Annotated in this window: 104 protein-coding genes and 5 tRNA genes (1 of these 109 only partly in view); 32 read left to right on the forward strand and 77 right to left on the reverse strand. The window is 71.2% G+C overall.

Going from position 1 to position 113,796, the window contains the following annotated elements:
* Positions 1–166: 166 nt before the first annotated feature.
* From ACF088_RS00415 to ACF088_RS00495, 17 genes are all read right to left on the reverse strand, one after another.
* Complete coding sequence (locus tag ACF088_RS00415; protein ID WP_392373949.1) at positions 167–706, reverse strand: TetR/AcrR family transcriptional regulator; 540 nt, start codon at positions 704–706, stop codon at positions 167–169.
* A 128-nt stretch (positions 707–834) separates the two neighbouring features.
* Positions 835–1,671, reverse strand: a complete 837-nt coding sequence (gene whiG / locus ACF088_RS00420; protein WP_088800290.1) for an RNA polymerase sigma factor WhiG — start codon at positions 1,669–1,671, stop codon at positions 835–837.
* A 360-nt stretch (positions 1,672–2,031) separates the two neighbouring features.
* The gene (gene dprA, locus ACF088_RS00425) at positions 2,032–3,375 is read right to left on the reverse strand and encodes a DNA-processing protein DprA (protein ID WP_392373114.1); all 1,344 of its coding nucleotides are present in this window, start codon (positions 3,373–3,375) and stop codon (positions 2,032–2,034) included.
* Positions 3,376–3,378: 3 nt separating this feature from the next.
* Positions 3,379–5,040 carry a YifB family Mg chelatase-like AAA ATPase gene (locus ACF088_RS00430; RefSeq protein ID WP_392373115.1) on the reverse strand — a complete coding sequence of 554 codons (1,662 nt, stop codon included), beginning with the start codon at positions 5,038–5,040 and terminating at the stop codon, positions 3,379–3,381.
* On the reverse strand, positions 5,040–5,420 hold the full coding sequence (locus tag ACF088_RS00435; RefSeq protein WP_392373950.1) for a YraN family protein: 381 nt from the start codon (positions 5,418–5,420) through the stop codon (positions 5,040–5,042). The genes ACF088_RS00430 and ACF088_RS00435 overlap by 1 nt, the downstream gene beginning before the upstream one ends.
* A gap of 379 nt (positions 5,421–5,799) precedes the next feature.
* Entirely contained in the window at positions 5,800–6,108 is a 309-nt protein-coding gene (locus ACF088_RS00440; RefSeq protein ID WP_003980220.1) for a DUF2469 domain-containing protein, read from the reverse strand.
* A 38-nt stretch (positions 6,109–6,146) separates the two neighbouring features.
* Positions 6,147–6,704 (reverse strand): NUDIX hydrolase, encoded by a 558-nt coding sequence (locus tag ACF088_RS00445; RefSeq protein ID WP_392373116.1) that lies wholly within the window; start codon positions 6,702–6,704, stop codon positions 6,147–6,149.
* Positions 6,697–7,425, reverse strand: coding sequence for a signal peptidase I (lepB, locus tag ACF088_RS00450; RefSeq protein ID WP_392373117.1), 729 nt, complete (start codon positions 7,423–7,425; stop codon positions 6,697–6,699). The genes ACF088_RS00445 and lepB (ACF088_RS00450) overlap by 8 nt, the downstream gene beginning before the upstream one ends.
* A 54-nt stretch (positions 7,426–7,479) precedes the next feature.
* Positions 7,480–8,460 carry a signal peptidase I gene (gene lepB / locus ACF088_RS00455; protein WP_392373118.1) on the reverse strand — a complete coding sequence of 327 codons (981 nt, stop codon included), beginning with the start codon at positions 8,458–8,460 and terminating at the stop codon, positions 7,480–7,482.
* Complete coding sequence (gene lepB / locus ACF088_RS00460) at positions 8,393–9,556, reverse strand: signal peptidase I (RefSeq protein ID WP_392373119.1); 1,164 nt, start codon at positions 9,554–9,556, stop codon at positions 8,393–8,395. The genes lepB (ACF088_RS00455) and lepB (ACF088_RS00460) overlap by 68 nt, the downstream gene beginning before the upstream one ends.
* Positions 9,549–10,313, reverse strand: a complete 765-nt coding sequence (gene lepB / locus ACF088_RS00465) for a signal peptidase I (protein WP_392373120.1) — start codon at positions 10,311–10,313, stop codon at positions 9,549–9,551. Before lepB (ACF088_RS00465) ends, lepB (ACF088_RS00460) begins: the two co-directional genes overlap by 8 nt.
* Before the next feature lie 96 nt (positions 10,314–10,409).
* Positions 10,410–10,757 (reverse strand): 50S ribosomal protein L19, encoded by a 348-nt coding sequence (gene rplS, locus ACF088_RS00470; protein WP_018087148.1) that lies wholly within the window; start codon positions 10,755–10,757, stop codon positions 10,410–10,412.
* 133 nt (positions 10,758–10,890) lie between these two features.
* The gene (gene trmD, locus ACF088_RS00475) at positions 10,891–11,700 is read right to left on the reverse strand and encodes a tRNA (guanosine(37)-N1)-methyltransferase TrmD (RefSeq protein WP_392373121.1); all 810 of its coding nucleotides are present in this window, start codon (positions 11,698–11,700) and stop codon (positions 10,891–10,893) included.
* Positions 11,700–12,245: a ribosome maturation factor RimM gene (gene rimM / locus ACF088_RS00480; protein ID WP_392373122.1), complete on the reverse strand. Its 546-nt coding sequence runs from the start codon at positions 12,243–12,245 to the stop codon at positions 11,700–11,702. The genes trmD and rimM overlap by 1 nt, the downstream gene beginning before the upstream one ends.
* Positions 12,246–12,416: 171 nt before the next feature.
* On the reverse strand, positions 12,417–12,656 hold the full coding sequence (locus tag ACF088_RS00485; protein ID WP_030080383.1) for an RNA-binding protein: 240 nt from the start codon (positions 12,654–12,656) through the stop codon (positions 12,417–12,419).
* 2 nt (positions 12,657–12,658) lie between these two features.
* On the reverse strand, positions 12,659–13,099 hold the full coding sequence (gene rpsP / locus ACF088_RS00490) for a 30S ribosomal protein S16 (RefSeq protein ID WP_392373123.1): 441 nt from the start codon (positions 13,097–13,099) through the stop codon (positions 12,659–12,661).
* 156 nt (positions 13,100–13,255) lie between these two features.
* The gene (locus ACF088_RS00495) at positions 13,256–13,846 is read right to left on the reverse strand and encodes a hypothetical protein (protein WP_392373124.1); all 591 of its coding nucleotides are present in this window, start codon (positions 13,844–13,846) and stop codon (positions 13,256–13,258) included.
* Positions 13,847–14,396: 550 nt separating this feature from the next.
* Between ACF088_RS00495 and ACF088_RS00500 the strand changes: the two genes are divergently transcribed.
* The 6 genes from ACF088_RS00500 (at position 14,397) to ACF088_RS00525 (ending at position 19,717) form a co-directional block, all read left to right on the forward strand.
* Positions 14,397–15,263 carry a methyltransferase domain-containing protein gene (locus ACF088_RS00500; RefSeq protein WP_392373125.1) on the forward strand — a complete coding sequence of 289 codons (867 nt, stop codon included), beginning with the start codon at positions 14,397–14,399 and terminating at the stop codon, positions 15,261–15,263.
* A 78-nt stretch (positions 15,264–15,341) separates the two neighbouring features.
* Positions 15,342–16,316: a GntR family transcriptional regulator YhfZ gene (gene yhfZ, locus ACF088_RS00505; protein ID WP_392373126.1), complete on the forward strand. Its 975-nt coding sequence runs from the start codon at positions 15,342–15,344 to the stop codon at positions 16,314–16,316.
* 96 nt (positions 16,317–16,412) lie between these two features.
* Positions 16,413–16,817: a transcriptional antiterminator gene (locus ACF088_RS00510; RefSeq protein WP_392373128.1), complete on the forward strand. Its 405-nt coding sequence runs from the start codon at positions 16,413–16,415 to the stop codon at positions 16,815–16,817.
* The gene (locus ACF088_RS00515) at positions 16,814–17,173 is read left to right on the forward strand and encodes a DUF2620 family protein (RefSeq protein WP_392373130.1); all 360 of its coding nucleotides are present in this window, start codon (positions 16,814–16,816) and stop codon (positions 17,171–17,173) included. Before ACF088_RS00510 ends, ACF088_RS00515 begins: the two co-directional genes overlap by 4 nt.
* A gap of 3 nt (positions 17,174–17,176) precedes the next feature.
* On the forward strand, positions 17,177–18,646 hold the full coding sequence (locus ACF088_RS00520) for a YhfT family protein (protein WP_392373132.1): 1,470 nt from the start codon (positions 17,177–17,179) through the stop codon (positions 18,644–18,646).
* Between the two features lie 54 nt (positions 18,647–18,700).
* Positions 18,701–19,717 (forward strand): phosphotriesterase, encoded by a 1,017-nt coding sequence (locus tag ACF088_RS00525; protein WP_392373134.1) that lies wholly within the window; start codon positions 18,701–18,703, stop codon positions 19,715–19,717.
* 395 nt (positions 19,718–20,112) lie between these two features.
* Here the strand turns inward: ACF088_RS00525 and ffh are convergent, their stop codons facing one another.
* The 5 genes from ffh to ACF088_RS00550 all read right to left on the reverse strand — a co-directional run bounded on the left by ffh (position 20,113) and on the right by ACF088_RS00550 (position 28,045).
* Positions 20,113–21,669 (reverse strand): signal recognition particle protein, encoded by a 1,557-nt coding sequence (ffh, locus tag ACF088_RS00530; RefSeq protein WP_392373135.1) that lies wholly within the window; start codon positions 21,667–21,669, stop codon positions 20,113–20,115.
* A 118-nt stretch (positions 21,670–21,787) separates the two neighbouring features.
* On the reverse strand, positions 21,788–24,352 hold the full coding sequence (locus ACF088_RS00535) for a [protein-PII] uridylyltransferase (protein ID WP_392373137.1): 2,565 nt from the start codon (positions 24,350–24,352) through the stop codon (positions 21,788–21,790).
* 174 nt (positions 24,353–24,526) lie between these two features.
* Positions 24,527–24,865, reverse strand: a complete 339-nt coding sequence (locus ACF088_RS00540) for a P-II family nitrogen regulator (RefSeq protein ID WP_088800278.1) — start codon at positions 24,863–24,865, stop codon at positions 24,527–24,529.
* Positions 24,862–26,202, reverse strand: coding sequence for an ammonium transporter (locus ACF088_RS00545; RefSeq protein ID WP_392373138.1), 1,341 nt, complete (start codon positions 26,200–26,202; stop codon positions 24,862–24,864). The genes ACF088_RS00540 and ACF088_RS00545 overlap by 4 nt, the downstream gene beginning before the upstream one ends.
* 370 nt (positions 26,203–26,572) lie before the next feature.
* Complete coding sequence (locus ACF088_RS00550; RefSeq protein WP_392373140.1) at positions 26,573–28,045, reverse strand: hypothetical protein; 1,473 nt, start codon at positions 28,043–28,045, stop codon at positions 26,573–26,575.
* Positions 28,046–28,546: 501 nt separating this feature from the next.
* Between ACF088_RS00550 and ACF088_RS00555 the strand changes: the two genes are divergently transcribed.
* Positions 28,547–29,215 (forward strand): bifunctional DNA primase/polymerase, encoded by a 669-nt coding sequence (locus ACF088_RS00555; protein ID WP_392373142.1) that lies wholly within the window; start codon positions 28,547–28,549, stop codon positions 29,213–29,215.
* Positions 29,216–29,383: 168 nt separating this feature from the next.
* Here ACF088_RS00555 and ftsY read toward each other — a convergent pair whose 3' ends face one another.
* A complete protein-coding gene (ftsY, locus tag ACF088_RS00560; protein WP_392373144.1) occupies positions 29,384–30,613 on the reverse strand; it encodes a signal recognition particle-docking protein FtsY in 1,230 nt (409 codons plus the stop codon).
* Positions 30,614–30,643: 30 nt separating this feature from the next.
* Between ftsY and ACF088_RS00565 the strand changes: the two genes are divergently transcribed.
* The 3 genes from ACF088_RS00565 to ACF088_RS00575 all read left to right on the forward strand — a co-directional run bounded on the left by ACF088_RS00565 (position 30,644) and on the right by ACF088_RS00575 (position 33,656).
* Entirely contained in the window at positions 30,644–30,877 is a 234-nt protein-coding gene (locus ACF088_RS00565; RefSeq protein WP_392373146.1) for a hypothetical protein, read from the forward strand.
* A gap of 185 nt (positions 30,878–31,062) precedes the next feature.
* Complete coding sequence (locus ACF088_RS00570) at positions 31,063–32,541, forward strand: purine-cytosine permease family protein (protein ID WP_392373147.1); 1,479 nt, start codon at positions 31,063–31,065, stop codon at positions 32,539–32,541.
* Between the two features lie 101 nt (positions 32,542–32,642).
* A complete protein-coding gene (locus ACF088_RS00575; RefSeq protein WP_392373149.1) occupies positions 32,643–33,656 on the forward strand; it encodes an LLM class flavin-dependent oxidoreductase in 1,014 nt (337 codons plus the stop codon).
* Positions 33,657–33,671: 15 nt separating this feature from the next.
* On the opposite strand, the gene ACF088_RS00580 is transcribed toward ACF088_RS00575, so the two are convergent.
* The 5 genes from ACF088_RS00580 to ACF088_RS00600 all read right to left on the reverse strand — a co-directional run bounded on the left by ACF088_RS00580 (position 33,672) and on the right by ACF088_RS00600 (position 41,131).
* Complete coding sequence (locus ACF088_RS00580; RefSeq protein ID WP_392373150.1) at positions 33,672–33,974, reverse strand: cupin domain-containing protein; 303 nt, start codon at positions 33,972–33,974, stop codon at positions 33,672–33,674.
* Between the two features lie 406 nt (positions 33,975–34,380).
* The gene (locus ACF088_RS00585) at positions 34,381–35,799 is read right to left on the reverse strand and encodes a sugar porter family MFS transporter (protein ID WP_392373152.1); all 1,419 of its coding nucleotides are present in this window, start codon (positions 35,797–35,799) and stop codon (positions 34,381–34,383) included.
* Between the two features lie 310 nt (positions 35,800–36,109).
* Complete coding sequence (locus tag ACF088_RS00590; RefSeq protein ID WP_392373154.1) at positions 36,110–39,961, reverse strand: AAA family ATPase; 3,852 nt, start codon at positions 39,959–39,961, stop codon at positions 36,110–36,112.
* A 301-nt stretch (positions 39,962–40,262) separates the two neighbouring features.
* Positions 40,263–40,466 carry a hypothetical protein gene (locus ACF088_RS00595; protein ID WP_006602857.1) on the reverse strand — a complete coding sequence of 68 codons (204 nt, stop codon included), beginning with the start codon at positions 40,464–40,466 and terminating at the stop codon, positions 40,263–40,265.
* 383 nt (positions 40,467–40,849) lie between these two features.
* Entirely contained in the window at positions 40,850–41,131 is a 282-nt protein-coding gene (locus ACF088_RS00600; RefSeq protein WP_328384315.1) for an acylphosphatase, read from the reverse strand.
* Positions 41,132–41,310: 179 nt separating this feature from the next.
* On the opposite strand from ACF088_RS00600, the gene ACF088_RS00605 reads away from it, so the two are divergent.
* A complete protein-coding gene (locus ACF088_RS00605; protein WP_392373156.1) occupies positions 41,311–42,240 on the forward strand; it encodes a CAP domain-containing protein in 930 nt (309 codons plus the stop codon).
* Positions 42,241–42,416: 176 nt separating this feature from the next.
* Here the strand turns inward: ACF088_RS00605 and ACF088_RS00610 are convergent, their stop codons facing one another.
* Complete coding sequence (locus tag ACF088_RS00610; RefSeq protein WP_392373951.1) at positions 42,417–43,007, reverse strand: flavodoxin family protein; 591 nt, start codon at positions 43,005–43,007, stop codon at positions 42,417–42,419.
* A 154-nt stretch (positions 43,008–43,161) separates the two neighbouring features.
* Between ACF088_RS00610 and ACF088_RS00615 the strand changes: the two genes are divergently transcribed.
* Entirely contained in the window at positions 43,162–43,587 is a 426-nt protein-coding gene (locus tag ACF088_RS00615; RefSeq protein ID WP_392373158.1) for a winged helix-turn-helix transcriptional regulator, read from the forward strand.
* A gap of 27 nt (positions 43,588–43,614) precedes the next feature.
* On the opposite strand, the gene mutM is transcribed toward ACF088_RS00615, so the two are convergent.
* From mutM to ACF088_RS00660, 9 genes are all read right to left on the reverse strand, one after another.
* Positions 43,615–44,541: a bifunctional DNA-formamidopyrimidine glycosylase/DNA-(apurinic or apyrimidinic site) lyase gene (mutM, locus tag ACF088_RS00620; protein WP_392373159.1), complete on the reverse strand. Its 927-nt coding sequence runs from the start codon at positions 44,539–44,541 to the stop codon at positions 43,615–43,617.
* 302 nt (positions 44,542–44,843) lie between these two features.
* A complete protein-coding gene (gene rnc / locus ACF088_RS00625) occupies positions 44,844–45,662 on the reverse strand; it encodes a ribonuclease III (protein ID WP_392373160.1) in 819 nt (272 codons plus the stop codon).
* A gap of 19 nt (positions 45,663–45,681) precedes the next feature.
* Entirely contained in the window at positions 45,682–45,855 is a 174-nt protein-coding gene (gene rpmF, locus ACF088_RS00630) for a 50S ribosomal protein L32 (protein WP_003951102.1), read from the reverse strand.
* A gap of 2 nt (positions 45,856–45,857) precedes the next feature.
* Complete coding sequence (locus ACF088_RS00635; protein ID WP_392373952.1) at positions 45,858–46,487, reverse strand: YceD family protein; 630 nt, start codon at positions 46,485–46,487, stop codon at positions 45,858–45,860.
* A gap of 167 nt (positions 46,488–46,654) precedes the next feature.
* A complete protein-coding gene (locus ACF088_RS00640; protein WP_392373162.1) occupies positions 46,655–47,815 on the reverse strand; it encodes an ATP synthase F0 subunit B in 1,161 nt (386 codons plus the stop codon).
* Between the two features lie 125 nt (positions 47,816–47,940).
* Positions 47,941–48,423 carry a pantetheine-phosphate adenylyltransferase gene (coaD, locus tag ACF088_RS00645; RefSeq protein WP_392373953.1) on the reverse strand — a complete coding sequence of 161 codons (483 nt, stop codon included), beginning with the start codon at positions 48,421–48,423 and terminating at the stop codon, positions 47,941–47,943.
* 26 nt (positions 48,424–48,449) lie between these two features.
* Positions 48,450–49,049, reverse strand: coding sequence for a 16S rRNA (guanine(966)-N(2))-methyltransferase RsmD (gene rsmD / locus ACF088_RS00650; protein WP_392373163.1), 600 nt, complete (start codon positions 49,047–49,049; stop codon positions 48,450–48,452).
* A 268-nt stretch (positions 49,050–49,317) separates the two neighbouring features.
* Positions 49,318–52,305, reverse strand: a complete 2,988-nt coding sequence (locus ACF088_RS00655) for a helicase-related protein (RefSeq protein WP_392373164.1) — start codon at positions 52,303–52,305, stop codon at positions 49,318–49,320.
* 147 nt (positions 52,306–52,452) lie between these two features.
* Positions 52,453–54,096 (reverse strand): DAK2 domain-containing protein, encoded by a 1,644-nt coding sequence (locus tag ACF088_RS00660; RefSeq protein ID WP_392373166.1) that lies wholly within the window; start codon positions 54,094–54,096, stop codon positions 52,453–52,455.
* A gap of 233 nt (positions 54,097–54,329) precedes the next feature.
* On the opposite strand from ACF088_RS00660, the gene rpmB reads away from it, so the two are divergent.
* Entirely contained in the window at positions 54,330–54,515 is a 186-nt protein-coding gene (gene rpmB, locus ACF088_RS00665; RefSeq protein ID WP_018087178.1) for a 50S ribosomal protein L28, read from the forward strand.
* A gap of 184 nt (positions 54,516–54,699) precedes the next feature.
* Here rpmB and thiD read toward each other — a convergent pair whose 3' ends face one another.
* Complete coding sequence (thiD, locus tag ACF088_RS00670) at positions 54,700–55,509, reverse strand: bifunctional hydroxymethylpyrimidine kinase/phosphomethylpyrimidine kinase (RefSeq protein WP_392373168.1); 810 nt, start codon at positions 55,507–55,509, stop codon at positions 54,700–54,702.
* Positions 55,510–55,584: 75 nt separating this feature from the next.
* Complete coding sequence (locus ACF088_RS00675) at positions 55,585–56,553, reverse strand: thiamine-phosphate kinase (protein WP_392373170.1); 969 nt, start codon at positions 56,551–56,553, stop codon at positions 55,585–55,587.
* Between the two features lie 158 nt (positions 56,554–56,711).
* Between ACF088_RS00675 and ACF088_RS00680 the strand changes: the two genes are divergently transcribed.
* Together ACF088_RS00680 and ACF088_RS00685 are read left to right on the forward strand one after the other, a co-directional pair.
* Positions 56,712–56,945: an Lrp/AsnC ligand binding domain-containing protein gene (locus tag ACF088_RS00680; protein ID WP_392373171.1), complete on the forward strand. Its 234-nt coding sequence runs from the start codon at positions 56,712–56,714 to the stop codon at positions 56,943–56,945.
* A 21-nt stretch (positions 56,946–56,966) separates the two neighbouring features.
* The gene (locus tag ACF088_RS00685; protein ID WP_392373172.1) at positions 56,967–57,446 is read left to right on the forward strand and encodes a DUF3515 domain-containing protein; all 480 of its coding nucleotides are present in this window, start codon (positions 56,967–56,969) and stop codon (positions 57,444–57,446) included.
* A gap of 75 nt (positions 57,447–57,521) precedes the next feature.
* Here the strand turns inward: ACF088_RS00685 and ACF088_RS00690 are convergent, their stop codons facing one another.
* The 3 genes from ACF088_RS00690 to ACF088_RS00700 all read right to left on the reverse strand — a co-directional run bounded on the left by ACF088_RS00690 (position 57,522) and on the right by ACF088_RS00700 (position 60,664).
* Complete coding sequence (locus ACF088_RS00690; RefSeq protein WP_392373173.1) at positions 57,522–58,658, reverse strand: D-alanine--D-alanine ligase family protein; 1,137 nt, start codon at positions 58,656–58,658, stop codon at positions 57,522–57,524.
* 141 nt (positions 58,659–58,799) lie between these two features.
* Positions 58,800–59,801 carry an NAD(P)H-dependent glycerol-3-phosphate dehydrogenase gene (locus tag ACF088_RS00695; protein ID WP_392373174.1) on the reverse strand — a complete coding sequence of 334 codons (1,002 nt, stop codon included), beginning with the start codon at positions 59,799–59,801 and terminating at the stop codon, positions 58,800–58,802.
* Entirely contained in the window at positions 59,798–60,664 is an 867-nt protein-coding gene (locus ACF088_RS00700; protein ID WP_392373175.1) for a lysophospholipid acyltransferase family protein, read from the reverse strand. The genes ACF088_RS00695 and ACF088_RS00700 overlap by 4 nt, the downstream gene beginning before the upstream one ends.
* Positions 60,665–60,804: 140 nt before the next feature.
* On the opposite strand from ACF088_RS00700, the gene cofC reads away from it, so the two are divergent.
* Positions 60,805–61,530, forward strand: coding sequence for a 2-phospho-L-lactate guanylyltransferase (cofC, locus tag ACF088_RS00705; RefSeq protein WP_392373177.1), 726 nt, complete (start codon positions 60,805–60,807; stop codon positions 61,528–61,530).
* Between the two features lie 28 nt (positions 61,531–61,558).
* Here the strand turns inward: cofC and ACF088_RS00710 are convergent, their stop codons facing one another.
* The 5 genes from ACF088_RS00710 to leuC form a co-directional block, all read right to left on the reverse strand.
* Positions 61,559–61,762 carry a hypothetical protein gene (locus ACF088_RS00710; RefSeq protein ID WP_367213393.1) on the reverse strand — a complete coding sequence of 68 codons (204 nt, stop codon included), beginning with the start codon at positions 61,760–61,762 and terminating at the stop codon, positions 61,559–61,561.
* 155 nt (positions 61,763–61,917) lie between these two features.
* Complete coding sequence (locus tag ACF088_RS00715; RefSeq protein WP_392373179.1) at positions 61,918–62,571, reverse strand: HU family DNA-binding protein; 654 nt, start codon at positions 62,569–62,571, stop codon at positions 61,918–61,920.
* Between the two features lie 125 nt (positions 62,572–62,696).
* On the reverse strand, positions 62,697–62,942 hold the full coding sequence (locus ACF088_RS00720) for a hypothetical protein (protein ID WP_392373180.1): 246 nt from the start codon (positions 62,940–62,942) through the stop codon (positions 62,697–62,699).
* A 136-nt stretch (positions 62,943–63,078) separates the two neighbouring features.
* Positions 63,079–63,672 carry a 3-isopropylmalate dehydratase small subunit gene (gene leuD / locus ACF088_RS00725; RefSeq protein ID WP_392373182.1) on the reverse strand — a complete coding sequence of 198 codons (594 nt, stop codon included), beginning with the start codon at positions 63,670–63,672 and terminating at the stop codon, positions 63,079–63,081.
* Positions 63,673–63,675: 3 nt separating this feature from the next.
* Entirely contained in the window at positions 63,676–65,106 is a 1,431-nt protein-coding gene (leuC, locus tag ACF088_RS00730; RefSeq protein ID WP_392373184.1) for a 3-isopropylmalate dehydratase large subunit, read from the reverse strand.
* Between the two features lie 174 nt (positions 65,107–65,280).
* Here leuC and ndgR point away from each other — a divergent pair, with 174 nt between their 5' ends.
* On the forward strand, positions 65,281–65,997 hold the full coding sequence (gene ndgR / locus ACF088_RS00735; protein ID WP_088800245.1) for an IclR family transcriptional regulator NdgR: 717 nt from the start codon (positions 65,281–65,283) through the stop codon (positions 65,995–65,997).
* A gap of 110 nt (positions 65,998–66,107) precedes the next feature.
* Here ndgR and ACF088_RS00740 read toward each other — a convergent pair whose 3' ends face one another.
* Positions 66,108–66,590 (reverse strand): DUF4188 domain-containing protein, encoded by a 483-nt coding sequence (locus tag ACF088_RS00740; protein ID WP_392373185.1) that lies wholly within the window; start codon positions 66,588–66,590, stop codon positions 66,108–66,110.
* Positions 66,591–66,668: 78 nt separating this feature from the next.
* Here ACF088_RS00740 and ACF088_RS00745 point away from each other — a divergent pair, with 78 nt between their 5' ends.
* Positions 66,669–67,316 carry a MerR family transcriptional regulator gene (locus ACF088_RS00745; RefSeq protein WP_392373186.1) on the forward strand — a complete coding sequence of 216 codons (648 nt, stop codon included), beginning with the start codon at positions 66,669–66,671 and terminating at the stop codon, positions 67,314–67,316.
* Between the two features lie 44 nt (positions 67,317–67,360).
* Here ACF088_RS00745 and ACF088_RS00750 read toward each other — a convergent pair.
* The 9 genes from ACF088_RS00750 to ACF088_RS00790 form a co-directional block, all read right to left on the reverse strand.
* Positions 67,361–67,433 (reverse strand) — tRNA-Glu (locus ACF088_RS00750).
* 40 nt (positions 67,434–67,473) lie between these two features.
* Positions 67,474–67,545 (reverse strand) — tRNA-Gln (locus tag ACF088_RS00755).
* Between the two features lie 16 nt (positions 67,546–67,561).
* A tRNA-Glu gene (locus tag ACF088_RS00760) sits at positions 67,562–67,634 on the reverse strand.
* Positions 67,635–67,723: 89 nt separating this feature from the next.
* Positions 67,724–67,796 (reverse strand) — tRNA-Glu (locus ACF088_RS00765).
* 57 nt (positions 67,797–67,853) lie between these two features.
* Positions 67,854–67,925, reverse strand: a tRNA-Gln gene (locus ACF088_RS00770).
* 86 nt (positions 67,926–68,011) lie between these two features.
* Entirely contained in the window at positions 68,012–68,752 is a 741-nt protein-coding gene (locus ACF088_RS00775; RefSeq protein WP_392373188.1) for an HAD family hydrolase, read from the reverse strand.
* Positions 68,753–68,835: 83 nt separating this feature from the next.
* Positions 68,836–70,326: a glutamate--tRNA ligase gene (gene gltX, locus ACF088_RS00780; RefSeq protein WP_392373189.1), complete on the reverse strand. Its 1,491-nt coding sequence runs from the start codon at positions 70,324–70,326 to the stop codon at positions 68,836–68,838.
* Positions 70,319–71,092 (reverse strand): fumarylacetoacetate hydrolase family protein, encoded by a 774-nt coding sequence (locus tag ACF088_RS00785; RefSeq protein ID WP_392373191.1) that lies wholly within the window; start codon positions 71,090–71,092, stop codon positions 70,319–70,321. The genes gltX and ACF088_RS00785 overlap by 8 nt, the downstream gene beginning before the upstream one ends.
* Positions 71,093–71,175: 83 nt before the next feature.
* Positions 71,176–71,352: a hypothetical protein gene (locus tag ACF088_RS00790; RefSeq protein ID WP_392373193.1), complete on the reverse strand. Its 177-nt coding sequence runs from the start codon at positions 71,350–71,352 to the stop codon at positions 71,176–71,178.
* A gap of 604 nt (positions 71,353–71,956) precedes the next feature.
* Here ACF088_RS00790 and ACF088_RS00795 point away from each other — a divergent pair.
* The 8 genes from ACF088_RS00795 (at position 71,957) to ACF088_RS00830 (ending at position 82,468) form a co-directional block, all read left to right on the forward strand.
* Positions 71,957–75,790: a nitrate- and nitrite sensing domain-containing protein gene (locus ACF088_RS00795; RefSeq protein WP_392373194.1), complete on the forward strand. Its 3,834-nt coding sequence runs from the start codon at positions 71,957–71,959 to the stop codon at positions 75,788–75,790.
* Between the two features lie 9 nt (positions 75,791–75,799).
* Entirely contained in the window at positions 75,800–76,213 is a 414-nt protein-coding gene (locus ACF088_RS00800; protein ID WP_018087200.1) for a roadblock/LC7 domain-containing protein, read from the forward strand.
* Between the two features lie 103 nt (positions 76,214–76,316).
* Positions 76,317–76,727, forward strand: a complete 411-nt coding sequence (locus ACF088_RS00805) for a DUF742 domain-containing protein (protein WP_030087818.1) — start codon at positions 76,317–76,319, stop codon at positions 76,725–76,727.
* Positions 76,708–77,301 (forward strand): ATP/GTP-binding protein, encoded by a 594-nt coding sequence (locus tag ACF088_RS00810; protein WP_392373196.1) that lies wholly within the window; start codon positions 76,708–76,710, stop codon positions 77,299–77,301. Before ACF088_RS00805 ends, ACF088_RS00810 begins: the two co-directional genes overlap by 20 nt.
* Before the next feature lie 401 nt (positions 77,302–77,702).
* Entirely contained in the window at positions 77,703–80,810 is a 3,108-nt protein-coding gene (locus ACF088_RS00815) for a nitrate- and nitrite sensing domain-containing protein (protein ID WP_392373197.1), read from the forward strand.
* A 10-nt stretch (positions 80,811–80,820) separates the two neighbouring features.
* Complete coding sequence (locus ACF088_RS00820; protein WP_018087204.1) at positions 80,821–81,234, forward strand: roadblock/LC7 domain-containing protein; 414 nt, start codon at positions 80,821–80,823, stop codon at positions 81,232–81,234.
* An 84-nt stretch (positions 81,235–81,318) separates the two neighbouring features.
* Positions 81,319–81,909 carry a DUF742 domain-containing protein gene (locus ACF088_RS00825; RefSeq protein WP_392373198.1) on the forward strand — a complete coding sequence of 197 codons (591 nt, stop codon included), beginning with the start codon at positions 81,319–81,321 and terminating at the stop codon, positions 81,907–81,909.
* Positions 81,890–82,468, forward strand: a complete 579-nt coding sequence (locus tag ACF088_RS00830) for an ATP/GTP-binding protein (protein ID WP_073447656.1) — start codon at positions 81,890–81,892, stop codon at positions 82,466–82,468. Before ACF088_RS00825 ends, ACF088_RS00830 begins: the two co-directional genes overlap by 20 nt.
* 148 nt (positions 82,469–82,616) lie before the next feature.
* Here the strand turns inward: ACF088_RS00830 and ACF088_RS00835 are convergent, their stop codons facing one another.
* The 4 genes from ACF088_RS00835 to ACF088_RS00850 form a co-directional block, all read right to left on the reverse strand.
* Positions 82,617–83,273, reverse strand: coding sequence for a DUF4360 domain-containing protein (locus tag ACF088_RS00835; protein WP_392373199.1), 657 nt, complete (start codon positions 83,271–83,273; stop codon positions 82,617–82,619).
* 1,108 nt (positions 83,274–84,381) lie between these two features.
* Positions 84,382–84,591, reverse strand: a complete 210-nt coding sequence (locus ACF088_RS00840; RefSeq protein WP_392373201.1) for an acyl-CoA carboxylase epsilon subunit — start codon at positions 84,589–84,591, stop codon at positions 84,382–84,384.
* A gap of 56 nt (positions 84,592–84,647) precedes the next feature.
* Entirely contained in the window at positions 84,648–86,231 is a 1,584-nt protein-coding gene (locus ACF088_RS00845) for an acyl-CoA carboxylase subunit beta (RefSeq protein ID WP_088800235.1), read from the reverse strand.
* Between the two features lie 216 nt (positions 86,232–86,447).
* Entirely contained in the window at positions 86,448–88,910 is a 2,463-nt protein-coding gene (locus ACF088_RS00850; protein ID WP_392373203.1) for a polysaccharide lyase 8 family protein, read from the reverse strand.
* 264 nt (positions 88,911–89,174) lie between these two features.
* Between ACF088_RS00850 and ACF088_RS00855 the strand changes: the two genes are divergently transcribed.
* Positions 89,175–89,804: a YceI family protein gene (locus tag ACF088_RS00855; protein WP_392373205.1), complete on the forward strand. Its 630-nt coding sequence runs from the start codon at positions 89,175–89,177 to the stop codon at positions 89,802–89,804.
* Positions 89,805–89,895: 91 nt separating this feature from the next.
* Here ACF088_RS00855 and cimA read toward each other — a convergent pair whose 3' ends face one another.
* The 3 genes from cimA to ACF088_RS00870 all read right to left on the reverse strand — a co-directional run bounded on the left by cimA (position 89,896) and on the right by ACF088_RS00870 (position 94,680).
* Positions 89,896–91,569: a citramalate synthase gene (gene cimA / locus ACF088_RS00860; protein ID WP_392373206.1), complete on the reverse strand. Its 1,674-nt coding sequence runs from the start codon at positions 91,567–91,569 to the stop codon at positions 89,896–89,898.
* 285 nt (positions 91,570–91,854) lie between these two features.
* Entirely contained in the window at positions 91,855–93,249 is a 1,395-nt protein-coding gene (locus tag ACF088_RS00865) for a S28 family serine protease (RefSeq protein ID WP_392373207.1), read from the reverse strand.
* 99 nt (positions 93,250–93,348) lie between these two features.
* The gene (locus tag ACF088_RS00870; RefSeq protein ID WP_392373209.1) at positions 93,349–94,680 is read right to left on the reverse strand and encodes an MFS transporter; all 1,332 of its coding nucleotides are present in this window, start codon (positions 94,678–94,680) and stop codon (positions 93,349–93,351) included.
* Positions 94,681–94,888: 208 nt separating this feature from the next.
* Here ACF088_RS00870 and ACF088_RS00875 point away from each other — a divergent pair, with 208 nt between their 5' ends.
* Positions 94,889–95,236, forward strand: coding sequence for a hypothetical protein (locus ACF088_RS00875; RefSeq protein WP_392373211.1), 348 nt, complete (start codon positions 94,889–94,891; stop codon positions 95,234–95,236).
* Between the two features lie 47 nt (positions 95,237–95,283).
* Here the strand turns inward: ACF088_RS00875 and ACF088_RS00880 are convergent, their stop codons facing one another.
* The 4 genes from ACF088_RS00880 to ureA form a co-directional block, all read right to left on the reverse strand.
* Positions 95,284–95,901, reverse strand: coding sequence for a TetR/AcrR family transcriptional regulator (locus ACF088_RS00880; RefSeq protein WP_392373213.1), 618 nt, complete (start codon positions 95,899–95,901; stop codon positions 95,284–95,286).
* A 35-nt stretch (positions 95,902–95,936) separates the two neighbouring features.
* Complete coding sequence (locus ACF088_RS00885) at positions 95,937–96,977, reverse strand: agmatine/peptidylarginine deiminase (RefSeq protein WP_392373215.1); 1,041 nt, start codon at positions 96,975–96,977, stop codon at positions 95,937–95,939.
* A gap of 165 nt (positions 96,978–97,142) precedes the next feature.
* Positions 97,143–98,837, reverse strand: coding sequence for an urease subunit alpha (locus ACF088_RS00890; RefSeq protein ID WP_392373217.1), 1,695 nt, complete (start codon positions 98,835–98,837; stop codon positions 97,143–97,145).
* Complete coding sequence (gene ureA / locus ACF088_RS00895; RefSeq protein ID WP_392373219.1) at positions 98,834–99,538, reverse strand: urease subunit gamma; 705 nt, start codon at positions 99,536–99,538, stop codon at positions 98,834–98,836. Before ureA ends, ACF088_RS00890 begins: the two co-directional genes overlap by 4 nt.
* 245 nt (positions 99,539–99,783) lie before the next feature.
* Here ureA and ACF088_RS00900 point away from each other — a divergent pair, with 245 nt between their 5' ends.
* Positions 99,784–101,241, forward strand: coding sequence for a cytosine permease (locus tag ACF088_RS00900; protein ID WP_392373220.1), 1,458 nt, complete (start codon positions 99,784–99,786; stop codon positions 101,239–101,241).
* Positions 101,242–101,403: 162 nt separating this feature from the next.
* Here ACF088_RS00900 and ACF088_RS00905 read toward each other — a convergent pair whose 3' ends face one another.
* Together ACF088_RS00905 and ACF088_RS00910 are read right to left on the reverse strand one after the other, a co-directional pair.
* Positions 101,404–102,492: a branched-chain amino acid aminotransferase gene (locus ACF088_RS00905; protein WP_392373222.1), complete on the reverse strand. Its 1,089-nt coding sequence runs from the start codon at positions 102,490–102,492 to the stop codon at positions 101,404–101,406.
* A 373-nt stretch (positions 102,493–102,865) separates the two neighbouring features.
* Positions 102,866–103,906, reverse strand: coding sequence for a 3-isopropylmalate dehydrogenase (locus ACF088_RS00910; RefSeq protein WP_392373224.1), 1,041 nt, complete (start codon positions 103,904–103,906; stop codon positions 102,866–102,868).
* Positions 103,907–104,034: 128 nt separating this feature from the next.
* Between ACF088_RS00910 and ACF088_RS00915 the strand changes: the two genes are divergently transcribed.
* On the forward strand, positions 104,035–105,636 hold the full coding sequence (locus tag ACF088_RS00915) for a fibronectin type III domain-containing protein (protein WP_392373226.1): 1,602 nt from the start codon (positions 104,035–104,037) through the stop codon (positions 105,634–105,636).
* 161 nt (positions 105,637–105,797) lie between these two features.
* Here ACF088_RS00915 and ACF088_RS00920 read toward each other — a convergent pair whose 3' ends face one another.
* The gene (locus tag ACF088_RS00920; RefSeq protein ID WP_088800221.1) at positions 105,798–105,929 is read right to left on the reverse strand and encodes a hypothetical protein; all 132 of its coding nucleotides are present in this window, start codon (positions 105,927–105,929) and stop codon (positions 105,798–105,800) included.
* A gap of 353 nt (positions 105,930–106,282) precedes the next feature.
* Between ACF088_RS00920 and ACF088_RS00925 the strand changes: the two genes are divergently transcribed.
* On the forward strand, positions 106,283–106,909 hold the full coding sequence (locus tag ACF088_RS00925; RefSeq protein ID WP_392373227.1) for a Uma2 family endonuclease: 627 nt from the start codon (positions 106,283–106,285) through the stop codon (positions 106,907–106,909).
* A 67-nt stretch (positions 106,910–106,976) separates the two neighbouring features.
* On the opposite strand, the gene pruA is transcribed toward ACF088_RS00925, so the two are convergent.
* Both pruA and ACF088_RS00935 read right to left on the reverse strand, forming a co-directional pair.
* Positions 106,977–108,608: an L-glutamate gamma-semialdehyde dehydrogenase gene (gene pruA / locus ACF088_RS00930; protein WP_392373228.1), complete on the reverse strand. Its 1,632-nt coding sequence runs from the start codon at positions 108,606–108,608 to the stop codon at positions 106,977–106,979.
* A gap of 237 nt (positions 108,609–108,845) precedes the next feature.
* Positions 108,846–109,772 (reverse strand): proline dehydrogenase family protein, encoded by a 927-nt coding sequence (locus ACF088_RS00935; protein ID WP_392373229.1) that lies wholly within the window; start codon positions 109,770–109,772, stop codon positions 108,846–108,848.
* 315 nt (positions 109,773–110,087) lie between these two features.
* Between ACF088_RS00935 and ACF088_RS00940 the strand changes: the two genes are divergently transcribed.
* Complete coding sequence (locus ACF088_RS00940) at positions 110,088–111,452, forward strand: PucR family transcriptional regulator (protein ID WP_392373231.1); 1,365 nt, start codon at positions 110,088–110,090, stop codon at positions 111,450–111,452.
* A gap of 19 nt (positions 111,453–111,471) precedes the next feature.
* Here ACF088_RS00940 and ACF088_RS00945 read toward each other — a convergent pair whose 3' ends face one another.
* The 3 genes from ACF088_RS00945 to serA form a co-directional block, all read right to left on the reverse strand.
* Entirely contained in the window at positions 111,472–112,071 is a 600-nt protein-coding gene (locus tag ACF088_RS00945) for a TetR/AcrR family transcriptional regulator (RefSeq protein WP_392373232.1), read from the reverse strand.
* Positions 112,072–112,164: 93 nt separating this feature from the next.
* Entirely contained in the window at positions 112,165–112,650 is a 486-nt protein-coding gene (locus tag ACF088_RS00950; protein ID WP_392373233.1) for a PRC-barrel domain-containing protein, read from the reverse strand.
* Between the two features lie 135 nt (positions 112,651–112,785).
* A protein-coding gene (serA, locus tag ACF088_RS00955; protein WP_392373235.1) for a phosphoglycerate dehydrogenase crosses the window boundary here: on the reverse strand, positions 112,786–113,796 show its 3' portion. 582 nt of this gene lie beyond the right edge of the window; the window shows 1,011 of its 1,593 coding nt (coding positions 583–1,593); the start codon falls outside the window, past its right edge; its stop codon occupies positions 112,786–112,788.

Genomic DNA, 113,796 nt, shown 5'->3' on the forward strand with positions numbered 1-113,796 from the left:
CGCGGGCTGCGGGCTGCGGGCTGCGGGCTGCGGGCTGCGGGCTGCGGGCTGCGGGCTGCGGGCTGCGGGCTGCGGGCTGCGGGCTGCGGGCTGCGGGCTGCGGGGCCAACGAGTGTGCTGGGGCGGTGGAGGTGGGGTGGGGAGGGGCGGGGGGGGGAGGGCCCCCTCAGCCGCGGACACCGCGGAGGGCCATAGCGACCGCCGCCTCCGTGATCTCGTCCGGGTCTTCTGCGGCTCCGAGTTCGATGCGGCGCACCGCGGCGTCGACGACTCCTTGGAGGAGCATGGCCGCGAGTCGGGGCTGTGCATGACCGAGGGCGGCGAGCGCCTCGACGATCATGGCGATCAGTCCGCCGTGCGCCGCGCGGATCTTCTCCCGGGCGCCGGCGTCGAGCTCACCGGCCGAAATGGCGACGACGGCGCGGTGGCGCCGGTCGCCGACCAGGGCGAGCTGCCGTCGCACATATGCCTCGACCTTCTCCTCGGGCGTGTCGACGCGCTCCATCGCCGCCTCCACCTCAGCGGCCCAGACCGGGAAGTCGACGGCGCACAGCTCTTCCACGACAGCGGCGCGCGAGCGGAAGTACTCGTACACGGAAGAGCGCGCGAGGCCCGTGCGCTCGGCGAGGGCGGGGAAGGTCAGTGCTTCCGTTCCGCCTTCGGACAGCAGGGTGCGGGCAGCGTCCAAGAGGGCGCCGCGCTGCATCGTCCGGTGCTCGGCCACAGAGGCCGCTCGAATCCTGGGCACCTCACCACTCTACGGATGGCACGCCCCGTGTGGCACTCCGCATGGCGACACGGCGCGCGGAAAGCCCCGGGCGTCCAGAGGGTGACTCAGCGTCCGACGTCAGCGAGCTTCGCTCTGAGCTGGAGTACGGACTTGGTGTGGATCTGACTGACCCTGCTCTCCGTGACGCCGAGGACGTTGCCGATCTCGGCGAGCGTGAGCCCTTCGTAGTAGTAGAGCGTGACCACGGTCTTCTCCCGCTCGGGGAGGGTGTTGATGGCGCGTGCGAGCAGCCGCCGCAGCTCGCGGTCCTCGGCGATCTCGACGGGGTTCTCGGCGGCCGTGTCCTCGAGGGTGTCCATCAGGCTCAGCCGTTCGCCACCCTCCCCGCCGACGTGCAGGAGCTCTTCCAGGGCGACCACGTTCGCCAAGGACAGCTGGCTGAACACACCGTGGAGTTCCTCCAGCGCAATGCCCATCTCCTCGGCGACCTCCGCCTCGGACGGAGTGCGGCGCAGCTGCGCTTCGAGGGTGGCGTAGGCCCGTTCGACGGCCCGGGCTTTCTGCCGTACGGAGCGCGGAATCCAGTCCAGAGCGCGTAGCTCGTCGATCATTGCGCCGCGGATGCGGGTGATGGCGTAGGTCTCGAACTTGATGGCGCGTTCGGGTTCGAACTTCTCGATGGCGTCGATCAATCCGAAGACTCCGGAGGAGACGAAGTCGGCCTGTTCGACGTTGGGGGGCAGACCGACGCTGACGCGGCCGGCGACGTACTTGACCAGCGGCGAGTAGTGCAGGATCAGCTGTTCTCGCAGCCGCCCGTCGCCCGACGCCTTGTAGGAGCGCCACAGCTCGTCGAGCGAGGTGGGCGGGGCGGGGCGCACGCTGCCGCGCGCGGCGGGTGGTACAGCCGCACGATCAGACCCGGAGGTGTGCTGGGGCATTCGTCGCCTTGAGCCGTTCTGCCGAGACGCGGGTGGATGGATGCATGAGGGTTGAATTGCCTGTGAGCGTAGCGTGACCGAAGCGTCGCGGTGCGCGAGGACGGCAGGTTCGGGCGTGCGCAGATACGTTCCGCTGCCCGCACCTCAGGGTTACCTCGTACGGCGTGGCGACACCCGGACAGGGAGCCGGACGCGACCCCCGGAGGGCCGTGCGGGCGGACGCGGTGACACGGTGTGCGGGACCTCGTGCCTCCCCTGCGCCACATCGCCTTCTCCCCACGGATCGGACCCGCGCCCCGAAGCACGGCAAACCTGGACTCTGCGGTCATTCCCCTCACCCTTTCACCCGTTCGCCCCAGGTCAAGGACCGCCTCGCCGGGATCCGTCAGTCGTCTCGGCGCGTCGCGTCAACTCCCAGCGGTCACCGCACTTTTGCACGAATCCGAGGGACAACAGCTCGAAGAGCTTGCCCTGTGTGACCTCACGGGGCGTGGCGGCTTCCTCCGCCAGATGGCCGGTGTCCGTGCTGCCGCGCGCGGGCAGCGCCTCCAGTACACGGGTCGCGACGGGATCCAGGAGGTCGCGGATGCGGGTCGGGCACTGCCGCTCGGGAGCGAGGTCACCGATGCTGCCGACGAGTTCGATGACCTCGTCGGCGTCGGTGACCACCGCGGCCTCGCCGCGCAGGAGTTGATGCACCCCGGCGGACAGACTGCTGGTGACCGGGCCCGGCACGCCCATCGTGAAGCGGCCGAGGGCCAGTGCTCGCCGGGCGGTGACCAGTGAGCCGCTGCGCAGCTCGGCCTCCACGACGACGGTGCCTCTGGTGAGTGCGGCGATGACGCGGTTGCGCTGGATGAAGCGGCTGCGGGTGGGGTGGTCGCCGGGCGGTAACTCGGCGATCACCAAGCCCTGTTCGGCGATCCTGCCGATCAACTCGGTATGGCCCCGGGGGTAGGCGTGGTCGACGCCGGAGGCCATGACGGCGATGGTTGCGCCGTCCGCGGCCAGCGCGCCGCGATGAGCGGCGCCATCGACGCCGTATGCGGCTCCGGAGACAACGGCCCAGCCGCGGTCGGCGAGTCCGGCGCCGAGGGTGGTGGCGAGGTGCGCGCCGTAGTCGGTACAGGCCCGGGCGCCGACGACGGCGACGGAGCGCAGCGCCCACAGCCTGAGGTTGGCCGTCCCGCGCACCCACAGGCCGATGGGGCGGGCGTCCCCGAGGTCGTCGAGCTGGCCGGGCCATTCGTCGTCCCCGGGGCAGAGGAACCGGCCGCCGAGCGCGGTCATGGCATCGAGGTCCGCGGTGGGGCGGGCCCGGGCGGCCCGTAATCGCAGGCCCGCGATCTTGGCGGGGGTGGTGCCCGTGGGCAGGTCCGCCGAGTCGTCGGTGAGGGTGTGCCAGAGGGCCACCGGGCCCATCTCGCGCAACCAGCGGCCGGCGGTTTCATCACCCGGTTCGAGGATGCGGGTGAGGGCGGCGCGGGCGGCGCGCTGTGGTTCGTGTCCCTCGCAGCGGGCGGACCGCCGGCCGGCTGCCACCGGCTGTGCAGGATGCGGGGCGGTCGCCGCGTGTGGGGTGGGGCCCGGCTCGGCGGTCGGAGCGGGGCACGACCCGGCGATCGGAACGGGCCCCTGGCTCCGGCCTTGCGGGGCAGGGACGGGTTCACCCGCGGCGAAGCCCCATGCGTCGGTCCTGGTCATCGCTCACACCTGCCCCTGCGACGGCGCTGCGGTCGTCGCGGTCGTGCGCTTGCTTGCGCCCCCGCCCGCTGCTGTTGGGGCGCCGCGGCGTACCCCCGTGCGGAGTTCCAGGGCCCAGTTGACGTCTTCGCTGGTGGGGCGGTCGCGGCCGGACAGGTCGGCGGCGGTCCAGGCGACGCGGAGGACTCGGTCGAGGCCGCGGGCCGTGAGCAGACCGCATTCGAGGTCGCGTTCAGCCGGGGCCAGGGCGCCCGGGTGGACCTGCCAGCGGGTGCGCAGCTCATGGCCGGGTACTTCGCTGTTGGTCCGCCACGGAGTGCCGGCGAGACGGGCTGCGGCGCGCTCGCGGGCGGCGTGGACGCGTTCGGCCACGGCCGCGGTGGTTTCGGCGCCGCGGCCGAGGGCGACCAGTTCGGAGCGGGCGACCGGTTGGACGGCGATCCGGAGGTCCACCCGGTCCATCAGGGGCCCGGAGAGCCTGGCTCGGTAGCGGCGGATGGACGACGGCCGGCACTCACAGCCGCCGCCGGTCGTGCCGTGCCGTCCGCACGGGCAGGGGTTGGCGGCGAGGGCGAGGAGGAAGCGGGCGGGCATGCGCATCATGCCTGCCGCGCGGGCGACGACGACATGACCGGATTCCAGTGGCTGGCGCAGCGCGTCCAGGACGCGTGGGCTGCATTCGGCGGCCTCGTCCACGAACAGCACGCCGTGATGGGCCAGGGATACGGCTCCGGGGCGCGGCAGTCCGGTGCCGCCGCCCACGAGGGATGCCATCGTCGCGGAGTGGTGCGGGGCGCAGTAGGGCGGCCGATGGAGGAGCGGCTGTCCCGGTGGGAGGGTGCCGGCCACCGAGTGGACGGCGGTGACCTCCAGGGACTCCTTGGGGGACAGTCGTGGCAGCAGCCCTGGGAGGCGTTCGGCGAGCATGGTTTTGCCGGCGCCGGGCGGGCCTTTGAAGAAGATGTGGTGGCGTCCGGCAGCGGCCACTTCCAGGGCGCGGCGGGCGCTGTGCTGGCCGGCGACGTCCGCGAGGTCGGGGGTGTGGCCGCCGGTGGGCAGGCCCGCGCTGACGCTGGTGCCGGGCACCATCAGCCCGGCGAGCATCGGGTCGGGGCGGCCTTCTTCGCGGGGATCTTCCTCGTCGGGTACCGGTTCGTCGGCGAGGACGGCGATGAGCTGGCGCAGGCTGCGGACGCCGAGGACGGAGATGCCGGGGACCAGCGAGGCCTCGGCCGCGGTCTGCTCCGGGACGACGACCTGGCGGTATCCGGCGTCGGCGGCGGCCAGTACGGCGGGCAGCACGCCGCGTACGGGCCGGACCCGGCCGTCCAGGCCCAGTTCGCCGATCATCATCAGGTCGGTGAGTTCGCGGGGGTCGAGGCGTTCGGCGGCGCCGAGGACCGCGCAGGCCACGGCCAGGTCGAAGCCGCTGCCGCCTTTGGGCACGGAGGCCGGGCTGAGGCCGACGGTGAGCTTTTTCTGCGGCCATTCGGTGCCGGAGTTCACGACCGCGGCCCGCACCCGCTCGCGGGACTCGATGAGGCTCTTGTCGGGCAGTCCGACGAGGGTGAAGGCCGCGACGCCGGGTTCCAGGTCGGCCTGGACCTCGACGACGACGCCCTCGACACCGACCAGCGCGACGGAGCAGGTCCGGGCGAATCCCATCAGGCCACCCCTCGGGCGTGCTGGACGACCGGGGCGCCGCGGGCCGGCAGGAGGACGCCGATCACATCGATCCGTACGCCTCCGGGTGGCGGGCCACCGTGCCGCTCCAGCCAGCGTTCCGCCAGCAGGCGCAGCCGGGCGGTCTTCTCGGGGCGTACGGCCGCCATGGGGTGTTCGTACCAGCCGGCGCGGCGGGTTTTGACCTCGCAGACCACCAGGGCATCGCCGTCGGCGGCGACGATGTCGATCTCGCCGTCGCGGCAGCGCCAGTTGCGGTCCAGGATGCGCATTCCGGCCTCGATGAGCCGCCGGGCGGCCAGGTCTTCGCCATAGCGGCCGAGTGCGCGCCGTCGGGCGTCCGCTGGTTTGGCCGCCGTCAGGCCGGCGTTCGCCGATGTGACGGCCGTCGGGCCGGGCGCCGGTGGCGTGGCGGCTGCCCGTTTGACGGCCGGTGGCCCGGGGTCGGGCGGCTCGATGGCCGGCCGCCTGACGGCCGGTGGCTTGCTTTCCGTGGGCGGCGCTCCTGAGTGCGCCCTCCGTGCCGGCTCCACGGTCTGTGCGTGGTCCTCGGCCCTGCGGCCGGCCTGCATGGCGTTCATGCGGTACCACCTCCGGCACCGACTGTGACGCTCCTGCCCCGACCTGTTGGATCTTGGTGGACAGTGAGCCGGTTGTGGATAACCCGCTCACCCGTCCGGGTGATGGAGGGCGGGCTCAGGGCGGGTCCGGGGCCCGCCCACTCCGTCGCTTCCGGCCGCCTCAGCTCCCCGGAAGGTCCAGGTCGCTCTTGTTGAGCTCTTCGATGTTCACGTCCTTGAATGTGAGGACGCGCACCTGCTTGACGAAGCGGGCCGGGCGGTACATGTCCCAGACCCAGGCGTCGGCCATCGACACCTCGAAGAACACCTCTCCCTGAACCGAATGCACCTGCATCTCGTAATCATTGGTGAGGTAGAAACGCCGCTCGGTCTCGATCACATATTTGAACAGTCCGACGACGTCGCGGTACTCCCGGTAGAGCTTCAGCTCCATCTCGGTCTCGTACTTCTCGAGGTCCTCGGCGCTCATGGCAGATCCCCTTCAGCCGTGCGTCCCCCCATTGTGCGTCAGGCCCGCTCGGGCTCCAGGAGCACCGGCGCATCGGGGGGCCCTTCGTCGAGCAGCGTGCGCAGCAGCTCGGCGAGTCTGGTTGGATACACCGTCTCATGCGAAGCGGACAGTTCCTCCGAAGTCCACCACCTCAGCCCCGAGACGCTGCGTCGCTCCAGGTCAGTCTGCCCGCCGGTGTCGGTGACAGTCCGATCTGTTCTCCCCAGGTAATACCACTCGTCCTGCTCCCAGCGCCGTCCGTCGAACGGGAAGGCGCAGCGGCGCTTCCACAGGACGGGGCCGAGAACGGCATCGGTGATGCCGGTCTCCTCGGCGAGCTCGCGGCGGGCCGCCTCTTCATGGGTCTCCGTGCCTTCCAGGCCGCCACCGGGCGTGAACCACCAGCTGTCGGCGGGGCGGGCCGGTTCGAAGCCGTGGAGCAGCAGGATCCGGTCGTCGGGATCGAGCAGCACGATGCGGGAGACCCGGCGCACACCCGACGCGTCCGGTCCGTCACCGGCCGCCGTCCCCGGGGCCGCCGACCCCTCCACGCCCCGCCCTGGCCCGTCAGGCATCCTTGCGCGCCTTACGGCGGGTGAGGGGCCCGTAGGCCGCGCCGACGAGGATGAGGACCGCGCCGGCCACCACCGCGAGGGTGATGGGCCGCACCGGGCCGGGCTGCGAGGTGCCGCCGGGGAGGGCGGAGAAGGCCGCCGGGCGCTGCATCACGCCGACGCTGCCGAGCGGCCAGGCGCGCGCGTCGACCCGGGCATTGACGGCGCTGCGCGGTACGGAGCCGTGGTCGCCGTCGGTGAGGTGGACGCGGGAGTCGAGGGAGTCGCTGCGGTGGTCACCGAGCAGGAAGAGCTGACCGGTGGGGACCTTGGCCTTGAAGCCGATGGGTGAGGCGGGCCCGCTGCCTTGCAGATACGGTTCCTCGACGGGAGTTCCGTTAATGGCCAGCCGGCCCTGCTTGGTGCAGCAGGAGACCTTGTCACCGCCCACACCGACGACGCGCTTGACCATCGGCAGGTCGCCCCAGGTGGAGTCCTTGAAGACGACGATGTCGCCGCGGCGTATCTCGGAGCCGTCCACCTTTTCCGCCAGGACCCGCGCCCCGACCGCGATCGTCGGTGTCATCGAATCGGTCGGCACCGTATAGGGGCGGTAGATCAGCGCCGCCCATACGAAGCCGCCCAGGAACAGCACACAGCCGACGGCCACGGCCAGACCGGACAGCACACTGCCCGTCGTCCGGCCGCGGCCGTCGGTCCTGCTTTCGGTACTGCTGCTCATCCCAGCGCTCCCACCCCGCGGACCGCGCCCGCGTCGAAGATCCGGGACGGCACCTTACCTGGGGTTACGTGTTCCGGTCAGCCTCCGGCGACGCCAGATCACGATCGGTACCGCACCGGCCAGGCCGAGAGCGGCCGGCGTCGCCGCCATGGCCTTGTTGATCCCGGGCTGGTCGAAGGTGTCCGGCACGGGCAGCGTCGCCCAGCGGTTGACGGGCCAGGCAATGGTGAACGCCCGGCCGACGACCTCGGTCTCCGAGACCGTGCCGTTGCCCTTGAGGTTCTGGTGGTAGCGGGAGTCCAGGGAGTCGTCGCGATGGTCACCCATCACCCAGATCCGGCCCTTGGGGACGTGGATCGGGCCGAATGCCCGGTCACCGCAGGGCGTGGCACCGGGGAAGACGTACGAGTCTTCGTTGAGCGCCTTGCCATTGACCTTGACGGGGCCGGTGCCATGGCACTCGACGGTGTCGCCGCCGACCGCGATAACCCGCTTGATCAGGTCCTTCTCCTCGGCCGAGGGCATCAGGCCGATAAAGCTGAGGACCTTCTGGACCGGGTTGGGCTCAGGGGTCGGCGTCTCGTTCAGCCAGCCGCCCGGGTCGTGGAAGACGACGACCTCGCCGCGCTGCGGCTTGGAGCCGAACCACGGCGTCAGCTTGTCGACCAGGACCCGGTCCCCGCGCTGCAGGGTGTCCTGCATCGAGTCGGACGGGATCGAGAAGGCCTGCACCAGGAATGTCTTGATCAACAGCGCCAGGAGCAGCGCGATACCGATGAGAATCGGCAGCTCCTTCCAGAAGGCGCGCGGCTTCTTGGCCTTCTTCATGCCGCCGCTCACCTCCTTGCCCGCCGACCTGTCCAACGTATCGGACGTGTCCGAAGGATCCGCCGAGGGTGAACTCTGGGCCTGCGCCCCTGACCGAGCTGGTGACTGATGCACGGAACTCGCCGCCGGCCGCGTGGTCTCACCACGTCCGGCCGGCTCTTCGGGCTCTTCGGTTCCGGACCGCGCGCCGACCGCCAAGTCCCCCACATCTGCTCCTCACTCCACGCACTCGCCTGCCCGTCAACCGGTGCAGGCCCATCACTCCCATAACGAGCGGGAGTTCCGCAGGGGTCGGGAGCACGGTCAAACTCTCGGGGGACAGCCTATGCGGAGCGGCTGCCGCCGACGCCTTGGCGCCCGGCGCGTCGTGCACGGTCGTGAAGGTGTCCGGCTCTTCCAGCCGCCGCCAGTGGCTGAACGGCCAACCGATCACCACCGCCCGGCCCACGACACCGTCCTCCGAGACCGTGCCACGGTACGGCTCGTCCAGGTGGAAGCGCGAATCTGCGGAGTCGGAACGGTGGTCGCCCATCACGAAGATCCGTCCGGTGGGGACGTTGACGGTGAACTTCAGCGTGGAGGGCGGGTTGCCCGGATGGACGTACGGTTCGGTCAGCGGGGTGCCGTTGACGGTGACCTTGCCCTGTTCGTCGCAGCATTTGACGGTGTCGCCGCCGACCGCCACGACCCGCTTGATCAGGTCCTGCTCATCGGCCGACGGCAGCAGCCCGATGAAGGTCATGGCGTCCTTGACCGGCTGGAAGGCTCCACCGTCGGCGGGGGGCTTGTTCTGTTCGCCCTTGAGCCAGCCTCCGGGGTCCTTGAAGACCACCACATCGCCGCGCGTCGGCTGGGAGCCGAACCACGGTGTCAGCTTGTCGACGAGCACCCGGTCGCCGATCTTGATCGTCTGCTCCATGGAGCCGGACGGGATGACGAAGGCCTGGACCAGGAAGGTCTTCAGGACGAGGGCGATGGCCAGCGCCACGCCGACGAGGATGGGGATTTCCTTGAGGTAGGAGCGCTGCCTGCGGCGTTTGATGCGCCGCGCCATGCGCCGCCGCTCGGCCCGGCCACCGGTCCCGGTCCGCCCCGCCCGTCTGCCGGTCGCGGCCCCGCCCGCCCCGGAGCCGTCGCTCCCGCCGGTTTCCTGAGGGTCGCCGTACGCGCCGCTGCCGCTGTACGGGGTGCCGGTGCCCTGCTCCGGACCGCCGCGGCCCCGCCGGGGCCCGTCGGCGGCCCTTCCGGGCCGAGGGGTGCCCTGGCCTTGGCCACCGTGGCGGGGGCGCCCGCGGCTACCCATGGGAGCCTGCTGCGGCGGGTATCCGGTCGAAGGACCGTGGGTGCTCGAAGGTGCGCCAGCGGCTCGCCGGCCAGGTGATCAGGTCCGCGCGGCCGATGACCTTCTCCACCGGGACCGTGCCGCCCCCGGGGTCACCCAGGTGGTCACGGGAGTCGCTGGATCTGGCGCGGTGGTCCCCCATGACCCACAACGTGCCCTCCGGCACCACGATGTCGAAATCCACCGAGGACGGCGTGTCCCCGGGGTGGAGATACGCCTCGCTCACGGGCTCACCGTTCACTTCGATCCGCCCCCGTTTGTCGCAGCAGGTCACGTGGTCACCGCCGATGCCGATCACTCGCTTGACGTAGTCGGTCTCGGCGGGGCGGGCCAGGCCCAGCGCCGCGCCGGCTCCGCGCAGCAGCCCCGTGACGGGATTCTCCTCCTGTTCCCTGTGAACGAAGGAGCCGGTGCCGTCGAATACCACCACATCGCCCCGTGCCGGCTCGCTGCCGAAACGGTACGCCAGCTTGTTGACCAGCACCCGGTCCCCGATCTGCAGGGTGTTCTCCATGGAGGAACTGGGAATCAGAAAAGGCTGCGCCACAAAGGCGCTGAGCAGCAGGACAAAGGCCAGACACAGCGCAAGCAGGGCGGCCGGCCGGTGGCGCAGACCGGCCGCACGGGTGAGCAAACGCGCGGAGCGCGACCCCTGCTCCGGCCCCGGTGCGGGGGTGGGAGAGGGGTCGCGCTCCGTGAGCTGTGCGTCGGTGTCCATCGGGCCCTGAGCCTATCCGGCCGGATCCGAACCCCGTACGCGAGCGTGGGTTTGCGTTGCCCCGGCGCAAAAAATCGTGCCCCGGGACGGCCCGGCTCAGTTGTCGCGCTTCTCCTTGATCTTCGCGGCCTTGCCGCGGAGCTCGCGCAGGAAGTACAGCTTGGCGCGACGGACGTCACCGCGGGTCACGACCTCGATCTTCTCGACGATCGGGGTGTGCACCGGGAAGGTGCGCTCGACGCCGACGGAGAAGCTGACCTTGCGGACCGTGAAGGTCTCGCGCACGCCGGCGCCCTGACGGCGGATGACAACGCCCTTGAACTGCTGCACACGGGAGCGGTTGCCCTCGATGACGCGGACGTGGACGTTGACGGTGTCACCCGGGCGGAAGGCCGGGATGTCGCTGCGCTTCGACGCGGCGTCGACGGAGTCGAGAAGGTGCATGGCCTACTGCTTTCTTCGCTGATGCCACAGGTCATCAACGGGATATCGAAAATGAGGTGTCGGATGCCGCTTTGTCGGGCGGGCGTCGTTCCCCCTGTGGCAGGGGCGCGCACCGGACGCACACGGCAGCGGCCTATTCTTCCACGGCCGGTGTCGTCCGCCCAAATCGGCCGTCCTCGCCCGCTGACCAGCCAAGAGCGGCCAGGATCGCGCGGTCGTGTTTGTCGAACGCGACGGGGTCGGCGCGCTCGATCAGATCGGGGCGGTTGAGGTCGGTGCGGCGGAAGGCCTCGTCACGGCGCCAGCGGGCGATCTTGCCGTGGTGGCCGCTGAGCAGCACCTCGGGGATCCCGCGGCCGCGCCACTCGGGAGGCTTGGTGTAGACGGGGCCCTCCAGGAGGTCGGCCATCGCGCCGGGGGCGAAGGAGTCGTCCTGGTGGGAGGCGGCGTTGCCGAGGACGCCGGGCAGCAGCCGGGCCACCGCCTCGACCATGACCAGCACCGGCGCCTCGCCGCCGGCCAGCACGTAGTCGCCGATGGAGACCTCGCGGACATCGACGCGGTCGCCGTACTCCTCGATGACACGGCGGTCGATGCCTTCGTAGCGGGCCGGGGTGAACACCAGCCAGGGCTTGGCCGAGAGCTCGACGGCGAGTTGCTGGGTGAAGGGGGCGCCGCTCGGGGTGGGGACGACGATCACCGGTTCGCCCGCACCGGACGCGAGGATCTCGTCGAGCGCCTCGCCCCACGGCTCGGGCTTCATGACCATGCCGGGGCCGCCGCCGTAGGGGGTGTCGTCGACGGTGTTGTGCTTGTCGTGGGCCCATTCCCGCAGGTCGTGGATGCGCACATCGAGCTGTCCGCGGGCGCGGGCCTTGCCGACGAGGGAGACGTTCAGCGGTTCGAGGTACTCCGGGAAGATCGTGACGACATCGAGCCGCATCAGCTGTCCTCGCGGCTGCCGGCGATGTCCGCCTGGCTGTCGTCGAGGAGGCCGGGCGGCGGGTCGATGACCGCGCGCTGCTCCTCCAGGTCGATCTCCGGCACGATCTCGGAGACGAACGGGACCAGTACCTCACTGCCGTCGGGCCGCCGGACGACCAGCAGATCCTGGTAGGGCAGATGGGAGATCTCGGAGATCCGGCCGACCTCGGTGCCGTCACGGGTGACGACATCGAGGTCCATCAACTGGTGGTCGTAGAACTCCTCCGGGTCCTCGGGGACTTCCTCGGGGTCGACCTCCGCGATCAGCAGGGTGTTGCGCAGCGCCTCGGCGGCCGTGCGGTCCGCGACACCCTCGAAGCGCAGCAGCAGCCGGCCGCTGTGCACCCGGCCGGTCGCGATGGTCAGCGGTCCCACGGAGGACGGTTCGGTGGCGAGGACGGCGCCCGGGGCGAGCCGCAGTTCGGGCTCGTCGGTGCGCACCTCTACCGTGACCTCGCCCTTGATGCCGTGGGCGCGGCCGATCCGTGCCACTACCAACTGCACGCTGTTTTCTCCCCTTTTGTTGCGGCTGAACCGCCGCCGCTTTCGCGGAGGCGGCCGAGGACCGTCGCGGTTTCTCCATGGAGGGCGGTGAGGGTGGATCCACCCTCACCAACGAACTCGGGCCGGGGACGGCCCGAGGGCCCTCCCCGGCCCGAGCCGGTGTTCAACTTGTCAGCTGACCTGGTCCACGTCGACGAGGTCGACGCGGATGCCCCGGCCGCCGATGGCGCCCACGACGGTCCGCAGAGCGCGGGCGGTACGGCCGTTGCGGCCGATCACCTTGCCGAGGTCGTCGGGGTGGACCCGGACCTCCAGCACGCGCCCCCGGCGCAGGGTGCGCGAGGCTACCTGCACGTCATCGGGGTTGTCGACGATGCCCTTGACGAGGTGCTCGAGGGCTTCCTCGAGCATGCTCAGGCCTCGGTCGACTCAGAGGTGGACTCGGCCGCAGCCTCGTCCGCCTTCTTGTCAGCCTTCTTCGCCTTCGGGGTGATGGCCTCACCCTTCGGCTCGTTGCCGGAGTCCTTGGCCGCGGCCTCGAAGAGGGCGCGCTTGTCGGCCTTCGGCTCGGCGACCTTCATCGGCGCCGGGGCCGGCAGGCCCTTGAACTTCTGCCAGTCGCCGGTGACCTTGAGGATGGCCATGACGGGCTCGGTCGGCTGTGCGCCGACACCCAGCCAGTACTGGACACGCTCGGAGTCGACCTCGATGCGCGAGGGGTTCTGCACCGGGTGGTACAGGCCGATCTCCTCGATGGCCCGGCCGTCACGGCGGGTACGGGAGTCGGCGATGATGATGCGGTAGTGAGGCGCGCGGATCTTGCCCAGACGCTTCAGCTTGATCTTGACTGCCACGGGAGTGGTGTCTCCTGGTCTTGACGTGGTGGGGCACAACGGGATGCCACGTGGGGTTGCGGTACTCGGGGTGCCCGATGGACGCGTCAGCCGGAGGAGAGAGGGGTCCTATGCGACTGTCGAGTACAGCTAGCCATTGTGCCACACGCCCGTGGGTCAGCCGACCGCGGCCACCTCGGGGATGCGGAAGGGCTTGCCGCAGCCGCCGCAGACGATCGGCGCCTGAGCCAGCACGGAGGGCACCACACGGACGTTGCGCCCGCAGTCGCAGACGGCCTTGACGCGGACTCCCCCTCCGGAGGAGCCGTGCCGGGCGGCCGGTCCCCGGAAGCTGCGGGCGGTGTCGGTGGCGGTGGCGGCGGTGTGCGCCTTGAGGGCTCTGGCCAGTCGTTCGATGGTGGAGCGGTAGCGCCTTCTGGCTTCGGGGTTGAGCGTGACCAGGGAGAAGCCGCTGCTGGGGTGCGGCTCGTCGGCATGGTCCAGGCCCAGCTCCTCGGCGATCGCCAGGAAGCGGCGGTTGTGGTAGCGGCCTGCGCGGGAGGTGTCGCGGATGCCGCGGGTGGCGGCGATGCCGTGGACTGCCTCATGGAGCAGCCGTTCGAAGGAGAGTTCGGCGCCACAGGCGGACGAGGACTCTCCGATCAGGGACTCGGGCGCGGCCAGGTCCGGCAGCTCGGGGTGGTGCCGTTGAATATCGGCCCAGGCGAGCGCCAGTTCGGCGGCGAGGACAGGCGGTGTCGTGCTCACGTCGTGACAACGAGCCGGGGTTGCCCGGTGTTCCGATTCCGGGGCATCCCAAATAATTTGCACGTACCAGTCAGTTTACGGTCATGAGGCGTGCCGGGGGCGGGGTACGCAGATCTGCACAGAAGACGCCCAGGGGACCTCAAGCCGGTGCGTATCCCCGCGTACGCCGCATGGCGTAACCGGTCGCCTACCGGGAAACGATCATCGCGGCGATGGTACGGGGGTACCCGTGCCCGGTCGGCACCGGCTCGTGTCCCACCCTAGGGGCCGGTGAAGACGGGTGGCCGGACGGCACACGGGGCGCGGAAGCGTCCGGGCGGTGGGCGCTGCCGTGGCGGAACGGCGCCGGCCGGGGCACCCTGGAACGGCGCTCCAGGGAGCGGGCCCGGCGCACACGGGGGCGCGCGGGAGACAACCCCGGCGCACCCCCTGGACGCCCGGACGAATGCGCAGTTGTCTGGATCGCGGGGGGGGGGGCGCACCACGCGCGAATCACGGGGGCGATCGGTACGGAACAGCTTCGGGTTCTCGGCGAATAGGGGCGCTATCGATGTCACCGACGCTCGTGCGGCACCAGCTTCCGCACTCCGGATCCATGCGCTGCGACGACCCTCCCGTTCCGGCCGGGTCACGGGCGCGCACCCGTGACTGGGCCGAGATCCAGGAACGGATGCTGGTGCCGCTCTACGAAGCCGCGTACGACCGTTTGGGGATCGGGCCCGGTACCCGTCTGCTGGGGCTGGGGTGTGGCTCCGGGCTGGCCCTGCTGCTCGCGGCGGCGCGGGGCGCGCAGGTCAGCGGGGTGGATGCGGACGAGTCCCGCCTGGAGCTGGCGCGTGAACGGCTCACGCCGGACGGTATGCCGGAGCACACCCGGCTGGTCAGCGGCGGCCTGGCGGACGCGGCACCCGAGGACGCCGCCTTCAATGTGGTCACGGCCTTCCACCCCGTGGGCTGTGTGAGCACGGTCGAGGGGCTGACGGCGTCGCTCAGCGCGGCGGCGGGGCTGGCGGAGCGCGGCAGTGCGGTGGTGCTGGGCGGCTGGGGCCCGGTGGAGCGGTGTGCCACGGCCGGGGTGCTGCGGGTGGCGCAGCGGCCGGCCGGTCCGGCGGGCGGTGGCACCGCCGACTCGGCCGGGTGGTGGCCCAGCGGCCGGGACGATCTGGAGGAGCTGGCGGAGCGGGCCGGGTTGCGGCCCGATGGTTCGGGCCGGGTGGCCTGCCCGTTCGGGTACGCCGATCTGGCGAGTGCGGTGCGGGGACTGCTGTCGACGGGGCTGTTCGATACGGCGCTGGAGGCGGCCGAGCAGTGTCAGGTGGAGAAGGAGCTCGCGGAGGCATTGCATCCGCATCAGCGGGCGGACGGGACGGTGTGGATGCCGAATGTCTTCCGCTATCTGATCGCGCGGACGAGGTAGCGCGGGGCCGCGGCAGGCCCGGGATGGGCGTCCGGCAGGCGTTTGGCAGTATCCAGGATCCTGTTTACTGTCATTTGCGTGAACGGCATCCACGGCCCCGGCGGCCTCGACGAGCGGTTTCTGACCCGCAACGGGCATGCCGCCCGGCAGTTGGCGGCTCTGCTGCTCCGGCAGGGGGCCGACGGTGCGGGGGCGCGGCTGCCGCGGGTCCGCGACGTCGCCGAGCGGCTGGGGGTGGGCAACGGCACGGTGCAGGCCGCGCTACGGCTCCTGGAGGAGGCGGGCGCGATCACGACCGTTGCCCGGGGCCATCTCGGCACCTTCCTCGTGGGGTCGGACCGGGCCGTCCTGTGGCGCCTGTCCGGCCTCGGCACGGTGCCGGCCGCGATGCCGCTGCCGCATTCCCGGCGTTTCGAGGGCCTCGCGACGGGACTGCGGACCGCCTTCGAGGAAGCCGGCGCGCCGTTCTCGATCACCTTTCTGCGGGGTGCGGCCGCCCGGGTCGCGGCCGTGGCCGAGGGCAGGGCCGAGCTGGCGGTGCTGTCCCGTTTCGCCGCCGACCGGCTGATCGGGCAGCAGCCCGTCGAGCTGATCGCCGATCTGGGACCGGGCAGCTACGCCGGCGAACACGGCCTGTTGCTGCGGCCCGGGGGCACGCTCGGCTCCCCCGGTCTGCGGGTCGTCGTCGACGACGCCTCGGAGGATCAGCGGATGCTCACCGACCGGCTCTTTGCACACCGTCCGGACGTGGAGCGGGTGCCGTGCCGCCCCTCCCTGCAGCCGTGGGAGGAACTGGCGCGGGGCCGCGCCGATGCGGCGGTGTGGAACCTCGACGAAGTACCGGCACAAACGGCCACGGGGATGCAGGTGTTGCCGCTGGGCGACGAGCTCACCCGCGATCTGGCGGTGCGCCATGCGAGCGCCGCGCTGATAGGCCGTACCGGCGAGGCGGCGGGCGGGGTACTGGCGGCCGTACGAGGCGTGGTGGAGCTGTCCACGGTCACGGCCGTGCAGGGCGAGGTGCTACGGGGCGAGCGCGTTCCGGCGTACTGAGCCAAGACTTCTGCCGCCGGCAAAACATGACGGCATGTTAGGGAGCAAAATCCAGAATCCTGGTTACTGTTGCCTTCGAAGGAAGGACGGCCGCCCATGGAATCCCGGCTCGCCCGGCGCATCCAGCTCTTCTGCGACAGCGGGCAGGTGCGGCCGGAGGTCGCCGCGTTCGTGACGGCCGAGCTGGAGACCCTGGCGGCAGAGGGACGGCCGGTCACCGAGGACAGCGCGGGGATGCTGGCCGGCCATCTGCTGATGGCACTGACCCGGCTGCTGGACGGCGAGAGCGTCGAGTCGTTCCGTACGGATGCGGCGGTGGCGGAGGAGCTCGCGGACCGTCCCGAGGCACTGGCCCGTGCCCGCGCCGTCGCCGTACGGGCGCACAGCGAGCTGGGGGCCATGCTCCCCGGCTCGGAGGTCGCCTTCCTGGCGCTGCATCTGGCCGTATGGCGCGGGGGCCCGGCGGTGCCCGCGGCCCGACCGCGAAGGGACACCCCATGACCAAGATCCTCACCGGTGGCCTCGGCAAATCGGAGGTCGCCGGCCGCGTGACCGGGCTCGGGCTGCCGGGCGTCGAGATCGCCGTCAGCAACGACATGGACGCGGCGGTGCAGCTGCGGGCCGGACGGGCGGACTACTTCCTCGGCACCTGCCACACCGGGGCCGGGGCCTCGCTCGGCGTGCTGGTCGGGCTGCTGGGCGCGGCCGTCTGCCACACCTTCGGGCGGTCGGTGCCCACCACGGAGCAGATCGAGGCCCTGCTCGACGAGGGAAAGAAGGTGTTCGGCTACGCCGTCGACCAGATGGACGCGGTCACCCCGGTGCTCGCCCGCGCCATCGCCGCCCGTACGGCCTGACCCGTGGGCAGTCTCCCCGCCGCCGCGTCCCCGGGCCCGGCTGCCGCGGCCGGCGCGCTCGGCTTCTCCACGGCCGGGCAGCTGACCGTCATCGGGGTGTGCGCGCTGACCGCGTACCTGGCGCATCTGGCGCTGGCGGTGTTCAACGACGGGGTCCGGCCGTTCCTGCTGGACTTCCTACAGGGACGGACCACCCGCAGGGCGACCGGTGCGGTCTCCTTCGGCCTGTCGGCCGGCTTCGTCTTCGGCCTGGGCGCACCGATGGCGCTGTCGTCGGGTGTGCTCAACCCCTGGCTGGTGTTCCTGCCGACCGATCTGCTGGGCATTCTCGCGCCGAGGAAGTGGCTCGCCCCGGTGCTGGGCGGTGCCTGGGGCGCGGTGGTGGTGTTCGGACTCAAGGGCGCCAACGAGGTGGCGCACGAGCTGCCGGTCGATTTCCTGACGGCCATGCAGCAGATGGCGACGCCGATCCTGTTCCTGTTCACGCTGTTCCCGGTGCTGGCGATCAGCAAGCAGTTCGGCAGGCTGCCGGGCGCGGTGGCGGGCGTGGTGGAGGTCGCTCTCGTCGTCGTCACGATGAAGCTGTGGCCGATGGTGTTCGCCGGGGCGCCGGCGATGGCCGCCGGGGTGCTGCTGCTGATCGGCTTCGCGGTCGCCAAGGATCTACGGCAGCAGCGCAGGGAGCGAGTGCGGGCGGCGGACGAGCGGATGGTGACGGCTGACGAACAGCCGGAGGCGGCGGACGAGCGGGCGGAGGCGGCGGACAAGCACGCGAAAGCGGCGGCGGAAGGGGCAACGGCGGCACACGAGCGGCCTGCGGTGCCGGACGAGGACCCCATGGTGTCGCTCTTCAGCGCGAGCGCGGCCCGCCTGCGCCGCCATCTGCCGCTGTTCATGGCGCTGGGCGCCGGGGTGTGTCTGCTGGCGCAGCTGCACATATTCGGCGGCGGTGAGGCGGCGAGCTTCCTGATCGCGAAGGGGCGCACCGCGGAGGCGGCGCAGGTCGACTTCTACCGTGCCTTCGGGTTCCTGCCGCTCATCGCCACCACCGCGCTGGCCTCCGGTGCGTACGGCATCGCGGGCTTCACCTTCGTCTACCCGGTCGGCTATCTGCTGCCGAGCCCGTGGTGGGCGCTGGTGTGCGGGGCGCTGGTCTTCGCCGCCGAGGTGCTGGCGCTCAGCGGGATCGGCCGGGTGCTCGGCGGGCTGCCGTCCGTACGCGATTCCTCCGAGCAGTTGCGCGGCGCGATCGGCGCGACGCTGCAACTGGCGCTGCTCTTCGGCTCGTTGCTGGCCGCCCAGGCGATGGGCGGCGGGCTGGGCATCCTGCTCGTCGGCGGGCTGTATCTGCTGAACGAGGCGATGGGGCGGGTGGTGGTCCGCTCGGCCGCGGGGCCCGCTGCGGTCGTCGTCGGCGGCGTCCTGCTCAACGTCCTGTACTGGCTGGACCTCTTCACCCCTCTCACCTCCTGACGGGGTTCGCTCCCGGACGGGGTTCGGCCGCGCCGGGCGGCCGGGAAGGCACTGATGAACGATCTGCTGCAAACCGTCTCGGGCACCTTGCCCGCTTCCGCCGTGCGCGGGCCGGTGCTCGCCCATGAACATCTGGCGCTCGATCTGACCCGGGGCGCCGACAGCGCGGCGACCCTGACCCCCGGGCACCGGGCCGCGATCACCGAGGAACTGGCGTCGCTGCGCGCCGAGTTCGGGCTCGGTCTGCTCGTCGAACTCACCTGCCGGGGCATGGGGCGCGATGTGGACTCGATGGCCCGGATCGCGGCGGATTCGGGAGTGGCGGTCATCGCGGCGACCGGCTGGTACTACGAGCCGTTCCATCCCGCTGAGCTGAGCCGCACCAGCGCCGAGCGGCTGGCCGGCACGCTGGTCGGGGAGATCGAGCGCGGCTGCGGTGGCTCCGGGATCCGTCCCGGGGTGATCGGCGAGGTCGGCAGCCACGGCGATCTGCCGAGCGAGCCGGAGGCGCGGACGCTGACCGCTGCGGCGCTCGCCGCCACGGCGACCGGGCTGTCGGTGGCCACCCATGCCCAGTTCGGCCGTGGCGGCCTCGCCCAGCTGGGGCTGCTGACGGCGGCCGGGCTGCCGCCGCACCGCGTCAGCATCGGCCACCAGGACCTGCTCGACGATCCGGCGGTGCACCGGGAGCTGGCGGCGGCCGGTGCGTACATCGCGTTCGACACCGTCGGCAAGGAGAGCTACCAGAGCGACCGGGTGCGGCTGCGGCTGCTGCTGGCCCTCCTGGAGTCCGGGCACGCCGACCGGGTGCTGCTGAGCTGCGATGTCTCCCGTCACGGCTACCTGGTCAGCGAAGGCGGGACGGGCTACGGGCACCTGTTCCGGTCGTTTCTGCCGCGGCTGCGGGCGGCCGGCGTGGACGAGGAGCTGATCGACCGGCTGACGCGGCGCAATCCGCTGCGGTTTCTCACGGGGCGGGACGGGGCGGACGACGGGCCGCCGGCTCCGGGCGGTGGCCGGGCGGCCGGTGACGGGGCGGAAGGTGACGGAGTGGAAGGTGCCAGGGGCTGACGGCGGCAGGGCGGACGGCGGCAGGGCGGACGGCGCCCGCGGTGAGCGTGCGGCTGCCCCGGGCCTTTCCCCTGCCGGCCGTCACCGTGCCCGACGCCGTGGACCGGCAGTTCCGGCTGCCGGAGCGCCGCGCCGCGCCCGGCGGACGGGGCGCCGCAGCTGACGGGGCGTTACGACCCGTGGGGCGGCCGGTCCGGGGGCGATGAGGCGGGGCCGCGGGGCCGGTGCCCCCACGGAGGGCAGGTGCCTCCACGGAGGGCAGGTGCCTCCACGGAGGGCCGGTGCCCCCACGGAGGGCAGGTGCCCGCCCCCCGTACGCCGGACACGGCAGAGCCCCCGACCACCCATGGCGGCCGGGGGCTCGTCAGCCGAAGCTGCGGGAGGCGCGGGAGGGCTCAGCCCATGAACTTCTTGAACTCCTCGGGGAGTTCGAAGTTCTGCGGTTCCTGGTCACCCTGCGGCAGACCCAGCGGATTGCCGGACTGGGCGGCCTCCCGGCGCGCCGCCGCGGCCTCTTCCTCGGCCTTGCGCTTCATCGGGTTACCGCTCTTGCGCTTGCCCTTGGCCTGCTTGACCTGCTTCTTCTTGCGGGCCCCACCGCCCATGCCAGGCATCCCCGGCATGCCGGGCATCCCGGGCATGCCGCCGCCCTGGGCCATCTTGGACATCATCTTGCGGGCGTCGAAGAACCGCTCGACCAGGCCCTTGACCGCGCTGACGTCGACACCGGAACCCTTGGCGATACGGGCCCGGCGCGAGCCGTTGATGATCGTCGGCTCCTGGCGCTCGGCCGGGGTCATCGACTTGATGATGGCGGCCGTGCGGTCGACCTCGCGCTCGTCGAGGTTGTTGATCTGGTCCTTCATCTGCCCCATGCCGGGCAGCATGCCGAGCAGCTTGGAGATGGAGCCCATCTTGCGGACCTGCTCCATCTGGGCCAGGAAGTCGTCGAGGGTGAACTCCTTGGGGCCCTTCGCCAGCTTGGCCGCCATCTTCTCGGCTTCGTCCTGGCTGAAGGTCTGCTCGGCCTTCTCGATCAGGCTGAGCATGTCACCCATGCCGAGGATGCGGGACGCCATGCGGTCCGGGTGGAACGCGTCGAAGTCGTCCAGCTTCTCGCCGTTGGAGGCGAACATGATCTGCTTGCCGGTGACGTGCGCGACGGACAGCGCGGCACCACCGCGGGCGTCACCGTCGAGCTTGGAGAGCACCACGCCGTCGAAGCCGACGCCGTCGCGGAACGCCTCGGCGGTGTTGACCGCGTCCTGACCGATCATCGCGTCGACGACGAAGAGGACCTCGTCGGGGCTGACCGCATCGCGGATGTCCGCGGCCTGCTGCATCAGCTCCTGGTCGATGCCCAGACGGCCGGCGGTGTCGACGATGACGACGTCGTGCTGCTTGGTGCGCGCGTACTCGATCGAGTCCTTGGCCACCTGGACCGGGTCGCCGACGCCGTTGCCCGGCTGGGGGCCGTAGAAGGCGACCTCCGCGCGCTCCGAGACGACCTGGAGCTGGTTGACGGCGTTGGGCCGCTGGAGGTCACAGGCGACCAGCAGCGGGGCGTGGCCCTGCGTCTTGAGCCAGCGGCCGAGCTTTCCGGCGAGGGTGGTCTTACCGGCACCCTGTAGACCGGCCAGCATGATCACGGTCGGGGGCGTCTTGGCGAGCCGCAGCCGGCGGGTCTCGCCGCCGAGGATGCCGACGAGCTCCTCGTTGACGATCTTGATGACCTGCTGGGCGGGGTTCAGCGCCTGGGAGACCTCGGAGCCGGTGGCACGCTCCTTGACCTGCTTGATGAAGGCGCGGACGACGGGGAGGGCGACATCGGCCTCGAGCAGCGCGATACGGATCTCGCGCGCCGTGGCATCGATGTCCGCCTCGCTCAGGCGGCCCTTGCCCCGGAGGTTTTTGAAAGTACTCGCCAAGCGGTCGGAAAGCGTATCGAACACGGCGGTCGTCGATCCTCGGGGTCGGGGGCGGGGTTCAGTCGGGTTCCAGGGTATCGGGCTGCGCAAGCGAACCGGTCCGGCCCTGCTCCCTGCCGGTCCCTGCCCCGCGCCCCGGCCGCTACTGCAGAGCGCGCTCCACGGCCGCCGCCACCTCATGGGCCGCGCCGTCGGACAGGGGCTCCCCGTCCGCCCCCGTGACATAGAACGCATCCACCGCGTTCGCGCCCAGGGTGCTGATGTGGGCGCTGCGGACGGCGACACCGGCCTTCTCCAGGGCGCGGCCGATGCGGTGCAGCAGACCGTGTGCGTCCTGGGCGCGGACCTCGATGACGGTCGCGGTCCGGGAGCTGCCGGTGACCACGGTGACCCGTGGCGGCGGGGCGAGCACGGCACGTGCGCGGCGGGCGTAGGCGCGTTCGCGCTCGGCGAGGCGGGCGGGGATGTCGAGGGAGCCGTCCAGGGCGCGGACCAGGTCGGCGCGCAGCCGGTCGGCGCGCGGCAGGGAGCCGTATTCCGCGGCCACCCGCCAGCGCAGCAGCAGGACCGGGCCGTCGTCGACGGGGTCGAGCAGCAGCAGGTCGGCGGCGCGGACGGTGAGCCGGTGCAGGGCCAGCACACCGGCCGCGGCGGGCAGGACGCCCGGAGTGCCCGCCGGGCTCGTCGACGGGCGGCGGCCGGGCGACCGGTGGGCGGGTACGGCGATGAGCAGTTCCACACCGACCGGTTCCCGGTCGGGCGGTGCGGACCCGTCCCCGGTTCCGGTGGCGGGTTCGGAGCGGGCGTGCAGCGCCAGGACCGGGCCGCCGGTGCGCCGGGCCTCGATCGCCAGCCGCTCCTGCTCCGCGGTCGGCTCGTCGGCGTCGCGTGCGTCCGTACGGGGCTCCCCCGCGAGCCGCGCGGTGACCCGTTTGACCAGGTCGGCGACGAGTCCACCGCGCCAGGCGCTCCAGGCGGCGGGCCCGGTGGCCAGGGCATCGGCCTCGGTCAGCGCGTGCAGCAGCTCCAGGGTGCCGGTGCTGCCGACCGCCTCGGCGACCGCACCCACGGTCGCCGGATCGTCCAGATCGCGCCGGGTGGCGGTCTCGACGAGCAGCAGATGGTGCCGTACCAGGGTGGCGATCACCGCGGTGTCGCGGGCACCGAAGCCGAGCCGGGCCGCCACATCGCGGGCGATGGTCTCACCGGCCACCGAGTGGTCACCGGGCCAGCCCTTGCCGATGTCGTGCAGCAGGGCGGCGATCAGCAGCAGGTCGGGGCGGTGCACCCGGCGGGTGAGCGCGGACGCCCGTACGGCGGTCTCGATGAGATGGCGGTCCACGGTCCAGGTGTGGACGGGGTTGCGCTGGGGGCGGCATCGGACGCGTTCCCAGTCGGGCAGCAGCCGCGTGATGATGCCCTCGGCCTCCAGTGCCTCCCATACGGGGACGGTGTGGGTGCCCGCGCCCAGCAGCGTCACCAGCAGCTCACGGGCCTCGGCGGGCCAGGGCACGGGCAGCGGCCGGGTGGTGGTGGCCGCGCTGCACCGGCGGATCGAGTGGGTGGCCAGCGGCAGCCCGGCCTGGGCGGCCGCGGCCGCGGCGCGCAGGACCAGCACCGGGTCCCGCTCGGGGCGTGCGGTACGGGCCAGCACCACCTCGCCGTCGAGTTCGACGACGCCTTCGGCGAGCGGTGAGCGCTCGCCCTTGCCCGCGGTACGGCCGTGCAGCAGGCCGCGCAGCATGGGCTTGACGGAGCGGGCGCGCAGCACCCGGCCGACCTCCCGCCAGGTGACATCGGCGGCGTAGGAGATGGTGCGGGCGGATTCGTAGGTCTGCCGCAGCAGGGCGTCCGCGTCGAGCATGCCAAGGGCGCCGGCGACCTGGTCCTGTTCCTGGAGGGAGAGCCGGTCGGTGGCGCGGCCGGTCGTCAGATGGAGCGCGTCGCGGGTGTCCAGCAGACGGGTGCGGGCGGCTTCCAGACCGTCGCGCGGGGCATCGGCGAGCCAGGAGGCGGCGACCGCACGGAGCGCGGTGGCGTCCCGCAGCCCGCCCCTGGCCTCCTTGAGGTCGGGTTCGAGCAGGTACTGGAGTTCGCCCTGCCGCTCGGCGCGCTCCTGGCACAGGTCGTGGAGTTCCGGGAGCCGCTTGGGGGCGCTCTCGCGCCAGTCGGCGTAGGCGGTGGTGCGCAGCGCGCCGGTCAGTTCCGTATCGCCGGCCAGGTGGCGGGCGTCGAGCAGGCCCAGTTGCACCTTCAGGTCGTCGCGGGCCGCTTTCCGGGCCTCGGCGGGGGTGCGTACGGAGTGGTCGAGGGCCAGACCGAGGTCCCAGACGGGGTACCAGAGGCGGTCGGCGAGCGCGGCGAGGTCGCCGCGGTCGGCGCGGCCGTCGTGCAGCAGAAGCAGGTCGAGATCGCTGCGCGGGGAGAGTTCGCCGCGGCCGTAGCCGCCGACGGCGACCAGGGCGGTCCCGGACAGGCCGGCGGCGGTGGCGTGCCGGTGCAGCAGGCCGGCCAGCCAGTCGTCGGTCATCCGGGCGAGGGCGGCGCGGCGGTCGGGTCCGATGGCCGCCTCGTCCTGGAGGAGCCGCAGCCGGGCCGCCGGGTAGCCGCCTTCCGGGGCGGGCGCGGGCTCCTGCGCGGGACCCGGTGTTCCGTCCGGCCCTGCCGTTTCCTCCGGCCCTGCCGTTTCCTCGATGCTCTCCGCCACCTCGCGCGCTCCTCGGTCGTGTGGTCCCCCGCGGTCACCGTCTTCCCCGTACGGCCCTCGGGCACCTTCAGTCTGGGCCGCCGCGGGGCGGGCTGCCATCCGCCGCCCGGGATCCGCTCCGGCCCCGGCGGCGGATGCCGGTGGGGCCGGAGCCGCGCCACGGCGGCGGTGGCGTCACAGTGCGTCCGGTCCCCGCTCCCCGGTCCGCACCCGTACCGCGTCGTCGACCGGGATGCTCCAGACCTTCCCGTCGCCGATCTTGCCGGTGCGCGCCGCCTTGACGACGACGTCCATCAGCTCCTCGGCGTCGGCGTCCTCGACCAGCACCTCCACGCGGATCTTGGGCACCAGGTCGACGGTGTACTCGGCGCCGCGGTACACCTCCGTGTGCCCGCGCTGCCTGCCGTAGCCACTGGCTTCGGTGAGCGTCAGACCGTGCACACCGAAGGCCTGCAGGGCGTCCTTCACCTCGTCCAGCCGGTGCGGCTTGATTACTGCCGTAATGAGCTTCACGCGTCCACCTTCTTCGTCAGAGCCTCGCCGAGTGCCGGTCCCTTACGGCCGACCGTGCCACCGCCCGCGCCGGCGAAGTCGTACGCGGTCTCCGCGTGTGCGGCCTGGTCGATGCCGGCGACCTCCTCGTCCTCGTCGACCCGGAAGCCCATCACCAGGTCGATGGCCTTGGCAAGGACGTAGGAGACGACCAGGGAGTACAGCAGCACGCAGACCACACCGACGGCCTGCCGGCCGAGCTGGTCGAGGCCGCCGCCGTAGAACAGGCCCTTGGCCTTGCTCTGCACCCCGCCGGTGGCGAAGAAGCCGATCAGCAGCGAGCCGACGACACCGCCGACGAGGTGGACGCCGATGACGTCCAGGGAGTCGTCGTAGCCGAACTTGTACTTGAGGTTGACGGCCATGGCGCACAGCACGCCGGCGATCACACCGACCGCGATGGCGCCGAGCGGGCTGACCGCGCCGCAGGCCGGGGTGATCGCGACGAGTCCGGCGACCGCGCCGGAGGCCGCGCCGAGCGTGGTGAACGAGCCGTGCCGGAGCTTTTCGTACGCCAGCCAGCCGAGCATCGCGGCGGCGGTGGCGACCTGGGTGTTGACGAAGGCGACCGCGCCGATGCCGTCGTCGTTGCCGAGCCAGGAGCCGGCGTTGAAACCGAACCAGCCGAACCACAGCAGTCCGGCGCCGAGCATCACCAGGGGCAGGCTGTGCGGCCGCATCGGGTCCTTCTTGAAGCCGATGCGCTTGCCGACGACGAGGAGCACGCCGAGCGCCGCGGCGCCGGCGTTGATGTGCACCGCGGTGCCGCCCGCGAAGTCGATGACCTTCAGCTCGAAGAGCCAGCCGCCCTCGCCCCAGACCCAGTGGGCGACGGGGAAGTACACCACGGTGACCCACAGGGCGATGAACAGCGCCCAGGCCGTGAATTTCACCCGGTCGGCGAGCGCACCGCTGATCAGCGCGGGCGTGATGACCGCGAACATCAGCTGGAAGACCGCGAAGACATAGACCGGAATGCTGCTGGCGCCCCACAGCTCGGTGAGGCCGATGTGGCTGAGGCCGGCGAAGTTGCCGTTCCAGCCGATGAAGCCGCCCTTGTCGGTGCCGAATGCGAGCCCGAAGCCGTACAGGACCCACAGGATCGTGACGATGCCCAGGCTGATGAAGCTCATCATCAGCATGTTGAGCACGCTCTTGACCCGGACCATGCCGCCGTAGAAGAAGGCGAGCCCGGGGGTCATGATCATCACCAGGGCGGAGCAGATCAGCATGAACCCGGTGTTCGCCGGGCTGAGCGTCACCTTGTCTGCTGCAAGCGTCAGGATGCCTGGGGGCATCGGCGTCTCCTCGTCGTCGATGCGGCCCGTGCGGGCGTGTTTCTGGTGGGCCGGCTTCGCGATGAGGTTGTCGCAGCGTGGTTTCGGCCAAACCTTGCCGGTGTTTCACCACAGTGACGAAGAAGGCCGGCGTGTTACGCCCCGGTGAACTGCCAGATCAGCTCCAGAACAGCCCCACATCCCCCGTTCAACCCACCGAAACCACCGCTTGAGCACCCCCCACGGCGCCCAACCACCTCCGCGAAAGCGGCGCCGGATTAGGCGCAAAGGGAGGCCCGGCCGCGGCTGCCGCCCGCGTGACCTGGCATGGGGGAGCCGAGTCGGGCTGTACGGGGCGGCGGCCGCGGCCGGAGTTCGGGGAGGCGTGCCGTCAGACGGCCGCCGCTGATTCGGGGAGCTGGCGGGTGAGCTCGTCGCTGAGCCGGATCACCTCGGCGACCTCGCCGAATTCCCGCGCCGCGGTGTCCACGGTCTTGCGCAGCCGGGTGTTGACCCGTTCCGAGCGGACCTGCCGGGCGAACGGGATCGCCTGCTGCGCCATCGCCGCGCAGGCCTCCGGCTCCTTCTGCAGCAGATGCACGGTGGCCATCCCGATCAGGTTGAGCGCATACGAACGCTGGTGCTCGGGGTCCTGGCCGAACAGCTCCACGGCACGCTCCATGACGGGCTCGGCGAGCGAGGCGTAGGTGGGGCTGCGGCCTGCGACATAGGCGAGATCGCGGTAGGAGTGGGCGTTCTCGGCATTCAGCTCGGCCTCGGAGAAGAAGCGGATCCAGTCCGGTTCGGGCTCGCCGGGCAGCACGTCGGAGAAGGTGTCCTCGGCCATCCGGACGGCCCGCTTGACCTTGCTGGGCTGGCCCATTCCGGCGTAGGCGCGGGCCTCCATCGCATACAACATGGCCTGGGTGCGCGGGGTGGCCGTTTCGCGGCTGCCGTACTGGGCCAGATGGATGAGCTCCAGTGCGTCGTCGGGCCGGCTGAGGTGGATCATCTGCCGGCTCATGCTGGAGAGGATGTACGAGCCCAGGGGCCGGTCGCCGGCCTCCTTGGACGCGTGCAGGGCCAGCACGAAGTATTTCTGGGCGGTGGGCTGCAGCCCGATGTCGTAACTCATCCAGCCGGCCAGTTCGGCGAGTTCGGCGGCGACCTTGAACAGCCGCTTGGACACCGCCGCGGGCTGCGGCTCCTGGAGGAGATCGGTGACCTCGTGAAGCTGGCCGACCACGGCCTTGCGCCGCAGCCCGCCGCCGCACTGCGCGTCCCACTGCCGGAACATCGCGGTCGTCGACTCCAGCAGGTCCAGCTCCGGCTTGGACAGCCGCGCGTGCCGGCGGGCACGGTCGGGCTCCGCCACGTCGCCCTGGCCCGCGGGCACCGGGACCAGCCAGCGCTGCATCGGCTCGATGAGGCTGGGGCCGGCGGCGAGGGCGAGGGAGGTGCCGAGGAAGCCGCGGCGGGCCAGCATCAGGTCGCTGCGCGAGAACTCACTGATGAGGCTGACCGTTTGGGCCCCGGCCCAGGGCAGGTCCACGCCGGAGACGGACGGGGACTGGTGCGCGGAGCGCAGCCCCAGCTCCTCGATGCCGACCACGCAGCCGAAGCGCTCGGAGAACAGCTCGGACAGGATCCGCGGGATGGGCTCGCGCGGCTGCTCGCCGTCGAGCCAGCGGCGGACCCGGGAGGTGTCCGTGCTGATGTGGTGCGCGCCCATCTGGCGTGCCCGGCGGTTGACCTGCCGCGCCAGCTCCCCCTTGGACCAGCCGCTGCGCATGAACCACGAACCCAGCTGTGCGTTGGGTTGTTTGGCGGCGTCGGTGCCGCCACTGCCGCCGTTGCCTCCCACTGGAAGCCCCCATCCCGATTGCTGCCTTGATGTCTGGTACCTGGTGCCCGGTGTCCGGAGCCTGCTGCGAACCCTCCACAGCCTGACGCCTGTTGCGACGCCTGTCCGGGGTACATCTACCCGACCACGGATTCCGGCCACACCTTTTGGCCTGTGCCCCACCGGTGGTTGCCACCGGCATACCCGTGCGAATGATGCCTCTTCGGGGTTCGTGCACCGAAAGTAATCCTACGATCACCCCTCGCGCGAGGGCGATTGCGGAAACGCCACCATTCGCCACCCCTTCGTATGAACTCCCGGACAGGCTCCCGCGATTGACTTGACACAGGTCGAGCAGGGCCGGGCGGAGCGAAGCGCGCCAGGGCTCGCGCGGCACACCGCACCACCCGGCACACCACGTCACACCACCGGCACCACGAGCCGGCGACGGAGCGTGAAGGGCACGACGTCGTCAACCCGCCGACTCGTAACCACTGGCACGCACCACCCGTTGGAGGGGGCATGGGCTTCACGATCGGCGGCATCCGAGAGATGCGTTCCAGCTCCCGGCGCCGCGCCCGCTCGACCGACATCACGGCGGCGGCGGAGTACACCGGGCTGTGGGGGTGGGATGTCGTCCCCGGCGCCCGGGCGGTACGCGCGGGCAGCGGCCGTACGGACTGCTCGTGCGGCGCCGCGGACTGCCCCGCTCCCGGCGCCCATCCGCTGGCCTTCGCCGCGGAGCTGACGGCCGGGGCCACCTGGGAGACGGCCGCCGCGGCCTGGGCGGAGACACCGGGCGCCGCGCTCTTACTCCCGGTGGGCCGGTCGTTCGACATCCTCGACGTGCCCGAGGCCGCGGGGCGCAACGCCCTGGCGCGCCTGGAGCGGATGGGCCTGCCGCTCGGCCCGGCCGCGGTGACCCCGACCGGCCGGGCGCTGTTCTTCGTCGCGCCCGGCGCGGCGAAGGAGCTCCCCGACCTGCTCTACCGGATGGGCTGGGACGACGCCACCCTCGATCTGCGCTCCCTGGGCCCCGGCGACCACATCACCGCGCCGCCCTCCGACCTCGGCGGCCACGGCCCGGTGCGCTGGCTGCGCCCGCCGACGCTGGACACCGCGGGCCGGCCGCCGCAGGCGCGGCTGGTGGTGGGCACCCTGGCGTATGCGTGCCACCGCTCGGCGGTGTGAGTCCGGGCGTTCGCTCCCGCCTCCCCGGCCGTGCGGCGCACGGGCCGCGACGCCGCGTTTGCGCCCGGGAGGCCCGGGGCCCGGGGGGCCACGACGCCGGCCCCCGGTACCCGCCGTGTGCGGGTCCGGGGGCCGATGACCCTACGGGCGTGGCGCCCGGCGGCGGCCTCAGTCGATCAGGGCGTCGACGAAGGCCTCCGGCTCGAACGGCGCCAGGTCGTCCGCGCCCTCGCCCAGGCCGACGAGCTTGACGGGGACGCCGAGCTCGCGCTGGACGGCGACGATGATGCCGCCCTTGGCGGTGCCGTCGAGCTTGGTGAGCACCACCCCGGTGATGTCCACGACCTCGGCGAACACCCGGGCCTGGACCAGGCCGTTCTGGCCGGTGGTGGCGTCCAGGACGAGCAGCACCTCGCCGACCGGGCCGTGCTTCTCGACGACCCGCTTGACCTTGCCGAGCTCGTCCATCAGCCCGGTCTTGGTGTGCAGCCGGCCCGCGGTGTCGATCAGCACGACATCGGCGGCCTCGGCGATGCCTTCCTTCACCGCGTCGAAGGCGATCGAGGCGGGGTCGCCGCCCTCGGGCCCGCGGACCGTACGGGCACCGACCCGCTCGCCCCACGTCTGCAGCTGGTCGGCGGCCGCGGCGCGGAAGGTGTCGGCGGCGCCGAGGACCACGGACTTGCCGTCGGCGACCAGGACACGGGCGAGCTTGCCGGTGGTGGTGGTCTTGCCGGTGCCGTTGACGCCGACGACCATGACGACACCGGGGATCTCGTCGCCGCCCGTGCCGATGCCATTGGCGGTGTGCACGGTGCGGTCGGCGTCCGTGCCGATGAGGGTGAGGAGCTCCTCGCGCAGCAGGGTGCGCAGGCCCTCGGGGGTGCGGGTGCCGAGGACCTTGACCCGCTCGCGCAGCCGCTCGACCAGCTCCTGGGTGGGCGCGACACCGACGTCGGCGGTCAGCAGGGTGTCCTCGATCTCCTCCCAGGTCTCCTCGTCGAGGTGTTCGCGGGACAGCAGGGTCAGCAGGCCCTTGCCCAGGGTGTTCTGGGAGCGGGAGAGCCGGGCGCGCAGCCGGACCAGCCGTCCCGCGGTGGGCTCGGGGACCTCGATCTCGGGCGCGGCGGGCGCCTCGGGCTCGGCGGCCGGTGCTTCGGCCACGGGGGCCTCGGCAGTGGGCAGCGTGACTTCTTCGATGGTGCGACGCTCTTCGTCGCGGGGGGTCTCGGCCTCCTCGCCGACCTGCGGTTCGGCGGGGGGCGCGGTAACGGAGGGCTTCGGGGCAGCCGGCGGGGACGGCGGCAGCCGCTTCTTCTTGCGGCCGCTGACGACGAGCCCGCTGATCGCGCCGAGCACGACCACGGCGATGACTACGGCAAGGATGACGGTTTCCATAACTCCTCCAGTATCAGCCACGCCCCGCCCGTGGGGGCCGCACGCGCCGAAGCCACGGCCGGCCGGAACCGCACGCTGCGGGAGGGGCCGGAGGGGTTCGCCGAGGAGCGCGAGCGGGCCCGCAACCAGACCGGGCTCTCCTCCTCGGCCGATGACTCGCAGGAGCTGCCGCGCCGGGCCGGCCACCGGGTGGGCCGGCGGCAGCACGTACGCCTCCCGCCTGATCAGAAGTGCTCGACTGGACCGTTCGACAAAGGTGGGTGACACTCGTTCTCGTCGTGGGGTCCAACGGAACGAATCGGTGGAAGTTGGATCAAAGTACGATGGTGGGCGGCCGCGCAACGCGCGTAGAGTCCTGGCAACCAATTCTGGCCAGGCACCACAGCCGCTGCCTGCACCTCCTCTTCCCGGGGGTGCCTCCAGATCCCCGCACGGAGATACCTGCACCAATGGGCACCACCACCTCCGCTTCCGCAACCGAAGGCGCCGTCGAGACCCGCGGCATCGAGCCCGTTCCCGACCACGAACGCCAGGGCCGCGTCCGCGAGCTCTTCCCGACCTGGGTCGCCGCCAACATCAGCGTGTTGTTGCTCACCATGGGCGCCTCGCTCGTGGTCAACAACGGGCTGAACTTCTGGCAGGTCCTGCTGGTGGCCGCGATCGCCGCCGCCGTCGCGTTCGGCATGGTGGGCGTGCTGTCGGTCTCCGGCAAGTGGGGCGGTGCCCCCGGCGCGATGCTCTCCCGGGCCGCGTTCGGCGTCCGCGGCAACTACTTCCCCGGCGCGATCCTGTGGGTCGCCCGCTTCGGCTGGGAAACGATCAACGCGGTCACCGGCGCCTACGCGGTGCTGACCGTGCTGCATCTGCTCCTGGGCGTCGAGAGCAACCACGTCCTGGTCGTCGTCACCCTGCTCGCGTTCGTGGCCGTCACCTACCTGGTGAGCGGCCTGGGCCGCAAGGCACTCAACGTCTGCAACAAGTACTCGACGTATCTGTTCGGCCTGTTCAGCATCATGGTGCTGGTCTACCTGGTCGCCACGATGGACTGGGACGCCATCTTCGCCAAGAAGGCCGGCACCACCGCCATGGTGATCGCGGGCATCGGCACCATCGCGGCCGGCGGTATCAGCTGGGTGCCCACCGGTCCCGACTTCGCGCGCTACCTCCCGCACTCCGCGTCCGGCAAGAAGATCGTCGGCACCACCGTCTCCGGCGCGGCCCTGGTGCTGCTGCCGATGGTGCTGATGGGCGGCGTGATGGCCGTCTCCAACCCGAAGCTGGCCGGCCAGAACACCGACCCGATGTCGTTCCTCGGCACCATCCTCCCGTCCTGGCTCGCGGTGCCCTACCTGGTCACCGCTCTGGTCGGGATGGTGCTGATCAACAGCCTGTCGATGTACTCCGCGGGCTTCACCGCCCAGACCATGGGCGTCAAGCTGCCGCGTGCGCTCGCGGTCAGCATCAATGCCGTCATCAGCCTGGTCGGCGGCCTGTTCATGATGCTGGTGGCCAAGGACTTCATCGGCCAGTTCATCGCCTTCCTGACGCTGCTCGCGGTCTCCTTCTCCGCCTGGATCGGCGTGTACGGCGTCGATATGGCCCGGCGGCGCAAGCTGGCGGTGCGCTATGACGCCGACAGCCTGATGAACACCGGCCGCACCAGCCGCTACTGGTACACCGGCGGCTTCTGCTGGCAGGCCATGACGGCCTGGGCGGTCGCGCTCGGCGCGGGGCTGTGCTTCACCAAGGTCCAGTGGTTCACCGGCCCGCTGGCCACCACCTGGATCGGCGAGAACGGCCTGGGCTGGGCGGCCACGATCGCGATCGCCGCGATCGCCTTCGCCGTACTTCCGGCGCCCCGGGAGTCCGTCCCGGCGGCCGGGGCCGGCGAGGCGGCCGAGGCCCGGCAGCCTGCCGAGGTGGGCTGACCCGGCCACCGCCCCGCGGACCGGAACCCCCCTCTAGTGATCTGACGCACCGTCAACTAACGTCCCCTTCGCCAACCACCTCGGCGAAGGGGACGTTTGCCATGTCCGCCCTGTCCGCCCTGTCCGCTCGGCCTGTCACGGTCCTGCGCATCAACCTCGTCGACCCCGCGCCCACCCCCGCCACGCTCTCCGCCCGCTACCGGGCCGCCGTCGAGATGGCCGCGTTCGCCGACGACCGCGGCCTCACCATGGTCCAGACCGAGGAGCACCACGCGACCACCAACGGCTGGATGCCCTCGCCGCTCACCTTCGCGGGCGCCGTCTTCGGCGCCACCCGCCGTATCGGCGTCACCGTCTCCGCGCTGATCACCCCGCTGCACGACCCGCTGCGGCTGGCCGAGGACCTCGCCTCGCTCGACCTCCTCAGCGGCGGCCGGCTGGTCACCGTCGCCGGTCTCGGCTACCGGCCCGAGGAGTACGCGGCGCACGGGAAGGACTGGCGGGGCCGTGGCGCGCTCCAGGACGAGGTGCTGGAGGCCCTGCTGTCCGCCTGGACCGGTGAACCGTTCGCCTACCGGGGGCGCACGGTCCAGGTCACTCCCCGCCCGTACACCCGGCCGCATCCACTGCTGCTGATCGGCGGCAGCTCACGGGCCGCCGCCCGGCGCGCGGCCCGCCTGGGGCTCCCCCTCTTCCCCAGCGCCCACCTCCCGGAGCTGGAGGCCTACTACCACGAGCAGCGCACCGCCTTCGGCACCGAAGGCTGGGTGATGCAGCCGCCCGAACGGACCTCGCTCCTCCACCTCTCCGAGGACCCGGACCGCACCTGGGCCGCGTACGGGGGCCATCTGCTGCACGAGGCCCGGATGTACGCCTCCTGGCAGTCCGGCGGCATCCGCTCCGCGGTGCGCTCGTCGGCCCGGGACGTCGCGGCGCTGCGCGAGGAGGGCGTCCACCGCATCGTCACCCCGGACGAGTGCCTCCGGCTCGCCCGGCAGGCGGGCGCCCAGGGCTCGCTGATCCTGCATCCGCTGTGCGGCGGGATGCCCGTCGACGAGGGATGGCGCTCGCTGCATCTGTTCGCCGAGCAGGTGTTGCCGCACCTCAAGGACTGACGGCCGGGGGCGGGTTCAGCCCTCCGGACAGAAGACGAAGAGGGTGCAGCCCGCCGCCGACCGCGGCACGTGCCAGGAGCCGGTCGGCGCATGGAGGAAGGATCCGGCCGGGTGGTCCCGGTCACCGTCATTGAAGGTGCCCGAGACCACGAAAACCTCCTCGGGCCCGGGTGCGTGTACGTCAATGCCCTCCCAGCGGCTGCCCGCAGCCATCTCCAGCACCTGGGCCTTCGCCCCGTTGCCGCCGGTCCACAGCGGCCTGCTCCGGATGCCGGGGAACAGCTCCTTGACCGGGGCGTCGTCCACCGCGGTCCACACGTAGCCCGCGGTCCCGCCGACGCCCCCGGTACCCCGTCCTGCCCAGCCCGCCGCCCGTCGCCGACCGGGTCCGCGGCCCGGTCCGCGGCAGGGCGCGCGGCCCGGTCCGCGGCCGTCCCCGCGGCCGTCTCCGGATCGCTCGTGTCTGCCTCACTCATGTCTCCACCCTCGCCGGACGGGAGGCACTCCCCCAGTGTCAGAAATGACCTCCTGAGGTACTTTCCTGCCATGGCAGGATCGCCGCGGCTCGACCCGCAGCGGGCGTTCCGTACGGCAGAAGGCACACCGTGGGACGGCGGCAGCCCGTGAGGCGGCACCGCGCACGGGGCACAAAAAACGGGTACTGCCCGGGGTCCCTGATGACCCGGGGCAGTACCCAGTACTGAGGAGACGGACTGGCGGGGGGTTAGCCCATCTCCTCCAACGCCTTGCCCTTGGTCTCCTTGACGTACTTCAGCACGAAGGGGATCGAGAGCAGAGCGAAGACTGCGTAGATGACGTACGTACCCGAGAGGTTCCAGTCCGAAAGGCTCGGGAAGCTGGCCGTGATGGCCCAGTTGGCGATCCACTGCGCGGAGGCGGCGACGCCCAGCGCGGCGGCGCGGATCTTGTTCGGGAACATCTCACCGAGGAAGACCCAGACCACGACGCCCCAGGAGAGGGCGAAGAAGAGCACGAAGACATGGGCGGCGATCAGGGCCACGGTGCCTTCGGTGGCCGGCAGGGTGCCGGCCGCGGTCTTGGCGGAGAAGGCCCACGCCTCCAGGCCGAGCGCGATGGCCATACCGGCCGAGCCGACCAGTGCCAGCGGGCGGCGGCCGATCTTGTCGACGAAGATCATCGCGATCACGGTGCCGATGATGTTGATGATCGACGTCGTGAAGCTGTAGAAGAACGAGGCGCTCGGGTCGATGCCGACGGACTGCCACAGCGCCGAGGAGTAGTAGAACGCGACGTTGATACCGACCAGCTGCTGGAAGACCGACAGTCCGATGCCGACCCAGACGATCGGCAGGAAGCCGAACTTGCTGCCGAGCAGATCCTTGAACGACGGCTTGTGCTCGCGGCGCATCGCGTCCTCGATCTCCGCGACCCGCTTGTCGAGGTCCACGGTCTTGCCCTCGACCTCGGCGAGCACCTCCTTGGCCCGGGAGACCTTGCCGGCGGAGATCAGGTACCGCGGCGACTCGGGGATCGCGAAGGAGAGCAGACCGTAGAGGATGGCCGGGATGACCATCACGCCGAGCATCCACTGCCAGGCCTCCAGGCCGGCGATCACGCCGCGCTGCTTGCCGTCGGCGAGATTGAGGATGCCCCAGTTGACGAGCTGGGAGATGGCGATGCCGATGACGATCGCGGCCTGCTGGAACGAGCCGAGACGGCCGCGGTAGGCGGACGGCGAGACCTCGGCGATATAGGCCGGGCCGATGACCGAGGCCATACCGATGGCGAAGCCGCCGATGATCCGCCAGAAGGCGAGGTCCCAGAGGGCGAACGGAAGAGCGGAGCCGACGGCGCTGATGGTGAACAGCACCGAGGCGATCTGCATCACGCGGATACGGCCTATGCGGTCCGCGATCCGGCCCGCGGTGGCGGCGCCGATGGCACAGCCGATCAGCGCGATGGCGATCACCTGGGCGAGTACTGCGGAACCGACCTCGTAGCGGCCACGGATCGCCTCGACGGCACCGTTGATGACAGAGCTGTCATAGCCGAAGAGAAAGCCGCCCATCGCGGCAGCCGCGGTGATGAAGATGACATGGCCGAGATGCTCGGGATGGGCCTTGCGGCCTTCCGAACCCGTCGGCTGCGCGATGCTGGTCAACGTGAACTCCAGTGGCCCGGCTGCGCTGCCGGGTTAGGGGGCTGGCCCTACAAGTGGTGCATAGGTTGGGGGTACCCACCACTTGAAGGTAAAAGCAACGTTGCAGAGACTATGCCTTCAAGTTTCGAAGTCAATAGGCCGAGATGAATTTGTTTCTCGGTCACCCGAGAGGCAGTTCGTTCAAGTTCTGAACTGATGCAGCGTCGGACACTCCGGGCGATCAAAGAGGGCTCGTGGAGCGCCACGACAGACGCCGATTCCGGTCGATATCGCCCGCGGCCGCTGCGGGCCCGCCCCGCCGCTCCCGCGCTCAGTGCAGCCGCTGGCTGATGACCTTGGATACACCGTCGCCCTGCATCGATACCCCGTAGAGGGCGTCCGCGACCTCCATCGTCCGCTTCTGATGCGTGATCACGATCAACTGGGAGCTCTCCTGCAGCTCTTCCATGATCCCGATCAGCCGCTGCAGATTGGTGTCGTCCAGGGCGGCCTCCACCTCGTCCATCACATAGAACGGGCTGGGCCGCGCCTTGAAGATCGACACCAGCAGCGCCACCGCGGTCAGCGAGCGCTCACCACCGGACAGCAGCGACAGCCGCTTGACCTTCTTCCCCGGAGGGCGCGCCTCCACATCCACCCCGGTCGCCAGCATGTCGTCCGGATCGGTCAGCACCAACCGTCCCTCGCCGCCCGGGAAAAGCCGCGCGAAGACGCCCTCGAACTCGCGCGCGGTGTCGTGGTAGGCCTCGGTGAAGACCTGCTCCACCCGCTCGTCGACCTCCTTGACCACCTGCATCAGATCGGCGCGGGTCTTCTTCAAGTCTTCAAGCTGTTCGCTGAGGAACTTGTGCCGCTCCTCCAACGCGGCGAACTCCTCCAATGCCAGCGGATTCACCTTCCCGAGCTGCTGATACGCCCGCTCGGCCGCTCTGAGCCGTTTTTCCTGCTCGGCCCGTACATAGGGCACCGGCTGGTGGCGCGGATGCTCCGGATCGTCCGGGAGCACCTCGCCGTCGGCGGCCGGCGACGGCGGGACGAGTTGCCCGGGGCCGTACTCGGACATCAGCCCGGCCGGCTCCACCCCCAGCTCCTCCAGCGCCTTGGTCTCCAGCTGCTCGATCCGCAGCCGCTTCTCCGCGCCCAGCACCTCGCCGCGGTGCATCGAGTCCGTCAGCTTGTCCAGCTCGGTCTTCAGTTCCCGGCCCTGGTTGCGCTCGGCCACCAGCGCCTGCTCCCGCTCGGCCTTGGCCCGCTCCGCCGCGCCCCGCTCCTCCTCGGCCCGTACGGCCGACACCTCGGCATGGGCCAGCAACTGCCGGGCGCCGGCGGCGACCGCCCCGGCCACCTGCGCCTCGTGCCGCAGCCGTGCGCGCCGCCGCTCGGCCCGCACCCGCGCCTCGCGTTCGGCGCGCGCCCCCCGGTCCAGCGCATCCGCCCGCCCGGCGAGCGCCTTCACCCGTTCCTCGTGCGTCCGCGCCTGGAGCCGGGCCTCCATCTCGGTCTGCCGCGCATTGGCACCGTCGGCGGCCAGCCGGTCCCGCACGGCGGTATCGGGCTCCTCGTCGCCGACGCCCGGCTCCTCCTCGGCCACCGCAAGGCGCTCGGCCAGCTCCTCGGCCTCCTCGGTGGCCCGCGCCAGCGCCTCCTCGGCCTTGGCCGCCGCCGCGTCGCACCGCTCGGCCTCCCCCGCGGCCGCCCGCGCCTGCCCGCCGAGCCGGCCGAGGTCCCCGGCGACCTTCGACTTCTCCCGGTCCGCCGCCCGCCACCGCTCGGCCAGCTCCTCCACCAGCGCGGCACCCTCCGTACGGCGTTCCGTCGCGGCCCGCTGCGCCTGTGCCAACTCCTCGCAGCGCGCTGCCAGCTCCTCCAGCTCGGCGGCCGCCTCGTCGACGGACGCCTGTACCTCCAGCAGGCTCGGCGCACCGGCGGAGCCGCCGTGCGCGAAATGCGCCCCGAGCAGATCGCCCTCACCGGTCACCGCCGTCAGCTCCGGCCGCGCGGCCACCAGCTCCTCGGCGTCCTCCAGCGTCCCGACCACCACGACGTCCCGTAGCAGCCGGGCCACGGCGGCCGTCAACTCCGCGGGTCCCCGTACCAGTTCATCCGCCGGTACGGGCTCGGACCGGGCCCCGGGGAGCCGGGCCCCGGCGGACCCGGGTCCGCCCGGCGCCCCGGCCGCCGCGCCCCCACCGACCGCCACGGCTCCTTCGGCCCTGCCGACCCCGCTCGACGCCGGCACCCGAACGGACTCAACGGTCTCAGCCGCCTCAGCGATCTCAGTGGCCTCATCCGTCTCCGGGACGTCCAGGGCATCCAGGGCACCCGCGACATCCGGGGCCCCACCGACCTCCGCAGTCGCCACCGCCCCCACGGCCTCCACCGCGTCCACGGCCTCCGCAGCCCGCGCGGGAGCAGGCACCCGCCCCGCACCCTGCCGACCCCCGCTTCCTCCCAGCACCATCGCCGCCCGCCCCGCGTCCTGTTTGCGCAGCAGCCGGATGGCCTCGGCAGCGGTGCCCGGGCCGGTGACGGCGAGGGCGTCCGCGGCCACACCGAGCGCGGCCGCCACCGGGATCTCGAAACCGGGGGCGACGGTCAGCAGTTCCGCCGCCGGACCGAGCAGGCCGGTGAGCTGGTCGGCGGCGGCGAGCAGCGCGCCGGTGCCGTCCTTGCGGCGCAGCCCGAGCGCCAGTGCGTCATGCCGTGCGGCGGTCGCGGCCCGTTCGCGCTCGGCCGTGGTCAGCGCCTCACGCGCGGCGGACAGCGCGGACTCCGCCTCCGCCAGTTCGTGGCGGGCCCTCTCGTGCCGCTCACCGATCTCCTCGTCGTCCGCGGCCAGCCCGTCGACCTCGGCCTTGAGCTGCTCGTACTCCTCCTGGGCGGTGGCCGCCCGGCGCCGGGCGTCGTCCCTGGCCTCGGCCAGCCGGCCGATCTCCGCCTGCGCCGAGGCGGCCCGGCCGCGGGCGGCGGTGACCTGTCCGCTCAGCCGGGCCAGGCCCTCGCGGCGGTCGGCGATGGCCCGGGCCACATCCCGCAGCCGCCGCTCTTCGTCCGCCAACTGCCGCTCCAGTCCGGCACGGTGTTCGACGGTGTCCTCCAGCGCCCGGCTCGCCGCCTCCAGGGCGGCCGTCAACTCCGCCTCCTGCTCGCGGATCCGGGCCGCCTCGCGCTCCATGTCCTCGGGGTCACGCCCGTGCCGTTCCTCCGGTGGGGCCGCCGAGGTGCTCTTGACCCGTGCCTCGGCCAGCGAGATCGTGCCGCGCACCCGCTCCGCGAGCTGGGAGAGCTCATGCCAGGTCTGCTGGGCGCGCTGCACCCGCGGCGTCAGGGTGCGCACCTCCTCCTCCAGCGCCGCCTCGTGCTGCTGGGCGGTGCGCAGCCGGTCCTCGGCGGCCTGCTTGCGCTCCTTCAGCGCCGCCTCGTCCGCGATCTCGGCATGCAGCGCCCGGCGCAGGGCGACGAGGTCGTCGGCGAGCAGCCGCAGCCGGGCGTCGCGCAGGTCCGCCTGGATGACGGCGGCGCGCCGGGCGACCGCGGCCTGCCGCCCCAGCGGCTTGAGCTGGCGCCGCAGCTCATCGGTCAGATCCTGGACGCGGGCGAGGTTGGCCTTCATCGCGTCCAGCTTCCGCAGCGCCTTTTCCTTGCGCTTGCGGTGCTTGAGGACACCGGCCGCTTCCTCGATGAAGGCCCGGCGCCCCATCGGGTCGGCATGCAGGACGGAGTCGAGCTGCCCCTGCCCGACGATGACGTGCATCTCCCGGCCGATACCGGAATCGGAGAGCAATTCCTGGATATCCAGCAGTCGGCAGGTGTCCCCGTTGATCTGGTATTCGCTGCCGCCGTTGCGGAACATGATCCGGGTCAGGGTGACTTCGGCGTATTCGATCGGCAGTGCACCGTCGGAGTTGTCGACGGTGAGCGAGACCTCGGCACGGCCGAGCGGCGGCCGCCCGGTCGTCCCGGCGAAGATGACGTCCTCCATCTTCCCGCCGCGCAGCGACTTGGCTCCCTGCTCGCCCATGACCCAGGACAGCGCGTCCACCACATTGGACTTGCCGGAGCCGTTCGGGCCCACGACGCAGGTGATGCCCGGCTCGAAGCGCAGCGTCGTGGCGGAGGCGAAGGACTTGAAACCTCGCAGGGTCAGACTCTTGAGATGCACGCCGTGGGACTCTACCGGCCACCCCTCGGGGGACGACCCCCAACATTCCGGCGCCGATCACCCGCCCCGTACGGCCCCCGGGTATACCGCACCGTTCATTTTCGGTTTCATTGCCGAAAGCGCAGGGCACATCATGCGGTAAGGGAGGGGCGGCACGGCTGAAGTGGCCGCAAGGTCCGAATAGGCCGGGAAGCGAAAGAGCCGGAAACGACGAAGGGACGCCGAAGCGTCCCTTGCAGATCTTGAACAGAGCGGTGCCTCAAGCGGCTGGCGAGCAGCCCTACCGGCCCTGAGGTTGGGGTCAGGTGAGCGCGGGCTCCGCCTGGGGTACGTCGATGTCGAGCATCGAGTCGTCGCGACGTGCGGCAGCGGACAGCATGTCGTTTTCGGCCTGCATCCGAATAAGTTCGGATTCAAGGTCTTGGACGCGCTGCTGAAGCCGTCGCATCTCGGAGAGGACTCGGGGGTCGGAGCCGCCGACGTAACCGAGAAGCGCCTTTGCCATGATGGATGGTCCTCCACAATGAGTGACCGACCGAAGCGGTGTGGGTCGTGAGGGATTCGCACCCGCGGTGCTTGTCATTCTCTGCGTGTACTCAATGCCAAACAGCTAAGGTGCGCGGGGATTCCAGAGTCTCACCAAACGGTTTGACGGTCAACACGATCACACCCCGTATCCTCGGGCACCTGAGAGTGCGCGGCCGCGAGGGCGCTGCGCCGACTCCCCAGAAAGGTCCCGCGGGGGCGTAGAGATCATCCGTACAGCGGCAGCCTTGCACGGGTCGGCCGGATTGGCAACCACCAGGCCTTATCTCCTGTGAGCAGCTGACAAAGACGCATCCGCAAGGTCGCCCGTGACGGCCGTACGGACGGTTTCGGCGGGCCCGCTCAGCGGATTTCGAAGCCGTCGTAACCGCCGCGGGGCGTGTCCCATATCTCAGTGACTCCGTCGACCCGCCCGGGCGTGTCTCCGGTACGGAGCCAGTCCAGCAATGCATCGCAGTGATCCTTCGGACCCTCGGCGACCACCTGGACGCGGCCGTCACCGAGATTGACTGCAAATCCGGCGAGTTCGCCGATGCGAAGGGCGTTGGCCCGGGTGAACCAACGGAACCCGACGCCTTGGACCTGACCACGCACCCAGGCGGTCACACGGACATCTTCGTTCATGTGTGCACGTTAACTGGCCAATTGCTCAGCAGTCACTTCTGCCTCTTGCACCATGGCGTACAGTCCCCCGACAAGCGGGACTCACCCTTATGGGTGAGCCCTCTTGACGCAAGGAAGGCTGTGCGGCGGTAGCCGCTCCAGCGGAGCCGGTGCTTGCACCGGGGGAAGGACGACAACGGATGGGCCGCCATCGACGCTCTGCTCCCCCAGCCCCCGAAGCCTCCGGTCCGGGGCCTGTTGACGCACCGCCGGCAGCACGCCCCGGCCCGTCGGCCGCGTCCCTGCGCCGCGGACACCGCGCGGCCCCGCGCCGCGGGCGGGCACCCGTACGCACCGGACTGCTCGGCGCCTCCGCGGCGATGGCCATGGGAGCCGTGGCCGTCGCCTCCGGACTGATCCCCGGTCACGGCCGGTTCGACGGAGGGACGGACGGCGTCCAGGACCGCGTCCGGGCCGGCGCGCTGCCGGAGGCCACCGAGGCGCTGGGCGGCGGGTCGGGGCCCCCGCCGGACCGTGCCACGGAACAGGCCGGCCGCGGCGGCGCCCGCCCCACGGCCCCCGGCACCGACCGCCCCTCCTCCCCCACCACCCCCTCGACATCCCCCTCTCCGCACCGGCCGGCCACCTCCCCCACCGGGAAGACCGACACCCCCCGGTCCACCGCGCCCGCCGACCGGCCGTCCTCGCCAGCGCCCCTACGCAGCGCGGATCCGTCGAAGGCCGCCGATACCCAGTCGTCCGCCGAGGCCCGGGTCCTCTCGCTGGTCAATCAGGAGCGCGCCCAGGCCGGCTGCTCCCCCGTCACGGCGGACACGGAATTGGCGGGGCTCGCACAGCGGTTCAGTGACGACATGGCCCGGCGTGGCTTCTTCGACCACACCGACCCGGACGGCGACACCCCCTGGGACCGTGCCCGCGCCGCCGGCATCAGCGACCTGGGCGGCGAGAACATAGCCCGCGGCCAGGCCACCGCCCAGGCCGTGATGGATTCCTGGATGAACAGCCCCGGCCACCGCGCCAACATCCTCAACTGCGATTACAAGACCCTCGGCGTCGGCGCCCATGTCGGACCGGGCGGCCCGTGGTGGACGCAGGATTTCGGCTTCTGAGCCGGACGGCGCCCGGCCCGGGCGCGGCAACCCCCACGGCCTGAGACGCCCGCGCCGCCCCGTGACGGATCACGGGGCGGCGCGGGCGTCTCGCATGCGGGGGGCCACAGGGCTTGCGGACCTCCCGGGCGTCTCGCGTGCGGGGCCACAGGGCTTGCGCCCCCGCACGCACCCGGTCAGGCGGCGAGGGCGGCGCGGCCCGCGGCGAAGATACGGGCCTGCTCGGCGATACGGCGTCCGAGGTGTTCAGCGGTGGCGATGTCGGCCTTGTGGACCCCCTCCGCGCCCTGGTCGTTGTCGGACTGGGCGCCGGCCCCCAGGAAGAAGCCGAGCCGGTTGAGGTCGTTCTCCGAGGCGGTGGAGGCGTTCCAGCCGGGGAGCAGGTTGAGGCTGACCCAGCTCATGCCGTGCTGGGCGGCGAGCACCGTGAAGAACTGCAGGGTGTGCAGCTTGTCCCCGCTCTTGGAGGCGGAGTTGGTGAAGCCGGCCGCGAGCTTGTCCTGCCAGGCGCGGGTCGCCCAGCGCTTGGCGGTCGCCTCGGCGAAGGTGTGGAACGCGCCGGAGGCGGTCCCCATGTAGGTCGGCGAACCGAAGACGATCGCGTCCGAGGCATCGAGCTGCTCCCACTGGGCCTCGGTGATGCCGTCGACCTTGATCAGGTGGACGGTGGCCCCCGCCTCGGCGGCAGCGGCGCGGACGGCCTCGGCCAGTACGGCGGTGTGGCCGAAGCCGGAGTGGTACGCGATGGAGACGACGGGGGCGGGCAGGGCGGAGCTGGTCACGGCGGTATCTCCTCAAGGTCACGGCATCCCGGGACGGTCGGCGCCCGGGAACGTCGGGGTGCGATGAGAGAAAGAGAAGCACTAACTTTTAGAAAGCGCAACCCATTAGTTAGCGCTGTGCAGGGGTATGGTGTCTGCTATGGCGACCGAGACCCCTGCCGAGACGGCCGAGGAGCCCACCTCCGGCTGTACGGACGACCTGGCCTATGACGTTTTCGCGCGCGACTGCCCCTCCCGTGACGCGCTCAAGCACGTCACCGACCGATGGGGCAGCCTGACGCTGGGCGCGCTGCTCGGCTGCACCTTCCGCTTCAACGAACTGCGGCGCCGGGTGGAAGGGGTGAGCGAAAAAATGCTCGCCCAGACCCTGCACGCACTGGAGCGGGACGGACTCGTCCACCGCGAGGCCCAGCAGACCAATCCGCCCCGCGTGGATTACACACTGACACCGCTGGGTCACGACGTCGCCCACCAGCTGCAGTTGCTGATCGACCTGGTGGAGGACCGCATGCCGCAGGTGCTCCAGGCCCGGGAACGCTATGACGCCCGGCACCCCGAGGGGTGAGCCGGCGCCCGCGCCGGCCTGCCGCGTTCAGCCGCGCGGCGGCCGCTGGCAGCGGGGGCAGAAGTAGCTGGAACGGTTCATCCAGGGACGGCGGCGGATCGGGGTACCGCAGCGGCGGCAGGGTTCGTCCTCGCGGCCGTAAGCGTCCAGGGAGCGGTCGAAGTAGCCGGACTCCCCGTTGACGTTGACATAAAGGCTGTCGAAGCTGGTGCCGCCGACGGCGAGCGCGGCATTCATCACCTCCCGCACGTGGCCGAGCAGTTCGGCGGTGCGCGGGCGGGTGAAAGTGGCGGTCGGCCGCTCGTAGTGGAGCTTGCTGCGCCACAGCGCCTCGTCCGCGTAGATGTTGCCGACGCCACTGATCAGCGTCTGGTCGAGCAGCGCCCGTTTGACGGTGGTCCGGCGGCGGCGCAGCGCGTCGTGGAAGGCGGCGTCGTCGAAGGCCGCATCAAGCGGGTCGCGGGCGATATGGGCGATGGCGTCGGGAAGGTGGTCCACGTCGCCGGGGACGGTGTCGTGCAGGGAGAGGCCACCGAAGGTGCGCTGGTCGACGAAGCGGAGTTCGGTGCCGAGGTCGTCGGCGAAGCGGAGCCGGATCCGCAGATGCTTCTCGTCCGGGGCGTCCTGCGGCTGGACGAGCAACTGGCCGCTCATCCCGAGATGGGCGAGGATCGCCAGGCCGTGGGTGACGGACGGCGTGACCATCGGGGCGAGGCCTTCGGCGGCGGTCTGTGCGGCCGGGCCGCCGCCGGTCACCGGGAGCCAGAGGTACTTGCCGCGCCGGCGTGCGGCGCCGAGTTGCAGACCCATGAGCCGAGCCGCGAAATCGGCCGCACCGGCCGTGTGCCGGCGGATCGCGCGAGGATGCCGCACCTCGACCTCGTCGATCGTGCGGCCGCTGACCCAGCGCTCCAGTCCGCGGCGTACGACCTCGACCTCGGGCAGCTCGGGCACGGGACTCCTTGGGACAGCTGAGAGACAACAGCCGCAGCGTACCTCTCCCGTCCGGGGGACCGAAGGCCCGCCCGGCACCGCTCAGGGGGAGTCCACGCGGCAACGCCGGTGGCGCACCGCCGGGTTGGGTGGCGCATCGCGGAGTTGAGGTGGCGCCGTGAAGGCCTGCCCACGTCACCGGTGAGGCGGGCGGGCAGGCAGGAGGACAGGCAGGCGGGGCCGGCTCCGGACAAGAAGGACCCCCGGTGCGCCGAAGCACAACGGGGGTGGGGCGCCGCGCCACGCAGGCGTGAGCCGTACGGCTAGCCGGCGGTGTCATCTCCGGCGGTCCCGGCGGGCTCTGCCGCCTTGGCCGCCTCGGCCACCTTGGCCGCCTCGTCCGCCGCGGCGCGGATCTCGCGCCATGCGGATTCGGCCGCCTGCTGCTCGGCTTCCTTCTTGCTGCGGCCGGTGCCGGTGCCGTACGAGACACCACCGACGCGGGCAGCAGCAGTAAAGGTCTTCTCGTGGTCCGGTCCGGTCTCGGTGACCAGGTACTCCGGAACGCCGAGACCCTCGGTCGCGGTGAGCTCCTGGAGGCTGGTCTTCCAGTCCAGGCCCGCGCCCAGGCTGGAGGACTTCTCGATGAGCGGGTCGAAGAGCCGGTGTACCAGCTCGCCGGCCGCATCGAGGCCCTGGTCGAGATAGACCGCGCCGATCACCGCTTCCAGGGTGTCGGCGAGGATGGATGCCTTGTCCCGGCCGCCCGTGCCCTCTTCGCCCCGTCCGAGGCGGATGAAGGCGCCGAGGTCGAGGCCGCGGCCCACCTCGGCAAGTGCACGCGAGTTGACCACCGCGGCCCGGAGCTTGGCCAGCTGGCCCTCCGGAAGATCGGGGTGGATGCGGTACAGCGTGTCGGTGACCACCAGGCCGAGCACCGAATCCCCGAGGAATTCGAGCCGCTCGTTGGTGGGCAGACCGCCGTTCTCGTATGCGTACGAGCGGTGCGTCAGCGCACGCACCAGAAGGGCGGACTCGAGCTTGTACCCGAGCCGCCCTTCCAGAAGCGTGTGAGACGAGGCCGTGTCCGCCGGAGTCGGTTCATCCCCGCGTTTGCGGGAAGTCGAATTGGCGTCTGACATGAAGCCTGTCACCAGCCGCTCAGACCTCGAGGACCTGGCGCTTGTTGTAGGTGCCGCAGCTCGGGCACGCGATGTGCTGCTGCTTCGGCTCGTGGCAGCGCTCGCACGCCACCAGGGTGGGGACCGCAGCCTTCCACTGCGACCGGCGGTGGCGCGTGTTGCTGCGCGACATCTTCCGCTTCGGAACAGCCACGGCTACTTCTCCTGCTTCTCGTCGACGCCCGCTTCGGCGCCGCCCATGTTGTCCTTCTCGCCGTCCTTGACGGTCCCGGCGAGTCCCTGCAGTGCCGCCCAACGGATGTCGACGGCGTCGTGGTGGTGGTCCGGGTCGTCCGCCAGCCGCACTCCGCAATCGGAGCACAGGCCGGGGCAGTCGTCCTGGCACACCGGCTGCATCGGCAGTGCAAGCACCACCGCGTCACGCAGCACGGGTTCGAGGTCGAACAGGTCGTCCTCGAGGAAGAGGGTGTCCTCCTCGTCCTCGGCGTCGTCGCCGGCGTCCTCACGGACCCTGGCGTCGGCGTCGGGGTAGGCGAACATCTCCTGGAAGTCCGCGTCGAGCTCTCGCTCCAGCGGCTCCAGACACCTTACGCACTCCCCCTTGACGGTTGCACGGCCGGTGCCTGTGACAAGCACCCCGTCCATGACCGACTCCAGGCGGAGGTCGAGCTCGACCGGTGCGCCCACGGGCACGCCGATGACCTCATTGCCGAGGTCCCGGGGGGCCTCGACGGAGCGGGAGGCCCTCTTGAGCGCACCGGGACGCCGGCCCAGCTCGCGTGTGTCGAACACGAGAGGGGAACGGTGGTCGAGGCGGGCGTTGATGGCTTCCTGCTTTCTGTGGGTTTTCCGTGCCGTCCGTACTCCTGCTGGACAGGATTCGGGCAGCAGAGATCGCGGAGATACGCGCGACCGAAGAGCCAGGATACTGGACGGGCCCCGATAGGCCCAATCCGCTCCCGGCCCCCTCTCCGGACCGCGGGCGGGGCCGCCTACTGGCGCCCCTCCTCGTACGCCCGGAGCTGGTCCAGGTCGATCATGCTGGTGTCGAACAGGCTGGTCTCGTCCAGTGCGCCGGGCTGCGCGGGGTGACCGTGCGGAGCTTGCCGGGGCTGCTGGGGCACCTGCTGCTGGAGGTAGGCGTTCGGGTCGTAGCCCTGCTGCTGGGCATGCTGCTGGGCCTGCTGCCAGTCGTAGCCGTACGGGTCCTGCTGCTGGGCGTACGGGACCTCCTGCGGCTGCTGATAGCCGTAGACGTCCTGCTGCTGGTAGACCGCCGGGTCGGTGTAGTAGCCCTGCTGCTGAAACTGCGGCTGGAGGGGCTGCTGGTGCTCCTGCACCTGGGGCTGGGGTTGTACCTGGGGCATGGGTGGCGCCTGAGGCATCGGGGGCGCCTGAGGCGGCTGCTGCTCCTGCTCGGCGCCGATGCCCGCCAGGCCGGCGAGGTAGTCGGCGTCGGCCTGGTGCCCGGCCTGCGGGTCGCCCTGCGCGGCCAGATGGAGGCCCAGCTCATCGATCGCACGGGCCCCCTGGAGCTTGTCGCGGCCCCGGCCGACCGCCTCCAGCGTCTTGGTCAGTACGGCCTGGAACGCCCCGAACTTGGCGTCCACATAGGCGTCGGCGCGCTGCCGGAGGGTCTCCGGGTCGGCGCTGCGCTCCGGGGCCTGGGTGCCGTCCTCGTCCGGGTATTCCTGCTCGCCCTGCCCTGGGCCGCGGCCGAGCAGCTTCTCGCGGCCGCGGTCGACGGACCCGATGGTCTTGGTGAGCACGACCTCGAAGTTGGCGAGCTTGCTGTCGACGTAGTCGTCGGCCTCGGCGCGGATCTCCTCCGCCTCCCGGCGGGCCTCGGCGAGGATCCGGTCCGCCTCGTCCTGGGACTGCCGGGCGACCTCGGTGTCGGAGATCAGCGACCCGCGCTGGGCGTGTGCGGTCTCGATGATCCGCTCCGCCTCGGCCCGCGCCTGCTCGACCATCTGCTCCCGCCCGCCGAGCAGCTCCTGCGCCTGCGCGAGGGAGCCCGGGAGCGCCGCCCGCACCTCCTCCAGCATGGCGAGCAGCTCGGCGCGGTTGACCACGCACGATGCCGACATGGGCATGGACCGGGCACCGCCGACGGTCGCGACGATGTCGTCGAGCTTCTTCTGCACGTCCACCTTGGACTCGCCACTCTCTGAGGGGTTGGAACGACGGAACGGGACGACTGTACGTCCACGGCCCCTTTCCCCGACACCAACTGACGCCCCATCAGCGGGCATCGGGCCGGTGCGCCCGGCGGGTGTCAGTCCTTCTTCCGCAGGCGCTCGGTGAGGGCCTCCAGGACGAACGGCGGCACCAGATGGGAGACATCACCGCCCCAGGCGGCGACCTCCTTGACGAGGCTGGAGGAGAGGAAGCTGTAGGTGGGGTTGGTGGGGACGAAAAGCGTCTCCACTCCCGACAGGCCATTGTTCATCTGGGCCATCTGCAGCTCGTAGTCGAAGTCGCTGACGGCTCGCAGCCCCTTGACGATCGCAGGGATGTCGCGCTGCTTGCAGAAGTCGACGAGCAGGCCGTGGAAGGACTCGACCTCCACATTGCCGTACTCGGCGGTGGCCCGGCGGATCAGCTCGATCCGCTCGTCGACCGTGAACAGTCCCTGTTTGGACTGGTTGATCATCACGGCGACGTGGACGACGTCGTACAACTTGGAGGCACGGGCGATGATGTCCAGGTGCCCGTTGGTGATGGGGTCGAACGACCCCGGACAGACGGCGCGGCGCAACTCGGGTTCCTCGCTCTCCGATCCGGTCATGACACGCTTACTGACGCCGATTCGGCGGACGTCGAAGCGGCGCGACCGTACCAAAGCGTCCCCTCGCCGTAGCGACGGGCCTTGATCGCTGCGAAACCGTCCGGCCAGGGGAAGGCGCCGCCTCGGGTGCTGCGCTCCACGGTGACGAGTGCCTCGTCCGCAAGCCAGCCCTGACCACGGAGTGTGAGCAGGATCTCGCACAACTCCGTGTCGGTCACCACGTAGGGCGGGTCCAGGAAGACAAGGTCGTACGGCTCGCCCGGGGGCGGTGCGGAGGCGGTCTGCTCGGCCTTGCCGGCCCGGACCTCGACGCCCGGGAGGCCGACCGCACGGACGTTGTCCCGGATGGTGCGCACGGCGCGGGCATCGGCCTCGACCAGCAGGACGTGTGCGGCGCCGCGGGAGAGCGCCTCCAGGCCGACCGCGCCGGAACCGCCGTACAGATCGAGCACCCGGGCACCGGCCAGCGGCCCGTCGAGCGCCTCCCAGGTGGAGAACATGCCCTCGCGCGCACGGTCGGAGGTCGGGCGGGTGCCGTTTCCCGGGGGTACGGCCAAGCGGCGGCCGCCGGCCGTACCGGCGATCACGCGGGTCATGGGCCCGTCCTTACGTTGCGCGTGGTCGGTGAGGAGGAGCCGGGCGGGCTCCGCTCCTCCACGATATTCCGTCGGCCGGGGCCCGGTGTCCGGCCGGGGCTTCCCGGAGGTGCACCCGGTGGTGATCGATCTCACGTGGTGGCCGGCAGGTCGAGCCGTGAGGCGGGTGGTCGTGAGCCGTGAGGGCGGGCGGTCGTGAGCCGTGGGCGGGCGGTCTTGGACCGCGAGGGGGCGGCCGGACGCGCCCCGGCAAGGGCCGCGGCCTCGCTCACCCCTTGTCCAGATACTGCTCCCGCTCCTCGTCCAGCAGGGCGGACAGGGCGATCCGCAGCTCCGGATATCCGGTCAGCTCGGGATCGTCGGTGACCAGCGCGGTGGCCTCCTCGCGGGCGGCCGCGATCACCTCTTCGTCCTCGATGACCGCGAGCATCCGCAGCGACGAGCGGACGCCGGACTGCGCCTGGCCCAGGACATCGCCCTCGCGTCGCTGTTCCAGGTCGATACGGGAGAGTTCGAAGCCGTCGAGGGTGGCGGCCACGGCGGCGAGCCGGGCGCGGGCCGGGGCGGCCTCGGGCATCTCGCTGACCAGCAGGCACAGCCCGGGCGCGGCGCCACGGCCGACCCGGCCGCGGAGCTGGTGCAGCTGGGAGACGCCGAAACGGTCGGCGTCCATGATCACCATGGCGGTGGCGTTCGGGACGTTCACCCCGACCTCGATGACGGTCGTCGCCACCAGCACATCCAGCTCACCGGCGGCGAACCGGCGCATCACGTCGTCCTTGTCGTCCGGCGCCATCCGGCCGTGGAGGACCGCCACCCGCAGCCCGGCGAGCGGCCCCTCGGCGAGCTGCCCGGCGATATCGAGCACCGCGAGCGGTGGCCGCTTCTCCTCCGCGTCCTCCGGTGAACCCGCCTGGTCCGCGGCCCCCTTGGAGCCGGCCGGTTTCTTCGCCCCCTTGGGCGCGTCCTCCTCGTCGCCGATCCGGGGACACACCACATAGCCCTGATGCCCGGCCGCCACCTCTTCGCGGACCCGCTCCCAGGCGCGCGCGAGGAAGTGCGGCTTGTCCTTGGCGGGCACCACATGGGTGGCGATCGGCGAGCGTCCGGCGGGGAGTTGGTCCAGGACGGAGGTCTCCAGATCGCCGAAGACGGTCATGGCGACCGTGCGCGGAATGGGGGTCGCCGTCATGACCAGGAGATGCGGCGTCTGCTTTTCCCGCTGGGAGTGCCCCTTGCCCCGAAGCGCGTCCCGCTGCTCGACGCCGAAGCGGTGCTGTTCGTCGACGACGACCAGGCCCAGGTCGTGGAACTGCACCTTGTCCTCGATCAGGGCGTGGGTGCCGACGACGATCCCGGCCTCGCCGGTGACCAGATCGAGCAGCGCCTGCCGGCGGGCGGCGGCTCCCATGGAGCCGGTCAGCAGCACCACCTTGGTGCCCTGCTCCGCGCCGCCGAGCATCCCGCCCTCGGCCAGCTCCCCCATCATCTCGGTGATCGAGCGGTGGTGCTGCTGGGCGAGGACCTCGGTCGGCGCCAGCATCGCGGCCTGACCGCCGCTGTCGACCACGCCGAGCATGGCGCGCAGCGCGACCATGGTGTTGTGGGTGACGGTGAAGTGGTCGGTCACATAGGCGTGGCCGGGGTGGCGGACGCTGATGCACTGGACGGGCTTGCGGCCGGCGTACTCGATGGCCCGGATGGCGCGCCGGAGGCCGACGCCGTCCGCGTCCGGCAGTGCCACCTCGACGTCGTACGCCCCCTCCCCTGCGGCGCTCAGCCGCGCCCGTCCGCCCAGCGAGCGCACCAGCCAGGCGAGGTCGCCGGCCAGCGGGCGGTGCGCGGCACGGAACACCGCAGGGGCGCCCGCGGGACCGCTCCCGGCGTCCAGCAGCCCCCGCAGCACGGCCAGCCGGTCCTTCAGCGGCGCGTTGCGGTAGGCGTCCGGCACCCGGGCCGCCGGGCCGCGGTCCTCGGCCAGCCTCCGCCCCACCAGATACGGGTCGAGCGGCCGGTCCCCGCCGTCGTCGAGGTCCACCGGCACGGCCGCGGCGATGGACCACCGGGGGCGGCCGTCGGGGTCGTGGAGGTCGTTGCGCAGCTCGCGGGTGGTCAGCACCGCCTCCTGGGCGGCATCGCCGGCCTGGACGATCCAGAGATGCTCGTCGTCGCACTCGACGGCGCTGCCGTCCGAGAGCACCAGCCGCCACACCTCGCGCTCACCCTGCGGGAAGACGCCGTCCACCACGGCGAGCTCACCGCTGGGCACCACCACTTCGGTGCCGACGGTCATCTGCCCCATGGGACTAAAGCCGCGCGGCGTCAGCACCAGGGCATCCAGCGGCTGGGCCTTGCCGGAGCCCACCTCGCCCTGGAGGAGGCGGTGCATGGGGTGTTCGGTCGCCAGGTCGTCGAAGATCTCCCGGCTGACCTTCTGCTGGCCGTCGGTGAGCGTGAAGGGCAGCTTCGCATCGAAGGCGTCGAGGATGCCGCCGGCGGTCAACACTCTTGCCACCGCGGGGAGTTGGGTCTCGGCGAGGCGGCGCCGGGCGAGGGCGACCTGCAGGACGAACGCCTCGTCCCACTTCAGCCGGTCCCGCGCGGCGGCGATATCGGCCTTGCTCGCCGGCCGGTGGATCTTGAGCAGCGCCTCGGTGAGCGGGACCAGCTCCCGGCCGTCCCGGAGCGCTTCGGGCAGCGGATCGACGGCGTCCGGCGCACTGGGCAGCACCGCGTCGACCGCCTTGGCGATCTTCCAGGACGCCATCTGCTGGCAGGCCGGGTAGATCGGCAGGAGCTGCCCGGCGAAGGCGCTGACCGCATCGGCCCCGCCCTCGGCATCGCCGTCGAGGAGCTCGTATTCGGGGTGGGCGAGCTGGAGTTTGCGGTTGAAGACCGACACCTTGCCAGCGAACATCGCCCGGCGTCCGGGCAGCAGATCCTTGTGCGGCTTGTGGATGCCCTTGCCGAAGAAGACCAGCCGGAGGCGGCCGCTGCCGTCGGTGAGCGTCACCTCCAGGCGCTGTCCCCGGCCTCCGTTGAACTTCAGCACCCGGGAATCCGCGACCTGGGCGACGACCGTGACGTGTTCGTCCAGCGGGAGGTCCGAGAGGCGGGTCAGTTCACCACGCTCGGCGTAACGGCGCGGATAGTGGTGCAACAGGTCGCCGACCGTATGCAGGTCGAGATGCTCGGCCAGCACCTTTGCGGTGGTGCCACCGAGAATTTTCTTGAGAGGTTCGTCGAGCGCTGCCACGCCTCTATTGCACACCACGCCTGTGACAATCGCGGCCGGCTCACCCGCCCGGCGCGCTCACACCGGTCCGCACGCTCACACCGGCACGCGCGCTCACACCGGCCCCGCGGGTTCACACCGGCCGCGCGTTCACACCGACTCGCGCGCTCACTCCACGCCGATGAGCAACGGAGCGGCGTGCTGGCCGCCGTCGTAGACGACCGTGTCCACGGCGAGATGACGCTCGCGGACATACCCCTCCAGACGCTCGGCGAGCCCGTCGGGCGCCTGCGTGCCGAGGACCAGGGTCACCATCTCCCCGCCCGCGGACAGCATCCGGTCGAGCACCGTCACCGCGGTGCCGGTGAGGTCGGAGCCGATCACCGCGACATCGCCGTCGATCAGGCCGAGGACGTCCCCGGCCTGGCAGACGCCGGCCATCGTCCACGACTGCCGCTCGGCGAGGGCCAGCTCGGCGTAACGGGTGGCGCCCGCGGCCGCGGTCATCGCGACCACGTCCTCGTCGAAGCTGCGGCCCGGTTCGTGCACGGCCAGCGCCGCGAGGCCCTGGACGGCGGAGCGGGTGGGGATGAGTGCGACCCGTACGCCTTCGGCGCGGGCCTCTTCGGCGGCGGCCGCCGCGGTGTGCCGCAGGTCGGCGTCGTTCGGCAGCAGCATCACCTCACGGGCGTGCGCCTGCCGGATCGCCTGCACCAGTTCGCCGCTGGCGGGCGGCTCCCCGGGGCGTACCGGGACGGGGGTCGCGCCGGCCTGGGCACACAGTCCGGCGAGCCCGGCACCCGGCACCACCGCGACCACGGCCCGCGCCGTCATCTCCGGTTCCTTGGCGCGGGCGCCGCCGAAGTGCGTGATCCGGATCCGGTACGGGCGGCCCGCCTCGATGCCGGCCTCCACGGCGGCGCCCGCGTCGTCGACATGGACGTGGACGTTCCACAGGCCGTCCCCGCCGACCACCACAAGGGAGTCGCCGAGCCCGTCGAGCCGGGCCCGCAGCCGCGCCACGGCGCCGTCGTCGGCCTCCAGCAGATAGATCACCTCGAAGGCGGGCCCGTCCGGGTCCCCGCGGCCGTCCGCCGCCACCCGGCCCGCGACCTCGCACCCGGCCGCCTCGGGGAGCGGGGCGTCGGCGCGTACGGCGACCGGTACCGCCGAGACCTCCCCGGACAGCACATCGGCGAGCGCGCCCAGCAGCGCGACCAGTCCGCAGCCGCCGGCGTCCACGACCCCTGCCCGGCCCAGCACCGCGAGCTGCCCGGGGGTCTCCTGCAGGGCGCTGCGGGCGCCCTCGTGGGCGGCGCGGGCGACCTCGGCGGCCCCGGCATCGCCGCCCACGGCGCGTTCCGCGGCATCGGCGGCGGCGGTCGCCACCGTCAGGACGGTGCCCTCCACGGGGTGGGCGACGGCCTCGTAGGTCGATGCGGCGGCCCGGCGCAGCGCCTGCCGCAGGGCGTCGGCGGAGCCGTCGGTGGCGGCCAGCACCTCGGTCATCCCGCGCAGCAGCTGCGCCACGATCGTGCCGGAGTTGCCGCGCGCCCCGATGAGGGCGCCGTGTGCCATGGCGCCGATGGCATCGGCGAGACGGGGCGCGGTGCCGGCCGAGGCGTGCCCGTCGAAGGCGGCCTCGACCGCGCGGGCCGCCGATTCGAGGGTCAGATAGAGGTTGGTGCCGGTATCGCCGTCGGCCACCGGGTAGACGTTGATCGCGTCGATCCGCTCGCGTTCCCGTCCGAGCGCCTCCAGGGCCAGCCCGCACCAGGAGCGGACCGCGGCGGCGTCGAGCGGGTACGGCACGTCGTCCTCCTGAGTCGCGGGATGCCACCGCACAGTAGCCGCGCTGCGGGGGCGGGGCCGGGGCGGGGGCCGGTGGGTGCGTGGTAGTTTCGTTCTACGGGAGCGGTCGTTGTATGCTGCTCCGGTTGCCCGATGCGAATCGGGCCATTCCTCTCCTGACGGTGCCGTTCGGGCAATGCACTCGGCTCGTCGGGATTTCACCGTAAGTGCATCTGAAGTCTTTGGAGTGACCCGTGGCTGCCAACTGCGACGTCTGCGGCAAGGGGCCGGGCTTCGGCAAGAGTGTCTCGCACTCGCATCGCCGTACCAACCGTCGTTGGAACCCCAACATCCAGACGGTGCGTGCAGTGATCGGGCGCACGCCGAAGCGGCTGAACGCCTGCACCTCGTGCATCAAGGCCGGCAAGGTCTCGCGCTGACGTCTTAGCCGTAGCGCAGCCGAGCCGGTTGCTTGGAAGAAGCCGGTCCACCTTCGTGGTGGACCGGCTTCTTCCGTTTCCGGGGCCGGGTACGGCTTCTTCCGTTTCCTTGGCGGCGGTACGGCTTCTGCCGGGGCCGGGCGGCGCGATGCTTCGCCCGGCCGTGGAGCCGCGGTGCACGCACTCAGTGCGCGTCGCGCCAGCGCCAGCCGTGGTCCACGGGGCCGATGCCCGCGCCCAGCCGGAAGCCGGCCGCGAGGGCGCCGGTGACATAGTCCTTCGCCGCCGCGGTGGCCTGCGGGACCGAGTCCCCCTTGGCGAGCTGCGCGGCGAGCGCACTGGCGAGGGTGCAGCCGGTGCCGTGGGTGTGCCGGTTGTCGTGCCGCGGGGCGCGCAGCCAGTGCTCCTCGGTGCCGTCGGTGAGCAGGTCGACGGCGCTGTCGCCGCGGCCGGCGGGGAGATGGCCGCCCTTGATGAGCGCCCAGCGCGGACCGAAGTCCAGGATCGCGGCGGCCGCCCGGCGCATGTCGGCCTCCTCCTCGACGCGGATTCCGGTCAGCTGGGCGACCTCGTCCAGGTTGGGGGTGGCGACGGTGGCCGTCGGCAGCAGCGCGGTGCGGACCGCGTCCAGGGCGGTGGCGGCGAGCAGTGCGTCGCCGTGCTTGGAGACCCCTACGGGGTCGACGACGACCGGTACCCGCAGTCCGGCGAGCAGTTCGGCGACGGTCTCGACGAGTCCGGCCGAAGAGAGCATCCCGGTCTTCACCGCCTGGACGCCGATGTCGTCGACGACGCTGCGGAACTGGGCCCGTATGGCCTCGGCCGGCAGCTCCCACGCGCCCTGTACGCCCAGGGAGTTCTGGGCGGTGACGGCGGTGAGCACGCTCATGCCGTGGGTGCCGAGCGCCAGCATCGTCTTGAGGTCGGCCTGGATGCCCGCGCCGCCGCCGGAGTCGGACCCGGCGACGGTCAGGACGCGTGGAGGTATGTGCATACCGCCGAATCTACTCGGCGCCACCCCGCGGTCCTGCGGGCGCCCGTGGTGTCGTCGCCCGTGGCCGTACGGGACCTATGCGTCATCCCCGTTGTCGCCGAAGTGGTCCCAGCCGGCCTTCGCCCAGGGGGCGCCGTCCACCGTCACCTGGGGCAGCGCGGAGGGATGGAGCACCTCGCCGATGACCTTCCACCGGGCGGGCAGCTTCACCTCGGGCGGGAAGGTGGCGACGATCGCATGGTCCTCGCCGCCGTTGAGCACCCACTGCATCGGGTCCACGCCCACGGCCGTGCCGATGTCGGACATCTGCGAGGGGATGTCGATACCGGCGGACCGCAGATCGATCCGGACCTTGCTGGCCTCGGCGATGTGCCCGAGATCGGCGACCAGTCCGTCGCTGACGTCCGTCATGGCGGTGGCACCGAGTCCGGCGGCGGCCGGGCCCGCGTGGTACGGCGGCTCGGGGCGGCGGTGGGCCTCCACGAAGGCGCGCGGCGAGCGGAATCCGCGGGAGAGGACGGCATGCCCGGCGGCGGACCAGCCGAGCCAGCCGGTGACCGCGACCACGTCGCCGGGCTGGGCGCCGGCCCGGGTGACCGGCTCGTGGTTGCGCAGATCGCCGAGTGCGGTGATGGCGACGGTGATGGTGTCGCCGCGCACCACGTCCCCGCCGACGACCGCGGCGCCGGCCACCTGGCACTCGTCGCGCAGCCCGTCCATCAGCTCGGTCGGCCAGGTGGCGGGGAGTTCCGCGGGCACGACCAGGCCGAGCAGGATCGCCGTGGGCACCGCGCCCATCGCCGCGATATCGGCGAGGTTCTGCGCGGCGGCCTTGCGGCCGACGTCGTAAGCGGTGGACCAGTCGCGCCTGAAGTGCCGGCCCTCCAGGAGGATGTCGGTGCTGGCGACCACCCTCCGGTCCGGCGCGGTGACCACCGCGGCGTCGTCACCCGGCCCGATCCGTACGGCCGGAGTGGTGGTGAGCCGGGAGGTGAGCTCCCTGATCAGCCCGAACTCCCCCAGCTCGCCCACGGTGCCCTTCATGCTGTTGCCCTTCCCATGTGTACGGACGGTCCGTACGTGGCTGACGACTGTGCCGTACTTGCCGTGTTCACCGCGCGGGTCTCCCCGCTCCGCACGGTGACGCGGTACCGTGGCGTCCCTTCTTCCCACATGATCCTCGTAGCCGCCCTGGAGGTTCCGTGGTACAGGCCTACATCCTGATCCAGACCGAGGTCGGCAAGGCCTCGGCGGTAGCTGAGACGATCTCCACGCTCCACGGTGTGCTGCAGGCCGAGGATGTGACCGGTCCCTATGACGTCATCGTGCGCGCTCAGGCCGGCACGGTCGATGAGCTGGGCCGCATGGTGGTCGCGAAGGTCCAGCAAGTGGAAGGCATCACGCGCACCCTTACCTGCCCGGTCGTCCATCTCTAGCTCCCCCGTATCCTCGGCCGGGTGATCTCTACGCGCCGCCGGTACCTGGCCCTTCCGGTGCTCACCGTGCTGTTCGCCGCGGTGAGCTGCTCCTCTTCCGAAGACGTGGCCGTGCCCTCCCCCGAGGGGGCGGCGGCGCGGTACTGCAAGGCGCTGCACAAGGAGTTGCCGCCGACCGTGGACGGGCTGAAGCGGGGTACCCCCGAGCCCGTATCCGACTTCACTGCCATATGGGGCGATCCTGCCGTGAAACTGCGCTGCGGGGTGCCGAAGCCCGACGTTCTGACGTACGGGAGTGAACATTACAACCCCGGTGCCGACGCGGCGGAAGTCAACGGGGTCGAATGGCTCTTTGAGAAGCAGGACGACGGCTACCGCTTCACGACGGTGCTGCGCAAGGCCTTCGTCGAGGTGACCGTTCCCGGGAAGTACGCCCCCGAGGTCGATGCACTCACCGATCTCGGGGGCGCCGTGAAGAAGACGGTTCCCACCGGGGTCTAGGGGCCTAGGGAGCCTAGGGGGGTCAGAGGGTGTCTCCCCCGAAGGGCGGACCGGGCGCCGGGGCGGGCGGTCGGTTCAGCGCAGTCCCGTGGAGCGCTGCAGCGCGGCCTGCAGGAGCCGGTCGATCAGCTCCGGGTAGCTCACACCGCTCTCCTGCCACATCCGCGGGTACATCGAGATGGGCGTGAACCCGGGGAGCGTATTGATCTCGTTGATCACGAACTCGCCGTTGTCCTGCAGGAAGAAGTCCGCGCGCACCAGTCCCTCGCAGGACGCCGCCTCGAAGGCCGCGACGGCCAGCTCCTGGACCTGCGCGGTCTGCTCGTCGCTCAGCGGGGCCGGCACGATCCCGTCCGCCGAGTCGATGTACTTGGCCTCGAAGTCGTAGAAGTCGTGCGCGGTGACCGGCGGGATCTCGGCCGGCACGCTGGCCCGCGGGCCGTCCTCGAACTCCAGCACCCCGCACTCGATCTCGCGGCCGCGCAGCAGCGACTCCACGAGGATCTTGGGGTCGTGCCGGCGGGCTTCCTCGATCGCCTCGTCCAGGCCGCCGAGGTCGTCGACCTTGGTGATGCCCATGGACGAGCCGGCCCGGGCGGGCTTCACGAAGAGCGGCCAGCCGTGTTCGCCGGCGAAGTCCACGATCTTCCTGCGGGCGGCTGCCGGATCGTTTTCCCACTCGCGGGGGCGGATGACCTCGTACGGGCCGACCGGCAGCCCGAAGGAGGTGAACACCCGCTTCATGTAGTCCTTGTCCTGGCCGACGGCGGAGGCGAGCACGCCCGAGCCGACGTAGGGCACACCGGAGAGCTCCAGCAGGCCCTGCAGGGTGCCGTCCTCCCCGTAGGGGCCGTGCAGCACCGGGAAGACGACGTCGACCTCGCCCAGCGCCTTGGGGACCGAGCCCGGCTCGCTGTACACGACCTCGCGGTTGGTGGGGTCGACGGGGAGCACCACGCCGCCCTCGGTGGACTCGGCGAGCGCGGCCACCGAGGGCAGCTGCCGGTCCGCGATGACCATCCGCTCGGGGTCGTCGGCGGTCAGCGCCCAGCGGCCGTCGGTGGTGATGCCGATGGGCAGCACGTCGTACTTGTCGCGGTCGATGGCGCGCAGCACGGCGCCGGCCGTGAGCACGGAGATCGCGTGCTCGGAGCTGCGGCCGCCGAACACGACGGCGACGCGGGGCTTGTGTGGGGAGGTCTCGCTGCTCATATCGGGTTGAGGGTACCTGCTGACCGGCGCGGAGTCAGTGCTGCGGCGGCCGTTGGTGGCGTCGCGCCGACGGCCGCCGGGGTGCCGGGGGCGCGGCACCGGGACGGAACGGTGCCGGACCGGACGTTTCGGGCTCCGGCTTCAGTGCCGTTCGGACTTGGCGCTGCGCGACATCAGCTCCTTGAGGGCGACCATCGGCGGCTTGCCCTCGTGGACGATCTCCACGACCGTCTCGGTGAGCGGCATGTCGACGCCGTGCCTGCGGGCCAGATCCAGTACGGATTCGCAGGACTTGACGCCCTCGGCGGTCTGCTTGGTGACCGCGATGGTCTCCTGGAGCGTCATACCGCGGCCGAGGTTGGTGCCGAAGGTGTTGTTGCGCGACAGCGGCGAGGAGCAGGTGGCGACGAGGTCGCCCATGCCGGCCAGCCCGGCGAAGGTGTGCGCATCGGCGCCCATGGCGAGGCCGAGCCGGGTGGTCTCGGCCAGACCGCGGGTGATCAGGGACGCCTTGGCGTTGTCGCCCAGGCCCATGCCGGTGACGATGCCGACGGCGAGCGCGATGACGTTCTTGACCGCACCGCCCAGTTCGCAGCCCACCACGTCGGTGTTGGTGTACGGGCGGAAGTACGCGGTGTGGCAGGCGGTCTGGAAGCGCCGGGCGACCGCCTCGTCGGCGCAGGCCACCACGGCGGCGGCGGGCTGCCGGGCGGCGATCTCCTTGGCGAGATTGGGGCCGGTCAGCACCGCGACGCGCTCCGCGGGGACCTTGGCCACCTCCTCGATGACCTCGCTCATGCGCTTGGCCGTGCCCAGTTCGACGCCCTTCATCAGGGAGACCAGGACCGTCCCGTCGGGCAGCAGCGGCGCCCATTCGGCGAGATTGCCGCGCAGCGTCTGGGCGGGGACGGCCAGCACCGCGAACTCCGCGCCGCGCGCCGCTTCCGCCGGGTCGGTGGTGGCCCGTACGGACGCGGGCAGCTCGACCCCCGGCAGATAGTCAGGGTTCGTACGGCCGTTGTTGATGGCGTCGACCAGGGCCGTACGGCGTCCCCACAGGGTCACCTCGCATCCCGCGTCGGCGAGCACCATCGCGAAGGCGGTACCCCAGGACCCCGTGCCGTAGACGGCGCAGCGCGTCACTTGCTTTCATCCTCCTGTGCCTGCTGGGTGCTTCGGGCCTGCTGCGGGCCGACGGCCGGTTCCGGGGCGGCGGCCCGCTCGGCGGGAGCGTTGGCCGCGGCGGCGCCCCGGGCCGTCTTGGCGGCTTCCCGGGCGGTGCGGCGCTCCCGGGCGATCGCCTTGCGCCAGTCGTACGGTTCGGCCGGCGCGGGCTCGCCGCGCACGACGGCCAGCTGCTCGGTGATCGCCGCCATGATGACCTCGGTGACGGCCCGCAGCACCTCGGCGGTCGGCTCCTGGTCGTGGAACGCGCTCAGATCGACCGGCGGCCCGGCCTGTACGCGCAGCGTCTTGCGCGGCAGGAGGCGGAGCTTCTTCTCCTTGGCGTACGGCGGCATCGCGTCATTGGCGCCCCACTGCGCCACGGGAATGACCGGCGCCTTGGTCAGCAATGCCACCCGGGCGGCACCGGTCTTGCCCTGCATGGGCCACAGCTCGGGGTCGCGGGTGAGGGTGCCCTCGGGGTAGAAGGCGACGCATTCGCCCTTCTCGATGGCGCTGACGGCGGCGCGGAAGGCGGTGGCGGCGTCGGTGGTTTCCCGGTAGACGGGGATCTGCCCGGTGCCGCGCATCATCAGACCGACAAAGCCGCTCTTGAAGAGTCCGGCCTTGGCGAGGAATCGGGGGACCCGCCCGGTGTTGTACTGATAGTGCGCATAGGAGAGCGGATCAAGATACGAGTTGTGGTTGACCGCGGTGATAAATCCGCCGTCGGCCGGAATGTGCTCCATTCCCTGCCAGTCCCGCTTGAACAGAACCAAGAGCGGCGGTTTGCAGATGACCGCGGCCAAGCGGTACCAGAAGCCGATTCTGCGGCGGGACACTGGGACACCCTCCTTGTGGGACCTGCAAAGCTGCTGCGGGCCGGCAGCCGCACAAGTGTCGCCCCAGGTACCCGCTATGTCGAGGACACCGTAACCCCGACGCCCCCGGAGAGCGGCGGCAGCAGGTGAGAATGGCCTCGATGCGAAGAGACGGAGCGGATGTGGGCTGGAGCCTGGTGGTACCGCTGAAACCGCTGCTGCAGGCCAAGAGCAGGCTCTCCCCGGCCGCCGGTGAGGAGTTCCGGCCCCGGCTGGCCCTCGCCTTCGCCCTGGATACCGTGGCAGCGGCGTTGGCCTGCAAAGACGTCCGGGATGTGGCGGTTGTCACGGACGACCGGCTGGCCGCGGGGCGCCTGGCGGCGCTGGGCGCGCGCATCGTGCCCGACACACCGGCCCGCGGGCTCAACGCGGCACTGGCCCATGGCGCGGGCGCGGTCCGGGCGCGTCGCCCGGGCGCGGCCCTCGCCGCGCTGAACGCCGATCTTCCGGCGCTGCGCCCCGCCGAACTGGAACAGGTGCTCCATTCCGCTTCGCTATTTCCCCGTGCATTTCTCGCAGATGCGGCGGATATCGGGACAACACTTCTGACCGCGGCTTCCGGAGTGGAATTGGAACCGGCATTCGGAGGTCCCTCCCGGGCCCGTCACCTGGCATCCGGGGCGCGGGAGATCACCACGTCCACGGTGCCCTCGGTGCGCCGGGACGTGGACACCGGCGAGGATCTGCTGGCCGCGCTGGCACTGGGCGTGGGCCCGCACACGGCGCTCCAGGCGCCGCAGCTGGTGGGCGGGGCGGGCCGGGCGGCCACGGCGGCCGACGCGCCGGACGGCTCCCCGCGGCGGCTGCCGCCGCAGGCCAGAGCGTGATCGGTCGGAGCGTCCGGAGCGTGATCGGTCAGAGTGTCTGGAGCGTGATCAGGGCGATCTGCCGGTCGTCCCCTTCGCCGGTGACGTCGATGCGGACCCGCTGACCGGGCCGCAGCAGCAACAGACCGCCGGCGTCGAAGGCCGCCGCGTCGAAGGGCAGCGGGGTGCCGTCGTCCAGCAGCACACTGCCGGAGCGGGTCTCGGAGTCGTACGTATACGCGGTGGCCTGCATGGGAGAGAGCCTAGACGAGCGCCCCTCGATCCCTGCCTCCCGCCCGTGGGCCGGGAGGGACCCGGTAGGTGCCCGCCCGGAAGGGCCCCGAACGCGCCGCGGGCCGGGCTCCCCGAAGGGAGACCGGCCCGACGCATGGCGTCGCCGCTGCTGAATTACCGCTTGCGTGCGGTGGTCTTCTTGGCGGTGGTCTTGCGTGCGGTGGCCTTCTTCGCGGGGGCCTTCTTCGCCGTCGCCTTCTTGGCGGGGGCGGTCTTCTTCGCGGTGGCCTTCTTCGCGGTGGTCTTCTTGGCCGGGGCCGCCTTCTTGGCGGTGGCCTTCGTGGCGGTCTTCTTCGCCGTCGTCTTCTTGGCGGTGGTCTTCTTCGCCGCGGTGGTCTTCTTCGCCGTGGTCGTCTTCTTCGCCGTCGCCTTCTTCGCGGCGGTCTTCTTGGCGGTGGCCTTCTTGGCGGCGGCCTTCTTGATGGCCGTACCACCGGAGAGGCTGCCCTTGGGGGCCTTCTTGACCGAGACCTCTCCGCCCTTGGGGAGCTTCTTCGAGCCGCTCACCAGGTCCTTGAAGCCCTGACCGGCGCGGAAGCGCGGAACAGAGGTCTTCTTGACCCGCACGCGCTCACCCGTCTGCGGGTTGCGGGCGTAGCGGGCGGGGCGGTCGACCTTCTCGAACGAGCCGAATCCGGTGACCGAAACGCGGTCGCCGGAGACAACTGAACGGACGATTGCGTCCAGTACGGCATCCACCGCGTCCGCGGCGTTCTGACGGCCGCCGAGCTTGTCGGCAATGGCTTCTACGAGCTGCGCCTTGTTCACGTCTTCCCCTTCGGAGACATTGCTGGAACGAAAGATTCCAAGCTTTTTCGCACGTTAGGCAGATATATACCGCAAATCAAACACGAAACGGGCTAATCACCCTTGTGCCGCAACGAACTCGACCTTCACGGACTTCCGTCGGCACGCGCATCTTCGGGATAACGACCTTCGTCGAGGTCTGCGATGAACCACTCCAGACGCCTTGCCGCGTCCGCAAGATCGTGTTTAGCCGCGGCCGTGATGACGAGCAGCTTCCGGGTCAGCGCCATCCGTACGCCCTCCGGGACTTGCAGTGTGCGCACTCTTGTATGTGCGTCCTTGAGCCGGTCGGCGACGAGACCGTAGAGCTCGAGTTGGTCGTCGCGTTCCATGCGCTAATTGTGCCATCTGCGCCGAGTTGTCGCTTCACGGGGCCTCAACAGCCGCCTCGACAAGCAGAAGCGCCCCCTGCCAACTGCACAGGGGGCGCATCGTACGCAATATAGCTTTGAGCCATAAAACCCGAGGTCAGACCTCGATGGTACGCGGCTTGAACGACGGCCTGTTCGCCTCGTACTCCACGATGGACGACTCCTCCCGAAGGGTGAGGCTGATGTCGTCCAGCCCCTCCAGCAGCCGCCAACGGGCGTTCTCGTCCAGCTCGAAGTCGGCGCTGACGCCCTCGGCACGGACCTGCCTGCCGACCAGGTCAACGGTCACCTCGGCGGTCGGGTCGGCCTCCAGCAGCTGCTGCAGCCGGTCCACGGTCTCCTGCGGCAGGACCACCGTCAGCAGGCCGTTCTTGAGGGAGTTGCCACGGAAGATGTCGGCGAACCGCGAGGAGATGACGGCCTTGAAGCCGTAGTTCTGCAGCGCCCAGACGGCGTGCTCACGCGAGGAGCCGGTACCGAAGTCGGGGCCGGCCACCAGCACCGTGGCGCCCTTGTACCGCTCCTGGTTGAGGACGAACTGCGGGTCCTTGCGCCAGGCCTCGAACAGCCCGTCCTCGAAGCCGTCGCGGGTGACCTTCTTCAGCCAGTGAGCAGGGATGATCTGGTCGGTGTCGACATTGCTGCGGCGCAGCGGGACGGCCCGGCCGGTGTGGGTGGTGAAAGCTTCCATGGTTCAGACTCCCGCGGGCGTGGCGACGGCTGCGTCGGACAGATCGGCCGGTGAGGCCAGATGGCCGAGAACCGCCGTTGCGGCGGCAACCTGCGGCGAGACCAGGTGCGTCCGCCCGCCCTTGCCCTGCCGGCCCTCGAAGTTGCGGTTGGAGGTGGACGCGGAGCGCTCACCGGGGGCCAGCTGGTCGGGGTTCATGCCCAGGCACATCGAGCAGCCCGCATGCCGCCATTCGGCGCCCGCCGCGGTGAAGACCTTGTCGAGACCCTCGGCGACGGCCTCCAGGGAGACCCGGACCGAGCCGGGAACGATCAGCATCCGTACGCCGTCGGCGACCTTGCGGCCCTCCAGGATCGAGGCCGCGGAGCGCAGGTCCTCGATGCGGCCGTTGGTGCACGAACCTACGAAGACCGTGTCCACGTTGATCTCGCGCAGCGGCTGACCCGCCGTCAACCCCATGTATTCCAGGGCCTTTTCGGCGGCGTAGCGCTCCGAGGCGTCCTCGTACGAAGCCGGGTCGGGGACGCTCGCCGAAAGCGGTGCGCCCTGGCCGGGGTTGGTGCCCCAGGTGACGAACGGGGCCAGTGCGGAGGCGTCGATGTGCACCTCGGCATCGAAGACCGCGTCGTCGTCGGTGCGCAGCGTCCGCCAGTACGCGACGGCGGCGTCCCAGTCCTCGCCCCGGGGGGCGTGGTCGCGGCCCTGCAGGTAGTCGAAGGTGGTCTTGTCGGGGGCGATCATGCCGGCCCGCGCGCCCGCCTCGATCGACATGTTGCAGATGGTCATCCGGGCTTCCATCGACAGTTTCTCGATGGCCGGGCCGCGGTATTCCAGGACGTAGCCCTGGCCGCCGCCGGTGCCGATCCTGGCGATGATCGCCAGGATGAGGTCCTTGGCCGTCACGCCCTCGGGCAGCTCGCCGTCGACGGTGATCGCCATGGTCTTGAAGGGCGCCAGCGGCAGCGTCTGGGTGGCCAGGACGTGCTCGACCTGGCTGGTGCCGATGCCGAACGCCAGCGCGCCGAAGGCTCCGTGGGTGGAGGTGTGGCTGTCACCGCAGACCACCGTGGTGCCGGGCTGGGTCAGTCCCAACTGCGGTCCCACGACGTGGACAACACCCTGCTCGACATCGCCCAGCGGGTGCAGCCGGACGCCGAACTCCGCGCAGTTCTTGCGCAGCGTCTCCAGCTGGGTGCGCGAGACCGGGTCTGCGATCGGCTTGTCGATGTCGAGGGTGGGGGTGTTGTGGTCCTCGGTGGCGATGGTCAGGTCCGTGCGGCGCACCTGGCGGCCGGCCTTGCGGAGGCCGTCGAACGCCTGCGGGCTGGTGACCTCGTGCAGCAGGTGCAGATCGATGAAGAGAAGGTCGGGCTCGCCTTCCGCGCGCCGGACGACATGATCGTCCCAGACCTTCTCCGCGAGTGTCCGTCCCATCGCTTTCCCTCCGGCCGGCCGCATCGCCGGCCTTTCTCGTCCGTGCGCGATGCCCGCAGAAGTCCCCCTGCCGGGCCTTACGCCGGGCCCTGGTCCAGGGCCACACCTACAGATTGACGACTTTCCTGGAAAACTGAACTTGCGTTTCACAGTGTGAGACGCGAGTATCGTTGCATGGACAACTCTAGCGGCGTCGGCGTTCTCGACAAGGCAGCTCTGGTTTTGAGCGCTCTGGAGTCCGGTCCGGCCACCCTCGCCGGGCTGGTCGCGGCGACAGGGCTTGCACGACCCACGGCCCACCGGCTGGCCGTGGCACTGGAACACCACCGGATGGTGGCGAGGGACATGCAGGGCCGGTTCATCCTGGGCCCCCGCCTGTCCGAGCTGGCCGCGGCGGCCGGCGAGGACCGCCTGCTGGCCACGGCCGGTCCGGTGCTCACGCATCTGCGCGATGTGACGGGCGAAAGCGCCCAGCTCTATCGCCGGCAGGGCGATATGCGGATCTGTGTGGCGGCGGCGGAACGACTGTCCGGATTGCGGGACACCGTCCCGGTCGGCTCCACGCTCCCCATGAAGGCGGGCTCGGCCGCCCAGATCCTGATGGCCTGGGAGGAGCCCGAGCGGCTGCACCGCGGTCTGCAGGGCGCGCGCTTCACGGCCACCGCCCTCTCCGGCGTACGGCGCCGCGGCTGGGCCCAGTCGATCGGCGAGCGGGAGCCGGGCGTGGCCTCGGTCTCCGCCCCCGTGCGCGGCCCCTCCAACCGCGTGGTGGCCTCCGTATCGGTCTCCGGCCCGATCGAGCGGCTGACCCGTCACCCCGGCCGGATGCATGCCCAGGCGGTCATCGACGCGGCGGCCCGCCTCTCCGAGGGGCTGCGCCGCAACGGCTGAGCACCCCGCGGCGGGGCGGGCCGGGGCAGGGGCCGCTGTCGGCCACGGTCACGATGCCGAAAAAAGGGGCGGCCCCCTGCGGGCAATCCGCACGGGGCCGCCCCAGGCGCTCAGGCCGCCATCCGCTCCGCGGCCCGCTCCCCGCGGCGGCCGACCGGCACCGCCCCCAGGGCCTCGCCCAGCCCGAACGACGGCATGTTGATGTAGATGCTCTCGTACGAGCCCGCCGGGACGGCGTAGGTCTCGTGCCAGAAGCCGACCTTGTCCCGCCCCTCCCGCGCCCGACGGTTGAACGCCACCCAGGCCGGCCGGTGCTCGCCACTCTGGTCCGTGGCGTACGCGAACAGCTTCTCCTTCGAGTCCCAGTACTGCAGGACGGCGACGCCCCTCGGCAGCCCGAGAAGCAGCCGGTAGCCGATCATCCCGCTGCCCGGATCGCCGGCCAGCTCCTTGATCATGCGCGGCATCGCGAGGAACACCGGCAGCCAACTGCGCACCGCACGCCAGTTGTTGACCCGCATCCCGATAAGGAAGACCACCACCTCCCGATCGCCGTCCGTCGTCATCCGTCCCTGCACCGGCTTGCCACTCATGACGCCCCCATTCGACATTGGATAGCGTCGCTATCCATGCTTAGATAGTGACACTCTCCAATGGAAGGTGCAAGAGGAATGCGGCTGGCTGAGCTGAGCGAGCGCAGCGGGGTATCGACCGCCACGATCAAGTACTACCTACGCGAGCGGCTGCTGCCTCCGGGCCGGCGGATCACCGCCACCCAGTCCGAGTACGACGAGGAGCATCTGCGGCGGCTGCGCCTGGTCCGGGCGCTGATCCAGGTCGGCCGGGTCCCCGTGGGCACGGCCCGGGACGTCCTGGCCGCCGTCGAGGACGACTCCCAGGACCACCTCTCCCGCCTCGGCATCGCCGTGGAAGCACTCCCCCACGGCCCGGAGCCCGACGAGAGCGCCCCCTCGACGGCGGTCGCCCGGCGCACCGCAACGGAGCTACTGGGGCAGCTCGACTGGCACTTCAACCTGGAGATCGCCGACAGCTCCCGCGCGTTCGGCATGCTCGTCTCGGCCATCGCCGCACTGCACCGCCTCGACTACGCCTGCGACATCCCGCATCTGCTGCCCTACGCCCGTCAGGCAGCACAGCTCGCCGTCGCCGACCTGGATCTGGTCGAGGAGTTCGGGACCCCGGCGGAGCAGGTGGAGGCGGCGGTGGCCCTGACCGTGCTCTACGAGCCGGTGCTGCTGAGCCTGCGCCGGCTGGCGGAGGCCGAGGAGTCCAACAAGCGCTTCGGCAGCAGCAGTTGACACGAGAAAGCCCCCCGCATGATGCGGGGGGCTTTCTCTTCTTGTACCCCCGACCGGATTCGAACCGGCGCTACCGCCTTGAGAGGGCGGCGTGCTAGGCCGCTACACAACGGGGGCAAGTTTTCCTGCAGTTGACGTGTCCCGAGGACACACCGCGCTGGGCTACCAGGACTCGAACCTAGACTAAATGAACCAGAATCACTCGTGCTGCCAATTACACCATAGCCCATGGTGGTTTAGACCAGTACCCCCGACCGGATTCGAACCGGCGCTACCGCCTTGAGAGGGCGGCGTGCTAGGCCGCTACACAACGGGGGCCCTAGCGATCCTCCATGCAACCGGAGTCGCATGGGCTCTACATCGTCGCATCCGGGAGCGACCCGAAGGAGACGGAGAGGAAGGATCTGTACCCCCGACCGGATTCGAACCGGCGCTACCGCCTTGAGAGGGCGGCGTGCTAGGCCGCTACACAACGGGGGCCTGATACTGCGATCAAGAAACCTTCAGCACGATCACGGTGGACCGAAAGATCTCTTGCTGGGCTACCAGGACTCGAACCTAGACTAACGGAACCAGAAACCGTCGTGCTGCCAATTACACCATAGCCCACCAAAACTCAACCCCCGTAGGGGGTTTGTTTGGTTTGCGCTTTCCGGCCGGGCCTTTCGGCCCTCTCGGGCGGCGCAGGAAGAACATTACCTGATCGTGGACGGCGCACCAAAACCGATAGTTCCGCGCAACAGCTCGGGGAGCTCCGCCAGACTCACGATCCGCCGCACCCCCGGCGGCAGCTCCTCCCCCACCGCCTTCCCAGTGCCCGCACGGTCCAGCCATACGGCTCCGAGTCCGGCATCCCGGGCGCCGAGCGCGTCGATATCGAGTTTGTCGCCCACGTAGACCACGTTGTCGGGCGTTAGGCCAAGCGCCTTACAGGCGCCGTGGAATGCCTCCGCGGCCGGCTTGGCGTACCCCAGCTCATCGGCGCAGAGCACCGCCTCGAAGGCCCCGCGGATCCCGAGGACGGCCAGCTTGTGCTCCTGGTTGGCGGTGGTGGCGTTGGACAGCACCGCCTGCCGTACCAGCGGCGCCAGCGCCTCCAGTACGGGCGCGGAGTCCGGGAAGAGGACCCAGGACGCCTGGTAATGGGCGATATACCGGCCGAACCAGGCATCGGCCTCGGCGTCGGAGAGGAGCGGGGATTCCAGAAACGTCCGGGCCCGGGCCCTGCGGTGGTCGAGAAAGCCCACCTCGCCGGCGAGGAAACGGGTGAACTCGGTCTCCATGACCGTCCGCCAGCGCTCCAGTGCCGCCTCCTCGCCACCGTGGGCGGCAAGGAGCCCCTCGGCCCGGAGGTGGCGCAGCGCACCCGCCCGGTCCGAGCCGGTGTAGTCGAAGAGGGTGTCGTCGAGGTCCCACAGGACGGCGCGCACGGGCATAGGGGCAATGTAGCCGAGCGCTGCGGACAGGCGACGGGCCCGGACGCCGTACGGCGTCCGGGCCCGTGGGCACCGGTGCGGGGTCAGCCGGCCAGCTTGGCCAGGGCCGCGTCGATGCGCTGGAGGGTGCGCTCCTTGCCGAGGATCTCCAGGGACTCGAAGAGGGGCAGGCCGACCGTGCGGCCGGTGACCGCCACCCGGACGGGGGCCTGTGCCTTGCCGAGCTTGAGGCCGTGCTCCTCGCCGGCGGCCAGGACGGCCTCCTTGAGGGGCTCGGGGCCGGACGCCCAGTCGGCGGCGTCGAGCGTGGCGCGGGCCGTGGTGAGCAGCGCGACCGGGTCGCCCTTCATCGCCTTCGTCCACGACGCCTCGTCCTCGACCGGCTCCTTGCGGAACAGGAAGTCGACATTGGCGGTGATGTCGGAGAGGACGGTCAGGCGGGTCTGGGCGTGCGGGGCGATGGCCTGCCAGGCGGCCTCGTCGAACTCCTCGGGCTCCCAGTTGGCGTGCGGGGCCTTCAGCCAGGGCTCGCAGGCCGTGATGAAGTCCTTCACGTCCAGCCGCCGGATGTGGTCGGCGTTGATCGCCTCGGCCTTCTTCAGGTCGAAGCGGGCCGGGTTGGCGTTGACGTCCGCGATGTCGAACTTCTCGATCAGCTCGGGGACGGAGAAGAGGTCCTGGTCCGCCGAGAAGGACCAGCCGAGCAGCGCAAGGTAGTTGAGCAGGCCCTCGGGGAGGAAGCCGCGCTCGCGGTAGAGGTTGAGGTTCGCCTGCGGGTCACGCTTGGAGAGCTTCTTGTTGCCCTCGCCCATGACGTAGGGCAGATGGCCGAAGAGCGGGACCGTCTTGGCGATGCCCAGCTCGATCAGCGCCTTGTACAGGGCGATCTGGCGGGGGGTGGAGGAGAGCAGGTCCTCGCCGCGCAGGACGTGGGTGATCTCCATCAGGGCGTCGTCGACGGGGTTGACGAGGGTGTAGAGGGGCGCGCCGTTGGCGCGGACGATGCCGTAGTCCGGGACGTTCTCCGGGGTGAAGGTCAGCTCGCCGCGCACCAGGTCGGTGAAGGTGATCGGCTCGTCGGGCATCCGGAAACGGACGATGGAGGTGCGGCCCTCGGCCTCGTACGCGGCCTTCTGCTCGTCGGTCAGCGTGCGGCACGTGCCGTCGTAACCGGAGGGCCTGCCTGCGGCGCGGGCCGCGTCGCGGCGGGCGTCCAGCTCCTCGGTGGTGCAGTAGCAGTGGTACGCGTGGCCGGCGGCGAGGAGTTTGTCGGCGATGTCCTTGTAGAGGTCCATGCGCTGCGACTGGCGGTACGGCGCGTGCGGGCCCCCGACCTCGGGGCCCTCGTCCCAGTCGAAACCGAGCCAGTGGAAGGAGTCCAGCAGCTGGTGGTAGGACTCTTCGGAGTCGCGGGCCGCGTCGGTGTCCTCGATCCGGAAGACCAGGGTGCCCTTGTTGTGCCGTGCGTAGGCCCAGTTGAACAGGGCGGTACGGATCAGGCCGACATGGGGGTTACCGGTCGGGGAGGGACAGAAACGGACGCGGACGGGGGTGCCGGGGGTCGCGTTAGCCACGCTTGATCACCTTGTTGGTGAGAGTGCCGATGCCTTCGATGGTGACGGCGACCTCGTCGCCGACGTTGAGCGGGCCGACTCCGGCCGGGGTGCCCGTGAGGATGACGTCGCCCGGGAGCAGGGTCATCGCCTCGGTGATGTGGACGATCAGGTCCTCGACCGGACGGACCATGTCGCTGGTGCGGCCGAGCTGGCGTTGTTCGCCGTTGACCGTGCACTGGACGGTGAGGCCCGCGGCGACGTCCGCCGGGGAGAGTCCGGTCTCGACCCAGGGGCCGAGCGGGCAGGAGCTGTCGAAGCCCTTGGCCCTGGCCCACTGCTGCTCACGCTGCTGCACATCGCGTGCGGTGACGTCGTTGGCGCAGGTGTAGCCGAGGATGACGTCCTTGGCGCGCTCGCGGGGCACCTCCCGGCACATACGGCCGATGACGACGGCGAGCTCCGCCTCGTGATGCACCTCCTGGGAGAAGGAGGGGTACGCGATGGGGTCGCCGGGGCCGGTCACCGAGGTGGACGGCTTGAAGAAGGTGACCGGTACGTCCGGGACGGCGTTGCCCAGCTCGGCGGCGTGCTCGGCGTAGTTGCGGCCGATCGCCACGATCTTGTTGGGCAGCACCGGCGGCAGCAGCCGGACCTTGTCGAGGGGGACCTTCTGGCCCGAGCGCTCGAATTCTGCGAAGGGATGCCCCTTGATGACGTCGAGTTCGTCGCCTTCGAGGACGCCGAAGCCGACGTTGCCGTCGATGGAGAATCTGGCGATGCGCACGGGTTGCCGCTGCCCCTCAATTGATCACTGGCCGGAGTTGACACTCCAGGCTATCGCGGGGCCGCTGCCGATTCGCTGACGCTTTACGCCGGGACGTCCTGGCCAGGGGCGTCCATCAGGACGGTGCGGCGGGGATTGGCGGTCTGGGTCGGCAGGTCGACGGTGTGCTCCGGTGCCTGGAGCGCCTCGGTGCCGAGCTCGCCGGCGTCGTTGAGGTGGGCCAGGGTGGTGCGCCGCGGGTTGGCTATGTTGCGGAACATCGTCGTCGTCTTCACTGCTGCTTGCCTCGCGTCATCAAAGGTCGGAAAGGGCTTGCGGAAAGCTGCCTTGTCACATCGGGTAACTGTGTAAAGCGTCAGGCTATGCACGCTATTCCCTGCGAAGTGCCGGGAAACTCAATGATCTTCCTGTGAGTTTGCTCACGAACTGTGCGACAAATGCCGCATTTCCCATGATCAACATCCCTGGGCGAAACGGACAATGACGGATTGAACTGCACGTTCCGCTCCCGATCACCGCACCTGGGACAGCCGCTACAGACGAACGACTCGCGGATAAAAGTCCGTTATGAACAGGGGTACGTTCTACAAGTCGTGACGCGCTCCGTACATTGCGTCACCCACGTCACAGTGCGCGGTTCCGCTCTTGTTGGAGATCCTGCACTGTGCTGGAATTCCACGGACCGCCGCACGTTTCAGCCGGCGCGCAGGGCGCAACGTAGCGCCGCGCGGTGGTGCCGCTCTCTCGGCCAGAGAGGGCAGCCCGCCGGTCACTCACGACCGCCATGGGGGACTCAGCGGTCCCCCATACGACTCGACACCGTCCCGCCGAGGTGGGACGCCTGGTCCAGAGGTTGCGACGCTAGTGCAGGGACGTTTCAAGAGGGATGGCAGCGCTGCGGCGGACCCGGAGCTGCGCGGCGGGACAGACCGCGCCTCCTCGCCCCAGCGCGCCCAGAGCAGTGGTTCCGCGGGCGGCACTCTGCCCGTCGACGGAGGCGGTCAGGCGCCGGGCAATGACGCCGCGGACAGTGGCAAGGCCAAGGCGCCGAAGGGCGCCGGCGGCCCGGGTTCGCGAATAGCGTTGCGCAACTGGCGCATCAGTACCCGCCTGGTGTCCCTGCTCGCGCTTCCCGTGGTCGCCGCGACCACGCTGGGCGGTATGCGCATCGGCACGTCGATGGAGAACATCGACCAGCTCGACAAGATGCAGCTGCTCACCGAGATGACCCGGCAGGCGACCGAGCTCGCCGACGCGTTGCAGGTGGAGCGGGACAAGTCGGCCGGTCCGCTGGCCGGCAGCGGCAACTCCAAGGACGACGCGAACGTCGTCGCGCCCCGTGAGGCGACCGACCGCGCCAAGCTGTCGTTCAACCAGGCCACCGGTGACATCCAGGGCCAGGACGCCACGATGGCCGGTGTCCGGGCAACCGTCCTGGAGATCGGCCGCCAGCTCAACACCCTCAACGAGATCCGCGCGAATTCCTACAAGGACGGCGACAACGCCGCGCGGACCGTCACCAGCTACAACCAGCTGATCAATTCGCTGCTCTCGCTGTCCCAGGACATGGCGCAGGCGACCAGCAACCCGGAGATGATCCGCAGTACCCGTGCGCTGGCGGCGTTCTCGTCGGCCAAGGAGTACGCGTCGATCCAGCGGGCCCTGGTCAGCGCCGGCCTCGCCCACAAGGGCGGCCCCCAGCTGTCCTCCAACGACCGGCTGGCCGGCCGTAACGCCGAGGACAGCGAGAAGGCGGCCCGCGACCGCTTCTCGCAGATCTACACCAACAACGCCGGCGCGCTCACCCGCGGTCTGGACGGCAACAACGACGAGATCAAGGCCGCGGTCGCCTTTGCGCACCGCGCCTTCGCCAGCGGTTCCGGCATCCGCAGCCAGGACTACCGCTACCTCGACTGGTACGACTCCGACACCGTCAAGATCGACGAGATGTCGCGGATCGAGACCACGCTGCTCTCGGAGATGGAACAGAAGTCCCGCGAGCTGCGCAACGAGGCCACCCAGTCCGCGATCATCAGCGGTGCGCTGATCCTGCTCGTCCTCGGCGTCTCGCTGGTCGGCGCGTTCGTCGTGGCCCGGTCCATGGTCCGCTCGCTGCGCCGGCTGCAGGACACCGCGCAGAAGGTCGCCCAGGACCGGCTGCCCGAACTGGTCAAGCAGCTGTCCGAGTCCGACCCCCAGGACGTGGACACCTCCGTCCAGTCGGTCGGTGTGCACAGCCGGGACGAGATCGGCCGGGTGGCCGCGGCCTTCGACGACGTGCACCGCGAGGCGGTCCGCCTCGCCTCCGAGCAGGCGCTGCTCCGGGGCAACGTCAACGCGATGTTCACCAACCTGTCGCGCCGTTCGCAGGGCCTCATCCAGCGTCAGCTCTCGCTGATCTCCGAACTGGAGTCCCGCGAGGCCGACCCGGACCAGCTGTCCTCCCTCTTCAAGCTCGACCACCTCGCCACCCGTATGCGCCGTAACGGCGAGAACCTCCTGGTTCTCGCGGGTGAGGAGCCGGGGCGCCGGTGGACGCGGCCGGTGCCGCTGGTCGACGTGCTCCGCGCCGCCGCCTCCGAGGTGGAGCAGTACGAGCGGATCGAGCTCAACGCGGTTCCGCAGACCGAGGTCGCGGGCCGGGTCGTCAACGACCTCGTGCACCTGCTCGCCGAGCTGCTGGAGAACGCCACCTCGTTCTCCTCGCCGCAGACCAAGGTCAAGGTCACCGGTCACGCGCTGCCCGACGGCCGGGTGCTGGTCGAGATCCACGACACCGGTATCGGTCTGTCGCCCGAGGACCTGTCGGCGATCAACGAGCGGCTCGCCAGCCCGCCGACCGTGGACGTTTCGGTGTCCCGGCGCATGGGTCTGTTCGTGGTCGGCCGGCTGTCGCTGCGGCACGGCATCCGTATTCAGCTGCGGCCCTCCGACTCCGGCGGCACCACCGCACTGGTCATGCTGCCGGTCGACCTCGCCCAGGGCGGCAAGAAGCCGGCGCCGAGCAACGCCAAGGGCGGCGGCGACCACGGCGGCGGACAGTCCAGCCGGCTCGCGGGGCTCCAGCCGCGCGGGCAGGTCGGCTCGGGTCCCTCGGCCGGCGGGCGCCCTGCGCTGCCCGGCCGCGGTGGGCCCGGCGGCGGCCCCGGCGGCGGTGTGCCGAACGCCTTCGGTGCCTCGGCACCGGCCGGCCGTACGGCGCCTCCCGGCGCGGGCTCGCCCGGCGCCCCGGCGCGCGGCGGCGACGCCCGCCCGGCCGCCGGCCGCCCCGGCGACTCGCGCCCCTCGCTGCCCACCCGCAGCGCGGACAACGGTCCGGCGCCCACCGTGGCACCGCCCACCGGCGCACCGCGCCGTGAGGAGCGTCCGCAGCTGCCGGCCCGGGGGCCCGCGGCCGAACTGCCGGGCGGTTCACCCGCCGGCGGCCAGGGCGGCCAGGGCACTTCGCAGCCGGGCACCTCACAGCCGGGCGGTACGAGCTGGGGTGCGCGCCGTGAGCGCGGCGGCTCCGACGACTGGCCGCTGACGCCCCGCGAGGCGCAGGACCGGCCCCGTGGCCACGAGGAGCCGGAGAGCACCGGCAGCTTCGAGCGGCCCGCGCCGAGCGGCGGCCCCGGTGACACCGCGGCGTTCGCCCGTCCCGACTTCAACGGTCCGCCGCCCGCCGCGGACGGCTCCCAGGGCGGCCGCGGCCGCCCGGGCGCACGTCCGGCCGGCCGGGGTGCGGGCAACGAGCGCGGCGACACCGGGCAGTTCGCCGCGCCGGACACCGACACGGGCCGGCACGACACGGGTCAGCGCGAGACGGGCCGGTACGAGACGGCTCAGTACGACGCCGGGCGGTACGACACCGGCCAGTACGAGACGGGCGGGTTCCCGCAGTCCGGCAGTGACACCGGGCAGTACGAACGCCCCGGCAGCAACACCGGGCAGTACGAACGCCCCGGCAGCAACACCGGGCAGTACGAACGCCCCGGCAGCGACACCGGCCAGTACCAGCGACCCGACAGCGACACCGGCCAGTACGAACGCCCCGCCAGCAACACCGGCCAGTACCAGCGGCCGGACGCCGACCGCGGTGCGTACGCCGACGAGTCGCAGGGCACCGGGCAGTTCCCGGCGCAGCAGCCGCAGGACAGCGGTGCGCCGTCCGCCGATGTGCTCGGCAGCGCCGAAGCCGGTCCCGGCGACGGCCGTACGCCGATCTTCGACACCATCGAGTCCAACTGGTTCAACACCCCCGCGGCCGCCGCTGCCGGGGTGCCGCCCCAGGATGCCGCCGAGCCCGAGGCCCCGCGGCTGCCGCGCCGCGGGTCCGCTCAGGAAGGCGAGGCACGCGGCGGCGCCCGCGGCGAGGCACCGGTCAACGGCGCCCGCAACGCGGCGCCCGCCGAGGCCACGACGTGGCGCAGCTCCCCGAACGACGAGACCTGGCGGCAGGCGGAGCAGATCCGCCAGCCCGCCGCGGGCGGCATCACCACCTCCGGGCTGCCCCGCCGGGTCCCGCGCGCGAACCTCGTCGCGGGCACCGCGCAACAGCAGTCCACCCAGAGCGGTCCGCAGGTCTCGCGTGCGCCCGGCGATGTGCGGGGGCGGCTGACCAATCTCCGTCGGGGTATCCAGCAAGGCCGACAGGCCGGGACGTCGTCCACCGGCAATCACGGCATTGTCGATCCCACACACCAGCAGGAGCGTTAGTTGAGTCCGATGAGCCAGGCGGCGCAGAATCTGAACTGGTTGATCACCAACTTCGTGGACAACACCCCCGGGGTGTCGCACACGGTGGTGGTCTCCGCGGACGGACTGCTCCTCGCGATGTCCGAGGGCTTCCCCCGCGACCGTGCCGATCAGTTGGCGGCGGTGGCCTCCGGCCTGACCTCGCTGACCTCCGGCGCGTCCCGCATCTTCGAGGGCGGGACGGTCAACCAGACCGTTGTGGAGATGGAGCGGGGGTTCCTCTTCATCATGTCCGTCTCGGACGGATCGTCACTGGCCGTGCTCGCACACCCCGAGTGCGACATCGGCCTGGTCGGCTACGAAATGGCGCTGCTGGTCGATCGCGCAGGCACGGTCCTGACGCCCGATCTGCGCGCCGAACTGCAGGGCAGCCTGCTGCACTGAAGCGGCGCCCGCAGCGCCGCACCGTTCAGCACCCAACCACCCATGTGCCGCACCCCCCACCGGCCCAACCCGACGACAGTCAGTTGTCCCGCCCGGAGGACCCATGACCCCGCCACCTGCCACTTCCGGCCCGTACGGCGCGTACAGCCAAGCGCCGTACGGGAGCGAAGGTGACCAGCCGCTGGTGCGCCCGTACGCCATGACCGGAGGCCGGACCAGGCCGCGTTACCAGCTCGCCATAGAGGCGCTGGTCAGCACGACCGCCGACCCCTCTCAGCTGCCCGGGCTGCTGCCCGAGCACCAGCGGATCTGCCACCTGTGCCGTGAGGTGAAGTCGGTTGCCGAGGTCTCCGCGCTGCTCCACATCCCGCTGGGTGTGGCGCGGATTCTGGTCGCGGACCTGGCAGAGGCCGGGATGGTGGCGATCCACCAGCCCGGCGGCAGCGGTGAGGCCGGCGGTACGCCGGACGTGACCTTGCTCGAGAGGGTGCTCAGTGGACTTCGCAAGCTCTGACAGCAGCTCCGACGGGAACGGAACCCGCGCCACCACCTCCGCCAAGATCGTGGTGGCGGGCGGCTTCGGCGTGGGCAAGACCACGTTCGTCGGAGCCGTCTCAGAGATCAATCCGCTGCGCACGGAGGCCGTGATGACCTCCGCTTCGGCGGGGATCGACGACCTCAGCCACGTGCAGGACAAGACCACGACGACCGTGGCGATGGACTTCGGCCGGATCACCCTGGACCAGGACCTGATCCTGTACCTCTTCGGTACGCCGGGCCAGGACCGTTTCTGGTTCATGTGGGACGACCTGGTCCGTGGCGCCATCGGCGCCGTGGTGCTGGTCGACACCCGGCGTCTGGCCGACTGCTTCGCCGCGGTCGACTACTTCGAGAACAGCGGTCTGCCGTTCGTCGTCGCCCTCAACGGTTTCGAGGGCTATCAGCCGTACACGCCCGAGGAGGTGCGTGAGGCGCTGCAGATCGGCCCGGGGGCCCCGATCATCACGACCGACGCCCGGCACCGCAGCGAGGCCAAGAGCGCGCTCATCACGCTCGTAGAGCACGCGCTGATGGCCCGGCTGCAGTAGCGCGCAGGCGGCCCGCTCCCGCACCGGGAGCGGGCCGTACGGCGAGGGTCACCGGCGGGGCGTTCCCTCCTGCCCGGGCCGAGTTCCCGGCACCCGTGAGTGGATCTGTGTCCTTCGACACGCCCGCAATTTTGCTTCATAACGTTTCGACAGTGAATCAGCGCGGTTTCGACACCCCGCGCGCATGCCCGGCTTCGCTGCGCTCACAGATCTCCAGTATTTTGGCGCCGCTCGCCCTTAACGCCCCTTTTATCTCAGGCCCTTTCGGCCCCGCTCCGGCTTTACCCAGTGTTTGGAACGCACCGCCCTGACGTGCTGAAATTCGCTGAAACTCCGGAGTAGGAACGCCCAGAAGAAACGGCACAGCAAATCAGTGCCGGCGCCGAGAGGTTGTTGGTCGAGTGAGGCGAAGCAAGGCGAGCCCCGAGCCGCAGGAATCGCGGCGGGGCAACTTCACCCCGCCACCCAGAGGTGGCCTACCGGCTTCCGACGCGCCCGAAAATACGGTCGCGAAGCCTCCGGTCAGTGGCGGTAAGTACTCCCCGCGCAACTGGCGCGTGGCGACCCGCCTGAACGCCATTCTGCTGATCCCCGTACTGGTCGCGCTGGTCTTCGGCGGTCTGCGGGTGGACAGCTCGTTCGGCACCTGGCAGGAAGCGCAGGACGCGGAGAACACCGCGAAGCTGGTGCGCGCCGCGCTCTCCTACAGCACCGCTCTGATCGACGAGCGGGACCGCACCGCGGCGCCGCTGCTGAAGGGCAAGAAGGACGACCCCGCCGTCCAGCAGGCGCGGGACACCACCGACGCCGCCGCCGACACGTTCCACCAGGCCGCCAAGACCATTCCGGACAAGCCGGGCCTCAAGCGCCGTCTCGCCTCCTTCGAGAAGGTCGAGCCCAAGCTCCAGAAGCTGCGCCAGGCCGCCTACACCTCCAGGCTGCACGGTGTGCAGACCGAAGAGGGCTATGTCGAGGTCCAGCACCCGCTGATGGAGTTCGCCAACGAACTCGGCCTGGGCACCGGCAACATCACCTCCTACGGCCGTACGGTCTACGCCATCGCGCTGGCCAAGGCCGCCGAGTCCCTCGAGCGCTCCATCGGCACCCACCTCCTGGTGGACCCGGCGACCCCGCAGGGCGGCAAGGAGCACAAGCTGCAGCTGACCGCCTTCGCGTCGTACCGCTACCTGGAGGGCATCGCCATCGGCGAGTACACCTCCGGCGGCACGCCCGAGGACGTCGAGCGGCTGACCAGGGACGCCGGGGCGCTCAAGCAGGCCGCGCAGCAGAAGGTCGCACGGGCAAAGGCACAGGCGCAGGCCGCCGGCCGGCCGTTCCGCACCCCGCCGTCGATCGACCAGATGGGCACCCTGATCGGCACCGGCGCGGCGCCGGAGACGCTCGGCGCCCGCGGCGTCACCTCGGACAGCTACTTCGCGGCTGCGACCGGCAAGTTCGACATGTACCGGTCCATCGAGAAGGACCTGGCGGACAAGGCCGTGAACGAGGCGGCGCAGATCTCCGACGACGCCAAGCAGTCCACCTTCATCGACTCCGGCATCGTGCTGGCCGCGCTGATCATCGCGTTCGTGGTGGCCGGTCTCATGGCCCGCCGGATGAGCCGCAACATGCGCCAGCTGCGTACCGCCGCCTTCGGCATCGCCGAGCAGCGGCTGCCGATGCTGGTCGACCAGCTCTCGCGGACCGACCCGGGCCGGGTCGACACCCGCGTCCAGCCCATCCCGATCTCCACCACCGACGAGATCGGCGAGGTCGCCCGCGCCTTCGACCAGGTGCACCGCGAGGCCGTCCGGCTCGCCGCCGAGCAGGCGCTGTTGCGGGGCAACGTCAACGCGATCTTCACCAACCTTTCCAGCCGCAACCAGGGTCTGATCGAGCGCCAGCTGGAGCTGATCACCGACCTGGAGAACAACGAGGCGGACCCGGACCAGCTGGAGAACCTCTTCCGGCTCGACCACCTCGCCACGCGTATGCGGCGCAACGGCGAGAACCTCCTCATCCTCGCGGGCGAGGAGCCCGGCCGGCGCTGGAACCAGCCGGTGCCGCTGATCGACGTCCTGCGGGCGGCGACGTCCGAGGTCGAGTCCTACGAGCGAATAGAACTCACCGGCGTCCCCGAGAGCGAGATCCACGGCACGGCCGTGACCGACCTCGTGCACCTGCTGTCCGAGCTGCTGGAGAACGCCACCACGTTCTCCTCCCCGCAGACCAAGGTGCGGGTCGCCGCGACCCGGCTGCCCGACGGCCGGGTGATGATCGAGATCCACGACAAGGGCATCGGGCTCACCCCCGAGGACTTCGCGGACATCAACCACAAGCTGGCCAACCCGCCGAGCGTGGATGCCGCGATCTCCCAGCGCATGGGCTTGTTCGTGGTCGGCCGGCTGGCCGACCGGCACGGGATCCGGGTGCAGCTGCGCCCCTCCGGCGAGCAGGCGGGCACCACGTCCCTGGTCATGCTGCCCGAGGCGATCACCCACGGTGGTGGCGGCGAGGAGCAGTACGACGACGACTTCACGGTCTCCCGGATCGTTCCGGAGCACCAGGAGCCGTCGTACGAGTCCCATCAGCGCACCGCCGCCGAGCTGGGCTTCGACGACAGCCGCTACGGCCGCACGGACGGCGCGGATCTGGACATGATGGGCCGCTCGCTGCTCCGCGAGGAGCGCCGGGCGGCGCTGGAAGCCCAGACGGGCGGTGAGCAGGCCGCCGAGTACCAGGGGGGCGAGCGTCCGCTCTTCCGTGACGAGGCGCCGTCCGCCGGTGCCTACCAGGAGTCCTCCGGTGGCTACCAGGACTACCCGCCCCAGGCATATGCGGAAGCCGATCAACCGCTCTACGACGACCGGTCCCACGGCCACCAGGCATTCGGCGAGGGGAGCTTCGCCGAGACCACGGGCCAGCAGCCTTTCGTCTCCCACGAAGCGGCACCGTCGGACGAATGGCCTGAACGCCCTGCATTCGAGGGCTACTTCGGGGCCGAAGCGGAATCCGACCGGAATGCCACTGCCGCTCCCGCTGACGCGCCCGAGCGCGTACCATTCGAGCGTCCGGGCCCCACACCGAGCGACGCCCCGTCGCTGACGGACGCCGGCCTTCCGCGCCGCGGAGGCCGCGACCAGCAGGCACCGCAGGTGCAGCAGCAGCGGAGCACGCCGGAGGCCGGCCAGGACGGCTCCGACTGGCGCAGCTCCAATGATGATCGCTGGGAGAGGGCGGAGCGGCTGCGCGAGCCGAAGGCGGGCGGAGTCACCTCCTCCGGTCTCCCCCGGCGGGTGCCCAAGGCCAACCTGGTCGAAGGTGCCGCGGAGCAGACGCCGCAGGGCGGCCCACAGGTCTCCCGCGCCCCGGAGGACGTCCGCGGCAGGCTGAGTAACCTGCGCCGCGGTGTCCAGCAGGGACGCAACGTCGGCACGGACCCCTCCGGGGTCCCCCAGAATGACCAACAGGGCTTCGGCCCCGGCAGCACCTACGATCAGGAGCGTTAGTGTGAGCCCGATGAGCCAGGCGGCGCAGAATCTGAACTGGTTGATCACCAACTTCGTGGACAACACCCCCGGGGTGTCCCACACGGTCGTGGTCTCCGCGGACGGGCTGCTCCTTGCCATGTCCGAGGGTTTCCCTCGTGACAGAGCCGATCAGTTGGCGGCGGTGGCCTCCGGCCTCACCTCGCTGACCTCCGGCGCGTCCCGCATCTTCGAGGGCGGGAGCGTCAACCAGACCGTGGTGGAGATGGAACGCGGCTTCCTCTTCATCATGTCCGTCTCGGACGGATCGTCGCTGGCCGTGCTCGCACACCCCGAGTGCGACATCGGTCTGGTCGGCTACGAGATGGCCCTGCTGGTCGACCGCGCGGGCACGGTACTGACGCCGGATCTGCGTGCCGAACTGCAGGGCAGCCTTCTCAACTAAAGGACAGGCAGTGCGTTTCCCGCCACCGCGCCATATGGTTCGGTGGCGCGACCGGCGTCAGACAGGCAAGTTGGAGGAGGAGACGTGGCAACGCCCCCGAGCGGATACCCGTATGGTTCCGGACAAGAGTCCGGGCCTGTGGGCGAGACCCATAACAACCGCTTCAACTTCCCGTCTGCGCCGAGCCGCCGGCCGCAGCGGCCCCCGCAGCAGCAGCCCCGGCCGTACGACTCCCAGCCGTACGAGCCATCGGTGTACGACCAGCCGCAGGCACCGCGCATCCAGCCGGTGCAGCCGCACCGGCGCGCTCCCGAGCCCTCCCCCATGGGTTCGAACAACCCGCTCGTGCGCCCGTACGCCATGACCGGAGGCCGGACCAGGCCGCGCTACCAGCTCGCCATCGAGGCGCTGGTCAGCACGACCGCCGACCCCGCGAAGATGCAGGGCCAGCTGCCGGAGCACCAGCGCATCTGCCACCTCTGCCGCGAGATCAAGTCAGTTGCCGAGATCTCCGCGCTTCTCTCCATCCCCCTCGGCGTCGCCCGGATCCTCGTCGCCGACCTGGCGGAGGCCGGACTCGTCGCCATCCATCAGCCCGGCGGGGACGAGACCGCCGGCGGACAGCCAGATGTGACACTGCTCGAAAGGGTGCTCAGTGGACTTCGCAAGCTCTAGCGGTGCAGCCCGCTCCACCACCTCCGCGAAAATCGTGGTGGCGGGCGGCTTCGGCGTGGGCAAGACCACGTTCGTCGGGGCCGTCTCAGAGATCAATCCGCTGCGTACCGAAGCCGTGATGACTTCCGCTTCGGCGGGGATCGACGATCTCACGCACGCGCCGGACAAGACGACCACGACCGTGGCGATGGACTTCGGCCGGATCACCCTGGACCAGGACCTGATCCTGTACCTCTTCGGTACGCCGGGCCAGGACCGTTTCTGGTTCATGTGGGACGACCTGGTCCGTGGCGCCATCGGCGCCGTGGTGCTGGTCGACACCCGGCGTCTCGCCGACTGCTTCCCCGCGGTCGACTACTTCGAGAACAGCGGCCTGCCGTTCGTCATCGCCCTCAACGGCTTCGACGGACACCAGCCCTACACGCCGGACGAGGTGCGTGAGGCGCTGCAGATCGGCCCGGACGCGCCGATCATCACGACCGACGCCCGGCACCGCAGCGAGGCCAAGAGCGCGCTCATCACGCTCGTGGAGCACGCACTGATGGCCCGGCTGCGCTAGGCGCCCCACGGGACGCGTCCGGGCCCCCCGTGCCCGTACGCTCCGTACGACGAAAGGCCCCCACACCCCTTGGGTGCGGGGGCCTTCGTCGTGCCCGGCCCGGGGCCCTTGCGCGGCGCTGTACGGGCCCCGGGCCGGCGCCCGGGCCTCACTTGCGCGCGGGGCACTCCTTCCATGCGAAGTGGTACACGGTGTTGATGTTGCCGTCGGTGGAGTCCATGGCCATGTAGCTGGTGGCCTTGGGGTCCGCCGACTTGGCGTCCACCCGCATCTCGGTGTTGATGTTGAAGTAGCGCTCCTCGCCACAGGGGGCGTACACCAGGGCGTCGACGTCGGTCTCGTCCGAGGTCTGCCAGTTGGAGTCGTAGGGGCCGACGAAGGTGTGGCTCTTACGGGCCGTCTGCTGCTGGCCCTGGAAGTAGTAGCCCGCCTGCTCCAGCCCTCTGGCGCCCGGGGCCAGGGCGGCGTAGCCCCGGTAGTCGGCCCGGGCGACCGCGTAGGTGAAGCCCTGCGGGACGTGCACATTCAGCGCGATCTGGCAGTTCTTGCGGGAGTCGGTGGGCTTGCTGCCGGCGCCTGCCTGGGCGAGGTACTCGCTGTACGTGACGGTGAAGGCGGTGTTGTCGGGGGCGATGGCCACGGCGGCGCTGCCGGGTCTGCAGCCCGAACCGTTGACCGTGGCGACGGTAATGGTGATCTTGCCGCTCGGCGGGTCGTCGCCGAACCGGGTGGCGGTGGTGGGGGATGCCGATCCGGCGAGGAGCAACGATGCCACGGCGGCACCAGCACTGAGCGTGCTGAGCATGGGCTTTCCTTCCGGTCGTCCTAGGGCCCGCGGTGCGGAACACCAGGAGTGGGTTGACGAGCGCATGCCAGCACGGGGAGGGCGGCTTGAACAGCTCTGCTCCCCATGGTTGGGGCGAACCTACGCCTTGATCCGGACACGACCTACCAAACCGGAATACCACGTCCGGAAAGTGATGAGGCCTCATATCGCGTTGATTGGGGGGCCGTTAGGCGTTATTCCCCTCATGCGACTACTGGTTGGCGGCTGGGCCGGTACGCGTTGCCGGTGGCTGGGGCCGGTGCGCCTGGTCGTTGTGGGTGGTGGGTCGGAGGGGACGCCCGGTACCCCTCCCCCAGCCTTCGGCCGGGAGGTGCCCCCACGGCGCGGGCGCATCTGGTACGTGCAGAAGGCACCCCGGCGTTCGCTCCGGTCCTGCGGGCGGGGCACCGGACATCCCCTCCGACCTCCGCACGTCGGCGACCGCCCCGCCGTACCCATCACCGTTACAGCCACCACCAGTTCACCCCTTGGCAGGACACTTGGCAGGACACTGGGCAACAACCAGGTACGAGCCGCACCAGGCCTTGGCAGGACGCTGGTCGGGCCGGGCCGGGCGTGCAGGTTGCCGGGCGTGCAGGCTGTCGGCCGTCCCACCGTCGTCATCCGGCCGCCGTCGTCCGCCCGACGCCGCCCCGCCCCGGCCCGGGTGAGCCTTGGCCGGAGGCGGCGTGCGCTTGTGATCGGTGACGGACGGTGCCACCGGGCGGCAGACGGGAACGGACGAAGGCCGGAGGGGATGCACCGGGGGCCGCCCGCAGGACCGGAGCGGACGCCGGGGTACTCAATCCCACGTACCAGATGCGCCCGCGCCGAGGACGGCCCCCGGTGCGTCCCCTCCGGCCCCCACGGCAACCACCAACCCCGCACGGCGCCAGCCCCCACAGACCAAGCCGCCCCGCCAAAGCCCGGCCCGGTTCCGGCCACGCCCCAAAGGGGCGCGGGGAACTGCGCGACCAGCCACCACGCACCCGCAGACAACCAACGGCCCCCGCAAACCCACAAGGGGCCCCGCACCATGCGGGACCCCTCGTCGGCGGGATCAGCGAAGCGTCACGGCGTCACGGCGTCACCGCTGCCAGCTGGTGGCCCCATGAAAGCCGCTCTGGCGCTCCAGGCGCCGCCACCGGGCGGCGGTGGCGTGCGGGCCGGCCGGCGCGGCGGCGGCCGGCCGGTGGGCGGCGCGGGCCAACAGGACGGCGGTCAGGGCGGCGAGCTCTTCCTCGCTGGCCTGGCCCTTCTCCACGCGGATGGAGTCGGTGCGGTGGGCAGCATTCACGGTGTGTTCTCCGTCGTCGCGGTGGGCGTGGTGCCGGAAGCGGGTGTGGGGTGTGGCTACTGAGGCGGGTTGCCGTGCTTACGGGCCGGCAGGTCCGCGTGCTTGGTGCGCAGCATCTCCAGGGCCCGGATGAGCGTGTGGCGGGTTTCGGCCGGGTCGATGACGTCGTCGACCAGGCCGCGCTCGGCCGCGTAATAGGGGTGCATCAGCTCGGACTTGTACTCCTTGACCATGCGCACCCGCATGGCCTCGGAGTCGTCCGCCTCGGCGATCTGCTTGCGGAAGATGACGTTGGCGGCGCCTTCGGCACCCATCACCGCGATCTCGTTGGTGGGCCAGGCATACGTCAGGTCGGCGCCGATGGACTGCGAGTCCATGACGATGTAGGCGCCGCCGTAGGCCTTGCGCAGGACGAGGGAGATCCGCGGGACGGTGGCGTTGCAGTAGGCGTAGAGCAGCTTGGCGCCGTGCCGGATGATGCCGCCGTGCTCCTGGTCGACGCCGGGCAGGAAGCCGGGGACGTCCAGCAGGGTGACGATCGGGATGTTGAAGGCATCGCACATCTGGACGAAGCGGGCGGACTTCTCGGACGCCTCGATGTCCAGCACACCGGCCAGCGACTGCGGCTGGTTGGCGATGATGCCCACGACCCGCCCGTCGAGCCGGGACAGCGCGCAGATGATGTTGGTCGCCCAGCGCTCGTGGACCTCCAGGAACTCGCCGTCGTCGACGATCTCCTCGATGACCTTGCGCATGTCGTACGGGCGGTTGCCGTCGGCCGGGACCAGGTCCAGCAACGCGTCACCGGAGCGGTCGGCGGGGTCCTCGCAGGGCACCGACGGCGGGTTCTCCCGGTTGTTCGCCGGCAGCAGCGAGAGGAGGTAGCGGACCTCCTCCAGGCAGGTGGCCTCGTCGTCGTAGGCGAAGTGGCACACGCCCGAGGTCTCGGCGTGGACGTCGGCGCCGCCGAGGCCGTTCTGGGTGATCTCCTCGCCGGTCACCGCGCGCACCACGTCGGGGCCGGTGATGAACATCTGCGAGGTCTCGCGGACCATGAAGACGAAGTCGGTCAGGGCGGGGCTGTAGGCCGCGCCGCCGGCGCAGGGGCCGAGCATCACCGAGATCTGCGGGATGACACCGGAGGCCTTGGTGTTGCGCTGGAAGATGCCGCCGTAACCGGCCAGCGCGGAGACGCCCTCCTGGATACGGGCGCCTGCGCCGTCGTTCAGGGACACCAGCGGCGCACCGGCCTGGATGGCCATGTCCATGATCTTGTGGATCTTGGTGGCGTGGGCCTCGCCCAGCGCGCCGCCGAAGATCCGGAAGTCGTGCGCGTAAGTGAACACGGTCCGGCCGTGCACGGTGCCCCAGCCGGTGATCACACCGTCGGTGTAGGGCTTCTTGGCCTCCAGGCCGAAGCCCGTCGCCCGGTGCCGCCGCAGCGGCTCGACCTCGTTGAACGAACCCTCGTCCAGCAGCAGCTCGATCCGCTCGCGCGCCGTCAGCTTGCCCTTGGCACGCTGTGCTTCGGTCGCCCGCTCGCTGGGTCCTCGCCGGACCTGCTCGCGGATGGCGTGCAGCTCGGCGACGCGCCCGCGGGCGTCGTTGGCGCCGGCGGGCAGATCTTCGACAGTGGTCATGTATCGACGGTACGTGTGCGAGGCGTCCCACACCGATGTCGGTTTCGTACAACGTCGCATGCGATTTGGTGGGCAGGCAGTACAGAACCGTGCTGTACGGGCCCCGCGTACCGGCCTCCGTTCGGGTGGCGGCACCTCCCCGCGTCTGTATGGGGCCCACAAACCGGAGGGGAGTGATGTTGTGGTGACCGGTTGGTCGGCGGGGCCCGGTACCGGTCAGCCCAGCCGCACCGTGCAGGTGTGGGTGGCGCAGCTCGTACCGGGGGTCAGGCGCAGCCGCAGTGCGCGCCCGGTGGCCAGCACCTCGATTGCCGGGTCGTGGGCGAGCACCGCGCGCACCGGTCGTGACCAGGTGATGTGCAGCGGATCGCCGGTGCGCTCCGGGGCGGCGAGGCACAGTCGCGCCGTCGGCCGCCGCCCGCGCCGCTCACGGACCAGCACGCTCGCCGGGCCGCTGCTGGTGAGCGGCCCCGCGCTGCCGGCCCGCCAGAAGTTGGCGGCCGTTACGCCGAGCGGGTCGACGGCGACCGCCTGCCGACCGGCGTCGTTGGCGAGCACGGTCAGCCAGCGCCGGTCGGCGGCACGGGCGGCGAGGGTGCGGGCGGTGGCGCCCGGCATGAGCAGGTAGGCGTAACCGGCATCGGTCGGGTCGGTGCCGTGGCCGTGCCAGAGGGTGAGGTAGCGGCGGGTGAACGGCTCGGTGGACGAGGTCGTGTTGATGTCGTGCCAGGAGCCGGTGCGGGCCTCGCGCAGCGCCTTGAGGGGCGCGCCGCCGGGGAAGACGTAACCGCCGTGTCCGGCGAGGTGGACCCAGCGGGCGCGGCGGAAGGAGGTGGTCACGCCGAGCGTGCCGGGCCGGCGTACGCCGTCGACGGTGAGCGCGGCGGTGCCCCACTCGCCCAGGCAGCGGTTGTCGACGACGGTCTCGGCCGGTACTCCGTCGCGGGCGGTGATGCCGGCGCCCAGGCAGACCAGGCAGTCCGCGAGCGCGAACCAGGATTTCCGGGCGGTGAGGGTCGAGGCCAGACCGCGCACGTCCTGGCCGATCGCGGCGAATTCCCCGTCGGTGGTGCCGCCGACCCAGCGCGCGGCGGGCTTGGGCTCGCCCCAGCCGCCGCCCTCGTTGTCGGCCAGCCGCTTGGTGGACACGGTCGTGCCGGGGAGCCGGTAGGGGTCGACGGTGGGCCAGAAGGCGTCGGTGTACTGGTCGCCCCCGAAGTCGGCGCCCCACCAATAGACCATGCCGGCGCCGGTGTGCCAGCCGTGCGGGTTCTCGCCGTTGCCGTTCTCGTAGTACGCGATGCGGTCGGAGGCCATGGCCAGGCCGGCGGCCCAGCCGGGGCGGCGGTGCACGGCGCGGTCCATGGCCGGGAACAGCCGGTGGCCGACGGGTTCGGGGGCGGCGGCCGCGGGGCCGTCGGCGATCTTCCCGATCCGGGCGAGGTCGGCGACCGGGTACTGCCGGTCGGTGCGGACCGGCAGCGTACGGTCGCGGGCGATCCAGCCCTTGACCATGGCGTGCCAGCGGTCCCGTTCGGCGCTGCTCGCGCCCTGGGCGAGCAGCGCGATGGCGGCGATCAGCGCATGGCCGTGGTAGTGGTCGCTGCGCAGGACGTGCCGTTCGTCGCTGCGGAGATAGCCGCGGCTGATGGCGCGTCCGTTGACGCTGTCCATCATCAGGCCGTTGTGGAGCAGCGGGGCCCAGGCCCGCTCGACGCTGTCGAAGACGATCTGCCGGGCCGGGTCGGTGACCTGCCAGGACGAGCCGCCGAGCAGGGTGAACAGCCGGCCCAGGCCGTCCAGCAGGACATAGCCGTAAGTGCCGGAGTAGGCGACCCAGGTGTGCTGGACGAAGGAGCCGTCGGCGTAGAGGCCGTCGCCCCGGGTGACGTAGGGGAAGACCGGCGAGAGGGCGTCGCGGGCCAGGGCGATCTTGGCGGGGGCGCGGCCGAGGATGCCGCGCAGTGCGACCACCCGGCACAGGTCGACGCGGTTGGCGCCGGTGCTGGTCCCGGTGTAGTCGCCGAGCATGGCGTCGGGGACGAAGTGGTCGACGGCGGCCAGAGCGCGGTCGCGCAGCGCGTCGTCGGGACCGCCGTCGGGCAGGTGCTGGTCGAGGATCGCGAGGGTGTCGAGGAGGAGTCTGGGGCTGCCGATCTGCCACTCCCACCAGTTGCCGTAACGGGTGGTGACGGTGTTGTAGACGGTGGCTTCGAGGTGGTCGAGACCCGTGAGCAGGGCAGCGGCGAGACCGGGGTCGCCGGTGCGGCCGGTGCCGGGCTGGGCATAGGCCTGGGCCATGGTGGCGAGCCGGCCGTAGCTCTGGGTGATGCCGGACGGCGGGTCGTAGCGGCAGTCCGGCCAGAGGGATGCGGCGGTCGGCCGCATGCTCGCCCGGAAGGTGCCGGCAAGGGCGCCGGTCTCCTGGAGGGCGGCGGCGTACGGCGGGGCGGCGGGGTCGAAGCCGCTGCCGAGGGTGAGCTCGCACCAGCGGGCGCGGAGGGTGGCGAACTCGTCCCCTGGAGCGGTGGCCGGCCCGGGTGCGGCGGCCGGCCCGGGTGCGGTGGCCGGCCCGGGTGCGGCGCCGGCAGGGCGGGCAGCGAGGCCGAGTGCGCTCGCGGTAGCCGTGGCGAGGAATCCTCGGCGTGACCAGACGGACGTGGCGGGGAAAGGCGGCACGGTCGGTCCTCTCCATGGCGTCAACTGGAGTGTGGCGCTGCGCACTTGGGAGTTCCCGATGGTCTAGCACGAGCCGTCGCCGAGCGGCAATGACCGCACCGAAACGCCGTCCGCCACCCACCCGGCGGAGCCCGCCCGACGGAGCCCTGCGGCGCCCGCCCGGCAGAGAGGTTGAATGTTGAACCAGATGCCGCTACGGTGAATCTCGTTGAAGCTTAAACAAATCTGCGCGCCCACCCGGTGCGCCGTCTTCGAGGAGGAGCCATGGCTCTGTTCCAGCGCAAGCGCACCGCCGATACCACCGCCCCCGCCACCCGTACCGCCGTCCTCGACGCCGACCCCGCGCTCGCGGCGCTGACCGGCGACTACACCCTCGACCCGGCGCACAGCAGCATCGGCTTCACCGTCCGGCACGCCATGGTCACCAACGTCCGCGGCGCATTCGGCGACTACGAGGGCACGCTCCACCTCGACGGCGCCGACCCGTCCCGCTCCACCGCGTCCCTCGACGTCAAGATCGCCAGCGTGGACACCGGGATCGCGGACCGCGACGGCCATCTGCGCAGCGCCGACTTCTTCGACGCCGAGGCCTTCCCGCTGATGACCTTCCGCAGCACCGCCGCCGAGCAGGTGTCCGGTGACCGCTACCGCATCACCGGCGATCTCACCCTCCGCGAGGTCACCAAGCCGCTCACCATCGATCTGGAGTTCCACGGTGCGGCCACCGATGTCTACGGCGCCGAGCGGGTGGGCTTCGAGGGCAGCGCCGAGATCCTGCGCTCCGACTGGGGCCTGACCTGGAACGCCGCATTGGAGACCGGCGGGGTGATGGTCAGCGACAAGGTCAAGCTCGTCTTCGACATCTCCGCCGTCAAGGCCGCCCCGCAGGCCTGACCCGGCATGGCCCGTCACATGGCCGCGGCCCCGCACGGCCCCTCTCCCCCGAGGGTCGTGCGGGGCCGCGGTCATGCCGCTGCCGCGGCGCTCACTCCTGCGGCTCGACCCCGGCCCGCAGCAGTCCGTAGGCATACGCGTCGTCCAGCGCCTGCCAGGAGGCGGCGATGACGTTCTCCGCGACGCCGACCGTGGACCACTCGCCGCGGCCGTCGCTGGTGGAGACCAGCACCCGGGTGATCGAGCCGGTGCCCAGGGCGCCCTCCAGGATGCGGACCTTGTAGTCCACCAGCTCCATATGGGCGAGCTGCGGATAGATCCGCTCCAGGCCCACCTTCAGCGCCCGGTCCAGGGCGTTGACCGGGCCGTTGCCCTCGGCGGTGGTGACGATCCGCTCGCCCTTGGCCCACAGCTTCACGGTCGCCTCGTTGGCGTGCGTACCGTCCGGGCGGTCCTCGACGATCGCGCGCCAGGACTCGACCGTGAAGTAGCTGCGCGGCCGGCCCCCCTGGGCCCGCTGCAGCTCCTCGCGCAGCAGCAGCTCGAAGGAGGCGTCGGCGGCCTCGTAGGTGTAGCCCGCCAGCTCCCGCTCCTTGACCCGCTCGACGACCCGGCCGACCAGCTCACGGTCGTCGCCGAGGTCGACGCCGAGCTCCTTGCCCTTGAGCTCGATGGACGCCCGCCCGGCCATGTCGGAGACCAGCATCCGCATGCTGTTGCCGACCAGCGCCGGGTCGATGTGCTGGTAGAGATCCGGGTCGACCTTGATCGCGGAGGCGTGCAGTCCGGCCTTGTGGGCGAAGGCGGAGACACCCACATAGGGCTGGTGGGTGGAGGGGGTGAGGTTGACGACCTCGGCGATGGCGTGCGAGATCCGGGTGGTCTCGGCGAGCTTGCCCTCGGGCAGCACCGGGCGCCCGTACTTGAGCTCCAGGGCGGCAACGACCGGGAAGAGGTTGGAGTTGCCGACCCGCTCGCCGTACCCGTTGGCGGTGCACTGGACGTGGGTGGCGCCCGCGTCCACCGCGGCCAGGGTGTTGGCGACCGCGCAGCCGGTGTCGTCCTGGGCATGGATCCCCAGGCGGGCGCCGGTGTCCGCGAAGACGGTCCGTACGACGGCGGTGACCTGTGCCGGCAGCATGCCGCCGTTGGTGTCGCAGAGCACCACGACATCGGCGCCGGCCTCGCTCGCGGTGCGCACGACCTCCTTGGCGTAGACCGGGTCCAGCGCATAGCCGTCGAAGAAGTGCTCGCAGTCGAGGAAGACCCGGCGGCCCTGGTCGCGCAGGTAGGCGACGGTGTCCCGGACCATCGCGAGGTTCTCCTGCGGCGTGGTCCGCAGCGCCAGCTCCACATGCCCGACATGGGACTTGGCGACCAGCGTGACGACCGGAGCCTGGGAGGCCAGGAGCCCGGCGACCTGCGGATCGTCCTCGACCCGGACGCCCGCCTTGCGGGTGGCGCCGAACGCGACCAGCTGCGCGTGCCGGAGGTCGATCTCCGCACGGGCCCGCTGGAAGAACTCGGTGTCCCGCGGGTTGGCGCCGGGCCAGCCGCCCTCGATGAAGCCCACGCCGAAGTCGTCGAGATGCCGGGCGATGGTCAGCTTGTCGGCGACGGTGAGGTTGATGCCCTCGCGCTGCGCACCATCGCGGAGCGTGGTGTCGAAGACATGGAAGTCGTCGGGCACCGCGTCGGCGGGACGGGGGGCGGGCGGCGGGGCCTGGGAGGGGCGCCGCGCAGGGTGGGAGGGTGCGTCCGTCATGCTGGTCTGGCTCCTGTCGGGATCTCGGTCTACCGGAATAACCGGTTCCACCGTCCCTCCATGGTCCCTCGCGCTCCGCCTCCGGTGTGCTGTGGGCCGGAAACGAAAAAACCTCTCGCGGGTGCGAGAGGTCTGCGCGCGGGTCTGGGACGACGATGGCCGCGCCGTACTCGGTTCGTACGGGGCGGTCACTGCGGACCGGCGCGCCTGCTGCCAATAATCATGGCGAACGAGAGCACGGTCCGCAGTGTGCCATACGTCCCGGTCGGACACGCGGCGGTCTCACTATGCGGTCGGAGTGTCCACCGCTGCCCAGCGGCGGAGCACGGCGGTGGCCCGGGCACGGTCGCGGGGCGCCAGCTTCTCGATGCGCGCGAGGTGGCCGGTGTGCGGGGCCAGGTAGATGTGCGCGTCCCGGCTGCCCTTGCCCGTCCGGAAGGGCTCGGCCCGGGCGGGATCCAGCTCGCCGTACACGAAGAGCAGCTCGCTGCCGTGCTGCCGTACCCAGCGGTCGATGTCGGGCATGGCGTCCGGCTGGAACCGCAGCGGAATGCTGCGCGGCACATAGGTGCGCATCTCCTGGAGTCCGGGGTAGCGCAGCATTCCGGCCAGTTGCGGAGCGGCGAGCGACACAAAGCCGAGCTGGGTGCCCAACTGGTAGTAGGACGCGGTGGCGGAGGACAGACCGCGGTCGCTGAAGGCCGGCAGATTCGCCACCCCTGCGAACCAGGTGTACAGCGCGTCGCCGGTGGCGGAGGGCCGGGGGATCGCACCGCAGTCGTCCGCCTCTTCCTTCTGCATCCAGAAGAACATGGGCAACTCCAGCACGGTGAGTTCCAGGGCGCGGTCGGCGCTGCCGATGGTGCGGAACGTGTAGCCCTGACCTGCGGCCCAGCGTGCGAGGCGGCCCGCCATCTCGGCTCGCCGGGCCCCCAGCATCGCGCGCTGCACCGCCGTGAGCGCGCTCCGGCAGGCGGGCGAGCCCACCCGCTGGAGGAAGCGGTCCTCGGCGGTGTCGTCCCGGTCGTCGGTGTTGTCGGGTGCCGAGTACGCGACGGAGCCGGCCACATCGTGCGGGTAGAAGCGCCGGTGGTAGACGGTGGCCATACCGCCCTTGCTGCCGCCGGTGGAGATCCAGGCGCCGCGGTAGACCGTTTTGAGGGCCTGGATCAGCCGGTGGTGATCGCTCGCCGCCTGCCAGATGTCGAGTTTCGACCAGTCGGTGGGGCGGGGACGGGACGTGCCGAAGTACCGCTGCTCGACGCTGATCTGGTTGCCGTCCACGATGCCGGTCGGCTCGGCACGGAACGCGGAGTCCTGGTAGGTGAGGTCGTAGCCGTTGGTGTAGAGCACCATCGGCCGGGCGGTGGACCGGTGGAGCAGCGACAGCCGCTGCTCGAAGCTGCCCTTACCGGGGTGCCGGTGGTCGACGGGCTGGCGGTAGACCAGCGCGAAGGAGCGGTAGCCGGCCGGGGCGGGGTTCTCCTTGACCACCCGCATCCCGGGTACGGCCGCGATCCTGGCGCGGATGTCGTCGGCGGCCGGGCGGGACGCGGCCGGGCGCGCGGTGCCCGGGTGCGCCCCGCCGGGCCGGGCAGTTGCCGCGGACGGCGCTGCGACGCCCGTGGCCAGCAGGCCCGTCAGCAGCAGCGGCAGGAGTGAACGCCTCGTGTTCGTCATGCCGTCCAGCCAAGCCGCCCGGAGCCGGACGCGGATCCCCCGGGAACGGCAAACGGCCTCCCCCGGGCGGGGGAGGCCGCTCCCGGCCGGGGCGAACGCTCAGTCGGCGACGGGCTCCCCCACCCGCCTCCGGCCGGCTCCGGTGCCCTCGTCCTGCTTGCCGACCCGGTGCAGATCGATGGTGCGGGTCTCGCGCATGGTGAGGTAGACGATCAGCGAGACGGCGGCGCAGCCGGCGACGTACCAGTAGAAGCCGGACTCGATGCCGCCCTCCTTGAACCACAGGGCGACATACTCCGCGGTGCCGCCGAACAGCGCGTTGGCGATGGCGTACGGCAGGGCCACGCCCAGCGCGCGGATGCCGGTCGGGAACAGCTCGGCCTTCACACAGGCGTTGATCGAGGTATAGCCGGTGACCACGACCAGCGCCAGCAGGGCGAGTCCGAGGGCCGGCCAGAAGCTGCCGGCGTACTTGAGCATCGTCATGATCGGCACGGTCAGGAACGTGGAGCCGACCGCGAAGGTGATCAGCAGCGGACGCCGGCCGATCCGGTCGGACAGCTTTCCGGCGAGCGGCTGGAGGCACATGAAGAGGAAGAGGGCGCAGAAACTGACCAGGGAAGCGGTCGGCTTGGACAACCCCGCGCTGCCCGAGAGGTACTTGGTGAGGTAGGTCGTGTACGTGTAGTACGCGACCGTGCCGCCCATGGTGAGCGCGATGACCAGGAACGCCTCGCGCTTGTGGGCCAGCAGCGCCTTGATCGTGCCGCGGGCGGGGTCGGCGTTGGCGCCCTCGTCCTCGGCGTAGACCTCGGTCTCCAGCATGTTGCGGCGGAGATAGAAGACGATGCCGGCGCCCAGCGCACCGACGATGAACGGGATCCGCCAGGCCCAGCTGTGCAGCGCGTCCTCGGACATGGTGCGCTGCAGCAGGATCTGCAGGCCGAGACCGAGCAGCTGGCCTGCGGTCATCGACACGTACTGGAAGCTGGAGGCGAAGCCGCGCTGCCCGGGCGCGGACGCCTCGGTGAGATAGGTGGCGCTGGCCGCGTACTCCCCGCCGACCGACAGCCCCTGCAGCATCCGGGCGAGGAGCAGCACGGCCACCCCGCCGTAGCCCGCGACCGCGTAGGTGGGCGCGACGGCGATCAGGATCGCCGAGGCGGACATCAGCGTGACGGTCAGTGTGAGCGCGGCCTTCCGGCCCTTGCGGTCCCCCACCCGGCCGAGCACCCAGCCGCCCACCGGGCGCATGAAGAAGCCGACGGCGAAGATCCCCATGGTGTTCATGAGGTTCGCGGTGTCATTCCCCTTCGGGAAGAACGAATCCGCGAAGTAGACCGCGAAACTGGCGTAGACGAACCAGTCGAACCACTCGACCATATTGCCGGCCGAGCCGACCCAGATCTTCTTCCATTGCTCTCGTCCCATAGCCGCTCACGGTCGCGGACCCGGGAGCCTTCGGCAAGAGCACGGTCGGCAACGATCGTGGGTACTTGCGTGCGTTGTGGTCACGGTCGGTCGCATCCGGTGCTCGGCGCGCGCTCCTTTGGACCGTCCCGGCGCCGTAGCGCATAGCGTTCCACTGCGAGAAAGGGGAGGAATGGCGAAGAGGGGGAAGGGAGAGGGAGGCGGGGAGATGTCCGAGCCGTACGAGCCGCATGGGCCATCCCCGGCACACCGGTCCCGGGCGGACCGGCGGCCGATTCCCACCGATGCTGATGGGGCGCTGGAGATCGGGCGGGGTCATTTCCCGGGCGTCTGGCCGGGCGGGGAAGAGCCGGTCCTGCATGTTCATGAATTCGACATCGGATATCTGGTGTACCCGGTGTTTCCTCCCCGGGAGGACCCCACCGCCTCTCCGCGTGATCCGGGAGGGTCCCGCCTCGTGATCTCCAAGGCGGACGGCGAGGTCAGCGCGTTGCCCAACTACCCGCCGGAGCAAGCGGTCGAGCTGTACCGCCGCCATTTCCGCCGGGGGGAATGAACGCCGGTCGGAATGAGGGCCGGGAAGGTCCAGCGCGCCGGGCCCCCTCAGTCCCGCTGGACGGACAGCGATTCGTCCAGGAATTCCCGTAGATGGCCGCGTACTTGCTCCCGGTCCGTGCCCGGGAGGCCGACGACGAGCTGGGAGCCGAAGCCGTCGAGGAGGGCGCGGGTGCGGGTCGCGAAGCGTTCGGCGTCGACGGGGCGGAACTCGCCCTTCGAGATGCCCTCGACGAGGAGGGCCACCAGGTCGCGGTGCCAGGCGAGTTCGAGGTCGAGCTGGCGTTCGCGGGTTTCGTCGTCGGCGTTCTGGGAGCGGTTCCACACCTCCAGCCACAGCGTCCAGCGCGGGTCGCGGTGGCCTTCGGGGAGGTAGAGGTCGACCAGCGCGTCCAGCCGTTCGCGGGCGGGGACGCGGCGGGAGAGGGCGGCCCGGCGTTCGGCGCCGAGCTGCTCCTCGCTCCACTGCAGGGTCTGCAGCAGCAGCTCGTCCTTCGTACCGAAGTAGTAGAGGATGTGGCCGCTGCTCATGCCGACCTCGCGGCCCAGGCCGGCCATGGTCAGCCGGTCCAGGCCCTCCGCGGCGATGGTCGTCATCGCCGCGGCGAGGACCTGCTCGCGGGGCTGGCTGAGCCGGCGCCGGGGGCGGCGCACGGGACCGGGCACGGGGACCTCCGGGTCGGCCGGCCGGGGTCTGCGGGTCAGACCTCGGGCTGCTGCTGGGTGATGCAGTGGATACCGCCACCCGCTGCGAAGATCGTACGGGCGTCCACCAGGGTCACCGTCCGGTCGGGGAAGAGCCGGCCGAAGATCGCGGCCGCCTCCTCGTCGCGCGGGTCGTCGAAGCCGCAGAGCACCACACCATCGTTGCAGAGGTAGTGGTTGATGTAGGAGTAGTCGACCAGCTCACCGTCCTCCTCGATGACGGTCGGCGCCGGCACCTCGACGACCTCCAGCCGGCGGCCCCTGGCGTCGGTCGAGGAACGCAGCAGCTTGGCGATCTCGTGGCAGATCGCGTGGTCGGGGTGGTCGGGGTCGGGCTGGGTGTGCACGAGGACGACGCCGGGGCGGGCGAAGGCGGCGACGATGTCGACATGGCCCCGGGTGCCGAACTGCCCGTAGTCGGCGGCGAGACCGCGCGGCAGCCAGATCGCCTTGGTGGTGCCGAGGTGGGCGTGGATCTCGGCCTCGACCTCCTCCTGCGTACGGCCGGGGTTGCGGCCCGGGTCGAGCTGCACGGTCTCGGTGAGCAGGACGGTGCCCTCGCCGTCGACGTGGAGGCCGCCGCCCTCGTTGACCAGGGGCGTGGCGTAGCGGCGGGCGCCGGCCAGCGCCGAGACCTGCTCGGCGATCTTCCGGTCGAGGTCCCAGCGGGCCCATTCCTGGGCGCCCCAGCCGTTGAACACCCAGTCGGTGGCGGCGAGCCGGCCCCTGCCGTCGGTGAGGAAGGTGGGGCCGATGTCGCGCATCCAGGCGTCGTCGAGCGGGCGCTCGACGAGGTCGATGCCCTCGCCGAGGAGCGCACGGGCGCCCTCGGACTGCCCCGGTCCCGCGACGACGGTGACCGGCTCGAAGCGGCGGACCGCGCGGGCGACCGCGGCCCAGGCGCGGCGGGCGCCCTCCAGGGTCTCGCCGCGCTCCTCGCCGAAGGTGAAGTTGGGGCCGGGCCAGGCCATCCAGGTGCGCTCGTGACGGGCCCACTCCGGGGGCATGCGGAAGCCGTCGGCGACAGGGGTGTTCATGCGGGGGTCCTCACGGTTCGCGGTGACGGTCGGCGTCACGGGTGTCGGTGGCGGGGCGGCAGACGGCAGGCGCGGTGGGTGGCAGGCGCAGCAGGTGGCGGCCACGGCGGGTGCCGGCCACGGTGGCCCGCCGCGCCGGCCGCGGCGGCGTCACGGGCCGTGCCGTCACAGGAAGTACAGGCGCGAGAGCGAGACGGTATCGGCCGCCTCCGAGCGCATCGGGTCGCCGTCGAGGGTGACCAGGCCGCTGCGCCCGTCGACCTGTACCTGTCCGACCCGGGAGTTGTGGACGAGGTTGCCGGGGCCGATACCGCGGGTGCCGCGGACGGCGACCCGGCGGCGGCGGGTGGGCAGCTGGTCACCGCCCTGTTCGGCCGCGGCGCGCGCGACGAAGGCGACGGAGATCTCGGCGGGGGCCGCCCCGTACGCACCGAACTGCGGGCCGAGCACCAGGGGTTCGCAGGTGTCGGTGGCGGCGTTCGGGTCGCCGGTGACGCCGTAGGCGGGGAAGCCGGACTTCAGCACCAGTTGTGGCTTGGCGCCGAAGTACTGCGGCTTCCACAGCACGAGGTCGGCCATCTTCCCGACCTCGATCGACCCGATCTCGTGCGAAAGGCCGTGGGCGATGGCGGGGTTGATGGTGAGCTTGGCGACATAGCGCAGCACCCGCGCGTTGTCGTCATGCGGGCCGTCGCCCTGCAGGGGCCCGAGTTCGGCCTTCATCTTGCCCGCCATCGCGAAGGTACGGCGTACGGTCTCGCCCGCGCGGCCCATGCCCTGGGCGTCGGAGGAGGTGATGCCGATCGCCCCGAGGTCGTGCAGCACGTCCTCGGCGCCCATCGTGCCGGCCCGGATGCGGTCGCGGGCCATGGCGGCGTCGCCCGGCAGATCGGTCTTCAGATCGTGGACCGAGACGATCATGCCGTAGTGCTCGGCGACCGCGTCCCGCCCGAAGGGGAGGGTGGGGTTGGTGGAGGAGCCGATGACGTTCGGGACGCCGGCCATCTTGAGGACGTTGGGGACATGGCCGCCGCCGCAGCCCTCGATGTGGAAGGCGTGGATGGTCCGGCCGTCCAGGACGCGCAGGGTGTCCTCGACGCTGAGGCATTCGTTGAGGCCGTCGCTGTGCAGCGCGACCTGGACGTCGTGCTCCTCGGCGACGCGCAGCGCGGTGTCCAGGGCACGGGCGTGCGCGCCCATGTCCTCGTGCACCTTGAAGCCGCAGGCGCCGCCCTCGGCGAGCGCCTCGACCAGCGGGGCGTCGCCGGAGGAGGAACCACGGCCGAGGAAGCCGATGTTGACCGGCCAGGCGTCGAAGGCGCTGAAGGCATGGCCGAGCGCCCAGGGCGAGTTGACGCCGACGCCCCAGACCGGCCCGAATTCCTGGCCGATGATCGTGGTCACGCCGGAGGCCAGCGAGGCCTCCATGACGCGCGGCGAGAGCAGATGGACATGGGTGTCGACGGCGCCCGCGGTGGCGATCATGCCCTCGCCGGAGACGATCGAGGTGCCGGTGCCGACGACGACATCGACGCCGTCGAGGGTGTCGGGGTTGCCGGCCCGCCCTATGGCGTGGATCCGGCCCTCGCGGATGCCGATCGACACCTTGCGGATGCCCTGGACCGCGTCGATGACCAGCACATTGCTGATCACCACATCGCAGGTCTCGCGGACCGCGGCGGCCTTGAGGTGCAGCCCGTCCCGGGCGGTCTTGCCGAAGCCGGCCAGGAACTCGTCACCGGGCTTCTGGGCGTCCGACTCGACCCGGACGACCAGGCCCGAGTCGCCGAGGACGACCCGGTCGCCGGCCCGCGGGCCGTGTACCGACGCGTACTCGTGGGGGTCGATGGTGCCGGTCATGCCTGTTCCTCCGCTCCCAGGTAGCCGCAGGCGGCGGCCCGCCGCAGCGCTTCGGTCTTCGCGCCCGGTGCGTCCAGCGGGCCGTCCACCAGACCGGCGAAGCCGATCGCGATCCGGTCGCCGCCGATCGGGACCAGGCCGACCTCCTCGGCGCCGCCGGGATCGAACCGCACCGACGAACCGGCCGGGACGCACAGCCGCATGCCGTACGCGGCGCCACGGTCGAAGTCCAGCCGGGGGTTGGCCTCGAAGAAGTGAAAGTGCGAGGTGACGCTGACGGGCACGGTCGCGGTGTTGCGCACGGTCAGCACGACCGCAGGCGCGGGCTCCGGGGCGGCCGGACCGGGCAGCACCGCGCCGGGCGCGGGCGCCCGGCGGCGGTCCCCGTCCCGCGCACCGGCGCCGATCGGGTCGCTGACCACCGCGAGCCGGGAGCCGTCGTCGAAGACGGCCTCCACATGCACCTCGGTGACGACGTCGGCCACGCCCGGCAGCACATCGTCCGGTCCGAGCACGCCCCGGGCCGCCTCGATGGCCTGAGCGAGGCGGCGCCCGTCCCGCGCCGCCTCGCAGACTGTGTCCGCGATCAACGCGGTCGCCTCGGGCACATTCAGCCGCAGCCCGCGGGCCCGGCGCGTCCGCGCCAGCTCGGCCGCGCCGAACAGCAGCAGCCGGTCGCGTTCCGTCGGAGTCAACCGCATCCCGCCACTCCTCCCGATCGATTAGAGCAGCACTCTAACCATGAAAATGGCCGGGAGGAAAGCATTGACCGACGACATGGGGATGAGCGACATTGAGCGCTGTTCTCGATACGCGACGAATAGAGCGTCGCTCTAAAACGATCTCGACAGCGCGAGCGGCGCGCGGCGCACCCGGCCACAGCACGGAACACGGCGCCCGGAGCGCTGCTTTGCACACTGTTGTCCGGCCGCTCAGGGGAGCCCTCATGCCGATGGAACAACGCGGAGTCGACACCGTCCCGGAGGAGGAACGCACCAGCGGCCCTCGCGACCTGATCTCGATCCTGCTCGGGTCGAACCTCGCGCTCGGCGTGGTGATCTTCGGCTGGCTCCCGGTCTCCTTCGGGCTCGGCTTCTGGCCCTCGGTGACCTCCCTGGTGGCCGGCACCGCCGTCGGCACCCTGCTCACCGCCCCGCTCGCGCTGGTGTCGCTGCGCAGCGCGACCAACCTGTCCACCAGCAGCGGCGCCCACTTCGGCGTGCGCGGCCGGCTCATCGGCTCGGTCATCGGCCTGCTGCTGTCGCTGGGCTACACCGCGCTGACGCTGTGGGTCGGCGGCGACGCGGTCGTCGGCGCGCTGCACCGCCTGACCGGGCTGCCGTCGAGCGGTGCGACCTACGCACTGGTCTACGCCCTGCTGGCGGGCGCCACCGCGGTCGGCGCGGTCTACGGCTACCGGGTGCTGCTGCGGCTGAGCAAGGTGCTCGCCATCGGTCTGACCGTGCTGCTGGCCGTCGGCATCGTCGCCTACGCGGGCACCTTCACCCCCGCCGCGCCGCACGGCAGCAGCTATCTGCTCGGCGGCTTCTGGCCGACCTGGCTGCTGGCCGCCGTCTCCGCAGGTCTGAGCGGCCCGATCGCGTTCATCACCCTGCTCGGCGACTACAGCCGCTACATCTCCCCGCACCGGTACAGCGCCAAGAAGGTCTTCGGCGCCACCTGTCTGGGCCTGCTGGTCGGCCTCCTGGTGCCGCAGCTCTTCGGTACGTTCACCGCGCTCGCCGTCGGCGCGGGCGAGGACTATGCGGGCCCGCTGGTGGCCGGCGCACCGTTCTGGTACCTGGCGCTGCTGCTGCTCAACGCCTCGGCCGGCTCGGTCGGCAACGCCGGTCTGATGCTCTACAGCATGGGCCTCGACCTGGACGCGATCCTGCCGCGCGCCACCCGCACCCAGGCCACCTATGTCGTCGCGGGCCTCTCGACCGCACTGGTCTACGCCGGTCACTTCCTGTGGGCCGCACAGGACGCGATGACCTCCTTCGTCCTGCTGATGACCGCCGTCGGCACGCCCTGGGCGGTGATCACCGTGATCGGCTTCGTCCGCTGCCGCGGCGCGTACGACCCGGAGTCCCTGCAGGTCTACAACCGCGGTACCCGGGGCGGCGTGTACTGGTACCGGGCGGGCTGGCACGTCCGGGCCGCGGTTGCCTGGGCACTGGGCTCGGGGGTCGGCCTGATGGGCGTGGACACACCCTTGTTCCAGGGGCCGCTGCTCCCCCTGACCGGTGGCATCGACCTCAGCTTCCTGCTCGCGGCGGCCGTGGGCGGCCTCGCCTATCTGGCCCTCACCGCCCGGGACCCGCGCCCGGTCGCAGCACTGCGCGCCGCGCCGCCCGCTCCCCCGGCCCCCGCGGCGGCAAAGACCCCCGCGGAGGCCGGCTGAGCCGATCAGGAAACGGCCGAGGCCGCCCCCGGCGCGAGCTCGGGGGCGGCCTCAGTCGTGTGCGGCGGCGGCCTCAGTCGTGTGTGAGGCCGCCCTCGGCCGTGTGCGGGGAGGGCCCGTGTGCCGGGAGGCCGCCCCCGGCCGTGTGCCGGGAAGCCCGGATCAGCCCAGCGGGTGCATCCAGCCGTGCTTGTCCTCGGCGATACCGCGCTGGATGTCGAGGAGCGCGTCCCGCAGCTCCAGCGTGACCTTGCCGGGCTCACCGCCGGACTGGCTCCACTCGCCGCCCGCGCTCTTGACCGTGCCGACGGGGGTGATCACCGCGGCCGTGCCGCAGGCGAAGACCTCGGTGAGCGTGCCGTTCTCCGTGTCGGCCCGCCACTGGTCGATGGAGACCCGGGCCTCCTCCGATGCGTAGCCCAGGTCGCGGGCGACGGACAGCAGGGAGTCACGGGTGACACCGGCGAGGAGGGAGCCGGTCAGCGTGGGCGTGACGATCTTGTCGCCGTACACGAAGTACAGGTTCATGCCGCCCAGCTCCTCGACCCACTTGTGCTCCACGGCGTCGAGGTAGGCGACCTGGTCACAGCCGTGCGCCGCGGCCTCGGCCTGCGCGAGCAGCGACGCTGCGTAGTTGCCGCCGGTCTTGGCGTCGCCCATACCGCCGGGGACGGCGCGCACCCGGTCCTCGGACAGCCAGATGGAGACGGGCTTGACGCCCCCGGCGAAGTACGCCCCGGCGGGCGAGGCGATGACCACGAAGAGGTACTCGTTGGCGGGCTTCACCCCCAGGCCGACCTCGGTCGCGATCATGAAGGGACGCAGGTAGAGCGACTCCTCGCCGCCGTGCGCCGGCACCCAGTTCTTGTCCTGCTGGACGAGCAGGTCGCAGGCCTCGATGAAGGTCTCGACGGGCAGCTCCGGCATGGCCAGCCGGCGGGCGGAGGCCTGGAAGCGGCGGGCGTTGGCGTCGGGGCGGAACGTGGCGACGGAGCCGTCGGGCTGCCGGTAGGCCTTGAGGCCCTCGAAGATCTCCTGCGCGTAGTGCAGGACATTGGTCGCCGGGTCGAGGGAGAGCGGTCCGTACGGCACGAGCTGGCCGTCGTGCCAGCCGCGGCCCTCCGTCCACTTGATCGTCACCATGTGATCGGTGAAGTGGCGGCCGAAGCCGGGGGCGGCCAGGATCTGCGCCCGCTCCGCGTCGGAGAGCGGATGCGAGGAGGGCTTGAGCTCGATGGTGGGCGTCGTCATGAATGCATGTCCTTCACTGCGTGTTCCGAGACCTGGGGGTACCTCCCAGCGTTCACTGGGGGAGCGTCACCGGCCCGGCCTTCCGGCCGGGGGTCGGGGGATCGGCCCCACCATGCGGCACCGGTGCGGTGTGTGGCGACCACGCTCCGAAATCTTGAACGTACCGGTCGTTACTGGGACGTCCGAGTTTCCTCGTGGGCGGCGATGCCACGTCCGATTATCGCCCGTGGGTCGCCGCCGCCGGAACCGAGGGCGCGTTCCGGGTCCGATGGTCGCACCCCACCGGGCGGTAAGCCCAGAGCGGACCAACGCGGACAGCGCCGGGCCTGGTGTGGCCCGGCGCTGTCCGTGGTGCGTGTCTGCGCTGCGGGCCTCAGCCGGCTACGCGTACGGCGAGGGCGTCGCCGATCTCGTCCGTGCTGCGCGCCGAGCCGTCCCTGGCCTCCAGGTCGGCCGCCACGGCCTCCTCGATACGGGCGGCCTGCGGCGCGAAACCGAGGTGGCGCAGGAGCAGGGCCACGGAGAGGATCGTCGCCGTCGGGTCGGCCTTGCCGGTGCCCGCGATGTCCGGTGCGGAGCCGTGGACCGGCTCGAACATCGAGGGGAACTCGCCGGTCGGGTTGATGTTCCCGGAGGCGGCCAGGCCGATACCGCCGGTGACGGCCGCGGCGAGGTCGGTGAGGATGTCGCCGAAGAGGTTGTCGGTGACGATCACGTCGAACCGCTCGGGCTGGGTGACGAAGAAGATCGTCGCGGCGTCGACGTGCAGGTAGTCGGTGGTGACCTCGGGGTACTCCCGGCCGACCTTGTCGAAGATGTTCTTCCACAGGTGGCCCGCGTACACCAGGACGTTGTTCTTGTGCACCAGCGTCAGCTTCTTGCGCGGGCGGGCGTTGGCCCGCTCGTACGCGTCGCGGACCACGCGCTCGACACCGTAGGCGGTGTTGAGGCTGACCTCGGTGGCGACCTCGGCGGGGGTGCCGGTCCGCAGGGAGCCGCCGTTGCCGGTGTACGGACCCTCGGTGCCCTCGCGGACGACCACGAAGTCGATGTCGGGGCGGCCGGCGAGCGGCGTGGCGGTGTTCGGGAAGAGCTTCGACGGGCGCAGGTTGACGAAGTGGTCGAAGGCGAAGCGGAGCTTGAGCAGCAGCCCCCGCTCCAGCACACCGGAGGGTACGGACGGGTCGCCGATCGCGCCGAGCAGGATCGCGTCGTGCTGCTTGAGCGACTCCATCTCCTCGTCGGGGAGGGTCTCACCGGTCGCATGCCATCGCCGGGCACCGAGGTCGTACTCCTTGGTTTCCAGCTTGACGTCCTGCGGGAGGACCGCGGTCAGGACCTTCAGGCCCTGGGCCACGACTTCCTGGCCGATACCGTCACCGGGGATCACTGCGAGGCGAATGCTGCGAGACATGGGGGGACCCTACTCTCCGTCCCATTGATTGACACGTAACGTCCGCCATGCGGACAGTGGAGAGCCGGTCAGCTGCCGTTCACCCGCTGTCCCCGTCCTGGTCGGGTCGCGCTGCGACATTCGGCGGCATGACTGGAAACACCCGGGGGACCCACCCGCCCTCGCACACCCCGCGCGTCGGCATACCGGAGCAGCTCGCGGCCCGGATGAGCATGCCGGAGCAGCACGACTACCTCCGTACCAAGCTGAGCCGCCGCGGGCTGCTGCGCACCTCGGCCGCGACCGCGGGAGTGGTGGCCGGCTCCGGCCTGCTGGCCGGTTCGGCCCAGGCCTCCCCCACTCTGCGCTCCACGCCGTCCGCTGCCCGCGTCGACGGTGCGCTGGTCGCCCCGTTCGGCCGCCACCTGGCCTTCGGTGCGGACCCCAAGAGCCAGATGCGGGTGAGCTGGCAGGTGCCGTTCGCCGTGCGGCGGCCGTATCTGCGGGTGGGGCTCAAGCCCTGGGACCTGGGGCGCAAGATCGAGGCCGAGGTGCGCGATCTGCACACCCCGTCGCTGTCCGCCAAGCTGCCGGCCGTGCAGCAGTGCTACCTGCACGCCGCGCTGGACGGGCTGAGCCCGGGAACGACGTACTACTACGGCGTCGGCCACGACGGCTTCGACCCGGCCGACCCCCGCCACTTCTCCACCGTCGGCACCTTCCGCACCGCCCCGGCCCGGCCCGCCCCGTTCGTCTTCACCGCCTTCGGCGACCAGGGTGTGAGCTACCACGCCCTCGCCAACGACCAGTTGATCCTGGGTCAGAACCCGTCCTTCCACCTGCACGCCGGCGACATCTGCTACGCGGACACCGACGGCGACGGCTCCGAGCACGACGCCTACGACGCCCGGGTCTGGGACCAGTTCCTCGCGCAGACCGAGTCGGTGGCCAAGTCCGTACCGTGGATGGTGACCACCGGCAACCACGACATGGAGGCCTGGTACTCCCCCAACGGCTACGGCGGCCAGAACGCCCGCTGGACGCTGCCGGAGAACGGCCCGGACGCCAAGAACGCCCCCGGCGTCTACTCGTTCACCTACGGCAACACCGCGGTCGTCGCCCTGGACGCCAACGACGTCTCCTACGAGATCCCGGCGAACCAGGGCTACACCGGCGGCAGGCAGACCCGTTGGCTGGACCGCAGGCTGGCGGAACTGCGTGCGACCGACGGCATCGACTTCCTCGTGGTCTTCTTCCACCACTGCGCCTTCTCCACCACCAACTCGCACGCTTCCGACGGCGGGGTACGCGACGCCTGGCTGCCGCTGTTCGAAAAGCACCAGGTGGACCTGGTCGTCAACGGCCACAACCACGTCTACGAGCGGACCGACGCCCTCAAGGGCGGCCGGGTCAGCAAGAAGATGCCGATCGGTGAGAGCGTCGACACCACTCGCGAGGGCATCGTGTACGTGACCGCCGGCGGCGCGGGCCGGGCGCTGTACGACTTCCCCTCACCCGACAGCTACGAGGGCCATGTGAAGGACGTCGACCACATCGACACCTACCACTGGGCCAAGGGCCAGGAGAAGAACAAGGACACCGTGGAGTGGTCCCGGGTCCGCTACACCGGCTACTCCTTCATCGCCGTGGAGGTCTCGCCCGGCCACCGTCCGCGGATGAAGGTCACCGCCCTCGCCGAGTCCGGCGAGCGCATCGACCACTTCGAGGTGACCCGCTCGCCGGTGCAGTGAGCCAGGGAACGATCACCCGCAGGGGCGCCCGGGATCCGGGCGCCCCTGGTGCTCAGGAGAGAAAGAGCCACCGGGCCACGGACAGCCGGATCCGCCAGCAGCAGCGGCAGGGCACCGACGCCGGCCGAGACAGCACCGACCCGGGTCGCGCGCGCATCATCTCAGTGCCCGGTGGAGCCGCCGTTGTCACGGCGGTCGAGGGCGCGCTGGAGAGCGGCCGCGGCGTTCCTGCGGTCGGCGTCGCTGGTCGTACGGGCGGAGTGACGGGTCCTGCGGACGGCAGTCTCAGCCATGATTCACGTCTCCTATGCCAGAGCCCCGAGAACAAATGGGATGCGTAGATCCAGAAGCGGCCGGAAAAGGCGGGGGCCTCGGCACGGCAGGGGTCACCTGCGCTTGCGCACCGGGCCGCATCCGCATCCGCTCGATCGAGCGTTACGTTCGGCTTCCTACAACGCTAGGACAGCTCGGCCGTGATGTCTGCACAATTACTTGGGCTTCCTACTATCTGAGACGGCGACCGCGTACTCGAACGAGTGATCTACGGACATTCGCAGGTCGAGGGCGCGCACGGCTTCCTAGGTTAAGGGTGTCGCTTGTGCCGCCCGGCCAAGCCCGCCCGCACTTGAGGAGGAGGTGCTGCACCATGACCGCTCTCGCACCCGAGGCGCCCGGATCCACGCCCGGACTGGACCTGGACGAGCTCCTGTGGCAGGCATGGAAAGCCATGGAACTCCCCGAGGGCCTTCGCGCCGAGATCGTTGAGGGGTTCATCGAGGTGTCGCCCACCGGACGTTTTGCACACGGCCAGATTGCCAATCAGCTTCGCCGCGCCATCGACAAGCACCTGGACGAGGGTGAGTGGGCCGCGTATCAAGACATGAACATCGTCCACGATCGCAAGGTCTGGATCCCCGACTGCTTCATCGCACCGGAATGCCCCGAGGAACATGTCACCGACGACGGCATCGGCCTCAAGGCATCCGCCGTCCAGTTGGTCGTCGAGGTGGTCCCCCCGGAGCACGATGGCATCGAGCGTGATCGGGAGCGCAAGCGCCACGCCTACGCCGGCGCCGGCATCCCCGTCTATGTCCTCATCGATGATCACGACGGCCACGGCACGGTCACCGTACTCGCCGCGCCCCTCCCCGACGAGTCGGTCTACACGGACGTGCGCCGCGCGCGGTACGGCATCGACGTGATCATCCCCGACGGCCCCGCCAAGGGCTTCACCATCGGCGAGGCGATCACCGGACCGCCGCGCAACGCCTGAGAGCACGCCGACGGCCCGGCTCCCCTCCTGCTTCCAGGGGCCGGGCCGTCGGCGTGCGCGCGGGGCGTCAGCCCATGTGCGGGTAGCGGTAGTCCGTCGGCGGGACCAGCGTCTCCTTGATGGAGCGGGTGGAGGTCCAGCGCATCAGGTTCTGCTTGGCGCCGGCCTTGTCGTTGGTGCCGGACGCGCGGCCGCCGCCGAAGGGCTGCTGGCCGACGACGGCGCCGGTCGGCTTGTCGTTGATGTAGAAGTTGCCGGCCGCGAAGCGCAGCAGCTCGCAGGTGCGGGCGGCCTCGGCACGGTCCCGGGCGATGACGCAACCGGTCAGGCCGTACGCCGAGGCGGACTCCATCTGGGTGAGCATCGCGTCGTAGTCGGCATCGTCGTAGACGTAGACGCCGAGGATCGGGCCGAAGTACTCGTCCTTGAAGATCTCGTTCTCCGGGTCGGTGGAGACCAGGACCGTCGGGCGGACGAAGTAGCCCTCGCTGTCGTCGTACGTGCCGCCGGCCACGACCTCGACCGTCGGGTCGGCCTTGGCGCGGTCGATCGCCGCCTTGTTCTTGGCGAACGAGCGCTCGTCGATGACGGCGGACATGAAGTGCGACAGGTCCGAGACGTCGCCCATGGAGAGGGCGTCGACCTCGGCCGCGAACTCTTCCTTGAGGCCGCTGTTCCACAGCGACGCCGGGACGTACGCACGGGAGGCCGCGGAGCACTTCTGGCCCTGGAACTCGAAGGCGCCACGGGTCATGGCGGTCTTCAGCACGGCGCGGTCGGCCGAGGGGTGGGCGACGATGAAGTCCTTGCCGCCGGTCTCGCCGACGAGCCGCGGGTAGGTCTTGTAGTTCTCGATGTTGTTGCCGACCGTCTTCCACAGGTACTGGAAGGTCTTGGTCGAACCGGTGAAGTGGATGCCCGCCAGCTCGGGGTGGGTCAGCGCCACCTCGGAGACGTCCTTGCCGTCGCCGGTGACGAGGTTGATGACGCCCTTGGGCAGCCCCGCCTCCTCCAGCAGCTGCATCAGCAGCACGGCGGCGTAGGTCTGCGTCGGGGACGGCTTCCAGACCACGACGTTGCCCATGAGGGCGGGCGCGGTCGGGAGGTTGCCGGCGATCGCGGTGAAGTTGAAGGGCGTGATCGCGTAGACGAAGCCTTCGAGGGGGCGGTGGTCCGAACGGTTCCAGACGCCCGGGGAGTTCGCCGGGGGCTGCTCGGCGAGGATCTGGCGCGCGAAGTGCACATTGAAGCGCCAGAAGTCGATGAGCTCACAGGGGGTGTCGATCTCGGCCTGCTGGGCGGTCTTGGACTGGCCGAGCATGGTGGCGGCGGCCATCGTCTCGCGCCAGGGGCCGGAGAGCAGGTCGGCGGCCTTGAGGATGATCGCGGCGCGGTCGTCGAAGGACAGCGCGCGCCAGGCCGGGGCGGCGGCCAGCGCGGCGTCCACCGCGTCCTGGCCGTCCTTGACGGTGGCGTTGGCGTACGTGCCGAGGCGGGAGGCGTGGTGGTGCGGCTGGACGACGTCGAAGCGCTCGCCGCCGCCCATCCGGTGCTCGCCGCCGATGGTCATCGGCAGCTCGATCGGGTTGCCGGCCAGCTCCTTGAGCTTGGCCTCCAGACGGGAACGCTCCGGGCTGCCCGGGGCGTAGGTGTGGACCGGCTCGTTCACCGGCACGGGGACCTGGGTCACAGCGTCCATAGCGGCCGTGTCTCCTTCGATTTCGCTCGTCGGTTGTCGTACGTCGGTGGTGCGGCCGCGGCCGCGTCGGGTGGGCGGCTGCGGGCGGCGCCGTCCGGGAGGCACCCCGGGCTTCCAGCATCCACCCGCGCCCGCCCCCACGGGGCGATCAGCCGCGGGTCGCCGGCGACCTCGGGCTGCAGACTCCCGGGGGATGACCCCCGGCCCCCCAGCCGGGGACGCGCGGACCCTCGGTCGTCAGCCGCGGGTCGCCAGCGACCTCAGGAAGAACCCGAGGTTCGCGGGGCGCTCGGCGAGCCGGCGCATGAAGTATCCGTACCAGTCGGTGCCATAGGGGATGTACACCCGCATACGGTGCCCGTCGGCGACCAGTCGCTGCTGCTCGGCCTCGCGGATGCCGTACAGCATCTGGAATTCGTAGTCGGCCGGCTTGCGCCCGTTGCGGTGAGCCAGCTCCTGGCCGATGGCCACCATCCGCGGGTCGTGCGACCCGATCATGGGGTAGCCCTCCCCGGCCATCAGGATCTTCAGGCAGCGCACATACGCCTTGTCGACCTCCCGCTTGTCCTGGAAGGCGACGGTCGCGGGCTCTTTGTACGCGCCCTTGACCAGCCGCACCCGGGAGCCTTCCCCGGCGAGCGCACGGCAGTCGTCCTCGGTACGGAAGAGGTAGGACTGCAGCACCGCGCCCGTCTGGGGAAAGCGTTCCCGCAGGTCGGCGAGGATCGCGAGGGTGGAGTCGACGGTGGTGTGGTCCTCCATGTCGAGGGTCACGGTCGTCCCGGCCTCGGCGGCGGCCTCGACCACCGGAGTGACGTTCTTCAGCGCCAGCTCGTGGCCGCCGGCCAGCGCCTGCCCGAAAGCGGACAGCTTGACCGACATCTCGGCCTTGACGCCGAGTCCTTGCTCCTTGAGGGCCGCGGCCAGGTGCAGGTAGGCATCGCGGTTGCGCAGCGCCTCGGCCGGGTCGGTGATGTCCTCGCCCAGGTGGTCGAGGGTGACCTCCAGGCCGCGCGCGGCCAGCGACCGCACGGCCGCCATGGACTCGTCCAGGCGCTCGCCGGCAACGAACCGGTCCACCACGGGGCGGGTGACCGGGGCGGCCGCGACAATGCGGCGGATGCTGTTGCTGCGCGCTGCGGCGAGGAGCACGGGACCCAGCATGGGCACCTCCACGATTCAGGGGGACAAGTACCGGCGGACGCCGGACGGGACGAACGCGTCGGCAAGATTGAGCCACCTGAAACTTAAGGATCCCGCCACTTCCCGGCCATCGACAGCTGTCACGCCTTCGTGGTCGGGATCTCAGACAGATGTATGAGAATGAGGGAGTGACGACCGGGTCAGTGGTGCCGGAGACACGAGAGGTGTCCGAGGCACTGGTGATACCGGTGGTGTGGTGGCAGGAGACCGGTGGTGTGACGGCAAGTGGTCGGTAGCGACCGGTGGTGTGACGACAGGAGAGGAGCCGGGCGGCGGATGCGGGGCGATTACCAGCAGCTCGTGGACGAGATCTCGGCGGCGCTCGGCGCCCCGGCGACGCTGGAGGACCGGGATTTCGGACTGATTGCGTTCGGCGCGCACGAGGGCGACGACGACGAGGTCATGGACCCCGTGCGGACCCGCTCGATCCTGCAGCGCCGCTCGTCGGCGGCGGTACGGGCCTGGTTCGAGGCGTTCGGTATCGCCCGCGCCCGGACGGCGCTGCGCATCCCGCCGGACCCGGCGGCCGGGGTCTTCAAGGGCCGGATCTGTCTGCCCGTACGCCATCGGGGCATCGTGCACGGCTATGTCTGGCTGCTGGACGACGGACATCTGACCGATCTCGAACTGGGCAGCCGTGGCGCGCCGCCCGACCCGCGGATCGCCCAGGCGATGGAGACCGCCGCCCGGATCGGCGCACTGCTGGCCGACGAGGCCCGCGCCGGGTCGGAACTCGGCGATCTCCTGCGGGAGTTGCTGGCCGCACCACCCGCCGGACGACCGGCTGCGGCGGCCGCGCTGAGCGATGCGCTGCGGGACAGTCTGCGCTTCACCCCGGGCATCCCGCTCACCCTGGTCGCGGTGCTGCCCTGGGACACCTCGGACACCGACCTGGCGCCACTGCCCGGCCTGCCCGGCCTGCTGGCGGCGTGTGCGCTGCCCGCGGGCGGGCCGGCCCTCCCGGCCGAGCGGGCGGACGAGACGGACGCCACCACGCCACCCGCGGGCGGGCCCACCGGCCGCGCCGGGGCGGGCGCCCGCCCACGGCGCCCGGCCGCCGCGCCCGCCCTGGCCGCGCTGGTGCGTCTGCGCGCGGCCGGCGCGCTCGCCCCGGCCCATGCGGTGGCCGAGCAGCTGCTGCGCTCCCCGCGCGCGGGCGCCGTACCGGCCGAGGGCCGGGCGGCACACGGCGGCACGCGCAACGGCGGCCCCGCCGGACACCCCCCGCCCCGGCCGGGCGCCGCCGGAATCGGCGCCGGGACACCGGAGCTGACCGATCTCCCGGCCACCTGGCGAGAAGCGCTGGACGCGGCCCGCGCCGCCCGCGCCGAGCCCCGGCTGGGCCCGGTCACCCAGTGGGACGCCCTCGGCCCGTACCGCATGCTGACCGCACTGCCGGACACCGCACCCGACCCGGCCATCGGCCCGCTGCTGGCCCCCGCTCACACCGAACTCGCGCGCACCGCCGAGGTGTTCCTCGACTGCGCGGGCCAGGCGAGCCGCACCGCACAGGCGCTGGGCATCCACCGTCAGACGCTCTACTACCGCCTGGGCCGGGTGGAGAAGCTGACCGGCCTCGACCTGGACGACGGCGAGCACCGGCTGCTGCTGCACATGGCGCTGAAGGCGGCGCGGCTGTGAGGGAGTTGCGCGCCGCAGACTACTTCGGGCCCAGCACCTCGCCCGCGGTGACCCGGCGCAGTGCGGTCGCCAGGTCCTGACCGGAGGGCATGGCGTCCGGTGTGAGCAGCGACTGGACCATCAGGCCGGTGAGCAGGGCCCGGTAGAAGGAGCCGACGATGCGTGTCGCCTCCGGGTCGACCTCGGCGTCCGGCACCCCTTCGAAGGCCGCGACGAGCCCCTCGCCGCCCTCCGGGAGCACCTCGCCGATCGCCTCACGCAGCGCCGCGTCGCGCGGCAGCAGCCCCAGCACCTCGACCTGCGCGGCGATGAACTCCCGTTCCGTGGCGATCCGTTGCAGGACCGAGTCCCAGACCGCGGCAAACCGCTCCAGCGGATCCGCGTCCCCCTTCTCCGCCCCGCCGTCGGCGGCCGGCGCCTGGGTCACGCTCGCGCCCCACTCCTCGCTGGACGCGATGATCGCCTGGCGCATCAGGGCGTCCTTGGAACCGTAGTGGTAGCCGATGGAGGCGAGGTTGGCGCCGGATGCGGCCACGATGTCCCGGGCGGTGGTGCGCGCATACCCCTTCTCCAGGAGGCAGCGTTTGGCACCCTCCAGAAGGTCTTCACGGTGTCCCATGCGAGCAGCCTATCGCCGCACATACGCTCGTACCAGACGCCCGTATTAAACGGACGTATACCTTCCAGGAGTGGGGCGCCGCGGGCCGCGGTCTCACGTCCGCGGGTTCCGGACATCCTGCTCGCCGCCGGGTGTGTCGTCAGGGTGCGAGGTATCGCCGGAGCCCGGATTCGGCGTGCCACCGGAGCCGGGATCCGGCGTCCCCCCGGAACCGGAGATCCCACCGGGGCCCGCCATGTCGCCGGGGCCCGCCATACCCGGCCGGGCCATCCCGTAGTGGCGGTAGAGCTCGTCCTCTTCGGAGGGGTCGAGATGGCCGTCGGCGTCGATCCGCGGCGCCGCCTTGATGGTCTCCTTGGCGTGCGGAACATGCAGCTCATCGCCGGTCCGGCGGGCTCCGGCGAGCGGGATGAACGCCTCCTTCATCCCGAACAGCCCGGTGCGCACCGTGACCCACTCGGGGTCGTTGGTGGCGTCGTCCCGGTAGACCTGCTGCACCTTGCCCACCTTCGTGCCGTCCGCATCGACCACCTGCAGCCCGGTCAGACTCCGGGGGGCGTCCTCCAGGGGCGCATTCATGGCGTTCCCTCCTTCCGCACGCACCGGCGGGGGCACGCACACTTCCCATTGCGCGACGCCGCCCCCGCAGACGCAACCGGGCCCGGACTCCGCTGAAGCGGGGTCCGGGCCCGTTGGCCTGCGAAAACCTGCGGATCAGTCGCCGAGGTTCACCGCGCGCACCGAGGTCGCGCCGATCTCCTCGGCGATCTCGGTGAGCACATTCGGGGGGATCGTGTCGTCGACGGTCAGCGCGACCAGCGCCTCGCCACCGACGTCGGCCCGGGAGACCTGCATCCCGCCGATGTTGATGCCCGCCTCGCCCAGGATCCGGCCGACGGTGCCGACGACACCGGGGCGGTCGCTGTAGCGCATGAAGGCCATGTGGTCCGCGAGCGACAGGTCGATGGAGTGCTCGCCGACCGCGACGATCTTCTGGGTGTTCTTGTGACCCGACAGCGTGCCGGAGATCGACACCTCGTCGCCGCCCGCGAGGGTGCCGCGCACGGTCACCACGTTGCGGTGCTCGGGCGACTCGCTGCTGGTCGTCAGCCGCACCTCCACACCGCGCTCCTGCGCGAACAGCGGGGCGTTGACATAGGACACCGTCTCGTCCACGACATCCTCGAACACGCCCTTGAGCGCGGAGAGTTCGAGCACCTTGACGTCGTGCTGGGTGATCTCGCCGTACACCTCGACATCGAGGCGCATGGCGACCTCGCCGGCCAGCGCGGTGAAGATCCGGCCCAGGCGCTCGGCCAGCGGCAGGCCCGGCTTCACGTCCTCGGCGATCACACCGCCCTGGACGTTGACCGCGTCCGGCACCAGCTCGCCGGCCAGCGCGAGCCGCACCGACTTGGCGACCGAGATACCGGCCTTCTCCTGCGCCTCACCCGTCGACGCACCGAGGTGCGGCGTGGCGACGACCTGGTCGAACTCGAAGAGCGGCGAGTCGGTGCAGGGCTCGGTCGCGTAGACGTCGAGGCCCGCGCCGGCCACCCGGCCCTCCTTCAGCGCGGTGGCCAGCGCCGCCTCGTCGACGATCCCGCCACGGGCGGCGTTGACGATCCGGACGGACGGCTTGACCTTGTGCAGCGCCTCGTCGCCGATGAGACCGACGGTCTCGGGCGTCTTGGGGAGGTGGACGGTGATGAAGTCCGCGACCTC

The sequence above is a fragment of the Streptomyces sp. NPDC015125 genome, from assembly GCF_043080045.1.
GTDB lineage: Bacteria > Actinomycetota > Actinomycetes > Streptomycetales > Streptomycetaceae > Streptomyces.

Coding starts and splice junctions, on each gene's coding strand:
- ACF088_RS00415 (WP_392373949.1), bottom strand. CDS start 706: ATGCAGCGCGGCGCCCTCTTGGACGCTGCCCGCACCCTGCTGTCCGAA.
- whiG (WP_088800290.1), bottom strand. CDS start 1,671: ATGCCCCAGCACACCTCCGGGTCTGATCGTGCGGCTGTACCACCCGCC.
- dprA (WP_392373114.1), bottom strand. CDS start 3,375: ATGACCAGGACCGACGCATGGGGCTTCGCCGCGGGTGAACCCGTCCCT.
- ACF088_RS00430 (WP_392373115.1), bottom strand. CDS start 5,040: ATGGGATTCGCCCGGACCTGCTCCGTCGCGCTGGTCGGTGTCGAGGGC.
- ACF088_RS00440 (WP_003980220.1), bottom strand. CDS start 6,108: ATGAGCGCCGAGGACCTCGAGAAGTACGAGACCGAGATGGAGCTGAAG.
- ACF088_RS00445 (WP_392373116.1), bottom strand. CDS start 6,704: ATGCCTGACGGGCCAGGGCGGGGCGTGGAGGGGTCGGCGGCCCCGGGG.
- lepB (WP_392373117.1), bottom strand. CDS start 7,425: ATGAGCAGCAGTACCGAAAGCAGGACCGACGGCCGCGGCCGGACGACG.
- lepB (WP_392373119.1), bottom strand. CDS start 9,556: ATGGGTAGCCGCGGGCGCCCCCGCCACGGTGGCCAAGGCCAGGGCACC.
- lepB (WP_392373120.1), bottom strand. CDS start 10,313: ATGGACACCGACGCACAGCTCACGGAGCGCGACCCCTCTCCCACCCCC.
- rplS (WP_018087148.1), bottom strand. CDS start 10,757: ATGCACCTTCTCGACTCCGTCGACGCCGCGTCGAAGCGCAGCGACATC.
- trmD (WP_392373121.1), bottom strand. CDS start 11,700: ATGCGGCTCGATGTCGTCACGATCTTCCCGGAGTACCTCGAACCGCTG.
- ACF088_RS00485 (WP_030080383.1), bottom strand. CDS start 12,656: ATGCTCGAGGAAGCCCTCGAGCACCTCGTCAAGGGCATCGTCGACAAC.
- ACF088_RS00500 (WP_392373125.1), top strand. CDS start 14,397: ATGTCACCGACGCTCGTGCGGCACCAGCTTCCGCACTCCGGATCCATG.
- ACF088_RS00510 (WP_392373128.1), top strand. CDS start 16,413: ATGGAATCCCGGCTCGCCCGGCGCATCCAGCTCTTCTGCGACAGCGGG.
- ACF088_RS00515 (WP_392373130.1), top strand. CDS start 16,814: ATGACCAAGATCCTCACCGGTGGCCTCGGCAAATCGGAGGTCGCCGGC.
- ACF088_RS00525 (WP_392373134.1), top strand. CDS start 18,701: ATGAACGATCTGCTGCAAACCGTCTCGGGCACCTTGCCCGCTTCCGCC.
- ACF088_RS00545 (WP_392373138.1), bottom strand. CDS start 26,202: ATGCCCCCAGGCATCCTGACGCTTGCAGCAGACAAGGTGACGCTCAGC.
- ACF088_RS00555 (WP_392373142.1), top strand. CDS start 28,547: ATGGGCTTCACGATCGGCGGCATCCGAGAGATGCGTTCCAGCTCCCGG.
- ftsY (WP_392373144.1), bottom strand. CDS start 30,613: ATGGAAACCGTCATCCTTGCCGTAGTCATCGCCGTGGTCGTGCTCGGC.
- ACF088_RS00570 (WP_392373147.1), top strand. CDS start 31,063: ATGGGCACCACCACCTCCGCTTCCGCAACCGAAGGCGCCGTCGAGACC.
- ACF088_RS00575 (WP_392373149.1), top strand. CDS start 32,643: ATGTCCGCCCTGTCCGCCCTGTCCGCTCGGCCTGTCACGGTCCTGCGC.
- ACF088_RS00595 (WP_006602857.1), bottom strand. CDS start 40,466: ATGGCAAAGGCGCTTCTCGGTTACGTCGGCGGCTCCGACCCCCGAGTC.
- ACF088_RS00600 (WP_328384315.1), bottom strand. CDS start 41,131: ATGAACGAAGATGTCCGTGTGACCGCCTGGGTGCGTGGTCAGGTCCAA.
- ACF088_RS00605 (WP_392373156.1), top strand. CDS start 41,311: ATGGGCCGCCATCGACGCTCTGCTCCCCCAGCCCCCGAAGCCTCCGGT.
- ACF088_RS00615 (WP_392373158.1), top strand. CDS start 43,162: ATGGCGACCGAGACCCCTGCCGAGACGGCCGAGGAGCCCACCTCCGGC.
- rnc (WP_392373160.1), bottom strand. CDS start 45,662: ATGTCAGACGCCAATTCGACTTCCCGCAAACGCGGGGATGAACCGACT.
- rsmD (WP_392373163.1), bottom strand. CDS start 49,049: ATGACCCGCGTGATCGCCGGTACGGCCGGCGGCCGCCGCTTGGCCGTA.
- thiD (WP_392373168.1), bottom strand. CDS start 55,509: ATGCACATACCTCCACGCGTCCTGACCGTCGCCGGGTCCGACTCCGGC.
- ACF088_RS00675 (WP_392373170.1), bottom strand. CDS start 56,553: ATGAAGGGCACCGTGGGCGAGCTGGGGGAGTTCGGGCTGATCAGGGAG.
- ACF088_RS00690 (WP_392373173.1), bottom strand. CDS start 58,658: ATGAGCAGCGAGACCTCCCCACACAAGCCCCGCGTCGCCGTCGTGTTC.
- cofC (WP_392373177.1), top strand. CDS start 60,805: ATGCGAAGAGACGGAGCGGATGTGGGCTGGAGCCTGGTGGTACCGCTG.
- ACF088_RS00710 (WP_367213393.1), bottom strand. CDS start 61,762: ATGCAGGCCACCGCGTATACGTACGACTCCGAGACCCGCTCCGGCAGT.
- ACF088_RS00720 (WP_392373180.1), bottom strand. CDS start 62,942: ATGGAACGCGACGACCAACTCGAGCTCTACGGTCTCGTCGCCGACCGG.
- leuD (WP_392373182.1), bottom strand. CDS start 63,672: ATGGAAGCTTTCACCACCCACACCGGCCGGGCCGTCCCGCTGCGCCGC.
- leuC (WP_392373184.1), bottom strand. CDS start 65,106: ATGGGACGGACACTCGCGGAGAAGGTCTGGGACGATCATGTCGTCCGG.
- ndgR (WP_088800245.1), top strand. CDS start 65,281: ATGGACAACTCTAGCGGCGTCGGCGTTCTCGACAAGGCAGCTCTGGTT.
- ACF088_RS00740 (WP_392373185.1), bottom strand. CDS start 66,590: ATGAGTGGCAAGCCGGTGCAGGGACGGATGACGACGGACGGCGATCGG.
- ACF088_RS00745 (WP_392373186.1), top strand. CDS start 66,669: ATGCGGCTGGCTGAGCTGAGCGAGCGCAGCGGGGTATCGACCGCCACG.
- ACF088_RS00775 (WP_392373188.1), bottom strand. CDS start 68,752: ATGCCCGTGCGCGCCGTCCTGTGGGACCTCGACGACACCCTCTTCGAC.
- ACF088_RS00790 (WP_392373193.1), bottom strand. CDS start 71,352: ATGTTCCGCAACATAGCCAACCCGCGGCGCACCACCCTGGCCCACCTC.
- ACF088_RS00800 (WP_018087200.1), top strand. CDS start 75,800: ATGAGCCAGGCGGCGCAGAATCTGAACTGGTTGATCACCAACTTCGTG.
- ACF088_RS00805 (WP_030087818.1), top strand. CDS start 76,317: ATGACCCCGCCACCTGCCACTTCCGGCCCGTACGGCGCGTACAGCCAA.
- ACF088_RS00820 (WP_018087204.1), top strand. CDS start 80,821: ATGAGCCAGGCGGCGCAGAATCTGAACTGGTTGATCACCAACTTCGTG.
- ACF088_RS00835 (WP_392373199.1), bottom strand. CDS start 83,273: ATGCTCAGCACGCTCAGTGCTGGTGCCGCCGTGGCATCGTTGCTCCTC.
- ACF088_RS00845 (WP_088800235.1), bottom strand. CDS start 86,231: ATGACCACTGTCGAAGATCTGCCCGCCGGCGCCAACGACGCCCGCGGG.
- ACF088_RS00855 (WP_392373205.1), top strand. CDS start 89,175: ATGGCTCTGTTCCAGCGCAAGCGCACCGCCGATACCACCGCCCCCGCC.
- cimA (WP_392373206.1), bottom strand. CDS start 91,569: ATGACGGACGCACCCTCCCACCCTGCGCGGCGCCCCTCCCAGGCCCCG.
- ACF088_RS00865 (WP_392373207.1), bottom strand. CDS start 93,249: ATGACGAACACGAGGCGTTCACTCCTGCCGCTGCTGCTGACGGGCCTG.
- ACF088_RS00870 (WP_392373209.1), bottom strand. CDS start 94,680: ATGGGACGAGAGCAATGGAAGAAGATCTGGGTCGGCTCGGCCGGCAAT.
- ACF088_RS00875 (WP_392373211.1), top strand. CDS start 94,889: ATGTCCGAGCCGTACGAGCCGCATGGGCCATCCCCGGCACACCGGTCC.
- ACF088_RS00885 (WP_392373215.1), bottom strand. CDS start 96,977: ATGAACACCCCTGTCGCCGACGGCTTCCGCATGCCCCCGGAGTGGGCC.
- ACF088_RS00890 (WP_392373217.1), bottom strand. CDS start 98,837: ATGACCGGCACCATCGACCCCCACGAGTACGCGTCGGTACACGGCCCG.
- ureA (WP_392373219.1), bottom strand. CDS start 99,538: ATGCGGTTGACTCCGACGGAACGCGACCGGCTGCTGCTGTTCGGCGCG.
- ACF088_RS00900 (WP_392373220.1), top strand. CDS start 99,784: ATGCCGATGGAACAACGCGGAGTCGACACCGTCCCGGAGGAGGAACGC.
- ACF088_RS00905 (WP_392373222.1), bottom strand. CDS start 102,492: ATGACGACGCCCACCATCGAGCTCAAGCCCTCCTCGCATCCGCTCTCC.
- ACF088_RS00910 (WP_392373224.1), bottom strand. CDS start 103,906: ATGTCTCGCAGCATTCGCCTCGCAGTGATCCCCGGTGACGGTATCGGC.
- ACF088_RS00915 (WP_392373226.1), top strand. CDS start 104,035: ATGACTGGAAACACCCGGGGGACCCACCCGCCCTCGCACACCCCGCGC.
- ACF088_RS00920 (WP_088800221.1), bottom strand. CDS start 105,929: ATGGCTGAGACTGCCGTCCGCAGGACCCGTCACTCCGCCCGTACGACC.
- ACF088_RS00925 (WP_392373227.1), top strand. CDS start 106,283: ATGACCGCTCTCGCACCCGAGGCGCCCGGATCCACGCCCGGACTGGAC.
- pruA (WP_392373228.1), bottom strand. CDS start 108,608: ATGGACGCTGTGACCCAGGTCCCCGTGCCGGTGAACGAGCCGGTCCAC.
- ACF088_RS00935 (WP_392373229.1), bottom strand. CDS start 109,772: ATGCTGGGTCCCGTGCTCCTCGCCGCAGCGCGCAGCAACAGCATCCGC.
- ACF088_RS00940 (WP_392373231.1), top strand. CDS start 110,088: ATGCGGGGCGATTACCAGCAGCTCGTGGACGAGATCTCGGCGGCGCTC.
- ACF088_RS00945 (WP_392373232.1), bottom strand. CDS start 112,071: ATGGGACACCGTGAAGACCTTCTGGAGGGTGCCAAACGCTGCCTCCTG.
- ACF088_RS00950 (WP_392373233.1), bottom strand. CDS start 112,650: ATGAATGCGCCCCTGGAGGACGCCCCCCGGAGTCTGACCGGGCTGCAG.